Source organism: Stenotrophomonas sp. 704A1 (assembly GCF_030549525.1).
Classification (GTDB): Bacteria; Pseudomonadota; Gammaproteobacteria; order Xanthomonadales; family Xanthomonadaceae; genus Stenotrophomonas; species Stenotrophomonas tuberculopleuritidis.
In genome coordinates this window covers 4,387,523-4,498,955 of sequence record NZ_CP130831.1, presented here as the reverse complement: position 1 = coordinate 4,498,955, position 111,433 = coordinate 4,387,523, and the positions used below count along the sequence as shown (strand labels likewise).

102 protein-coding genes, 1 tRNA gene and 1 pseudogene (2 of these 104 cut by a window edge) are annotated in these 111,433 nt (G+C 68.7%); 52 read left to right on the top strand and 52 right to left on the bottom strand.

Translation table 11 applies throughout. The features are described 5' to 3' along the window. Window positions 1-136 carry the 3' end of a pseudouridine synthase gene (locus Q5Z10_RS20555; protein ID WP_303637188.1) on the top strand. 404 nt of this gene lie to the left of the window's left edge, so the window shows 136 of its 540 coding nt (coding positions 405-540); its start codon lies off the left edge, out of view; its stop codon occupies window positions 134-136. Between the two features lie 75 nt (window positions 137-211). Here Q5Z10_RS20555 and Q5Z10_RS20550 read toward each other — a convergent pair whose 3' ends face one another. Together Q5Z10_RS20550 and hrpB are read right to left on the bottom strand one after the other, a co-directional pair. After that, window positions 212-601 carry a hypothetical protein gene (locus tag Q5Z10_RS20550; RefSeq protein ID WP_303637187.1) on the bottom strand — a complete coding sequence of 130 codons (390 nt, stop codon included), beginning with the start codon at window positions 599-601 and terminating at the stop codon, window positions 212-214. 128 nt (window positions 602-729) lie between these two features. Continuing rightward, window positions 730-3,234: an ATP-dependent helicase HrpB gene (gene hrpB / locus Q5Z10_RS20545; protein WP_303637186.1), complete on the bottom strand. Its 2,505-nt coding sequence runs from the start codon at window positions 3,232-3,234 to the stop codon at window positions 730-732. Window positions 3,235-3,302: 68 nt separating this feature from the next. On the opposite strand from hrpB, the gene Q5Z10_RS20540 reads away from it, so the two are divergent. Next, window positions 3,303-4,100, top strand: coding sequence for a TatD family hydrolase (locus Q5Z10_RS20540; protein WP_303637185.1), 798 nt, complete (start codon window positions 3,303-3,305; stop codon window positions 4,098-4,100). On the opposite strand, the gene Q5Z10_RS20535 is transcribed toward Q5Z10_RS20540, so the two are convergent. From Q5Z10_RS20535 to Q5Z10_RS20515, 5 genes are all read right to left on the bottom strand, one after another. After that, a complete protein-coding gene (locus Q5Z10_RS20535; protein WP_303637184.1) occupies window positions 4,091-5,017 on the bottom strand; it encodes an NAD-dependent epimerase/dehydratase family protein in 927 nt (308 codons plus the stop codon). The genes Q5Z10_RS20540 and Q5Z10_RS20535 overlap by 10 nt on opposite strands. Continuing rightward, on the bottom strand, window positions 5,017-5,955 hold the full coding sequence (panE, locus tag Q5Z10_RS20530; protein WP_303637183.1) for a 2-dehydropantoate 2-reductase: 939 nt from the start codon (window positions 5,953-5,955) through the stop codon (window positions 5,017-5,019). The genes Q5Z10_RS20535 and panE overlap by 1 nt, the downstream gene beginning before the upstream one ends. A 118-nt stretch (window positions 5,956-6,073) precedes the next feature. Continuing rightward, entirely contained in the window at window positions 6,074-6,841 is a 768-nt protein-coding gene (locus Q5Z10_RS20525; RefSeq protein ID WP_303637182.1) for a hypothetical protein, read from the bottom strand. Between the two features lie 298 nt (window positions 6,842-7,139). Continuing rightward, window positions 7,140-7,949 (bottom strand): ABC transporter permease, encoded by an 810-nt coding sequence (locus Q5Z10_RS20520; RefSeq protein WP_303637181.1) that lies wholly within the window; start codon window positions 7,947-7,949, stop codon window positions 7,140-7,142. Further along, window positions 7,946-8,914, bottom strand: coding sequence for an ABC transporter ATP-binding protein (locus Q5Z10_RS20515; protein ID WP_303637180.1), 969 nt, complete (start codon window positions 8,912-8,914; stop codon window positions 7,946-7,948). Before Q5Z10_RS20515 ends, Q5Z10_RS20520 begins: the two co-directional genes overlap by 4 nt. An 84-nt stretch (window positions 8,915-8,998) precedes the next feature. On the opposite strand from Q5Z10_RS20515, the gene Q5Z10_RS20510 reads away from it, so the two are divergent. Next, window positions 8,999-9,748, top strand: a complete 750-nt coding sequence (locus Q5Z10_RS20510) for a ferredoxin--NADP reductase (RefSeq protein WP_029379813.1) — start codon at window positions 8,999-9,001, stop codon at window positions 9,746-9,748. Window positions 9,749-9,861: 113 nt separating this feature from the next. On the opposite strand, the gene Q5Z10_RS20505 is transcribed toward Q5Z10_RS20510, so the two are convergent. The 3 genes from Q5Z10_RS20505 to Q5Z10_RS20495 form a co-directional block, all read right to left on the bottom strand. Then, on the bottom strand, window positions 9,862-11,019 hold the full coding sequence (locus tag Q5Z10_RS20505; RefSeq protein ID WP_303637179.1) for a lytic polysaccharide monooxygenase auxiliary activity family 9 protein: 1,158 nt from the start codon (window positions 11,017-11,019) through the stop codon (window positions 9,862-9,864). 180 nt (window positions 11,020-11,199) lie between these two features. Next, the gene (locus tag Q5Z10_RS20500) at window positions 11,200-12,369 is read right to left on the bottom strand and encodes a lytic polysaccharide monooxygenase (protein ID WP_303637178.1); all 1,170 of its coding nucleotides are present in this window, start codon (window positions 12,367-12,369) and stop codon (window positions 11,200-11,202) included. Window positions 12,370-12,553: 184 nt separating this feature from the next. Then, on the bottom strand, window positions 12,554-13,075 hold the full coding sequence (locus Q5Z10_RS20495) for a DUF1203 domain-containing protein (protein WP_303637177.1): 522 nt from the start codon (window positions 13,073-13,075) through the stop codon (window positions 12,554-12,556). A gap of 237 nt (window positions 13,076-13,312) precedes the next feature. Here Q5Z10_RS20495 and Q5Z10_RS20490 point away from each other — a divergent pair, with 237 nt between their 5' ends. The 3 genes from Q5Z10_RS20490 to Q5Z10_RS20480 are packed head-to-tail and all read left to right on the top strand — an operon-like array spanning window position 13,313 to window position 16,754. Next, window positions 13,313-14,830 (top strand): alpha/beta hydrolase, encoded by a 1,518-nt coding sequence (locus tag Q5Z10_RS20490; RefSeq protein WP_303637176.1) that lies wholly within the window; start codon window positions 13,313-13,315, stop codon window positions 14,828-14,830. Then, window positions 14,827-15,573 carry an ABC transporter ATP-binding protein gene (locus Q5Z10_RS20485; RefSeq protein WP_303637175.1) on the top strand — a complete coding sequence of 249 codons (747 nt, stop codon included), beginning with the start codon at window positions 14,827-14,829 and terminating at the stop codon, window positions 15,571-15,573. Before Q5Z10_RS20490 ends, Q5Z10_RS20485 begins: the two co-directional genes overlap by 4 nt. Continuing rightward, a complete protein-coding gene (locus Q5Z10_RS20480) occupies window positions 15,570-16,754 on the top strand; it encodes an ABC transporter permease (RefSeq protein ID WP_303637174.1) in 1,185 nt (394 codons plus the stop codon). Before Q5Z10_RS20485 ends, Q5Z10_RS20480 begins: the two co-directional genes overlap by 4 nt. 72 nt (window positions 16,755-16,826) lie before the next feature. Here Q5Z10_RS20480 and Q5Z10_RS20475 read toward each other — a convergent pair whose 3' ends face one another. Continuing rightward, on the bottom strand, window positions 16,827-17,630 hold the full coding sequence (locus tag Q5Z10_RS20475) for an AraC family transcriptional regulator (RefSeq protein ID WP_303637173.1): 804 nt from the start codon (window positions 17,628-17,630) through the stop codon (window positions 16,827-16,829). Window positions 17,631-17,707: 77 nt separating this feature from the next. Here Q5Z10_RS20475 and Q5Z10_RS20470 point away from each other — a divergent pair, with 77 nt between their 5' ends. Then, window positions 17,708-17,962 carry a hypothetical protein gene (locus Q5Z10_RS20470; RefSeq protein WP_303637172.1) on the top strand — a complete coding sequence of 85 codons (255 nt, stop codon included), beginning with the start codon at window positions 17,708-17,710 and terminating at the stop codon, window positions 17,960-17,962. Window positions 17,963-18,039: 77 nt separating this feature from the next. Here the strand turns inward: Q5Z10_RS20470 and Q5Z10_RS20465 are convergent, their stop codons facing one another. Next, a complete protein-coding gene (locus Q5Z10_RS20465; RefSeq protein WP_303637171.1) occupies window positions 18,040-19,047 on the bottom strand; it encodes an energy transducer TonB in 1,008 nt (335 codons plus the stop codon). A 198-nt stretch (window positions 19,048-19,245) separates the two neighbouring features. Continuing rightward, window positions 19,246-19,854: a TIGR00645 family protein gene (locus tag Q5Z10_RS20460; protein ID WP_154264758.1), complete on the bottom strand. Its 609-nt coding sequence runs from the start codon at window positions 19,852-19,854 to the stop codon at window positions 19,246-19,248. Window positions 19,855-19,966: 112 nt separating this feature from the next. On the opposite strand from Q5Z10_RS20460, the gene Q5Z10_RS20455 reads away from it, so the two are divergent. The 4 genes from Q5Z10_RS20455 (at window position 19,967) to Q5Z10_RS20440 (ending at window position 25,525) form a co-directional block, all read left to right on the top strand. After that, window positions 19,967-20,656, top strand: a complete 690-nt coding sequence (locus Q5Z10_RS20455; protein ID WP_303637170.1) for a glutathione binding-like protein — start codon at window positions 19,967-19,969, stop codon at window positions 20,654-20,656. 184 nt (window positions 20,657-20,840) lie between these two features. Next, complete coding sequence (locus Q5Z10_RS20450; RefSeq protein WP_303637169.1) at window positions 20,841-23,066, top strand: S9 family peptidase; 2,226 nt, start codon at window positions 20,841-20,843, stop codon at window positions 23,064-23,066. A 25-nt stretch (window positions 23,067-23,091) separates the two neighbouring features. Next, window positions 23,092-23,607 (top strand): cytochrome c oxidase assembly factor Coa1 family protein, encoded by a 516-nt coding sequence (locus tag Q5Z10_RS20445; protein ID WP_303637168.1) that lies wholly within the window; start codon window positions 23,092-23,094, stop codon window positions 23,605-23,607. Between the two features lie 115 nt (window positions 23,608-23,722). After that, window positions 23,723-25,525 (top strand): DUF885 domain-containing protein, encoded by a 1,803-nt coding sequence (locus tag Q5Z10_RS20440; RefSeq protein ID WP_303637167.1) that lies wholly within the window; start codon window positions 23,723-23,725, stop codon window positions 25,523-25,525. 84 nt (window positions 25,526-25,609) lie between these two features. Here the strand turns inward: Q5Z10_RS20440 and Q5Z10_RS20435 are convergent, their stop codons facing one another. Beyond that, window positions 25,610-26,074, bottom strand: coding sequence for a hypothetical protein (locus Q5Z10_RS20435; RefSeq protein WP_303637166.1), 465 nt, complete (start codon window positions 26,072-26,074; stop codon window positions 25,610-25,612). Between the two features lie 179 nt (window positions 26,075-26,253). Here Q5Z10_RS20435 and Q5Z10_RS20430 point away from each other — a divergent pair, with 179 nt between their 5' ends. The 4 genes from Q5Z10_RS20430 (at window position 26,254) to Q5Z10_RS20415 (ending at window position 28,851) form a co-directional block, all read left to right on the top strand. Beyond that, window positions 26,254-26,502, top strand: a complete 249-nt coding sequence (locus Q5Z10_RS20430; protein ID WP_303637165.1) for a hypothetical protein — start codon at window positions 26,254-26,256, stop codon at window positions 26,500-26,502. Window positions 26,503-26,621: 119 nt separating this feature from the next. Further along, window positions 26,622-27,539, top strand: a complete 918-nt coding sequence (locus Q5Z10_RS20425; RefSeq protein ID WP_303637164.1) for a bestrophin family protein — start codon at window positions 26,622-26,624, stop codon at window positions 27,537-27,539. A 19-nt stretch (window positions 27,540-27,558) separates the two neighbouring features. Beyond that, complete coding sequence (gene hemB, locus Q5Z10_RS20420; protein ID WP_303637163.1) at window positions 27,559-28,548, top strand: porphobilinogen synthase; 990 nt, start codon at window positions 27,559-27,561, stop codon at window positions 28,546-28,548. 33 nt (window positions 28,549-28,581) lie between these two features. Continuing rightward, entirely contained in the window at window positions 28,582-28,851 is a 270-nt protein-coding gene (locus tag Q5Z10_RS20415; protein WP_303637162.1) for a gas vesicle protein GvpG, read from the top strand. Window positions 28,852-28,890: 39 nt separating this feature from the next. Here the strand turns inward: Q5Z10_RS20415 and Q5Z10_RS20410 are convergent, their stop codons facing one another. Next, complete coding sequence (locus Q5Z10_RS20410) at window positions 28,891-29,784, bottom strand: TolB-like translocation protein (protein ID WP_303637161.1); 894 nt, start codon at window positions 29,782-29,784, stop codon at window positions 28,891-28,893. Window positions 29,785-29,832: 48 nt separating this feature from the next. Between Q5Z10_RS20410 and aroE the strand changes: the two genes are divergently transcribed. From aroE to dinG, 3 genes and pseudogenes are all read left to right on the top strand, one after another. After that, the gene (gene aroE / locus Q5Z10_RS20405; protein ID WP_303637160.1) at window positions 29,833-30,678 is read left to right on the top strand and encodes a shikimate dehydrogenase; all 846 of its coding nucleotides are present in this window, start codon (window positions 29,833-29,835) and stop codon (window positions 30,676-30,678) included. A 3-nt stretch (window positions 30,679-30,681) separates the two neighbouring features. Then, window positions 30,682-31,047, top strand: coding sequence for a hypothetical protein (locus Q5Z10_RS20400; RefSeq protein ID WP_303637159.1), 366 nt, complete (start codon window positions 30,682-30,684; stop codon window positions 31,045-31,047). A gap of 267 nt (window positions 31,048-31,314) precedes the next feature. Further along, a pseudogene (dinG, locus tag Q5Z10_RS20395) lies at window positions 31,315-33,372 on the top strand (ATP-dependent DNA helicase DinG); the annotation flags it as partial. 40 nt (window positions 33,373-33,412) lie between these two features. Here the strand turns inward: dinG and Q5Z10_RS20390 are convergent. Both Q5Z10_RS20390 and ilvD read right to left on the bottom strand, forming a co-directional pair. After that, entirely contained in the window at window positions 33,413-34,024 is a 612-nt protein-coding gene (locus Q5Z10_RS20390; protein ID WP_303637157.1) for a hypothetical protein, read from the bottom strand. 97 nt (window positions 34,025-34,121) lie between these two features. Next, window positions 34,122-35,960 carry a dihydroxy-acid dehydratase gene (gene ilvD, locus Q5Z10_RS20385; RefSeq protein WP_303637156.1) on the bottom strand — a complete coding sequence of 613 codons (1,839 nt, stop codon included), beginning with the start codon at window positions 35,958-35,960 and terminating at the stop codon, window positions 34,122-34,124. A gap of 291 nt (window positions 35,961-36,251) precedes the next feature. On the opposite strand from ilvD, the gene Q5Z10_RS20380 reads away from it, so the two are divergent. Genes Q5Z10_RS20380 through Q5Z10_RS20370 form a run of 3 tightly spaced genes read left to right on the top strand, consistent with a single transcriptional unit; the run spans window position 36,252 to window position 38,657 of the window. Continuing rightward, window positions 36,252-36,821 (top strand): DUF1190 domain-containing protein, encoded by a 570-nt coding sequence (locus Q5Z10_RS20380; RefSeq protein ID WP_303637155.1) that lies wholly within the window; start codon window positions 36,252-36,254, stop codon window positions 36,819-36,821. Between the two features lie 7 nt (window positions 36,822-36,828). Next, on the top strand, window positions 36,829-38,007 hold the full coding sequence (locus Q5Z10_RS20375; protein WP_303637154.1) for a glutathionylspermidine synthase family protein: 1,179 nt from the start codon (window positions 36,829-36,831) through the stop codon (window positions 38,005-38,007). Continuing rightward, complete coding sequence (locus tag Q5Z10_RS20370) at window positions 38,007-38,657, top strand: hypothetical protein (RefSeq protein ID WP_303637153.1); 651 nt, start codon at window positions 38,007-38,009, stop codon at window positions 38,655-38,657. The genes Q5Z10_RS20375 and Q5Z10_RS20370 overlap by 1 nt, the downstream gene beginning before the upstream one ends. An 80-nt stretch (window positions 38,658-38,737) precedes the next feature. Here Q5Z10_RS20370 and Q5Z10_RS20365 read toward each other — a convergent pair whose 3' ends face one another. From Q5Z10_RS20365 to Q5Z10_RS20325, 9 genes are all read right to left on the bottom strand, one after another. Next, window positions 38,738-40,036, bottom strand: a complete 1,299-nt coding sequence (locus Q5Z10_RS20365) for a DUF58 domain-containing protein (protein WP_303637152.1) — start codon at window positions 40,034-40,036, stop codon at window positions 38,738-38,740. Beyond that, a complete protein-coding gene (locus Q5Z10_RS20360) occupies window positions 40,033-41,019 on the bottom strand; it encodes an AAA family ATPase (RefSeq protein ID WP_303637151.1) in 987 nt (328 codons plus the stop codon). Before Q5Z10_RS20360 ends, Q5Z10_RS20365 begins: the two co-directional genes overlap by 4 nt. Then, window positions 41,016-42,206 carry a DUF4350 domain-containing protein gene (locus Q5Z10_RS20355; RefSeq protein WP_303637150.1) on the bottom strand — a complete coding sequence of 397 codons (1,191 nt, stop codon included), beginning with the start codon at window positions 42,204-42,206 and terminating at the stop codon, window positions 41,016-41,018. Before Q5Z10_RS20355 ends, Q5Z10_RS20360 begins: the two co-directional genes overlap by 4 nt. Continuing rightward, on the bottom strand, window positions 42,203-43,819 hold the full coding sequence (locus tag Q5Z10_RS20350) for a DUF4129 domain-containing protein (protein WP_303637149.1): 1,617 nt from the start codon (window positions 43,817-43,819) through the stop codon (window positions 42,203-42,205). The genes Q5Z10_RS20355 and Q5Z10_RS20350 overlap by 4 nt, the downstream gene beginning before the upstream one ends. Continuing rightward, entirely contained in the window at window positions 43,809-44,801 is a 993-nt protein-coding gene (locus Q5Z10_RS20345) for a stage II sporulation protein M (protein ID WP_303637148.1), read from the bottom strand. The genes Q5Z10_RS20350 and Q5Z10_RS20345 overlap by 11 nt, the downstream gene beginning before the upstream one ends. Continuing rightward, window positions 44,798-45,487, bottom strand: a complete 690-nt coding sequence (locus Q5Z10_RS20340) for an RDD family protein (RefSeq protein WP_303637147.1) — start codon at window positions 45,485-45,487, stop codon at window positions 44,798-44,800. The genes Q5Z10_RS20345 and Q5Z10_RS20340 overlap by 4 nt, the downstream gene beginning before the upstream one ends. 124 nt (window positions 45,488-45,611) lie before the next feature. Then, a complete protein-coding gene (locus Q5Z10_RS20335) occupies window positions 45,612-46,142 on the bottom strand; it encodes a gamma carbonic anhydrase family protein (RefSeq protein WP_303637146.1) in 531 nt (176 codons plus the stop codon). Window positions 46,143-46,273: 131 nt separating this feature from the next. Next, window positions 46,274-48,163, bottom strand: a complete 1,890-nt coding sequence (gene mnmG / locus Q5Z10_RS20330) for a tRNA uridine-5-carboxymethylaminomethyl(34) synthesis enzyme MnmG (RefSeq protein WP_303637145.1) — start codon at window positions 48,161-48,163, stop codon at window positions 46,274-46,276. 565 nt (window positions 48,164-48,728) lie between these two features. Then, a complete protein-coding gene (locus Q5Z10_RS20325) occupies window positions 48,729-49,202 on the bottom strand; it encodes a hypothetical protein (RefSeq protein ID WP_303637144.1) in 474 nt (157 codons plus the stop codon). Between the two features lie 156 nt (window positions 49,203-49,358). Between Q5Z10_RS20325 and Q5Z10_RS20320 the strand changes: the two genes are divergently transcribed. Both Q5Z10_RS20320 and Q5Z10_RS20315 read left to right on the top strand, forming a co-directional pair. After that, window positions 49,359-50,321 carry a pyridoxal-phosphate dependent enzyme gene (locus tag Q5Z10_RS20320; protein WP_303637143.1) on the top strand — a complete coding sequence of 321 codons (963 nt, stop codon included), beginning with the start codon at window positions 49,359-49,361 and terminating at the stop codon, window positions 50,319-50,321. Further along, window positions 50,306-50,950, top strand: a complete 645-nt coding sequence (locus tag Q5Z10_RS20315) for a YdcF family protein (RefSeq protein ID WP_442758963.1) — start codon at window positions 50,306-50,308, stop codon at window positions 50,948-50,950. Before Q5Z10_RS20320 ends, Q5Z10_RS20315 begins: the two co-directional genes overlap by 16 nt. A gap of 60 nt (window positions 50,951-51,010) precedes the next feature. Here the strand turns inward: Q5Z10_RS20315 and bioC are convergent, their stop codons facing one another. The 5 genes from bioC to bioB form a co-directional block, all read right to left on the bottom strand. Further along, window positions 51,011-51,895 (bottom strand): malonyl-ACP O-methyltransferase BioC, encoded by an 885-nt coding sequence (gene bioC, locus Q5Z10_RS20310; protein ID WP_303637141.1) that lies wholly within the window; start codon window positions 51,893-51,895, stop codon window positions 51,011-51,013. Between the two features lie 12 nt (window positions 51,896-51,907). After that, window positions 51,908-52,687, bottom strand: coding sequence for an SDR family oxidoreductase (locus Q5Z10_RS20305; protein ID WP_303637140.1), 780 nt, complete (start codon window positions 52,685-52,687; stop codon window positions 51,908-51,910). 29 nt (window positions 52,688-52,716) lie between these two features. Beyond that, window positions 52,717-53,496, bottom strand: coding sequence for a pimeloyl-ACP methyl ester esterase BioH (gene bioH / locus Q5Z10_RS20300; protein ID WP_303637139.1), 780 nt, complete (start codon window positions 53,494-53,496; stop codon window positions 52,717-52,719). 17 nt (window positions 53,497-53,513) lie between these two features. Then, window positions 53,514-54,737, bottom strand: a complete 1,224-nt coding sequence (gene bioF / locus Q5Z10_RS20295; protein ID WP_303637138.1) for an 8-amino-7-oxononanoate synthase — start codon at window positions 54,735-54,737, stop codon at window positions 53,514-53,516. A 67-nt stretch (window positions 54,738-54,804) separates the two neighbouring features. Then, a complete protein-coding gene (gene bioB / locus Q5Z10_RS20290) occupies window positions 54,805-55,848 on the bottom strand; it encodes a biotin synthase BioB (RefSeq protein WP_303637137.1) in 1,044 nt (347 codons plus the stop codon). A 162-nt stretch (window positions 55,849-56,010) separates the two neighbouring features. On the opposite strand from bioB, the gene Q5Z10_RS20285 reads away from it, so the two are divergent. The 5 genes from Q5Z10_RS20285 (at window position 56,011) to Q5Z10_RS20265 (ending at window position 58,270) form a co-directional block, all read left to right on the top strand. Further along, complete coding sequence (locus Q5Z10_RS20285; protein WP_303637136.1) at window positions 56,011-56,145, top strand: hypothetical protein; 135 nt, start codon at window positions 56,011-56,013, stop codon at window positions 56,143-56,145. Further along, window positions 56,145-56,396, top strand: a complete 252-nt coding sequence (locus tag Q5Z10_RS20280) for a hypothetical protein (RefSeq protein ID WP_303637135.1) — start codon at window positions 56,145-56,147, stop codon at window positions 56,394-56,396. Before Q5Z10_RS20285 ends, Q5Z10_RS20280 begins: the two co-directional genes overlap by 1 nt. Window positions 56,397-56,500: 104 nt before the next feature. Then, a complete protein-coding gene (locus Q5Z10_RS20275) occupies window positions 56,501-57,196 on the top strand; it encodes a ComF family protein (RefSeq protein WP_303637134.1) in 696 nt (231 codons plus the stop codon). A gap of 58 nt (window positions 57,197-57,254) precedes the next feature. After that, complete coding sequence (locus Q5Z10_RS20270) at window positions 57,255-57,806, top strand: HdeD family acid-resistance protein (protein ID WP_303637133.1); 552 nt, start codon at window positions 57,255-57,257, stop codon at window positions 57,804-57,806. Continuing rightward, window positions 57,803-58,270 (top strand): SecDF P1 head subdomain-containing protein, encoded by a 468-nt coding sequence (locus tag Q5Z10_RS20265; RefSeq protein ID WP_303637132.1) that lies wholly within the window; start codon window positions 57,803-57,805, stop codon window positions 58,268-58,270. The genes Q5Z10_RS20270 and Q5Z10_RS20265 overlap by 4 nt, the downstream gene beginning before the upstream one ends. A gap of 22 nt (window positions 58,271-58,292) precedes the next feature. On the opposite strand, the gene Q5Z10_RS20260 is transcribed toward Q5Z10_RS20265, so the two are convergent. From Q5Z10_RS20260 to Q5Z10_RS20235, 6 genes are all read right to left on the bottom strand, one after another. Next, complete coding sequence (locus tag Q5Z10_RS20260; RefSeq protein WP_303637131.1) at window positions 58,293-60,095, bottom strand: MFS transporter; 1,803 nt, start codon at window positions 60,093-60,095, stop codon at window positions 58,293-58,295. Between the two features lie 107 nt (window positions 60,096-60,202). Continuing rightward, entirely contained in the window at window positions 60,203-61,315 is a 1,113-nt protein-coding gene (gene nagA / locus Q5Z10_RS20255; protein ID WP_303637130.1) for an N-acetylglucosamine-6-phosphate deacetylase, read from the bottom strand. Continuing rightward, window positions 61,312-62,088: a DeoR family transcriptional regulator gene (locus Q5Z10_RS20250; RefSeq protein WP_303637129.1), complete on the bottom strand. Its 777-nt coding sequence runs from the start codon at window positions 62,086-62,088 to the stop codon at window positions 61,312-61,314. Before Q5Z10_RS20250 ends, nagA begins: the two co-directional genes overlap by 4 nt. 33 nt (window positions 62,089-62,121) lie before the next feature. After that, window positions 62,122-63,456 (bottom strand): D-tagatose-bisphosphate aldolase, class II, non-catalytic subunit, encoded by a 1,335-nt coding sequence (locus Q5Z10_RS20245; RefSeq protein WP_303637128.1) that lies wholly within the window; start codon window positions 63,454-63,456, stop codon window positions 62,122-62,124. Between the two features lie 16 nt (window positions 63,457-63,472). After that, window positions 63,473-64,411 (bottom strand): ROK family protein, encoded by a 939-nt coding sequence (locus Q5Z10_RS20240; protein WP_303637127.1) that lies wholly within the window; start codon window positions 64,409-64,411, stop codon window positions 63,473-63,475. Continuing rightward, complete coding sequence (locus tag Q5Z10_RS20235) at window positions 64,404-65,558, bottom strand: SIS domain-containing protein (protein ID WP_303637126.1); 1,155 nt, start codon at window positions 65,556-65,558, stop codon at window positions 64,404-64,406. Before Q5Z10_RS20235 ends, Q5Z10_RS20240 begins: the two co-directional genes overlap by 8 nt. Window positions 65,559-65,880: 322 nt before the next feature. Here Q5Z10_RS20235 and Q5Z10_RS20230 point away from each other — a divergent pair, with 322 nt between their 5' ends. The 5 genes from Q5Z10_RS20230 (at window position 65,881) to Q5Z10_RS20210 (ending at window position 74,783) form a co-directional block, all read left to right on the top strand. Next, on the top strand, window positions 65,881-69,237 hold the full coding sequence (locus Q5Z10_RS20230; RefSeq protein WP_303637125.1) for a TIM-barrel domain-containing protein: 3,357 nt from the start codon (window positions 65,881-65,883) through the stop codon (window positions 69,235-69,237). Between the two features lie 131 nt (window positions 69,238-69,368). Next, the gene (locus Q5Z10_RS20225; protein ID WP_303637124.1) at window positions 69,369-72,344 is read left to right on the top strand and encodes a TonB-dependent receptor domain-containing protein; all 2,976 of its coding nucleotides are present in this window, start codon (window positions 69,369-69,371) and stop codon (window positions 72,342-72,344) included. A 64-nt stretch (window positions 72,345-72,408) separates the two neighbouring features. Continuing rightward, window positions 72,409-73,764: a Gfo/Idh/MocA family protein gene (locus tag Q5Z10_RS20220; protein ID WP_303637123.1), complete on the top strand. Its 1,356-nt coding sequence runs from the start codon at window positions 72,409-72,411 to the stop codon at window positions 73,762-73,764. A 279-nt stretch (window positions 73,765-74,043) separates the two neighbouring features. Beyond that, a complete protein-coding gene (locus tag Q5Z10_RS20215) occupies window positions 74,044-74,325 on the top strand; it encodes a hypothetical protein (RefSeq protein WP_303637122.1) in 282 nt (93 codons plus the stop codon). Beyond that, window positions 74,322-74,783, top strand: a complete 462-nt coding sequence (locus Q5Z10_RS20210; RefSeq protein ID WP_303637121.1) for an adhesin — start codon at window positions 74,322-74,324, stop codon at window positions 74,781-74,783. Before Q5Z10_RS20215 ends, Q5Z10_RS20210 begins: the two co-directional genes overlap by 4 nt. Window positions 74,784-74,889: 106 nt before the next feature. On the opposite strand, the gene Q5Z10_RS20205 is transcribed toward Q5Z10_RS20210, so the two are convergent. Next, window positions 74,890-74,966 (bottom strand) — tRNA-Arg (locus Q5Z10_RS20205). A 150-nt stretch (window positions 74,967-75,116) separates the two neighbouring features. Between Q5Z10_RS20205 and ubiA the strand changes: the two genes are divergently transcribed. The 3 genes from ubiA to Q5Z10_RS20190 all read left to right on the top strand — a co-directional run bounded on the left by ubiA (window position 75,117) and on the right by Q5Z10_RS20190 (window position 78,049). After that, window positions 75,117-76,010, top strand: a complete 894-nt coding sequence (gene ubiA, locus Q5Z10_RS20200) for a 4-hydroxybenzoate octaprenyltransferase (protein ID WP_303637120.1) — start codon at window positions 75,117-75,119, stop codon at window positions 76,008-76,010. 176 nt (window positions 76,011-76,186) lie between these two features. Further along, on the top strand, window positions 76,187-77,611 hold the full coding sequence (locus tag Q5Z10_RS20195) for a short-chain fatty acid transporter (RefSeq protein ID WP_303637119.1): 1,425 nt from the start codon (window positions 76,187-76,189) through the stop codon (window positions 77,609-77,611). 264 nt (window positions 77,612-77,875) lie between these two features. After that, complete coding sequence (locus tag Q5Z10_RS20190) at window positions 77,876-78,049, top strand: hypothetical protein (RefSeq protein WP_303637118.1); 174 nt, start codon at window positions 77,876-77,878, stop codon at window positions 78,047-78,049. Between the two features lie 54 nt (window positions 78,050-78,103). Here Q5Z10_RS20190 and Q5Z10_RS20185 read toward each other — a convergent pair whose 3' ends face one another. Beyond that, window positions 78,104-78,730, bottom strand: coding sequence for a YiiX/YebB-like N1pC/P60 family cysteine hydrolase (locus Q5Z10_RS20185; RefSeq protein ID WP_303637117.1), 627 nt, complete (start codon window positions 78,728-78,730; stop codon window positions 78,104-78,106). Between the two features lie 183 nt (window positions 78,731-78,913). Between Q5Z10_RS20185 and Q5Z10_RS20180 the strand changes: the two genes are divergently transcribed. The 3 genes from Q5Z10_RS20180 to Q5Z10_RS20170 all read left to right on the top strand — a co-directional run bounded on the left by Q5Z10_RS20180 (window position 78,914) and on the right by Q5Z10_RS20170 (window position 82,639). Then, complete coding sequence (locus tag Q5Z10_RS20180; RefSeq protein ID WP_303639235.1) at window positions 78,914-79,306, top strand: hypothetical protein; 393 nt, start codon at window positions 78,914-78,916, stop codon at window positions 79,304-79,306. Window positions 79,307-79,391: 85 nt separating this feature from the next. Continuing rightward, window positions 79,392-81,230 carry a M3 family metallopeptidase gene (locus Q5Z10_RS20175; protein ID WP_303637116.1) on the top strand — a complete coding sequence of 613 codons (1,839 nt, stop codon included), beginning with the start codon at window positions 79,392-79,394 and terminating at the stop codon, window positions 81,228-81,230. After that, on the top strand, window positions 81,227-82,639 hold the full coding sequence (locus Q5Z10_RS20170; protein ID WP_303637115.1) for a TPM domain-containing protein: 1,413 nt from the start codon (window positions 81,227-81,229) through the stop codon (window positions 82,637-82,639). The genes Q5Z10_RS20175 and Q5Z10_RS20170 overlap by 4 nt, the downstream gene beginning before the upstream one ends. A gap of 1 nt (window position 82,640) precedes the next feature. Here Q5Z10_RS20170 and Q5Z10_RS20165 read toward each other — a convergent pair whose 3' ends face one another. The 3 genes from Q5Z10_RS20165 to Q5Z10_RS20155 all read right to left on the bottom strand — a co-directional run bounded on the left by Q5Z10_RS20165 (window position 82,641) and on the right by Q5Z10_RS20155 (window position 85,369). Then, a complete protein-coding gene (locus Q5Z10_RS20165; protein WP_303637114.1) occupies window positions 82,641-83,312 on the bottom strand; it encodes a VOC family protein in 672 nt (223 codons plus the stop codon). A 136-nt stretch (window positions 83,313-83,448) separates the two neighbouring features. Beyond that, on the bottom strand, window positions 83,449-84,528 hold the full coding sequence (locus Q5Z10_RS20160; RefSeq protein WP_303637113.1) for an alpha/beta hydrolase family protein: 1,080 nt from the start codon (window positions 84,526-84,528) through the stop codon (window positions 83,449-83,451). 13 nt (window positions 84,529-84,541) lie between these two features. Continuing rightward, window positions 84,542-85,369 carry an AraC family transcriptional regulator gene (locus Q5Z10_RS20155; protein ID WP_303637112.1) on the bottom strand — a complete coding sequence of 276 codons (828 nt, stop codon included), beginning with the start codon at window positions 85,367-85,369 and terminating at the stop codon, window positions 84,542-84,544. Window positions 85,370-85,558: 189 nt separating this feature from the next. Here Q5Z10_RS20155 and Q5Z10_RS20150 point away from each other — a divergent pair, with 189 nt between their 5' ends. From Q5Z10_RS20150 to Q5Z10_RS20140, 3 genes are all read left to right on the top strand, one after another. Next, complete coding sequence (locus Q5Z10_RS20150) at window positions 85,559-85,939, top strand: hypothetical protein (RefSeq protein ID WP_303637111.1); 381 nt, start codon at window positions 85,559-85,561, stop codon at window positions 85,937-85,939. 130 nt (window positions 85,940-86,069) lie between these two features. Then, the gene (locus tag Q5Z10_RS20145) at window positions 86,070-88,475 is read left to right on the top strand and encodes a TonB-dependent receptor plug domain-containing protein (protein ID WP_303637110.1); all 2,406 of its coding nucleotides are present in this window, start codon (window positions 86,070-86,072) and stop codon (window positions 88,473-88,475) included. Further along, on the top strand, window positions 88,475-89,776 hold the full coding sequence (locus Q5Z10_RS20140; RefSeq protein WP_303637109.1) for an aminotransferase class V-fold PLP-dependent enzyme: 1,302 nt from the start codon (window positions 88,475-88,477) through the stop codon (window positions 89,774-89,776). Before Q5Z10_RS20145 ends, Q5Z10_RS20140 begins: the two co-directional genes overlap by 1 nt. Before the next feature lie 105 nt (window positions 89,777-89,881). Here the strand turns inward: Q5Z10_RS20140 and Q5Z10_RS20135 are convergent, their stop codons facing one another. From Q5Z10_RS20135 to Q5Z10_RS20120, 4 genes are all read right to left on the bottom strand, one after another. Continuing rightward, window positions 89,882-91,396, bottom strand: coding sequence for an aminotransferase-like domain-containing protein (locus Q5Z10_RS20135; RefSeq protein ID WP_303637108.1), 1,515 nt, complete (start codon window positions 91,394-91,396; stop codon window positions 89,882-89,884). Window positions 91,397-91,405: 9 nt separating this feature from the next. Then, the gene (locus Q5Z10_RS20130) at window positions 91,406-92,008 is read right to left on the bottom strand and encodes a DUF6436 domain-containing protein (RefSeq protein ID WP_345783975.1); all 603 of its coding nucleotides are present in this window, start codon (window positions 92,006-92,008) and stop codon (window positions 91,406-91,408) included. Next, window positions 92,008-92,268 carry a hypothetical protein gene (locus Q5Z10_RS20125; protein ID WP_303637106.1) on the bottom strand — a complete coding sequence of 87 codons (261 nt, stop codon included), beginning with the start codon at window positions 92,266-92,268 and terminating at the stop codon, window positions 92,008-92,010. Before Q5Z10_RS20125 ends, Q5Z10_RS20130 begins: the two co-directional genes overlap by 1 nt. Before the next feature lie 71 nt (window positions 92,269-92,339). Further along, entirely contained in the window at window positions 92,340-93,755 is a 1,416-nt protein-coding gene (locus Q5Z10_RS20120; protein ID WP_303637105.1) for an aminotransferase-like domain-containing protein, read from the bottom strand. A gap of 183 nt (window positions 93,756-93,938) precedes the next feature. On the opposite strand from Q5Z10_RS20120, the gene cyoA reads away from it, so the two are divergent. The 5 genes from cyoA to Q5Z10_RS20095 are packed head-to-tail and all read left to right on the top strand — an operon-like array spanning window position 93,939 to window position 98,483. Beyond that, window positions 93,939-94,844: a ubiquinol oxidase subunit II gene (gene cyoA, locus Q5Z10_RS20115; protein ID WP_303637104.1), complete on the top strand. Its 906-nt coding sequence runs from the start codon at window positions 93,939-93,941 to the stop codon at window positions 94,842-94,844. Window positions 94,845-94,849: 5 nt separating this feature from the next. Further along, window positions 94,850-96,826 (top strand): cytochrome o ubiquinol oxidase subunit I, encoded by a 1,977-nt coding sequence (gene cyoB / locus Q5Z10_RS20110; protein ID WP_303637103.1) that lies wholly within the window; start codon window positions 94,850-94,852, stop codon window positions 96,824-96,826. Beyond that, a complete protein-coding gene (cyoC, locus tag Q5Z10_RS20105; RefSeq protein ID WP_303637102.1) occupies window positions 96,823-97,458 on the top strand; it encodes a cytochrome o ubiquinol oxidase subunit III in 636 nt (211 codons plus the stop codon). Before cyoB ends, cyoC begins: the two co-directional genes overlap by 4 nt. Before the next feature lies 1 nt (window position 97,459). Continuing rightward, window positions 97,460-97,792, top strand: a complete 333-nt coding sequence (gene cyoD, locus Q5Z10_RS20100) for a cytochrome o ubiquinol oxidase subunit IV (protein WP_303637101.1) — start codon at window positions 97,460-97,462, stop codon at window positions 97,790-97,792. A gap of 10 nt (window positions 97,793-97,802) precedes the next feature. Continuing rightward, complete coding sequence (locus Q5Z10_RS20095) at window positions 97,803-98,483, top strand: SCO family protein (RefSeq protein WP_303637100.1); 681 nt, start codon at window positions 97,803-97,805, stop codon at window positions 98,481-98,483. Between the two features lie 114 nt (window positions 98,484-98,597). Here Q5Z10_RS20095 and Q5Z10_RS20090 read toward each other — a convergent pair whose 3' ends face one another. Both Q5Z10_RS20090 and Q5Z10_RS20085 read right to left on the bottom strand, forming a co-directional pair. Next, window positions 98,598-99,176 carry a S8 family serine peptidase gene (locus Q5Z10_RS20090; RefSeq protein ID WP_345783974.1) on the bottom strand — a complete coding sequence of 193 codons (579 nt, stop codon included), beginning with the start codon at window positions 99,174-99,176 and terminating at the stop codon, window positions 98,598-98,600. Then, window positions 99,176-100,942, bottom strand: coding sequence for a S8 family serine peptidase (locus Q5Z10_RS20085; protein WP_303637098.1), 1,767 nt, complete (start codon window positions 100,940-100,942; stop codon window positions 99,176-99,178). The genes Q5Z10_RS20090 and Q5Z10_RS20085 overlap by 1 nt, the downstream gene beginning before the upstream one ends. Before the next feature lie 463 nt (window positions 100,943-101,405). Between Q5Z10_RS20085 and Q5Z10_RS20080 the strand changes: the two genes are divergently transcribed. After that, window positions 101,406-101,846, top strand: coding sequence for a DUF2231 domain-containing protein (locus Q5Z10_RS20080; protein WP_303637097.1), 441 nt, complete (start codon window positions 101,406-101,408; stop codon window positions 101,844-101,846). Beyond that, the gene (locus tag Q5Z10_RS20075) at window positions 101,839-103,149 is read left to right on the top strand and encodes a PQQ-dependent sugar dehydrogenase (RefSeq protein WP_303637096.1); all 1,311 of its coding nucleotides are present in this window, start codon (window positions 101,839-101,841) and stop codon (window positions 103,147-103,149) included. The genes Q5Z10_RS20080 and Q5Z10_RS20075 overlap by 8 nt, the downstream gene beginning before the upstream one ends. Before the next feature lie 142 nt (window positions 103,150-103,291). Here the strand turns inward: Q5Z10_RS20075 and Q5Z10_RS20070 are convergent, their stop codons facing one another. Further along, window positions 103,292-103,954 carry an exopolysaccharide biosynthesis protein gene (locus Q5Z10_RS20070; RefSeq protein ID WP_303637095.1) on the bottom strand — a complete coding sequence of 221 codons (663 nt, stop codon included), beginning with the start codon at window positions 103,952-103,954 and terminating at the stop codon, window positions 103,292-103,294. A 159-nt stretch (window positions 103,955-104,113) separates the two neighbouring features. On the opposite strand from Q5Z10_RS20070, the gene yidA reads away from it, so the two are divergent. The 3 genes from yidA (at window position 104,114) to Q5Z10_RS20055 (ending at window position 107,828) form a co-directional block, all read left to right on the top strand. Then, window positions 104,114-104,947: a sugar-phosphatase gene (gene yidA, locus Q5Z10_RS20065; protein WP_303637094.1), complete on the top strand. Its 834-nt coding sequence runs from the start codon at window positions 104,114-104,116 to the stop codon at window positions 104,945-104,947. A gap of 164 nt (window positions 104,948-105,111) precedes the next feature. After that, entirely contained in the window at window positions 105,112-107,247 is a 2,136-nt protein-coding gene (locus Q5Z10_RS20060; RefSeq protein WP_303637093.1) for a serine/threonine-protein kinase, read from the top strand. Next, window positions 107,244-107,828: a hypothetical protein gene (locus tag Q5Z10_RS20055; protein ID WP_303637092.1), complete on the top strand. Its 585-nt coding sequence runs from the start codon at window positions 107,244-107,246 to the stop codon at window positions 107,826-107,828. Before Q5Z10_RS20060 ends, Q5Z10_RS20055 begins: the two co-directional genes overlap by 4 nt. Here the strand turns inward: Q5Z10_RS20055 and Q5Z10_RS20050 are convergent. The 3 genes in view from Q5Z10_RS20050 to Q5Z10_RS20040 are tightly spaced (at most 35 nt apart) and all read right to left on the bottom strand, a layout consistent with a single transcriptional unit that may run on beyond the window. Further along, window positions 107,812-108,354, bottom strand: coding sequence for a phage tail protein (locus tag Q5Z10_RS20050; RefSeq protein WP_303637091.1), 543 nt, complete (start codon window positions 108,352-108,354; stop codon window positions 107,812-107,814). The two genes, Q5Z10_RS20055 and Q5Z10_RS20050, sit on opposite strands and share 17 nt — an antisense overlap. A 35-nt stretch (window positions 108,355-108,389) precedes the next feature. Next, complete coding sequence (locus Q5Z10_RS20045) at window positions 108,390-111,185, bottom strand: hypothetical protein (protein WP_303637090.1); 2,796 nt, start codon at window positions 111,183-111,185, stop codon at window positions 108,390-108,392. Then, on the bottom strand, window positions 111,182-111,433 hold the 3' portion of the coding sequence (locus Q5Z10_RS20040; RefSeq protein ID WP_303637089.1) for a hypothetical protein. 66 nt of this gene lie beyond the right edge of the window; 252 of the gene's 318 nt are visible here — the last part of the coding sequence; its start codon lies off the right edge, out of view — the gene reads right to left on this strand; its stop codon occupies window positions 111,182-111,184. Before Q5Z10_RS20040 ends, Q5Z10_RS20045 begins: the two co-directional genes overlap by 4 nt.

Below are 111,433 nucleotides of genomic sequence, written 5' to 3'. Positions count from 1 at the left end.
CCGCGAAGGGCGCAACCGCCAGGTGCGGCGGATGACCGCGGCAGTGAACCTGCCGACGCTGCGCCTGGTGCGGGTATCGATGGGCCCGTACCGGCTGGACGACCTGCAGCCGGGGCAGTGGCGGCAGATCGGCTGAGCAGCTCTGCACAAACACGAAGGGCCGGCACGCGCTGCATCGCGCGTGCCGGCCCCGTTACCCCATGATCGAAACTCAGGCGTCGCTGCCGATGTCGCTGTGTTCGTCGACCACGGTGTCGTTGCGGCGATCGCGCGCATGGATGCGCTGTGCCTGGCCGTTGACCACATGGCCATTGGCGGCCTTCTTCTTCTGCTGCTTGCGGTACAGCGCATAGCCCAGCAGGCCCACGCCCACGGCAGCTGCCGCGATGGTCACCGCCGGATTGCGACGGGCGAATTTGGTGGCGACCTTGCCGCCGGTCTTCACCGCACCCAGGGCGGCACCGGTCTTGATCCAGTCGCTGGCCTGCGGGCCGAGGTGACGCAGGCTGCCGCCAGCGCTCTTCAGGCCATCGCCTGCGGTATGGGCCAGGTCGAGGGCGCGCTCCAGGGCGCGGTCGGTGATTACGGTCAGCTTGCTCATGCGGGGGTGTCCTTGCCTCGGGTCGAAGTCCAGTGTCGCCTGTTGCCCGTAAACGGTATGTCAGTCAGACGGGCGCGTGGTGTGACTCTACCGCAGCCATTCAGGAACGGGCGGGGTGTCGGTATGCATTACGTCCCGCGCGGCTTGGCGCGGTGGGTCGCCGTGGCCGTCCACGGGTCGTCCGGCCACGGGTGGCGTGGGTAGCGGCCCTTCATCTCCTTCTTGACCTCGGCGTAGGTGTTCTCCCAGAAATTGCGCAGATCCTGGGTCACCTGCAACGGCCTGCCACCCGGCGACAGCAGGTGCAGGGTCAGCGGCACCCGGCCCTCGGCGATGCGCGGCGTGTCGGCCAGGCCGAACAGTTCCTGCAGCTTCACGGCCAGCACCGGCGGCAGCGGTTCGCCGCTTTCGCTGTCCAGCGCGTAGGTGATTGGCCGCTCCAGCCCGGAGGGCACGGTGATGCGGGTGGGTGCATGGCGTTCAACCTGTTGCCGCTGCGACCACTCCAATGGCGACTTCAGCGCTTCGCCGAAACTGGCCTCGTCCAGCGCATCCAACCGGCTCTTGCCAGCGAACGCGGGCTGCAGCCACTGCGCACGGTTGGCCAGCAAGGCCGCGTCGCTGCAGTCGGGCAGGTCCAGCTCCGGCATCCAGCGCCGCAGCGACTCGACCCGGGCCTGCCACTGGCGCAGTCCGTCGGTCCACGGCAGCGCCTGCAGGCCGAGTTCGGCCACCGCGTCGGTGAGCGCCTGGGCGGCGTGCTGTGGATCGACCCGGCCGGCCGAGCGACTGTCCAGCACGATGCGGTCGAAACGGGTCTCGCGCAGTGCCACCAGCGCGCGACGCTCGCTGTCCCAGCGCACCACGTCTTCAGTGATGAAGCGCTCCGGCCACGCCTTGCGCAGTTGGGCTTCATCCACCGGTGCGGCACGCAGCAGCAGCGCATCGCGCGCCTCGAAGCGCAGTTCGCTGGCCACCAGCCACGGCTCGCCGCGCAGGTCGCTCAGTTCGTGCAGGCGCGCGCTGCGGCCATTGGCGAGCAGGTAGCGCAGCGGATCGCTGGGGTGCTGGAAGGCGATGCGGTCAGGGAAGGCATGTGCGAGCAGGTCGCCCAGTTCGTGCGCGTCGATGCTGGCCGGTGGCGACGCGTCACAGCGCAGGCGGCGTCGCCACTGCTTGGCCGCCGCATCGATCGCGGCCAGCCCGCTGCGGTTGGCGTCGGCCGCTGCGCGGCCGTTGCGGAATGCGGCCAGTGCCCGCCAACGCGCGGCCAGCGCATCACCGCCCTGGCGCAGCGGATCGCGCGCTTCCAGCAGGGCGGCCAGATCGGCGGCCAGCGCCTGCGCGCGCGCATCGGGTGCGCCCAGCAGCATCGCCGCGATCCGCGGATGCGTGCCCAGCGCCAGCACGCGACGGCCCAGCGCGGTGATCGCGCCGGTATCGGACAGCGCGCCCAGCCGCTGCAGCAGTTCGCGTGCGGCGGCCATCGGGCCGGAAGGCGGCGGGTCGAGGAAGCGCAGGTCGCTGCTGCCCCAGGCCGCCAGCTCCAGTGCCAGCCCGGCCAGCTCGACCTGGTCGATCTCGGCGCGGCGCTGCGGCTCCAGCCGCTGCGACTGCGGCCACAGCCGCCAGGCCACGCCGTCGGCGACACGCCCGGCGCGCCCGGCACGCTGGTCGGCCGACGCCTGCGCGATGGCCACCACGTCCAGCCGGGTGAATCCGCTGTTGGGGTCATAGCGGGGCTCACGCGCCTGTCCGCTGTCGATCACCACGCGCACGCCAGGCAGGGTCACCGAAGACTCGGCCACGTTGGTGGCCAGCACCACGCGGCGGCGACCGTCGGCGGCGGCCTGCAGTACGCGCGCCTGCTGTTCCACCGGCAGCTCGCCGTGCAGGGCAAGGACCTCCACACCGGCATCCAGCGCGTCCTGCAGGCCGGCCTGCACCCGCGCGATCTCGCGCTGGCCGGGCAGGAACACCAGCAGGTCGCCGGGGTGCTCGGCCAGCGCCTGCTGCACGGCGCGGCGCACCTGCAGTTCCAGCCCTTCGTCGCGGCGCGCCGGGAAGTGGCTGATCGCCACCGGATAGCTGCGGCCCTCGCTGCTCAGCCGTGGCGCGTCCAGGAAGCGGGCCAGGCGTTCACCGTCCAGCGTGGCCGACATCACCAGCAGGCGCAGGTCCTCGCGCAGCTGCGCCTGCACATCCAGTGCCAGCGCCAGGCCGAGGTCACCGCTGAGATGGCGCTCGTGGAATTCATCGAACAGGATCGCACCGACCTCTTCCAGCATCGGGTCGTCCTGCAGCATGCGGGTGAGGATGCCTTCGGTGACGACCTCGATCCGGGTGCGGGCCGAGACCCTGTTCTCGAAGCGGATGCGGTAGCCGACCGTGCCGCCCACCTCGTCGCCCAGCTGCCGCGCCATGAACAGCGCCGCGCTGCGTGCCGCCACCCGGCGCGGCTCCAGCAGGATGATCCTGCGACCCTGCAGCCACGGCGCGTCGAGCAGCGCCAGCGGCACCTGGGTGGTCTTGCCGGCACCGGGCGGCGCCTCCAGCACCAGCCGCGGGTGTGCGGCCAGGTGCTGCTGGATCTGCGGCAACAGCGGGGAAATGGGGAATTGCGCGGTACTCATGCGCAAAGGATAAGGGGCCGCGGCGGCGGCGGGTACAATGCGCGGGATTTCCCGCCCCCTGCTGCCCCATGCATCTGATCGATATCGGCGCCAACCTGACCCACGACTCCTTCGACCGTGACCGCGATGCGGTGCTGGACCGCGCGCGCCAGGCCGGCGTGGTGCAGATGGTCATCACCGGCGCCAGCCGCGAGCATTCCCCGCTGGCGGTGCAACTGGCGCAGCAGCACCCGGGTTTCCTGTACGCCACCGCCGGCGTGCACCCGCATCACGCGGTGGAGTACACCGAGGAGTGCGATGCCGAGATGCGCGCGCTGCATGCCCACCCGGAAGTGGTGGCGGTGGGCGAATGCGGGCTGGATTACTTCCGTGATTTCTCGCCGCGCCCCGCCCAGCACCGTGCGTTCGAGCGCCAGCTGCAGCTGGCCTCGGAGAATGGCAAGCCGCTGTTCCTGCACCAGCGTGACGCGCATGCGGACTTCATGGCGCAGATGAAGAACTTCGAAGGCCGTCTCGGCCCGGCGGTGGTGCATTGCTTCACCGGCGAACGCGACGAGCTGTTCGATTACCTGGACCAGGACTGGTACATCGGCATCACCGGCTGGCTGTGCGACGAGCGTCGTGGTGCGCACCTGCGCGAGCTGGTGAAGAACATCCCGGCCAACCGACTGATGATCGAGACCGACGCGCCCTACCTGCTGCCGCGCACGCTGAAGCCGATGCCGAAGGACCGCCGCAACGAACCGATGTTCCTCTCGCACATCGTCGAGGAACTGGCCCGCGACCGTGGCGAGGACGTGGCCGTGACCGCGGCCAATGCCACCGCCGCCACCCGCACCTTCTTCCGCCTGCCCGATCAGCCCTGATTGCCGCGGTCCGGTAGCGGCGGGCCCTGCCCGGCGAGCGACGCGGCCAGCTCCTCCAGCCCTTCCCGGTACGTCACGAACGTCGGCGTCCACCCCAGCGCCGCGCGCGTACCGCGGCTGTCGATGCGTTTGTTGCTGGCGTAGAAGCGCCGCAGCGTTGCGCTCACCGCCGGGTCATCCCAGGCCACCGCCGGTGGCAACGTGAATCCACCGAGCTGTGCGGCATAGGCCAGCACATCCTGCGGTGGCGCCGGTTCGTCATCGGCAGGCAGGTACAGTCCATCCCGCGTGGGCCGCTGCATTGCCGCGATGACCACCGCCGCCAGATCCTCCACGTGCAGCCGGTTGAACACCAGCCCGGGCCGTACGACATGGCGCGCGCGCCCTTCAGCCAGCTGCTGCAGCGCATTGCGGCCAGGCCCATACAGCCCCGGAAGACGGAACGCCGCCGAGGCGATACCACGCGCGTCGGCCAGGGCCCGCCACTGCGCTTCGGCCAACCGGCGCTGCACGCCAGCGGCTTCGCTGGCATCGGATTCGCTGTTCTCGTCCACCCAGCCACCGCCACGATCGGCATAGACCGAAGTCGAGGATAGATACCCCACCCAGCGCAGCGCCGTACTGGCCTGCAGCGCAGGCAGCAGCTGGCGCAGTGCAGGATCGCCCTGCGCATCCGGCGGCACGCTGCACAGCACCGCCTGCGCCTGTGCGATGGCCTCCAGCAGCGCCGCTGACGGCGCAGCATCGGCATGCAGGCGGTGCCGATGCAGTCGATCGTCGGACACTGTCGACGACGGATCGCGCACCGTGCCCGACACCTGCACGCCACGCGCCTGCAGCTTGGCGGCGAGCACGCGCCCACTCCAGCCCAGGCCGAGGATCAGCACCGGCGACGGCAGTGGCGCTGGCGATGCCATCACGCGCTGCGCTGCGCCTGGTAGGCCTGCAGGCTGCTGTAGGCCACCTGCAGCAGCAGTGCCTCCTGGCCGGCGGCACGTGCGCGCGCCAGCATGTCGCCGACGATATGCGCCGCTTCCACCTGCTGGCCGGCTTCCAGATCGCGCAGCATCGAGGCCTTCAGCGCAGATCCGCTCAAGGTGAGGGTGCCGCGCGCGGTGTCCTGCGCGGCCTGCGGTACCGGTTCGCCGGCGGCCTCGGCCACGGCCAGGCACTCGTCGTACAGGCCGCGCACGATGGCTTCGCCGTCATCGGTGGCGACGATCGTGCCGATGTCCGCGCGCAGCAGGCAGGTGGCCGCGGCCAGCGCGGCCAGGAAGGTGTACTTGATCCATTGCTCCTGGCCGATGCGCGCGCTGGCCAGGTGATCCAGGTTGGCCTGCGCGCAGGCGGCGGCGAAGGCGCGCACGCGGTCGGAGATCGCACCCCCGTCGCGCTCGCCGAAGGTCAGCTTGGCGGGCTTGCCCAGGTGCAGCACCGCACCGTCGGGCGCCTTGGTGGCGCTGATGAAACACAGGCCGCCGAGCACCGCCTCGCGGCCGAAGCGTGCGTCCAGTGCGCCGTAGTGGTGCAGGCCGTTGAGGATGGGCAGCACGCTGGTGCCGGCACCGACGGCGGGCGCGATCGCATCGATCGAGCTGTCCAGGTCGTAGGCCTTGCAACTGAGGATGACCAGGTCGAACGGCTTCTGCGCCGCGAGCGCGGGCAGCGCGTCGGCGGTGACGTGCTGTACCGGGAAGCTGGCATCGCCGACCGGGCTGCGGATGACCAGGCCATCGCGGTCGAGCTGGCTGGCGCGCGTGGCGCGTACCAGGAAGGTCACGTCCACGCCGGCCTGGGCCAGGCGACCACCGAAGTAACCGCCGGTACCGCCGGCGCCGAGGATCAGGATGCGCATTGCACGTTCACCGTTTTCTGGGGGACTGTCTGCCTGCGATTGTGCCGGAGATCGCGGCCGACGGCGGTGCCGGTCGTGCCCGCCCGCGTAGCGCCGAACCCATGCCCGGCTGCATTTCTCATGGGAACCGCGCGCTGAAATCCTCGGTGTAGCTCAGCAGCAGCGTCGTGCGCGCGGCCAGCGTCTGCGCCAATCGGGTCCAGGTGTCTTCGGCTCCCGCGGCGTAGGCCTTGCGCAGGTCTTCCACCAGCGTGCGCGTTTCTGCCGGTGTGGGCGCGCTGCTGCGCTGGAAACCCAGCCACGAGGCGCCCAGGCCGAACAGGTGGTACCCATGGTGCTGCTGCAGGTGCCGGATCAAGGCGTGGTTCTGGAAGATGTCCCAGTCGGCGCTGAAGTAGCCGTTGGGCAGCGCGGCGATCAGCAGGTCGTCGCGATCCACGGGCACCCGCTGCACGCACACCACATCGTCCAGAAGGCTGCCCGGTGCGGCGTTGGCGGCGACCAGGGTTTCAATGTCCTCGTCATTGCACGCCAACGTGCCTGCCAGCGCCGTCCACTCCAGGCGATGGGCGGAATGCTCCAGTTGTGAGACGACATGCACCAGCACGCGCTCGCGGGCGAGCAGGGCATCGACAGGCGTTGCCGGTTCCTCGTCGTCGTACAGCGCGATGCGCGCATCGTCGGACGCGTGCATGCTCGTGTAACGGCACTGGCCGGCATCATCCAACGTGCACAGATAGCGATGCCGCACATCGTCCGCACGCAGGGATGCCAGGCACGCCCGTACCTCATCCAGCGTCGGCGCATCGGTCAGCAGGGCATGGCTGAACGCATCGATGGGGCCGTCGGAGACAGCCTTTTCCAGCGGGATGAGGGTCATCTTCATGTCCACAGCCTACCCGTAATGAGAAGAGCCGAGCATAGGCTCGGCTCTACAGGTGATGCCTCATCCACGCATGGCGTGAATCTACTGGCCACCGGCCAACTGTCGAAGGCGGGGCGGTGTGGGGTTGCAGGACCGCAGGCGCCATGGATGGCGCCTACGAGCCCCCATGGACGGGTTCACGGCGTGTCCTGCAAATCCACACCACCCCGCCATCCCACGGATAGTCAGCTTTTGCCGTTGTTGTTGAAGTTGCTAAGGCTTGCCGCGGGTGCAGGGCCGCAGGCCCTGCAGGCAACCATCAGCTGCGCATGCCCACGCCACGGCGCAGCAGCCACAGCGCCAGCGCGGTCAGTGCCACCACGAAGCCGATCATCAGCGCGTAGGCCACCCACAGCGGCACGTCACTGCTGCCCAGCAGGCCATAGCGGAACGCATTGACCATGTAGAAGATCGGGTTGGCATGGGTGGCGGCCTCGGCCCAGGTCGGCAGCAGCTTCACCGAATAGAACACGCCACCCAGGTAGGTCAGCGGGGTCAGGATGAAGGTCGGCACGATCGCCACGTCATCGAACTTCTTGGCGTAGACCGCATTGATGAAACCGGCCAGCGAGAAGATCGTCGCACCCAGGATCACCGTGCTCAGCGTCACCAGCGGGTGCGGGATGCGCACCGGGGTGAAGAACATGGCGATGATCAGCACGATCACGCCGACCATCAGGCCACGCAGCACCGCACCGGCCACGTAGCCCCACAGGATCACCCAGTTCGGCATCGGGCTGACCAGCAGCTCCTCCACATGGCGGCCGAACTTGGCGCCGAAGAACGAGGAGCTGATGTTGCCGTAGCTGTTCTGGATCACGCTCATCATCACCAGGCCCGGCACGATGAACTCCATGTAGCTGTAGTCGCCCATGTCACCCACCCGCGAGCCGATCAGGCGGCCGAAGATGAGGAAGTACAGGGTCATGGTGATCGCCGGCGGCACCAGGGTCTGGCCCCAGATGCGGATGATGCGCGCGACTTCGCGGCGCACGATGGTCATCAGTGCGATGCGGTTGCGCTGGCCGTCGGTGATCTGCGCAGCGGGTGTGTTCGGGGTACCGCTCATGCGGATGTCTCCAGGTTGCCGGTGAGGCGCACGAACAGCTCCTCCAGGCGGTTGCTCTTGGTACGCATCGAACGCACGCGGATGCCGGACTCGTTGAGCGTGGCGAACACGCGGTTGAGGTCCATCGCGCGCGGCATGTCGATGTCCAGCGTGTGCGGATCAGGCGCGGTCAGGGTCGCGCCCTCGATCACCGGCAGCTGCGCCGGCAGGTCGCCGTCGATGTCCAGCAGGAAGCCTTCCACGTCGAGCTTGGCCAGCAGGGTGCGCATCGGCCCCTGCTCGACGATCCGGCCATGATTGATGATCGCCAGGTGCCGGCACAGGTACTCGGCTTCTTCCAGGTAGTGGGTGGTGAGGATGATCGTGGTGCCGGCGGCATTGATCTCCTTCAGCACGCGCCACATGTCGCGGCGGATCTCGATGTCCACGCCGGCGGTCGGCTCGTCCAGGATCAGCAGGCGCGGGCGGGTCATCATCGCGCGGGCGATCATCAGCCGGCGCTTCATGCCGCCGGACAGGGTGCGGCTCATCACCTGCGCCTTTTCCCACAGGTGCGCACGCTTGAGTTCCTGTTCGGCGCGCTGCTCCGCTTCCTCGCGGGCGACGCCGTAGAAGCCGGCGTAGTTCACCAGGATGTCGAAAGGCTTCTCGAACAGGTTGAAGTTGATCTCCTGCGGCACCAGCCCGATCAGGCGCATGGTGGCGCTGCGGTTGCGCACCAGGTCGCTGCCGAACACTTCCACCTGGCCCTCGCTGAGGTTGACCAGGGAGCTGATGATGCCGATCAGGGTGGACTTGCCGGCACCGTTGGGGCCGAGCAGGGCGAAGAAGTCGCCCGGGGCCACTTCCAGGGAAACCCCCTTCAGGGCCTGGGTGCCGTTGTCGTAGGTCTTGCGCAGGTCGCGCACGCGCAGGGCGGGCGCCGTATCGTTCTGGGATGCCAAGCTCGAAGCCTTCGCGCCCATGGGCTGGCGCTGGAGAGGGGCGGGGAGGGGCTATTATAGAAGACCCCGAGGGCTTGCCCCGGCTACACACTGTCCCGAAAAGTCGTGCCTGTTCAATTCCCCCTCAAGCTGGTCGGCTGCCGCATGCTGGCCCCGACCGTCGGCCACTACCAGTTCGTGCGTGACGATGGACAGCCGCTGGATTTCCAGCCCGGCCAGTTCATCCAGGTCCATTTCAGCTACGCCGACGGCACCGAAACCAAGCGCAGCTACTCGCTGGCGACCATCCACGACCACGCGCTCGGCCCGGGCGAGGCGGTGGATATCGCGGTCAGTTTCGTGCCCGGTGGCGCCGCCACGGCGCTGTTCGAGGCGCTGGAGCAGGGCGGCCAGATCAGTGCGTCCGGCCCCTATGGCCGGTTCTGCCTGAACCCCGGTGATCACAATGCCCGTTACCTGCTGATCGCCACCGGTACCGGCGTTACCCCGTACCGCTCGATGCTGCCGCTGCTGGAAAAGGCCATGGCCGAACGCGGTGTGCAGATCGTGCTGTTGCAGGGCGCGCGCAGCCCCGGTGAGCTGCTGTACAGCGAAGATTTCTACAGCTTCGCCGAAAAGCACCCGAACTTCCGCTATGTACCGTGCCTGTCGCGCGAACTGCCGGCCGAACCGCACCCGGACGTGCAGCACGGCTACGTGCAGCAGGCGCTGGCCGGCTTCACGCCGGACCCGGCCACCGACATCGCCTACCTGTGCGGCAACCCGGACATGGTCGATGCCTGCGCCGAGCTGTTGAAGGCCGCCGGCCTGGGCAACCCGCAGATCCGCCGCGAGAAGTACGTCAGCAGCAAATAGGGCCGGCTGGTGCCGGCCGTTGGCCGGCAACCCCATGAACCCTGGCAGTGCCGGCCGCTGGCCGGCAACCCCACGAACCGGAGGCGGCATCACGCCGCCCCCGGTGCCCTGCCTCAGTACTCGATCCAGGCATCACGCCAGGCAGAGCCGGTACCCGGGCGGTAGGCTTCGGCATTGACGTTGCACCATGCGCCCTCCGGGAACGGGCGGCAGGCGTAGAGCTTGCCGTCGGTGCCCTTGACCACGGTCTGGCCGGGAATGTAGCTGCCGATGCCGGCGGGGTAGACGAAGTCATAGTCGCCCGGCGGTGGCTCGACCGGGTCCGGTGCGCGGGTGTCCAGCTGGAACCGGTGGCCTGGGGTCAGGTACACGCGGTTCGCGGTCGCCGAGGCCACGGGTGTGATCACACCATTGTGCATCACCCCCACGCGGGCGTGCTGGGCGCTGGCGTTGACCGTGCGGGCCAGCGCCAATGGCCACTGTGCCGCGCCCGTCTGGCCGGCGGTCAGGGTGACTTCGGGACGTTCCAGATCATTACCCTGGGCGTTGAACACGCGCAGGGTCACAGTGGTGCCTTCCTCCAGGGCCCCACGGGCGGTGACCGGACCGGCATCCTGCCACTGCGGCGGCGGCTCGACGCCACCACCGCCTTCGAAGCGTACGTCCATGCAGGTGTAGAACGCTTCCTTCGAATCGGAGCGCTGCCAGGTGTTGTAGATCACGTGCTGGCCGCTGCGCTTGGGCAGGGGGCAGTCCAGCTTGTAGACATCGCCGGAAAGCGGCACGTTGCCCAGCGTGCAGAATTCCTGCAGGTCGGCCCAACGCAGCGGGCTGCCCGGCTGCCAGCCTTCACGGGTGACGTAGAACGTCCAATCGCGGGTGGCGTGCGGCGCTGGCGCCTTGAACTCGAACGTGTAGCGGCCGCGTGCGTCGGCACGGATCGGCGAGCTCTGCCAGTCACTGCGGTTCAGGTCCAGGCCGCGGTACTTGCTGTTGCCGCCGCTGCACAACTCGCCATCCGGCACGACGGCCTGGTGGTTGCCATTGGCCTCGGCCTGGTTGATCCCGGCCCAGTCATAGAACGGCTGCGCGCCACCGATGGCCTTGGCGGCGGCGCAGGCCGGATTGGTCGGGTTTTCAGGATTTCCCTGGTAACAGGAATAGACGCGGCTGGAAGGCTTGGACATGGTGCCGTGGGCGGACGCGCTGCCGGACGTGGCAATGCCCGCGATCACAGACAGCGCAAGGGCGGCTTGAAGGTTCAGTTGCATGGAGATCTCCGTGGGTGGTGGAACCCTGCGAAGTCTCGGCATGCCCGTTGCCCGCATCCATCGGAATACATTCAAAAACGCGCTGCGGGGTGTCGAGTGGGAACGACCTCACACGCGAAGGCCGGCGCGTCTCACGCTTTGCAGGGAACGGCGCTCTGCCGCCGTTCCCTGCACCGGGTCTCAGTAGGCGATCCACGCATCGCGCCACGCGCTGCCCACGCCCGGTCGATAGGCCTCGGCATTGACGTTGCACCAGGCGCCTTCCGGGAACGGGCGGCAGGCATACAGGTTGCCGTCGCTGCCCTTCACCACGGTCTGGCCGGGAATGTAGCTGCCGATGCCGGCAGGATACGCGTGATCGAAATCGCCGCCCGGCGAGGGCGTACCCGGGTCAGGCACCTTGGTATCCAGCTGGAAGCGGTTGCCGTCCTTCAGGTACACGCGGTTGGCCGTGGCCGAGGCGGTCGGCGTGATCACGCCGTTGCCGAGTATGCCCACGCGCGCGTGCTGCGCGCTGGCGTTGACCTTGCGTGCCAGTGCCAGTGGCCACTGCGCGGGCGTGGTCTGGCCGGCGGCCAGGACTGCTTCCACCCGCTCCACGTCGTTGCCGTTGGCATTGAACACGCGCAGCGCCAGCGTGGTGCCCACCGGCAGTTCGGTACGCGCGGTAACCGGCCCGGCGTCCTGCCACTGTGGCACCGGCGTGCTGCCGCCACTGCCCTCGAAGCGAACGTCCATGCAGGTGTAGAACGCCTCGGTCGAATCCGAGCGCTGCCAGGTGTTGTAGATCACGTGCTGGCCGCTGCGCTGCGGCAGCGTGCACTGCAGCTTGTAGGTGCCATCGGCCGACAGTGGCGTGTTGCCCAGCGTGCAGAACTCCTGCAGGTCGGCCCAGCGCAGCGGGCTGCCCGGCTGCCAGCCGGCGCGGGTGACGAAGAAGCGCCAGTCGCGGGTGGCATGTGGTGCGGTAGCCTTGAACACGAAGGTGAACCTGCCATTGGCATCGGGCTGGATCGGCGTGGTCTGCCAGTCGCTGCGGTCCAGGTCCAGGCCACGGAAGGTGGGATTGTTGCCGCTGCACAGCTTGCCATCCGGCACCACTGCCTGGTGGTTGCCGTTGGCGTTGGCCTGGTTGATGCCGTTCCAGTCGTAGAAGGCCTGCGAACCGGCGACCGCTTTGGCCGCAGCGCACGCAGGGTTGGTCGGATTCTCGGGGTTGCCCTGGAAACAGGCATAGACGCGGCTGACCGGGGTGATCATCGTGCCGTGCGCGGCCGCGTTGCCGGCAACGCCCAGACCGGCACCGGCCAGTGCGGTGGCCAACAGGACGGGGGTGGATCGGAATGACATGGCGCATCCTTGTGGTCGTCGAAGGGAGTGGTGACCGCAGGCCCGCGCAGCGCGCCGGCAACGGCACCGCAGCGAGTATCGAGGCGCACCCGCATCGACGGAACCGCCGCTGTGCCGATCCGTGACCACGGCTGTGAAGCCGTTCCCGCAGGCTTCACGCCGGCCTGAACGGGTGCGCGGCAGGTCACGGATGCAGCGCGGCAACGATCACGTTCGCGGCCTCGGCAGGTGCGGGCGCCACCCGCTCCGCCTGGCACGAAAAGCAGCCGTGGCCGGCGTAGTGCAGCTGGACGAAGGCCACGGCCGGATCGGCGAACAGGCGGTCCAGCTGCGCGCCGGCATCGGTGCCGGCGCAGAGTTGGCCGCTGAGCATGAACGCTGCACGGTCGTAGGCCCGTACCGAGATCATGCGGCGCTGCACGTAGGGCGGCACCACCCGCGGCGGCAGCACGCAGCGGGTCACCTGCCGCTGCACGAAGACCGGCCCCGAGGCGCGGTACGGAGAGTCACGGTCAAGGTGCGTGTAGGTCAGCAGCAGCAGTTCGGCGCCGCGCGGCGCATCGGTCAGGCTGATCCGGCACGGATAGCTGGCAGCGCCGTCGGCGCGGCGACGAACGATCCCGCGGCGGGCCAGCGTGCGGTCGTCCTCATCGAACAGGGACTGGAACGGTTGGTGGTCGATGCCACTGAGGTACCACGACGTCATCGGTGTCTCCCGGCGTTCGGCGCATTCTGGCCAGCGCCGCCGCCCCGTGCTCGCCGTATTCCGACGTTGCATCCGACGTTGCATCCGGCGTGGGCCGTCCGCCGCAGCGCACGCCGGCCGCGATTGCCCGTCGCCGTCGGCGCCGGGCCCGTGTAACGTGGGCCCATCTGTTTGGTCACATCCGCCGCGACCGTCCGTCGTGGTCGGCAGGAACATCCTCCAGGGGAAACACGCACGATGCAAAGACATCATTTGGGGCGGGCCGGGTTGCTGGTCAGCATGCTGATTGCCGGCTGCAGCGCGCCTCAGGCCGGCACCGGCGACGACTCGCCCAGCCGCCGCTACGGCCAGATCGATTTCCGTCCCTGCACGCTGACCACCGTCGGCGCCAGCGCCAACGTGGAGGCCCAGTGCGCCACGCTGCAGGTGCCCGAAGACCGCGCCCGGCCGCAGGGCCGCAGGATCGACCTGCGCATCGCCTGGCTGGAATCGGGCAACAGCGGCTCCAGCCAGCCGGACCCGGTGTTCTTCCTGGCCGGCGGCCCCGGCCAGGCGGCCAGCGAGGTGGCGGTGATCGTCGATACCGCCCTGCGCCAGGTGCGCAAGCAGCGCGACATCTTCCTGATCGACCAGCGTGGCACCGGTGGCTCCAATCCGCTCACCTGCCTCGATGCCGACGGCAAGGCGCTGCCGATGGACGAGGATGCCGTGCCCAGCGAAGCGCTGCTGCGCGACTATGCCCAGCGCTGCGCGACCTCGCTGGCGGGGCGCGCCGACCCGCGCTTCTATACCACTGCCGAGGCCATCGCCGATCTGGATGCGGTGCGGCAGGCACTCGGGGTCAGCACCCTGAACCTGGTCGGCGGCTCCTATGGCACCCGCGTCGCCCAGCGCTACGCGCTGGCCTATCCCCGGCACACCCGCAGCATCGTGATCGATGGCGTGGTGCCCAATGACGTCGTGGTCGGTGGCGACTTCGCCAGCACCTTCGAGAACGCGATCACGCTGCAGGCTGCACAGTGCCGCAAGGATCCGGCGTGCAGCAAGCGCTTCCCGGTGGACACCCGCGCGCAGCTGCGCAGCGTGGTGGACACCCTGCGGCGCGCACCGGTCACGGTCGACTACCGCGATCCCGGCACCCATGCGCCGCGCCAGGACGTGCTGACCCCGGACAGCGTGGTCGGCCTGGCCTTCGCGTTCTCCTACGTGCCGCAGTATTCCTCGCTGCTGCCGCTGGTGCTGGACGAGGCCGCGCAGGGGCGCTATGCGCCTCTGGCCTCGCTGGCACGCGGCGCCACCCGCAGCATGGACTTCCAGATCAACCGCGGCATGCAGTGGTCGGTCATCTGCAGCGAGGACGCGCCGCGTTACCAGGCCCCGGCCGAGGCCGCCGACAGCCTGATCGGGCCGGACGTTGCGCGCGCGTTCTTCGCGGCCTGCCCGGTGTGGCCGCATCAGCCAGCACCGGCAGCGGCTGCCACGCCCTTCACCGGCGCGTTGCCGGTGCTGTTGCTGTCCGGCGAGCTGGATCCGGTCACCCCGCCGCGCTATGCCGAACAGGTGGCCAAGGGCCTGCCCAATGGCCGCGCACTGGTGGCCCGTGGCCAGGGCCACGGCACGCTGACCGCGGGCTGCATGCCGCGCCTGCTCGGCCAGTTCATCGACACCACCGATGCCAAGGCGCTGGATGCCAGCTGCCTGGACACGCTGACCTATGTGCCGGCGTTCACCTCGTTCAACGGATGGGCCCCATGATCATCGCCGACAACCTGCACAAGGCGTTCGACACCCGCAGCGGCCGCATCCAGGCGGTGGCCGATGTCGGCTTCCGTGCCGAGGACGGACGCATCACCGGACTGCTTGGCCCCAATGGCGCCGGCAAGACCACCACCATGCGCATGCTGTACACGCTGATGACGCCCGACCAGGGCAGCATCACCGTCGACGGCATCGATGCCGCCCGCGATCCGGTCGAAGTGCGCCGCCATCTCGGCGTGTTGCCGGATGCGCGAGGCGTCTACAAGCGGCTGACCGCGCGCGAGAACATCGCCTATTTCGGTGAACTGCACGGCCTGTCGGCGCAGCGCATCCGCGAGCGCATCGAGGTGCTGTCCCAGGCGCTGGACATGGCCGACATCCTCGACCGCCAGACCGATGGCTTCTCGCAGGGCCAGCGCACCAAGACCGCGATCGCCCGCGCACTGGTGCACGATCCGCGCAACGTGATCCTCGACGAACCTACCAACGGCCTGGATGTGATGACCACCCGCGCGCTGCGCCGGTTCCTGCTGGGCCTGCGCGAGCAGGGGCGCTGCGTGATCCTGTCCAGCCACATCATGCAGGAGGTCGGTGCGCTGTGCGACCACATCGTCATCATCGCCAAGGGAACGGTGATGGCCTCCGGCAGTGCCGATGAACTGCGCGCGCAGGCCGGTGAGCCCAATCTGGAAGATGCGTTCGTGAAACTGATCGGCAGCGAAGAGGGCCTGCACGCATGAGCATGATGTCGACCCTGATGACCGTGATGCGCAAGGAACTGCGCGACCTCTCGCGTGACCGCCGCACCCTGGCGCTGACCCTGCTGTTCGGCCCGCTGCTGTATCCGCTGCTGATCCTGGGCATGGGCAAGCTGTCGGAGAGCCGCGTGCGCACCCAGATCGAGCAGCCGCTGCAGATTCCCACCATCGGTGCCGAGAATGCCCCCAACCTGGTGCGCTTCCTGGCGGCCCAGGGCCTGAACGCCGCCCCTGCGCCGAAGGACCTTGCCGAGGCCATCCGTTCGCAGGAGATCGACGTGGCCCTGCGCATCAGTCCCGGATTCGGCAAGGACTGGGCCGACGGCAAGCCGGCGCTGGTGGAGGTGATCCGTGACAGCACGCGGCGTGCCGCCGAAGTGCCCAGCGCCCGCCTGCAGGCCGCACTGGCGACCTACAACGGCCAGGTCGGTGCGCTGCGGTTGATGGCGCGCGGCGTCGACGCGCAGGTCGCCCGGCCGCTGGACGTCGCCAACCAGGACATGGCCAGCGCCGAGGCCAAGCGCGGCATGATGCTGTCGATGCTGCTGCCGGTGCTGCTGACGCTGACCTCGTTCATCGGTGGCGCCTATCTGGTGATGGACTCCACCGCCGGCGAGCGCGAGCGGCAATCGCTGGAGCCGTTGCTGGCCACCCCCGGTTCGCGCAGCGCCATCGTCAGCGGCAAGATCGCTGCCGCCTGCGTGGTCGGTTTCGCGTCGCTGCTGCTGACCCTGGTCGCGTTCAAGGCCAGCGCGCAGATCGCCCCGGGCAATGTCGGTCGCCAGCTCAACATGAACGTCGGCTCGATGCTGCAGATGCTGCTGGTGATGCTGCCGATGCTGCTGATCGGCACTTCGCTGCTGACCTATCTGTCGGCGGCGGCCAAGAGCATGAAGGAAGCCCAGAGCCACATGACCTGGCTGGTGCTGCTGCCGATGCTGCCCGGCTACGCGTTGATGGCCTATCCGGTGAAGAGCGAGCTGTGGCAGTACGCGGTGCCGTTCCTGTCGCAGAACCAGATGCTGCTGAAAGTGATCCGCCACGAGGCGATCACGCCGACGATCTGGGCGATCTACCTCGGCGCCAGCCTCGGCCTGGCCGCCGTGCTGTGGTTCGCGGCCGTGCGCCGCTACCACAACGAGCGCCTGGCGATCTCGGGCTGACCGCCACCGGTAGCGCCGGGCCATGCCCGGCGGGTTTGAAGCGAGGCCCGGTCATTCCGGGCCTCGTTGCGTTCACCCCGGCGCAGCGCTCCGCTGCGCATAGCGCGCCGGCGTCACTCCCATTTCGCGCTTGAACACGCTGATGAACGCGCTGGATGTGTCGTAGCCCATCGACAGCGCGACGCTGATCACGGGCTCACCTGCCAGCAGGCGTGGCAGCGCGAGCAGCACGCGCAGGCGTTGTCGCCACTGGCTCAGTGCCATGCCTGTTTCGGCCTGCCAGTGGCGGGCCAGGCTGCGGCTGGACAGGCCGCTGGCGGCGGCCCAGTCCTGCACGCTGCGGGTGTCATGCGGTGCGCGGGCCAGTGCGGTGGCGATCCGCCGCAGGCGGCGATCACGGGGTTGCGGCAATGCCAGCGGCAGCGGAACGCCCGCGGCGATTTCATCGCCGATCACCGCCGCCAGGCGCAACTGCGCTGCCTCCAGCGTGCTGCCCGACCATTGCAACGCGCGTGGCACCGTCGCAAGCAGCACCGCGCTGGGCTGGAAGACGCGGGGGGCAGCGGGCAAACCCCTGCAGGCATCGGTGCTGAAGTAGAGGCTCCAGCCATCGAAGTCACCGACACTGGCCAAGGCATGCGGCAGTTCCGGCGGTACCCAGGCCACGTGCCCGGCCGGCAGCAGCCAGTGCTGGTCACCCGCTTCGATGCGCAGCAGGCCGCGCCGCGCGCCCAGCAACTGCCCACGTGCGTGCTGGTGGCGGGGCGTGCGGCGAGCGCCTGCCATCGCCAACTGCACGCCCAGCAGCCACGGCCCGGCGCCCGCATCGGCCAGGGCGGGATCGATCAGAGGCGCGTGGTTTGGCTGATCTGCCATATGGATTGGCAGTTATACGGCAGAACGGCCGCTGCGCAAGCCTGAGACTGGAGACTCATCCCAAGGAACCCACTCCCATGAAACCGCAGGACATCCTTGCCGACCAGCAGAACGATGTGCAGGTCAATGGCCTGACCGTGCGCAAGGGCAGCGTCGGCGCCTTCCTGGCCAGCGTGCGCGACTGGCAGGACCCGGCCAGCGATGCGGCTGCCCGGGCCGGCGCCGAAGCCGATCTGCGCGCACTGCTGCCGGGCCTGCACGCGCTGGGCCTGTTCCAGGTGCTGGCCGCGCGCGATCCGGCACTGCAGCGACTGATCGACGGCCAGGGCTGAAACGCACAAGGCCCGGATCGCTCCGGGCCTTGTGATGAAGTCCCGCCGGGCATGGCCCGGCGCTACGCAGGGCCTGCTCAGCCGCCCGGCGCGAACACCAGCGTGCGGCGGGTGGTGACCGGAGCATTGACCGGCTCGAAGCGCCAGCGCTTGACCGCGTTCAGCGCTTCGCGGTCGAAGATGCGCGACGGCGTGGCGCGCAGCACGCGCGCATTGGTCACCGAACCATCGGTGCCGACGGTGATCTCCATCAGCACTTCGCCGGACGTGCCCGAGCGCAGGGCTTCGGCCGGATAGCGCGGGGCCGGAGTGCTGACCGGACGCAGGCTTGGCGCAGCGACGGTGGCAGCCTGGCGCGCGGCACTGGCCTGCTGTGCGGCAGCCTGCTGCTGCTTCTGCTCGGCATCGCGCCGGGCCGCGGCCTGGCGTTCGGCTTCCTGGCGCTCGGTGTCGCGGCGGGTCGCATCCTGCTGCGCAGCAATCTGCCTGGCGGCTTCGGCTTCCTTGGCGCGCTGTTCGGCCAGGCGCTGCTGCTCGGCCAGCTGCCGGGTGCGGTCCTCGGCGTCCTTCTTGACCTTCTCGGTCTCGTCTTCGGTGCGCTTGGCGGCGGCCTGCACGCCCTTGGCCAGGCCTTCCTTCAGGCGCGGCAGCGCGGGCGCGGAGGCGTCGACTTTCTCGATCAGCGCCACCAGCCGCTGCGCTTCGGCGAAGTCCTCGCGGCCCAGGTGCTGCTCGGCGGCGATCAGGGTGTAGGGCAGCAGGTCGGTCAGCGCGCTTTTCACCGAGGCATCGTCGGGTGTCTTGTCGCGCAGCGCCAGGTAGTACTCGATCGCGTTGTCACCGGCCGGGGCATACATGCGGTTCTCGCGCAGTGCCTGGCTGGCCGATTCGCGCAGCTGCTCGGTGCCCATCGACTGCACCTTGGCGGCGACCGCCGGGGTGGCGGGCGCCGCAGTGGCCGGTGCTGCGGCACCCGGCGCGGCCGGAGCCGGTGTTTCTTCCTTGCCCGAGCAGGCCGCCAGGGCCAATGCCAGCGCAACCGGCATCCACCGGCGCGCGGCAGCGATCATTGTGACGTGCGACATCCTGCTCCCCTCTAAGAAGACGACGTTACCAAAACGTTGATTCGCAGGGCCGGGACGCAACGTCCGGGCGTGGCGGGGGACGTTTCCCGGCGTCACCGTCGCCTGCAGCGAGGGTGCAATCTAGCATCCCGGCCACCCTTGCGTACAAGGGTGGGGGACAGGCCGGCGGCGGCAACGGTGCGGCCGCCGGCGTCGGCGTCAGTGCGCGGCAGCCTTGTCGTGGCTGCCGGACATCAGCTTGTCGGTCCAGGCGATGCCGATCGCCGACAGGATGAACACGCAGTGGATGATGGTCTGCCACAGCACGCCGTCGGCGGTCAGCATCGCGCACTTCGCGGCGCCGATGTTGGCGGCGGCGACGTTCATCTGCTCCGGGGTGCACAGCGGGATGCCGCCCAGCGCGCCGGTGGCGATGAAGGTCTTCAGCAGGTGGATCGAGGAGATGCCGATGATCGCCATGGCCAGCTTCACCTTCAGCACGCTGGCGTTGACGTGGCTCAGCCATTCCGGCTGGTCCGGGTGGCCTTCCAGGCGCAGGCGCGACACGAAGGTCTCATAGCCGCCGACGATCACCATCACCAGCAGGTTGGAGATCATCACCACGTCGATCAGGCCCAGCACGATCAGCATGATCTGCTGCTCGCCCATCGAGGCCGAATGCGAGATCAGGTGCCACAGTTCCTTGCCGAACAGGAACACATAGACGCACTGGGCGACGATCAGGCCCAGGTACAGCGGCAGCTGCAACCAGCGCGAGGCGAAGATCAGGGTGGACAGCGGGGAGAGCGAAGGTCGGTTTGCACTCATGCGGAGGATGCTGCGTTTCGGGGGAGAGGCGAGGTTACCGGCCCGCCATGACGGTGCCAAGCCAACTCACGCACTAGACTCCAGGTTCCTTTCCGTACCCCGAGCCGCCGCCATGATCGACCTGTATTACTGGCCTACCCCGAACGGCCACAAAGTCACCCTGATGCTGGAGGAGGCCGGCCTGGAGTACCGCATCCACCCGGTCAACATCGGCTCGGGCGACCAGTTCAAGCCCGATTTCCTGGCGATCTCGCCCAACAACAAGATGCCGGCCATCGTCGACCAGGCGCCGGCCGGCGGCGGCGCCCCGCTGAGCGTGTTCGAGTCCGGTGCGATCCTGCTGTACCTGGCCGAGAAGACCGGGCGCTTCCTGCCGGCCGACCCGCGTGGCCGCGTGGCCACTCTGGAGTGGCTGTTCTGGCAGATGGGCGGGCTGGGCCCGATGAGCGGCCAGATGGGCCATTTCAACGTCTATGCGCCGGAGAAGATCCCTTATGCGATCGAGCGCTACGGCAATGAAGTACAGCGCCTGCACGGGGTGATGGACAAGCGCCTGGCCCAGCATGCCTTCCTGGCCGGTGACGATTACTCCATCGCCGACATGGCCAGCTACCCGTGGATCGGCGCCTACGACACGCTGCCGGCGGACTTCGCCGCCTTCCCGAACCTGAAGCGCTGGCATGACAGCATCGCTGCACGCCCGGCCACCCAGCGCGCCTATGCACTGCGTGCGCAGGTGAACCCGAACGCCGGCAAGCCGCTCAGCGACGAAGAGCGCAAGCACCTGTTCGGGAAGCGTTGAGGAGCCTGCACAGGCCGCTGCGCTCGCCGGGCATGGGCCGGCGCTACCCGTCCCGGCTCCGCCAGCGCCGGGCCACCGTATGGGCAGAAGGTCATGCTGCCTTCGCCCACCGGCTTGGTTAGGATGGGGGACGACCGCCCCGCGCTGTGCGCGGGAGCGGACCTGCCGTTTGCCGGGATCTTCCATGCGCCACCTGTTCGCTTCGCTCGCCCTCATGCTCGCCACCAGTACCGCCGCCCACGCCGAAAAGCTGACCCTGGAAGCCATCACCGGCCCGTTGCCGCTGTCCGGCCCGACCCTGATGAAGCCCAAGGTGGCCCCCGACGGTTCGCGGGTGACCTTCCTGCGGGGCAAGGACAGCGACCGCAACCAGCTGGATCTGTGGACCTACGACATCGGCAGCGGCCAGACCCGGCTGCTGGTGGATTCCAAGGTCGTGCTGCCCGGTACCGAAACCCTCAGCGACGAAGAGAAGGCGCGCCGCGAGCGCCAGCGCATCGCCGCGATGACCGGCATCGTCGATTACCAGTGGTCACCGGATGCACAGCGCCTGCTGTTCCCGTTGGGCGGCGAACTGTACCTGTACGACCTCAAGCAGCAGGGCCAGGCGGCGGTGCGCCAGCTGACCCACGGCGAAGGCTTCGCCACCGATGCCAAGCTGTCGCCCAAGGGCGGCTTCGTCAGCTTCATCCGCGGCCGCAACCTGTGGGTGATCGACCTGGCCAGCGGCAGGCAGCTGCAGCTGACCCGCGATGGCAGCAGCACCATCGGCAATGGCGTGGCCGAGTTTGTCGCCGACGAGGAGATGGACCGCCACACCGGTTACTGGTGGGCGCCGGATGATTCGGCCATCGCCTTCGCGCGTATCGATGAAAGCCCGGTGCCGGTGCAGAAGCGCTACGAGGTCTACGCCGACCGCACCGACGTGATCGAGCAGCGTTACCCGGCTGCCGGCGATGCCAACGTGCGCGTGCAGCTGGGCGTGATCACGCCGACCGCCGATGCGCAGCCACGCTGGATCGACCTGGGCGAGCAGCAGGACATCTACCTGGCCCGGGTCGACTGGCGCGATGCGCAGCACCTGGGGTTCCAGCGCCAGTCGCGCGACCAGAAGCAGCTGGATCTGGTCGAAGTCGCGCTCGCGGGCAACACCCAGCGCGTGCTGGTGCGCGAGACCAGCCCGACCTGGGTGCCGCTGCACAACAGCCTGCGCTTCCTCGACGATGGCAGCGTGCTGTGGTCATCCGAGCGCAGCGGATTCGAGCACCTGTACCGCATCGACAGCACCGGCAAGACCACCGCGCTGACCCACGGCAACTGGTCGGTGGATGAACTGCTGGCGGTCGATGAAAAGGCCGGCAAGGTCTATTTCCGCGCCGGCATCGACTCGGCGCGCGAAAGCCAGATCTACGCGGTATCGCTGCAGGGCGGGCAGCCGCAGCGCCTGTCCAGGGCGCCGGGCATGCACAGCGCCAGCTTTGCGCGCAACGCCAGCGTATATGTCGACACCTGGTCCAACAGCACCACGCCGCCGCAGATCGAGCTGTTCCGTGCCAATGGCGAGAAGATCGCCACGCTGCTGGAGAACGACCTGGCCGATCCGAAGCATCCGTATGCGCGCTACCGCGACGCACAGCGCCCGGTCGAGTTCGGCACGCTCACCGCCGCCGACGGCAAGACACCGCTGAACTACAGCGTGATCAAGCCGGACGGCTTCGATCCGGCCAAGCGCTACCCGGTGGCGGTGTATGTGTACGGCGGCCCGGCCAGCCAGACCGTCACTGACAGCTGGCCCGGCCGTGGCGACCACCTGTTCAACCAGTACCTGGCGCAGCACGGCTACGTGGTGTTCTCGCTGGACAACCGCGGAACCCCGCGCCGCGGCCGTGATTTCGGCGGCGCGCTGTACGGCAGGCAGGGTACGGTGGAAGTGGACGACCAGCTGCGCGGCGTGGCGTGGCTGAAGCAGCAGCCGTGGGTGGACCCGGCGCGCATCGGCGTGCAGGGCTGGTCCAACGGTGGCTACATGACCCTGATGCTGCTGGCCAAGGCGTCCGACCAGTACGCCTGTGGCGTGGCCGGTGCGCCGGTGACCGACTGGGGCCTGTATGACAGCCACTACACCGAACGCTACATGGACCTGCCCAAGCGCAACGACGCCGGCTACCGCGAAGCGCGCGTGCTGACCCACATCGAGGGCCTGCGCTCGCCGCTGCTGCTGATCCACGGCATGGCCGATGACAACGTGCTGTTCTCCAATTCGACCAGCCTGATGAGCGCGCTGCAGAAGCGCGGCCAGCCGTTCGAACTGATGACCTATCCGGGTGCCAAGCACGGCCTGTCCGGTGCCGATGCGCTGCATCGCTACCGCGTTGCCGAAGCGTTCCTGGGTCGTTGCCTGAAACCGTGACCGCCTGCCGGGAAGGAGCCCGCCGATGACCCTGCCACCGCCGCTTCCTACCCCTGCCGCCGCCGCCCCGGGCTGGTGGTGCCGTCATTGGCGCTGGGCGATGCCGGTGGCCGTGGTGCTGTTCCTGGGCGCGCTGGGGGGAGCGATCGCCTGGAGCGTGTTGCGCTGGACCGAAGCCGCGCATGACAGCCCGCCGATGCGCGAGGCGATGCGTCGCGCCGGCTGCAGCGTTGAACTGGTGCAGGCGTTCGGTGAACCCCTGCACGCGGGCGCGCTGCCGTTGGGCAGCATGCAGACCGCGATCAACGGCGAGCGCGATGTCGGCCTGACCGTGGCACTGCAAGGGCCCCACGCGCAGGGGCGCCTGTTCGTGAAGGGCACCCGCTCCGATGGGGTGTGGGACTACCCGGTGATGTACGTGCTGGGCGATGACAAGCAGACCTTCGACCTGAGCGCGCTGGACGATGCCGAGGCCGCGGAAGAATGCGAGTTGCAGGCCTGCCGTGAACGCGGCGAGTGTGCACTGACCGCCGCGTTGTGACTGCCGATCACGCGGCGCTACGCCCGGCCGCGTTGCCAGCTGCCATGACCTCCAGCCGATTGTCGCCATCGCCCCAACCGCGTAAGTTGCGGGCAACCCTTTGCTGGAGTGTCCCATGAAGCCCATCGCGCTGGCCGTTGCCCTGGCCCTGAGTGCCGCCCCGCTGCTGTCCGCTCCGTCGGCCCTGGCCGCACCCGCCGCCAAGGCCGCTACCCCGGCCAGCCCGGCCTGGGTGGCGCGCAGCAACGCGCTGGCGCAGATCCTGCTCGATGCGCAGGGGCCGTTCCAGCCAGAGGAGACCGGCTTCTTCGGCGTGCCCGGCTATGACGACAAGGTGGCCGACCTCGGCCCGGACAATGATGCGCGCTACCGCGCCGCCATGGCCAAGGCCCGTGACGAGCTGAAGGCCAAGCTGGCCACCGAGAAGGATCCCAACGTCCGCCAGGACCTGGCGATCATGATCCACGCCGCCAGCCAGGACATCGAAGGCAGTGAGCTCAACGAGAAGTACCTGCTGCCGTGGAGCGACGCGCCGCAGACGGTGTTCAGCGGCCTCAACCTGCTGCTGTCCGACCAGGTGCCGGTCGAGCGCCGGGCCAAGGCGCTCGATCGCCTCAAGGCGTACGCGGGCCTGCAGCCGGGCGGCACCGCCTTCACCACGCTGGCCCGCCAGCGTTACGAAGAACGCCTGAAGGACAGCACGCTGCTGCAGCCGACCACGATCGAAGTGCAGCAGTCGCTGGACAACGTCGAGACCTACATCACCGGCATCGAGTCACTGCTGAAGAAGTACCAGATCGCTGGTGCCGACGAGGCGATGAAGACCCTGGCCGGGCAGATGAAGGACTACGCCGCGTGGACGCGCAAGGAGGTGCTGCCCAAGGCACGCGCCGATGCGCGCCTGCCGGCGCCGCTGTATGCGTACCAGCTGAAGCAGGTCGGTATCGACATCGATCCGAAGCTGCTGATGCAGCGCGCGCAGCTGGAATTCATGGAGACCCGCTCGGCGATGCAGCAGCTGGCGCCGCTGGTGGCCAAGGACAAGGGCCTGAAGGTGGCTGACCCGAGCGACCCGGTGGCGGTGATCCGCGCGCTGAAGGCCGACAAGATCGCCGACGATCATCTGGAAGGCCACTACCGCAAGGTCATCGACGCCATCGATCCGCTGATCCGCGAACACGGCATCGTCGATGTGCCCAAGCGCGCCATGCAGATGCGCCTGGGCTCGGCGGCGGAAAGCGCGGCCAGCCCGGCCCCGCACTTCCTGCCGGCACCGCTGGTCAACAATACCGGGCAGCAGGGCACCTTCGTGCTGCCGTTGGGCAACCCGGCCGCTGGCCCGGGCGCGCAGTACGATGATTTCAACTTCGGTGCCGCAGCGTGGACGCTGAGCGCGCACGAAGGCCGCCCCGGCCATGAGCTGCAGTTCACCGCGATGGTCGAGCGTGGGGTATCGCTGGCGCGCACCATGTTCGCGTTCAATTCGGTGAACGTGGAAGGCTGGGCGCTGTATGCCGAAGCCGAGATGGTGCCGTACGAGCCGCTGGACGGGCAGATGATCGCTCTGCAGTTCCGCCTGCTGCGTGCCGCCCGCGCGATGCTCGACCCGATGCTCAACCTGGGCCTGACCGACCGCGCCAATGCCGAGCGCGTGCTGATCGAGCAGGTCGGCCTGTCCAAGGCGATGGCCACCCAGGAACTGGACCGCTACATGGTGCGCATGCCGGGCCAGGCGGGCAGCTACTTCTACGGCTACACCCGCATCCTGGAACTGCGCATGCAGACCGAGCTTGCGCTGGGCGCGAAGTTCGACCGCCTGGCGTTCAACAACTTCCTGCTCGACCAGGGCCTGCTGCCGCCGGATCAGCTGGCCGAAGCGGTGCAGCAGCAGTTCGTGCCGAAGTACCGGACGAAGTAAGCGGTAGCGCCGGGCCATGCCCGGCGAGCGCAGCGGAAACGCCGCCGGGCCTGGCCCGGCGCTACCGGCGTCGACGCGGTGGCGTCAGCGCTGCGGTTCCGGGGTGATGGTCTGCGTCGGCAAGCGCGCCGGCGCCTGCGGGTTCGGCACCCAGATCGCCACGCCGGCCGCGCGCTTCTGCGTGGTCGGAATGCCGATACCGACGCCACCGCCCACGTGCGAACCGTAGCTGCCGGCACCGACGGACATGCCCACCGGCGAGCCGCTGCTGCCCACGCCCATCAGTATCACGCCGTTGGCGCCGAGCGCAGCGGCTTCGCGCTTCAGGCGGGCCACGGCGGCGTCGGTCTGGCCCTGCGTGCCGAAGCCCACGGCCGAGGACGATTCCAGCTGTGCGATTTCCTGCGAACCGGCCGGCGGCGTCGAATAGATCTGCACCTGGGCCGGATCGATCGGCGCCCGGGCGCGGCCGAGCATGACCTTGGAGGTGCTGGCACAACCGGCGGCGGCCAGCAGCATGGCCGCCAAGGCGACCCAACGGATGTTCATGGCGTGTACCCCTGTAGGACTGGATCGGATCATCGGCCGGCCACTCTGAATCGGCGCCAACACCGGCGCGCGAGCCATGGCCGCACGCTAGCACGGGGCCGGTGAGGCTGATGGCAATGACGGTAGGCGCGGCCGCCCGGAAGGGCTATGGTGAACCGGAGCAACCACGGGAGCCGGGCATGGGTGTGATCAGTCTGTTGTGGGGGGTACTGGCGCTGTTGTGGATGATCCTGGCGCTGATACCGCTGCTGGGGTGGGGCAACTGGTTCCTGATTCCCTTCGCTGCGGTCGGCGCGATCATCGCCGCGCTGGGCATCCTGTTCACCCACCCCAGCAAGCGCGGCAGGGCCTGGACCGGTCTGGTCCTGAACGGCATCGTGGTGGTGGTCGGGATCGTCCGCCTGGGCCTGGGCGGCGGCGTGGTCTGAGCCCCCAGGGTGCGACCGGGCGTCGCAGGGCCACGGCTGCCCGCCGGGCCGGGGAGTACAATGAGCGGCTGCGCGAGCCCCCCGCGTGCCTGTGAAACCGCGCCCCCGCGGCTGCTCCCATGATCATTCGTTCCCGTCCCCACGGCTGGCAACTGCTGTACATCCTGCGTGGCTCCATCGTTCCGGCGATCGCGCCGAAGGTGCTGGCCATCCTGGTCCTGTCCATCGCGGTGGCCGCGGTGGTGGAACTGGCGCCGCCGGTCGGCATCGAGCGTGTCTCGGTCACGCCGTTCACGCTGCTCGGTCTGGTCCTGTCGATCTTCCTCAGCTTCCGCAACAGCGCCTGCTACGAGCGCTGGTGGGAAGGCCGCAAGCTGTGGGGCCAGCTGATCTTCGAATCGCGTTCGCTGGCCCGGCAGGTGCACCTGCTGCTGGCCGATGACAGTGGCCGCCGCCGCCGCATCGCCTACCTGACCACCGCCTTCGCCCACGCACTGGCCGCACGTCTGCGCGGGCGCATCGTCGCCCTGGTGGCGCTGCCGTGGCTGGACGAGGCCCAGCGCGAGCAGCTGGGCACGCGCGAGAACGTGCCCGACGCGCTGCTGGCGATGATCGCCGCCGAACTGGCCCAGGCGCTGCGGGCCGGCGAGCTGGAGCCGATCCTCTATACCCAGCTGGAAGACCGCCTGCACGCGATGTCCTCCATCCAGGCCGGTTGCGAGCGCATCCTCAGCACGCCGCTGCCGTTCGCCTACACCCTGCTGCTGCACCGCTGCGCGTGGATGTTCTGCGTGCTGCTGCCATTCGGCCTGGCCAGTTCGCTGGGCTGGGGCACGCCGGTGCTGTCGGCGGTGCTGGCCTACGCCTTCTTCGGCCTGGACCAGCTGGGCGAGGAAATGGAAGACCCGTTCGGCCTGGAGCCGAACGACCTGCCCCTGGATGCAATGGTGCGTACGATCGAGATCGACCAGCTCGATGCGCTCGGCGAACGCCCCCTGCCCGAACCCCTGCTGCCCCAGGGCTACCTGCTGCAATAGCCACTCTCCGGAGCCTGCCATGCCTCATCCCCATTACCGCCCGCGGCGCATGCGCCATGACGAGTTCTCGCGCCGCCTGATGCGCGAGAACACGCTCACCACCGACGACCTGATCTATCCGGTGTTCGTGCACGAACCGGCCGGGCGCGTGGCCGTACCCTCGATGCCGGGGGTGGAGCGGCTGTCGATCGAAGAACTGCTGAAGGTGGCCGAGGAAGCGCTGGAACTGGGCATCCCGGTGATCGACCTGTTCCCGGTGATCGACGCCTCGCAGAAATCGCTGGACGCCGCTGCGGCGTGGGCCGAGGACGGCCTGGCACAGCGGGCGATCCGCGCGCTGAAGTCGCGGTTCCCGGAACTGGGTGTGATGACCGATGTGGCGCTGGACCCCTACACCACGCACGGCCAGGACGGGATCATCGATGACACGGGCTACGTGCTCAACGACATCACCGTCGAAGCGCTGGTCCGGCAATCGCTGTCGCATGCCGAAGCGGGTGCGGACATCATCTCGCCCTCGGACATGATGGATGGCCGCATCGGTGCGATCCGGCGTGCGCTCGATGCCGACCATCACCTCAACGTGCGCATCATGGCCTACTCGGCCAAGTACGCCTCGGCCTTCTACGGCCCGTTCCGCGATGCCGTGGGCAGCGCCGCCAGCCTCGGCAAGGCCGACAAGAAGACCTACCAGATGGACCCGGCCAACGGCGACGAGGCCATGCGCGAAATCGCGCTGGACCTGGAAGAAGGCGCCGACATGGTGATGGTCAAGCCGGGCATGCCCTACCTGGACCTGGTGCGCCGGGTGAAAGAGACCTTCGGCGTGCCGACCTTCGCCTACCAGGTCAGTGGCGAGTACGCGATGATGAAGGCCGCCTTCGCCAACGGCTGGCTGGACGAGCGCGCCTGCGTGCTGGAATCGCTGCTGGGCTTCAAGCGTGCCGGCGCCGATGGCGTGCTGACCTATTTCGCGCCGCAGGTGGCGCGCTGGTTGCGCGAACGCTGACAATAGCGGCCACGACGGACGGAGGAACAGGCAATGGGACCCGAAATGGGCTGGATGCAATGGCTGATCTGGGGCGCCGGCACACTGCTGTTCGGGGCCATCATCGTTGCCGTGTTCGTGGCCGCGTGGCGGGCCGCGCGGCGTCCGCCGGAACAGCTGTCCGCCGCCGCGCGGGTCGCCCGTGAGCAGGCCCTGCCGCAGAGCGTGCAGGCCGAGCTGGCGGCGCTGAACCGGCGCAAGGACAACGGCCAGCTGAGTGAAGTGGAGTACGAGCAGCAGCGCGCCAAGGTGCTGTCGCGCTGACCGCGTGTTGCTGGCGTTGCCTCCGCGCGCGGCGTGGAGCTACGGGGCGTCGCCTACCGTGGCCGGTGTTGCCTGCGGGAGGCACCCGGCCACCGGGGTCACCTTCGGCACCGCCAGCCGGTACACATCCACGCCGCCGGCGCGCGGCGCCCTGGCCGCGCTGCTGGCCACCATCATCTCGCCGGGCTTGGCGTTGTCGAGTACCGGCGCCGCCGTCCAGCCGCTGTCCTGGTTGAACGACAGGGCCAGCGGCTGCGCGCCCGCGCCGGTCCATGCGCACTGACTGGTCCAGACCTGCGCGGTTTCGCCGCTGCCGCGGCTGAAGGCCACGGCACCGCCGCTGCCGAGCCAGTCGCCATCGGTTTCATCGGCGGCGCTGTTCAGCGCGGTCAGCGCCACCGCCGGCCCGCGCGCCCCGTGGGCGTCCAGTGCCGCCACGAACAGGTCCCAGCCGGCACCACGGCCCTGCTGGCGGGCGAACAGCAGCCAGCGTCCGTCCACGCTCAGGGCTGGGCCGCGTTCGGCGCGGCCGCCGCTGCCGGCCATCGGCTGTGGCGTGCCGAGGCGGCCATCGGCGGTCACCGCCGCGCGGTACAGTGCCAGCTGCCCCTCGCGGCCCGCGGCGAACAGCAGCCAGCGGCCATCGCGGCTGAAGTACGGATCGCGTGCATCCCCGACCATGGTGAGCGGCAGCGCCTGCGCGTCCTGCCAGCGGCCGTCGGCCAGGCGCGCCTGCCACAGGGCCCAGCCGGCCTCGCCGCGCCGGGCGAAGACGATGCGCTGGCCGTCGGCGCTGATCGTCGCGCGGCCTTCATCGGCACGGCTGGAGACCACGCCCATGCCTTCGATGCCGTACTCGTTCAACGCCATCGCCACCGGGGCAGAGAGTAGACTGGCGGCGAGCACCAGCAGGGTCGGGGCGATACGCATCATCCAGGTCCATGCACGAAAGAGCACCAGTCTAGCCAGCTTGAGGATTCCATGACCGACCGTTACGCCGTCTTCGGACACCCCGTTGCCCACTCGAAGTCGCCGCAGATCCATGCCGCGTTCGGTCGCCAGGAAGGCATCGCGATCGACTATCGCGCGCTCGACCTGGCCCCGGAGGCATTCCTGGCAGGGCTGGAGGCGTTCGCCGCCGAAGGTGGCGTCGGCGCCAATGTCACCTCGCCGCACAAGGAGGCCGCGTTTTCGGTGTGCACCACGCTGACCGCGCGCGCGCGCCGCGCCGGTTCGGTCAACACGCTGCTGCGCAAGGGCGATCGCTGGCACGGCGACACCACCGATGGCATCGGCCTGGTGCGCGACCTCACCGACCGCCACAGCCTGGACCTGCGCGGTCGCCGCGTGCTGCTGCTCGGCGCCGGCGGTTCGGCGCGCAGCGTTGCACCGGCGCTGCTGGATGCCGGCATCACCGAGCTGGTGGTGGTCAACCGCACCCCGGAGCGCGCCGACGAGCTGATCGACGCGATGGGCGAACCGGGCCGTGCGCTCAGCCGCTACTGGGACGACCTGCGCGACCTCGGCGATTTCGAACTGATCCTCAACGCCACGTCGGCGGGCCGTGACCGCGATGCCGAATTCAAGCTGCCGCTGTCGCTGGTCAATTCGATGACCACCGCGGTGGACCTGAACTATGGCGAGGCGTCCATCGCGTTCCTGGCCTGGGCGCGCGCCGCCCAGTGCCGCAACACCGTCGATGGCCTGGGCATGCTGGTCGAGCAGGCCGCTGAAAGTTTCCTGCAGTGGCATGGCGTGCGCCCGCAGACCGACGAGGTCTACCAGCAGCTGCGCGCCGGTGCCGGTGCCTTCGCCGGCCAGGACTGATCGATGGATACCCAGGCCTTGATGATGACCGTGCTGACCATGGTCGGCGTGCGCCTGCCGGTGCTGATCGCGCTCTGCGTCGGCCTGGTCTGGGTGCTGGGCGCGCCGCGCGATCCGGCCCGCACCGGCGCCTTGGTCGGCCTGCTGCTGCTGCTGGCTGCCAGCATCGGCAGCCTACTGGCCGGCCTGGTGCCGATGTGGATGGTCAGCCAGGGGGATTTCAGCGCGATGTCGGGCCTGAGCATGGTGCTGGGCGTGGTTCACTTCGCACTGGCCATGTTCGATGCCATCGGCATCGTGCTGCTGGTCTGGGCGCTGGTGCGGATGCTGCGCCAACGTCCGGCCGCGCCGACGCCTCCCACCCGGTAGCGCCGGGCGATGCCCGGCGAGCGCAGCGGTCCCGATCAAGCCGCCGGGCACGGCCCGGCGCGACCCGTGATGGGCTTGCGCATCTGCCTTGGCTGCGGCGCTGCGCCCAGCCCATGAGCGCCAACCCCCGACGCCGCTGACTCCGTTCAGCGCCGTCGCCCCGGTCCGGCCGGTCCAGCATGCGACAATGACCGGCCTGACCCCGCTACGGTAGCTACTGGCGTGACCGAAACCGTCGCCGCCCCGCGCAAGCTCGATGACGCCCTGAAGGATGCGATCCGCAAGGCGTACACCACGCTGCAGGCCAACACCCCCGGCTTCTCCACCCGCCGCTCGCAGAGCCAGATGATCGGCGTGGTGTCGCGCGCGCTGTCCACCAGCGGCGGCGTTGGCGTGGTCGAGGCACCGACCGGCGTCGGCAAGAGTCTGGGCTACCTGACCGCGGGCGTGCCGATTGCCCTGGCCAGCAAGAAGAAGCTGGTGATCAGCACCGGCACCGTGGCCCTGCAGTCGCAGCTGGTCGAGCGCGATATCCCGAACTTCCTCAAGGCCACCGGCCTGGAGGCGACCGTGGCGCTGGCCAAGGGCCGCACCCGCTACCTGTGCACGCGCAATGCCGCCGAAGCGCATGGCGAGGGCGCACAGAACGGCATGTTCGACGACGAGCAGCCGCTGTTCGACCGGCCGCTGGCACCGATCGAGATGGACATCGCCAAGCGGCTCACGGTGGCCTTCACCAGCGGCAGCTGGGACGGCGACATCGACAATGCGCCGGAGACGATCAGCCCCGGCCTGCGCAGCCGCATCACCACGCCGGCCTCGGGCTGTGCAGGGCGCCGCTGCGCCTATTCGGCACAGTGCGCGGTGCTGCGCTCGCGCAACACCGTGCGCGATGCACAGATCGTGGTCACCAACCACGCGCTGCTGCTGTCGGCGCTGTCCATTGGTGACAGCGACAACGGCCAGCCGATGATCGCCGCGCCGTCGGACATGCTGCTGGTACTGGATGAAGGCCACCACGTCGGCAACGTGGCGATCGACCAGGGCGCCGCCAGCCTGGCGCTGGACGAGATGGCCAAACGCACCGGCCGCCTGCAGATCCTGATCGCCGGCGCCTACCGCGCGGTGGACAAGGATCGGCTCGGCAACCTGCTGCCGAACGAGGCCATCGACGTGGCCAGCAACGTCAGCAAGCAACTGCGTGCGTTCCGCGACCACGTCGAAGCGGTGTGGATGCCGGCCCCGGCCGACGAGGAACCGATGTGGCGCGCCGCCAACGGCCGCCTGCCCGAGGCCTGGCGCGCGCCGATCGAAGCGCTGGCCGACGATACCCGCAGCCTCTACAACTGGGCCCATGCGGCCACCGCGCAGGTGGCCAAGGGCAAGCCCGACGATCCGGCGCGCGAGCGCCTGCAGCGCAACCTGGGCATGGCGCTGGAAATGATCGAGCAGCAGTACAACCTGTGGCAGGTCTGGCGCCGCGAAGACAAGGACGGCGCACCGCCGATGGCGCGCTGGGTCACCGCCACCCGCGACGGCGACCTGGTGCTGCACGGCTCGCCGGTGTCGGCCGCGCACGTGCTGCGCAAGCTGCTGTGGGATGAAGTGGATTCGGTGGTGATGACCTCGGCCACGCTGACCGGCGGCGGCGATTTCCAGTCGCTGGCGATCGACAATGGCATCCCCGAAACCGCCGAGATGGTCTCACTGTCGTCGCCGTTCGACCTGCCCAACCAGGCCGAGCTGATCGTGCCGCCGTTTCCGGTCACCCCGGATGACCGCGAAGGCCACCCGCGCGAAGTGGCGCGCTACATCGGCAGGGAGCTGGACTGGTCCAAGGGCTCGATGGTGCTGTTCACCTCGCGCTGGAAGATGGAGAAGGTGGCCGGGCTGATGCCCGCGGCCAAGCGCAAGCAGGTGCTGGTGCAGGGCGAGATGTCCAAGACGCGCCTGATCGACGAGCACCTGCGGCGCGTGGCTGCCGGGGAGGGCTCGGTGCTGTTCGGCCTGAACTCGTTCGGCGAAGGCCTGGATCTTCCCGGCGAGGCCTGCACCACGGTGGTCATCACCCAGGTGCCGTTCGCAGTGCCCACCGATCCGCAGACCGCCACCCTGAGCGAGTGGGTGGAAGCGCGTGGGCTGAACGCCTTCAACCTGATCGCGATTCCGCATGCGCTGCGCACGCTCACCCAGTTCGCCGGCCGCCTGATCCGCACGTCCACCGACACCGGCCGGGTGATCATCCTCGATTCGCGGCTGCTGACCCGTCGCTACGGCAAGCGCATCATCGACGCGCTGCCGCCGTTCAAGCGCAGCATCGGCTGACGATCAGAAGGTAGCGCCGGGCCATGCCCGGCGAAGCGCCTCAACCGCCTTCCGGATTCCGGCAGGCCTGGTTGCCCATCGCAGTGTGGTAATCGCGATCAAAGCAGCGCAGGAAGCCATCCAGCACGTCCAGGTTGGGCGGCCACGGCGCATCCACCTTCTGCCCGCCGGCGGTGGTGAAGTGATAGCGCCCATCCTTCAGCGCCCCGGCGATCTGCTCCGGCGTGGGAATCGCAATCAGGGCTGCACGCGCCCTTTCCAGCGCCGCACGGTCGCGCTGCAGGAAGGCGATCGTGCCGTCCACGTACGCGTTCCAGTAGCCGGGATCGGTGTCCTTGGGCTTGTAGGTGCGCTGCATCAGCGCAATCGCCTGCGGGTACTGTCCGGCCTCGGCGCGCATCTGGCCTGCATGCCAGAGGATGATGGTCCTGCCTGCGGCCTTGGGCTGCGCGGCGTACGCAGTCAGCAGGTCCGCCGCCTCGCGGTGGCAGCCGCGGTCGGCCAGCGGGCGCCAGCCGCCCTGCAGATCCTGGTCGAATGCCTCCGGTTCCATGGCCAGCATCGCATCGCGGTCGTATCGGCAGTGCGGTGCCTTCGGCGGCTCGGCGCCCGTGCCCAGAGCAGCGGCCAGGGCAAGCGAAAGCAGATTCATCACAACCTCCGTGTCGGTGTTTCGTCCTACCTTACTGCTGATGGCGCGGATCGGGGTCAGAGCCCATGCTGCGAAAGGGGTCCGACCCCACGGCCCCTCAATCGCCCAGCAGCGCAGTGTTGCGCACGGCACCCTTGTCGGCGCTGGTGGCGAGCAGCGCGTAGGCCTTCAGCGCGCTGGTGACTTTGCGCGGGCGCGCTTCACGCGGCTTCCAGCCACGCGCGTCGGCATCGGCGCGGCGCTGGGCCAGAGTGGCGTCGTCCACCAGCAGGTCGATGCGGCGCGCAGGGATGTCGATGCGGATGCGGTCGCCGTCTTCCACCAGGCCGATGGTGCCGCCGCTGGCGGCTTCCGGCGAGACGTGGCCGATCGACAGGCCCGAGGTGCCGCCGGAAAAACGACCGTCGGTCAGCAGCGCGCACTGCTTGCCCAGCCCCTTCGATTTCAGGTAGCTGGTGGGGTAGAGCATTTCCTGCATGCCCGGACCGCCCTTCGGGCCTTCGTAGCGGATCACCACCACGTCGCCCGGCCGCACCTGGTCGGCGAGGATGCCGGCCACCGCCGCGTCCTGGCTCTCGAACACGCGCGCGCTGCCTTCGAAGACATGGATGGATTCATCCACGCCGGCGGTCTTCACCACGCAGCCATCGACGGCCAGGTTGCCGCGCAGCACGGCCAGGCCGCCTTCGGCCGAATAGGCGTGCGCGACGCTGCGGATGCAGCCTTCGGCGCGGTCCACGTCCAGCGTGGGCCAGCGGGTGGCCTGGCTGAAAGCCACCTGGGTGGGGATGCCGGCCGGGCCGGCACGGAAGAAGTCGTGCACGCTGGATTCGCTGCTGACCGCCACGTCCCAGCGCTCGATGGCATCGGCCAGGGTGCGGCTGTGCACGGTCGGCACGCTGGTATCCAGCAGGCCGCCACGCGCCAGTTCGCCGAGGATGCCGTACACGCCGCCCGCGCGGTGCACGTCTTCCATGTGGTACCTGGGCGTGTTCGGCGCCACCTTGCACAGCTGCGGCACGCGCCGCGACAGCGCATCGATGTGGGTCAGGTCGAAGTCCACGCCGGCTTCCTGCGCGGCAGCCAGCAGGTGCAGGATGGTGTTGGTGGAACCGCCCATGGCGATGTCCAGGGTCATCGCATTGGCGAACGCGGCCTGGGTGGCGATGCCACGCGGCAGCGCGCTTGCTTCCTCGCCGCCGTACCAGCGGTGGCACAGCTCGACGATCAAGCGGCCGGCGCGCAGGAACAGCTGCTCGCGGTCGGCGTGGGTGGCCAGGGTGGAGCCGTTGCCGGGCAGCGACAGGCCCAGTGCTTCGGTCAGGCAGTTCATCGAGTTGGCGGTGAACATGCCCGAGCACGAACCGCAGGTCGGGCACGCGCTGCGCTCGAACTCGGCGACCTTTTCGTCGCTGGCGGTAGCATCGGCGGCGATGACCATCGCATCGACCAGGTCCAGCTTGTGCTCGGACAGCTTGGTCTTGCCCGCTTCCATCGGCCCGCCGGAGACGAACACCACCGGGATGTTCAGGCGCAGCGCGGCCATCAGCATGCCGGGGGTGATCTTGTCGCAGTTGGAAATGCACACCAGCGCGTCGGCGCAGTGCGCGTTGACCATGTATTCCACCGAGTCGGCGATGATCTCGCGGCTGGGCAGCGAGTACAGCATGCCGTCGTGGCCCATGGCGATGCCGTCGTCCACGGCGATGGTGTTGAATTCCTTGGCGACGCCGCCGACCTGTTCGATCTCGCGCGCGACCAGCTGGCCGAGGTCCTTCAGGTGCACGTGGCCGGGCACGAACTGGGTGAACGAGTTGGCGATGGCGACGATCGGCTTGTGGAAGTCGCCATCCTTCATGCCGGTGGCGCGCCACAGCGCGCGGGCGCCGGCCATGTTGCGGCCGGCGGTGGAGGTGCGGGAGCGGTATTCAGGCATGGCTGGCGGAACGGGCGGGCCGTACAACGTGGGGGTCGCCCGATCATGGCCAATTTTTTCGGTTGCTGCTGCAACCACCGGGCCGCAGTGCGGTAGCGCCGGACCATGTCCGGCGGGATCCGGACGCGCCCGCCCCGTCGCGACGCCGCCGCTGCGCTCGCCGGGCATGGCCCGGGTCTACCGGGGGCGGCAAAGATGAAAGTCCGTTCATCTTTCCCACTTTGCCGATTCCGGTTGATGGCCGGGATTTGGCATCATTGGGGCATTGATCCGACTCCGAGGCATGACGCCATGAAGCGTTCCCGCACCACCGCGCTGCTGTTGATGAGCGCCGCCCCCCTGCTGTTCACCGCCTGCCAGAAGGACGAACAGGTGCAGGTGCAGGAAGGTCTGTACACCTCGGTGGAAGCCTGTACCGAGGCGACCGGCGATCCGTCCTCGTGCCGCAACGCCTTTGCCGAAGCGCAGAAGCAGGCCGCCGATGCGGCGCCGAAGTACGCCAGCAAGGAAGCCTGCGAGAAGGATTACAAGCCTGAGCAGTGCGTGCAGCAGCACACCTCGGCCGGTACCTCCTTCATCGGTCCGATGATGATGGGTTTCTTCATGTCGCAGATGCTGAGCAACCGCGGTGGCCTGGCCCCGCAGGCGCCGGCGTCGGCACCGGCGTACCAGGACAAGAGCGCCGGTTGGGCGCGCCCGGCGCCGGGCGGTACCGGTGGCCTGAACACCGCCAGTGGCATCGGCGCCGGCAAGGCCGGCCTGGCGCCGGTCACCAGCGAGCCGAACCGTGCGGTGACCGCCAGCCGCAGCGGCTTCGGCAGCACCAGCGCACGCCGCAGCGGCAGCAGCATCGGCGGCTGAGCGACCCATGCAACGTATCCGTATTGCCGAGCGCGCCCAGTGGCGGGCGCGCGCGGAGGAAGCCGGTTTCCGCTTCCACACCATCGACGGCCAGCCGTACTGGGATGAACGCGCGTACTACGCGTTCACCCTGCGCCAGATCGAACAGGACATCGAAGACCCCAGCGCCGAGCTGCACCAGATGGCGCTGGATCTTGTTGGCGATGTGATCGCCAGCGAGCGCCTGATGGACCAGCTGGCGATCCCCGCCCATTACCGCGACTGGATTGCCGACAGCTGGCGTCAGCGCCAGCCGCACCTGTACGGGCGCCTGGACCTGGCCTATGACGGCAGCGGCCCGGCCAAGCTGTACGAACTGAACTACGACACGCCGACCTCCCTGTTCGAGGCCAGCTTCTTCCAGTGGCAGTGGCTGGAGGACCAGCGCAACGCCGGCCGCCTGCCGCAGCACGCCGACCAGTTCAACGCCATCCATGAGGCGCTGGTGGAGCGCTTCGGCGCACTGGCCGGGCAGCTGCCTCCGCCGCTGTACTTCAGCGCGGTGGGCAGCTCGGAAGAGGATCGCGGCACCGTCGACTACCTGCGTGACTGCGCCGCGCAGGCCGGCCTGCACGGCCAGGCCATCGCCATCGAGGACATCGGCCTGTCCGAGGACGGCCGCTTCACCGCGCTGGATGATTCGGTGATCGGCACGCTGTTCAAGCTGTACCCGCTGGAAGACCTGATGGCCGAGGAATTCGGCCGCGCGCTGCCGGGCTCGGGCGTGCAGCTGCTGGAACCGGCGTGGAAGGCGGTGCTGAGCAACAAGGGCATCCTGCCACTGCTGTGGCAGCGCAACGTCGGCCATCCGAACCTGCTGGAAGCGCACTTCGACGACGGCAGCACGCTGGCCTCGGGCTGGGTGCGCAAGCCGCTGTTCTCGCGCGAAGGCGCCAACATCGAGATGCACCTGGCCGATGGCAGTACCCAGCGCAGCGACGGGCCCTATGACGGCCCGGCCATCATCCAGCGCGCGCACCCGCTCACCCGCTTCGACGGCGGCTACCCACTGATCGGCAGCTGGGTGGTGGGTGACCACGCCTGCGGCATCGGCATCCGCGAAGACGACAGCGCGATCACCCGTGACAGCGCGCGCTTCGTGCCACACGCGATCGTCGACGAGGCGCCGACGCGGATCTACGTCTGATGGCCCTGCGCCGCCCGCTGCGCCGTCGCGGGCGAGCCACGCCGGCGGCGGGGCGGCACGTTGATGATGGCAGCGGGCTGCATGCCTTCGCCGGGCGTGTGGCTGTGCGCTGTCACCGCTGCGCTGCACCGGGGTGGGTGCTTGCCAGCTGGCAGCCCTATCGCTGGACCGCGCGCTTCCGTTGCACCGGCTGCAGCGCAGTGCTGGACAGCGGAGCCTGGGTGGGCGCGGTGCGTATCGATGGCCGCCGCCCGTGCGGCTACTGTGGCCACCAATGGGTACGCGTGCATCAGCGGCGGCCTGCCGCGTCCCTCCCCGTGCCCGAAGCGCTGCCAGCCAGGTGCGCGCAGTGCGGGCGCAGCAGTGAGGTGAAGGTCAGCGCCGCCCCGTTGCGGGATGCCGAGCCAGCCGATCCGCATTTCGGCCTGCCGCTGTACCTGGTGGAGCCCACCCGCGCAGGCCTGCTGTGGGCGTACAACGCCGAGCACCTGCAGGCGCTGCACGATTACGCCATGGCCACGCTGCGCGAAAGCAGCGGGCATCATCGTTCGATGTTCTCGCGGCTGCCGCAGTGGATGAAGCTGGCGCGCAACCGGGTGCTGCTGCAGCGCTCGCTGGAGCGGTTGCAACGGCGGCTGTTGCACGGATAGCGCCCGGCCCCGGGAGCCCGCGGCGCGTGCATCGGTAGCGCCGGGCCATGCCCGGCGAGCGCAGCGGTCGCGGCTACCGCTTACAGCAGACCTTCGCGCTTCACCGCCAGGTAGCGCTCCACCAGCGCGGCGGGCAGGGCGTCGGCGGTCACGTCCAGCACCATCACCTTCTCGGCGCGCAGCGCGTCGTGCGCCTGCGTCCGCTGCTGCAGGTACAGTGCCGCGGCGCCGGCCTGCGCCGCCTCTTCCACCGTCTGTATCTCGCCGTCGAGCGCGCCCTCCAGCTCGCGTTCGCGCAGGCTGGCCACGCACACCAGGTGGCGTCGTTGCAGCAGGCGCACGGCCGCCAGCAGATCCTCGATGTCTTCATCGCGCACGTTGCTGACCAGCATCACCAGCGCACGCCGGCGCTGGCGCAGCGACACTTCGGTGGCGGCGGCCAGGTAATCGGTGGCCACCGCGCGTGGCTGCAGGTCATAGCTGGCGCGCAGCAGGTGCTCCACGGTGCCCATGCCGCGTTGTGGCGCCACCCAGCGGCGTTCGCCACCGGCGGCGAACAGGCCGGCGGCATCGCCCTGGCGCAGCGCCAGGTAGGCCACCACCAGCGAGGCATTCAAGGCATGGTCGAAGTGCGAGAGTCCGCCTTCGCTGGCCAGCATGCGCCGCCCGCTGTCGAGCATCAGCAGCAGTTGCTGGTTCTTTTCGTCCTGGTACTCGCGCGAGATCAGCTTGCGCGCGCGTGCGGTGGCCTTCCAGTCGAGCTGGCGCAGGCTGTCACCGATGCGGTATTCGCGCATCTGGTGGAAATCGGTGCCTTCGCCGCGGCGGCGCTTCACGTGCGCGCCCACCAGCCGCGAGGCTTGGTCGGCACTGAACAGTGCGAAGCGGGTGAGCGGCACGAAGTTCGGATAGACGCGTACGTCCAGCGCCGGCGGCAGCGTGCGCTGCTGCCACCACAGGCGCCACGGCGAGCGCATGCGGAGGTGCACGCCCTCGAAGCGGAAGTGACCGCGCTGCAGCGGCTGCAGGTGATAGTGCACGGTGGAGGCGCTGCCGGCCTGCAGGCGCACGCGCTGCGGCAGCGATTGCAGCGGCCAGCCGCCGGGCACCAGGTCGAACACCTGCACCGTCATCGGCGCGTCCGCCTGCAGCCGCAGCGCGGCGTCGCGGCGCACGCCCAGCGCCAGCGCTTCGGGCAGTTCGCGCTGCACCTGTGGCGATGCGCGCCGCGCCTGCCGCCACAGATCCATCAACGCAGGCACGGCAATGGCCAGTGCGGCCAGCACCCAGCTCCAGCGTGGCAGCAGCCCGCCCAGCACCAGCCCGCCCAGGGCAGCCCAGGCCAGCAGCAACGCCAGCAGCAGCGGCGCCGGCCTCATCGGCGCGGTGCTTCCACCTTGGCCAGCAGCGCACCCAGCACGTCGTCGGCATCCTGGCCTTCGATCTGCAGTTCCGGGGCCAGCGCGATGCGGTGGCGCAGCGCAGGCCGTGCGATGTCACGCACATCGTCGGGGGTGACGAAGTCGCGGCCGGCCAGCACGGCCTGCGCGCGCGAGGCACGCACCAGCGCGATGCTGCCACGCGGGCCGGCACCGACGGCGATGCCCGGCCACTGCCGGGTCGCGGCCACGATACGCACCGCGTAATCGATGACTTCATCATCGACGGTAATCGCTGCCGTGGCCTGCTGCAGCGCCAGCAGCTCGCCGGCACCGAGCACGCGGGGTACCTGGCTCAGATCGAAATCACTGGCGGCACGGCCGCTGGTGATCGCCGCGACCATGCGCTTCTCATCGTCCAGCTGCGGGTAATCGATCAGCACCTTCAGCAGGAACCGGTCCAGCTGCGCTTCCGGCAGCGGGTAGGTGCCTTCCTGCTCCAGCGGGTTCTGCGTGGCGAGGGCCATGAACGGCGGCGCCAGGGTGAACGCCTTGCCTTCGATGGTGACCTGGCCTTCCTGCATCACTTCCAGCAGTGCCGACTGGGTCTTGGCCGGGGCACGGTTGATCTCGTCGGCCAGCAGCAGGTTGGTGAACACCGGACCGCGACGGATCTTGAAGCTCTCGCTCTTCGGGTCGTACACCGCATGCCCGCTGACATCGCTGGGCATCAGGTCCGGTGTGAACTGCACGCGGCCGTAGTCCAGCTCCAGCGCCTGGGCCAACGCACGCACCAGCAGCGTCTTGCCCAGCCCGGGCACGCCTTCGATCAGCACGTGACCACCGGCGAGCAGCGCCACCAGGATCTGGTCGAGCACGTCGGCCTGGCCGATGAACGCGCGGCCGACCGCGTCGCGGATGGCATCGACGCGTTCGATCAGGCGGGCGGCTGCGGCCGCTGGAAGCTCAGGAGCATCGGTCATAGCAGGGATCTCATCTGGAGCAGCAAGCGGATACGCTCGCGCAGGGCGGAGGAATCATGGGGCGACGGTGGAGTGAGTGCACTGCCGACGCGGCTGCGGGGCCACCCCAGCAGGTCGGCGATGGCCTGGTCGCGGGCGTCGCCGTCCAGCGCGGCAGCCAGCGGCGCGCGCAGCCGCAGCCGGTGCAGGAACAGCGCCTGCACGGCGTGGTACAGGCGCGCGCCGTGGCCGAAACGCAGCAGCAGTTCGCCACTGGCGCGCACGTGTTCCAGCAGCGAGCGGCGTTCGACTGCCGGCGAAGGCAGCAGGCTGCCGAAGCGCTGCGAGCGCGCCCACAGCCAGCCCAGGATCGCCAGCAGCAGGGGCGCCCACAGCGGCCAGCCCTGATGGAAGATGCGTGCCGCCAGCGAGGGCGGGCGACCGCCGTATACCAGCCAGACCGTGCCGCGGCCGTAGTTCGGGTCCAGCAGGTGGCGGGTCAGATCGCGATGCGAGAGATCATGCAGGCCGTCGCGGGCCACCGCATCGGCGCTGACCGGGCGCCGCTTGATCAGCGCGGAAGCGCCCTCACCGCGCATCACCTCCATGTCCGCCAGTACGTCGACGCGGCCCTTGCCATGCCGCAGGCGCGCGAACACCAGCCCTTCGCTGCCGCCCCAGCGCCGTTCGGCCTGCGCACTGGCGCCGAAGCCCAGGGTGAAGCGGCGGCCGCCACAGAACTCCACGTGGCTGGGATCATCAACGACGTGGAAAGGCTGGCACGCGCTGTCGTGGAACAGGCTGTCGACGCCCAGGCGGTCCAGCAGCGGGCCCTGCGTGCTGCTGGCATCGTCCTTGCCCGGTGGCTGCGTGCGCACCAGCAGATGGCCACCGCCTTCCACCCACTGCAGCAGCGCCTGCGCGGTGCGCGGCGGCAGATCACGCGTGTCCTGCAGCAGCACCAGCGTGTCGGTGGCGGCCAGCGGCATCTGCGCCAGCTCCAGCCGCTGCCGCGACTGCACCGCGATGCCGTCGGCACGCAGTGCCTGGCCCAGCACGTACAACGGGTTGTAGCTGGCTTCGCCGCGGGGCGGCAGCACCAGCGTCTCGGTCACCCGTTCGTGGGTGCGCAGGAACAGGATCGTCAGTGGCACCCCGAGCAGGACCAGTGCCCCCAGCAGCAGCGACCAGAACAGCCGCGGGCTCATGCCTGCCACCCGAACTGCTGGCGCAGCGCCGTGGCCAGCGCATCGAAGTCATCGCGAACCGGCAGGCGGCCACCGTAGGCCGCGTACTGCCACATGCGCACGATGCGCGCGAACAGTTCACGGTCGCCGGCGTCGGGCAGGCGTCGTGACGCGCGCAGGCACTGTGCTTCGGTGGCACCCGGCGGCAATACGATGCCGGTGCGCTCGACCAGGGTGCGGACGCTGGCGCGGTAGAGCAGGGCCAGGGCCTGCCGCGGGCGCCCCTGATCCCACAGCAGCCCGGCCTGGGTGGCTACGTCCGGCGGCAGCACCACCGGCAGCTCCACCCGTTCTTCGCTGACCGTCGGTGCCGTGGCTGCCTTGCGCCGGCCCGACCCGCGCAGCCACGGCAGCCACAGCCGCGCGCTCAGCAGCAGGACCAGCACCAGCACCCCGAGCAGGCCCCACAGGCCCCATTCGGCCAGGCGCGCCAGCCAGAGCTGGCCACTGCGGCGCGCGCGCCGGTCGCTGCTGGCCGTGCTGTCCTTCTTCAGTTCCTTCTTCCCGTCCTTCTTTTCCGTGCCGTCTTCAATGGCCTTCCACCGCGTGATCTCACGCACCGGCCGCTGCAGCGGGTCTTCGTAGGCGCGGTTCACCGCCTGGCGGAAACCGGCAGTGTCCACCGCGCGGTCGCCGAAGATCACCGCGGGCGTGTTGGCCGGGTCGTTCTCGGCCGTGGCGGTGTCGGCATCCGTGTCGTCCGCTGCGTCGGTCGTGTCCGCGTCGGTTCCGCTGGCGGCAGGGAAGGTGTCCTGTGCCTGCGCCGGTGCCAGCGGCAGTGTCAGGCACAGCAGCACGAGCAGCGACGATGCGACCGGCAACAGGCGTTCGCGCAGGCGGCGCAGGGCGATCTCCACATCCCAGGCTTCCATCTGCGTACGGCGGTTCAAGTACAGGCCAAAGCCGGCGCCGACGTAGAACGGACCGATCAGCGCCGCGGCCAGCCAGCACAGCAGGTTGAGGCCGAGCTTGGCCCACCCCGGCATGTCGACGCTGACCATGGCCCAGGCCGCGCGCCAGGATTCGGGCAGCAGGTCCAGCGGAATGAAGAGGAAGACGGCGGCGATGGCGCCCACCACCAGCACCAGCTCGAACAGCAGGCAGATGAAGGCCAGCACCAGAGCAGGGCCGGCGGCTCCGGCAGCGACCGCCCGGCGGCGCGGGCCGCGCTGGGCCGGCGCGTTGCCCTCCAGCAGGTTGACCGGCAGGCACAGGCTGCGCAGGCCGCTGAAGCGGCGCCAGCCCAGGTAACCCCAGAACCCGCTGCCACCCCAGTGCCGCTGCGCGCGCAGCGCCGCGAGCGGGCCGACCCGTTCGCCGAAGATGCCGCGCGACAGCACGTACAGCGGGGCACGCTCGAACAACGGCTTGCACCACCACATCGCCAGCAAGGCCCAGCCGTAGGCATCCAGCCATCCGGCCAGCGCGTTGAACAGCACGAACAGCGGCGCACTGGCCAGCAGCCAGCTGCCCCACACCGCGCGTGCATGGCGACGGGCGAGGGCGCTGCCCAGCTCCATCGCTTCCCAGCCGCTGCGTGCGCGCAGGACCACGTCCAGATGGTCAATCCGCATGGCCGGCTCCACGTCCACCGCGCCACAGCCACAGCAGCACGCCGCTCCACAACACGCCGGCGACGCTGAACTTCAGCCACGCCGGGATCTCGGCGATGGACGACCAGAAGGCTTCCACGAACGCGGCCAGCAGCAGCATGAACGCCACGCCGAGGCACAGCCGTGCGCCGATGCGACCGCCTTCGACCAGCGCGTCCAGGCGCCGGCGGCGGCCCGGGGCCAGCAGCTTCATGCCCAGCTGCAGGCCGGCGCCGCCGGCAATCACGATCGCGGTCAGTTCGAATGCGCCGTGGCCGACCACGAAGCGCCAGAACGGCCCCCCGTGACCGACGTGCTGCAGGTGGCCGGCGACCGCGCCGATGGTGATGCCGTTGAACAGCAGCACCAGCAGCGTGCCCAGCCCGGCCAGCAGGCCGCTGGCAAACGTGCGCAGGGCGATGCTGATGTTGTTCATGATGTAGTAGCCGAACATCATCCAGTCGGTGCCGCTGTCGCGGCCCAGCCGTTCGGCCGATGGGTCGTACATGCGCTCCATCTCGGCGATCTGGCCGTTGTCCATCAACAGATGGATGGCGTCCGGATACAGCTGGACCAGCACGAAGCAGGCCAGCGCCGGCGCCGCGAACATCGCCAGCGCCGCCCACATGCTGCGCGCCTGGCTGCGCACCAGCAGCGGGAAGTCGGCGACAAGGAACTCGAGGGCACGGCGCCAGCGCGTGGGTGGCGTGCGGTACAGCACGCCGTGTCCGCGCTGCATCAGCTGCTGCAGGCGCTGCACCAGCTGCGGGCTGTAGCCGCGCTCGCGGGCCAGCGCCAACTGCTGGCACAGCCGCCGGTAGCGCTGCGGGAAGCTGGTATCGCCGGCCTCGTCCGCGCCCGGCGCGCGCCGGCGCCGGCGCGAGGCACCCGCGCGGTGCTGCAGCCATTGCTCCAGGTCATGCCATTCCTGCTGATGGCGCGCGACGAACTGTTCCTGCTTCATCGCCGGCCCAGCAGCCAGTTGGCCATGGCGTACAGGCGCAGCACGCCGACCTGGCCGGACGCGCGGGTCAGCGGCTCGGCAAGCGTGGCCAGTTCCTGCTGGCGCGCGGGCGACAGCCGCGGCGCACGTTCGGCGAAGGCCATCACCGCGGCCTGCTCTTCCGGGCGCAGCGGCTGCGGCGGGGCCATCACGCTGTCGATGGTGGCCGGCGGTGCCAGGTAGTGCAGCGGTGCATGCACCACCATCGTGCCGGCCACCAGGTCACCCAGTCGGCGTCCATGGGGGTCGAACAGACTGGTGACCAGGCCGAGGGCATACCCGAACGGCAGCATGTCCACGGTACGCAGCAGGTTGCGGGTGATCGAGGCCATCCAGCCCACCGGCGCGCCGTCCTGCGCCAGCACGCGCAGACCGAGCACGCGCTTGCCCAGGGTGCAGCCCCACAGCGCTTCGCAGACGATGGGGTAGGCCCACATCAGCAGGAACATCAGCGCCAGGTACAGGCCACGGCCGAACTCGTCGAGCAGGGCCAGCGGAATGGACAGCGCGGTCAGCGCCCCGAAACGCACGCCCACGTCGATCAGCCAGGCCAGCGCACGCGGCATCGGACCGGCCGCGGGCAACTGCAGCGGCACGCCTTCCGGCGTTACCACCTCGCGGTAGGTATCGAGCATTGGCGTGGCCATCAGAGCGATGGCCCCGGATGTGGGCGCTGGAGTCCTCTCCGGCGTGCAGCCACAGGCATGGGGGTCTCGACGGTTCCTGGTCGGGCCCAGACTGTAGCAGAGCCCGGCGACCGACGAAGCGGCTTCAGCCCAGGTACTCGGCCTTCAACCGCACGTAGTGGTCGGCCGAGTAGTGCAGCGATTCGATTTCCCTGTCGCTCAGCATACGGACGGGACGGGCCGGGTTGCCCACCCACAGTTCCCCTTCGCCCACCACCTTGCCCGGACCGACCACCGCACCGGCGCCGACGAAGCCGTGGCGCTCGACCCGGGCACCATCGAGGATGCAGGCGCCCATGCCGATCAGGCTGTAATCGCCGATGCTGCAGGCGTGGATGATGCAGCCGTGGCCGACGGTCACGCCTTCGCCGATCAGGGTCGGGTAGCCGGCCTTGTTGTACGGGCTGTGGTGGCTGACGTGGATGATGGTGCCGTCCTGCACGTTGGTGCGGGCGCCGATGCGGACATGGTTGACGTCGCCACGGATGACCGTGCCCGGCCACACCGACACGTCATCGGCCAGTTCGACATCGCCGATGATCGTGCAGGCCGGGTCGACGTACACGCGCTCGCCGAGGACGGGCATCTTGTCGCGGAAGGGGCGCAGCGGGGTCATCGGTGTCTCCAGGTGGGGCAAACACGACGATGATACGCGGCGAACGTGTTGGTAGCGCCGGGCCATGCCCGGCGGCTGTTCGCGTGCCGCTACGCTCGCCGGGCATGGCCCCGCGCTACCGCTGATGCGCGTTACGCCACGCGGCCGCGGCGTGCACGCTCCAGGTGCACCAGCAGCAGCGAGATCGCCGCCGGCGTCATGCCCGGAATCCGCTGCGCCTGGCCGATGGTCTGCGGCCGCACGCGCTCCAGCTTCTGCAGTGCCTCGGCCGACAACCCGCGCACGATGGCGTAGTCGAAGCCTTCGGCAATCGGCGTGGCTTCATGCCGCTGCTGGCGCGCGATCTCGTCGCGCTGGCGGTCGAGGTAGCCGGCGTACTTCACCCCGATCTCCACCTGCTCGGCCACCTTGCTGTCGGCCACCGCCGGGCCCAGCGACGGCACCTGCATCAGCTGCGCGTAATCCAGCTCGGGGCGTTTGATCAGGTCCAGCACGTTGGTTTCGCGGCTGACCGCCACGCCCAGCGTTTCCTGCACTTCGCGGCCCAGTGCATTGGCCGGGGTGGCCCACAATGCCGCCAGCCGCGAACGCTCGGCGGCGACTGCCGCCTGCTTGGCTTCAAAAGCGCGCCAGCGCTGATCGTCGACCAGGCCCATGTCGCGGCCGGCCGGGGTCAGCCGCTGGTCGGCGTTGTCCTCGCGCAGCTGCAGCCGGTACTCGGCGCGGCTGGTGAACATGCGGTACGGCTCGTTGGTGCCATGGGTGATCAGGTCGTCCACCAGCACACCCAGGTAGGCCTCGTCGCGGCGCGGGCACCAGCCGTCCAGCCCGCGCACCTGGCGGGCGGCGTTGAGGCCGGCCAGCAGGCCCTGCGCGGCCGCTTCCTCGTACCCGGTGGTGCCGTTGATCTGGCCGGCGAAGAACAGGCCGTTGACCAGCTTGGTTTCCAGCGAAGCCTTCAGCCCGCGCGGATCGAAGAAGTCGTATTCGATGGCGTAGCCGGGGCGGGTGATGTGCGCGTTCTGGAAGCCGCGGATGCTGCGCACCATCTCCAGCTGCACGTCGAATGGCAGCGAGGTGGAGATGCCGTTGGGATAGATCTCGACGATGCCCAGGCCCTCCGGCTCGACGAAGATCTGGTGGCTGGCCTTCTCGGCGAAGCGCACCACCTTGTCTTCGATGGAAGGGCAGTAACGCGGGCCGATGCCTTCGATCTGGCCGCTGTACAGCGGCGAGCGGTGCAGGGCATCGCGGATGATCTGGTGGGTCTGCTCGGTGGTGTGGGTGATCCAACAGCTGACCTGCTGCGGATGCTCCTCCACCGAACCCAGGAAGGACATCACCGGTCGCGGCGTGTCGCCGGGCTGTTCGTCCATCACGCTGTAATCCAGCGAACGGCCATCGATGCGCGGCGGCGTGCCGGTCTTCAGGCGGTCCACCTGGAACGGGCGCTCGCGCAGGCGCGCGGCCAGCGTGGTGGCCGGCGGGTCGCCCATGCGGCCGGCGGCGTACTGGGTGGGGCCGACGTGGATCTTGCCGGCCAGGAAGGTGCCGGCGGTCAGCACCACGGCCTCGGCATCGAAGCGCAGGCCGGTCTGGGTGATCACCCCGCGCACGGCGTCGCCTTCGATCACCAGATCGTCCACCGCCGCCTGGAACACGGTCAGGTTGGCCTGGCTTTCGACGATGGCGCGGATCGCCATGCGGTACAGGTTGCGGTCGGCCTGGCAGCGGGTGGCGCGCACGGCCGGGCCCTTGGAGGCATTGAGCGTGCGCCACTGGATGCCGGCGCGATCGGCGGCATGCGCCATCGCACCGCCCAGGGCATCGATTTCCTTGACCAGATGGCCCTTGCCGATACCGCCGATGGCCGGGTTGCAGCTCATCGCGCCCACGGTTTCGATGTTGTGGGTCAGCAGCAGGGTGCGCACGCCGGTACGGGCTGCGGCCAGCGCGGCCTCGGTGCCGGCGTGGCCACCGCCGATGACGATGACGTCGTAACGATGGAAGGAATCGATCATGGGGTCGGGTGGCGCAGGCCAGGTCAGCAGGGGGGTGGCGCGGCCGGGGGCGGCGCCAGGGTGGCGATTTTAGCGCCATTCGCGGGGGCAGGACGGGCGCGGGCCGGTCCGCAGCGAAATCGACCCTAAAGTTGGCAGGATTTTTGCAGATAACCCAATAGCACCCATCGTGGCTGGCGCCGCAGGCGCCCGTGACCGGAATTGGAACAGGGGCCGGTACAGGCGCACGGTGGGGGAGCAGGGGGCCGGCAGTCGGGGGACTGTCCGGCCCTGTTTTTCTTTGCGGCAGGCCGGAACGCCGCCTCCATCCAGGCCGCCGATCCACCGTGGTGCGGCGCCTGCAAAACAAACGGCCCCGCAGTGCGGGGCCGTTTGCCTGTAAAGGTGCCGACATCCGACAGGGCCGGAACAGGGGGGATCCAGATGTTCCTGTCGGATATCGACGTAGAGCTTTTTGCGACGCGCCCTGTCGTTTTTGTCACTTTGTGACGCGGGCCGTCACCACCCGCCTAGATTGAGGCTTGGACCGTGTGAAATGCAAGATGGTCCAAGCCGCAACTGTGCGCTACCTCTCACGATCCATCGCGCGCCAGGGGGAACTGTTCATCCTCGGAGCGCGCGGGGCAGGGGCCGGACGCGCCTGTGGCGGCGGCGACGGGCGTTCGATGCGCTGTGCAGGCTGCGACGGCCGGCGCAGCGAGTCCATGTTCCGCCACGGCGACCCGCCATTGTTCTGGCGCGGCGGCGGCGGCGGACGATTCTCGCCACCGTTGCCCGGACGCGGCGGCGGACGATGATGGTGCGGCGGGCGGTAGATCGGACGCTGGTAATAGGGGCCGCCGTAGCCGTAGTAACCACCGCCATAGCCGCGGTAGTACGGGTAGCCATAGTCGGACGGGTAGCCATAGGGATAGCGGTATTCCACCGACGGCGCACCGTGGTAGTAGCCGCCGCTGCGGCCACCGCCGACATAGTCGTAGGTGGTGCAACCGGTCAGGGCCAGCATCAGGCCGCCGGCGAGCATCAGGCGCGTTTTCATGGGTCCCCCCAGAGGACGGGTATGCGGGCAGCTTCAGGCGCGGGCATTGAATCGGCCCTTAACTCCGTTGGCCAGGATGAATGGCGGTGAAGGCCAGCATGCTGGCATGACCGAAGGCCCCGTCGCCAGCGCAAAGGCATACGTTAATCTTGCGTCATGAGCGATTCACTGTTGCCCCGCGCTGATGACGTCCTCGCCGCCGCCGCGCGGATCGCCCCGCATGCCAGCGTGACCCCGGTGCTGCGCTCGCGCACGCTGGATGAACTGGCCGGCGCACGGCTGGCCTTCAAGGCCGAGCACCTGCAGCGAGGCGGCGCATTCAAGTTCCGCGGCGCCTGCAATGCGGTGTGGTCGCTGGATGCCGACCGCGCCCGTGCCGGCGTGGTCACCCACTCCTCCGGCAACCACGGTGCGGCGCTGGCGCTGGCCGCGCGCACGCGCGGGATTCCCTGCCACGTGGTGGTGCCGGAAGGCGCAGTGGCTGCCAAGCTGGCCAACATTGCCCGCCACGGTGCCACCCTGTGGCGCTGCCCGGCCACCATCGCCGACCGCGAGGCCACCTGCGCCCGTGTCCAGGCCGATACCGGGGCGACGCTGGTCCACCCCTATGCGGACCCGGCCGTCATGGCCGGCCAGGGCACCGCTGCGCTGGAACTGCTGCACAGCGACGGGCCGTTCGACGTGCTGGTGGTTCCGGTCGGCGGCGGCGGCCTGGCCAGCGGCACGGCACTGGCCCTGCAGCACGCCAGCCCGCAGACCCGTCTGCTGCTGGCCGAACCGGCCGGGGCCGACGACACCGCGCGTTCGCTGGCTGCCGGTACGCGCCAGCAGGATCAGGTGCCGGATACCGTCTGCGATGGCCTGCGCACGCTGATCGGCGCACCCAATTTCGCGCTGCTGCAGGCCGCCGCCGCCGAGGTGATCGTGGTCGACGATGCCGCGACCCTGGCCGCCATGCGCCTGCTGTGGGACGTACTCAAGCAAGTGGTCGAGCCGTCCTCGGCAACCGTGCTGGCGGCGGTGCTCGCGCAGCCGCAGCGGTTCGCCGGCCAGCACGTGGGCCTGGTGCTGTCGGGTGGCAACGTCGATCTGCCTGCGCTGCGCTGGGGGATGCCGTGAGCGGCGGCCGCCGCCGGCCCCGCACCGGCCTGTTCGGCTGGCTGTGGCGCGTGTTCGTGCTGCTGGTGGTGTGGCTGCTGGGCGTCACCGCGTGGATTGTCTGGGTGGGTGAGCGGGACCAGGCGGCCAAGGCCGACGCGATCATCGTGCTGGGCGCCGCCGCTTACGACGCCAAGCCGTCGCCGGTGTTCGAAGAGCGCATCCGCCATGGGCTGGATCTGTACGACGCCGGCTACGCACCCCTGCTGATCTTTACAGGCGGCTATGGCGGCAGCGGCGCACGCTTCTCCGAATCGCAGGTGGCGCGTCGCTATGCGCTCAAGCACGGTATCCCGGATGAGGCGATCCTGATCGAGACCGCCTCACGCAATACCGTGCAGAACCTGGTGGAGGCCAAGCGGCTGATGGACCAGCGCAGGCTGCATTCGGTGATCATCGTCAGCGACCCGCTGCACATGGCCCGCGCGCTGCGCCTGAGCAGGGCGCTGGGCATCGACGCGCTGGCCTCCTCCACGCCCAGCACGCGCTTCCGCAGCTTCCATACCAGCTGGCGCTTCCTGGTGCAGGAGATCTACTTCTTCCATCGTGACCTGGTCCGTCCGCCGCTGAGTTCGCCGGCCAATACCTGACGGCACGCCGCTGCGCTCGCCGGGCATGGCCCGGCGCTACCCCCATGGCGCGCCCTGCGATCAGCTCTGCCTGCGCCGGATCGGGATCGCCGACACCGGCACCGACGCCACGTCATGGCCGCCTTCGCGGATCGGCGCGCCCGGCTCCGGTGCCCAGGCGTGGGCGTAGATCACTTCCCAGCTGCTGGGCAGCTTGCCATCGCTGCGCCGCATCGGCTCGTACGCTGCCGCGGCTGCGGCGAAGCGCCCACGCCCGGTCAGGGTATGGCGGCGATCCACCCGCGCATTGGTGGCGCCCATCGCCCGCAGCTCGCGCATCAGTGCCGGCAGGTCGTCGTAGGTGAGGGTGAACAGATCGCGGTCCAGCACCGGGTCGCGGAAGCCGGCCATCATCAGCGCATCACCGAACTGCGCGATCTGCGCGAAGCGGCTGACGTGCGGACGGTCATCGGCGGCAGCAAAGGCCTCGTTGAGTTCGATCAGGGTTTCCGGGCCGAACGTCGAGCACACCAGCAGGCCACCGGGCTTGAGCACGCGGCGGAAGCCGGCGAACACCGCCGGCAGGTCGTCGACCCACTGCAGGCACAGGTTGCTGAAGATCACATCGACGCTGTTGTCGGCCAGCGGCAGTGCTGCGGCGTCGGCGCACAGGCGCTGGAACGGCTTCCACCAGCCGGCCTGGCGCTTGGCCTGGTCGAGCATCGGCAGCGCCACGTCCAGCGCGATCACCTGCGCCTTCGGCCAGCGCTTCTTCATCAGCGCGCTGGCGTGGCCGGTACCCGCGCCGATGTCGAGCACCACCTCGGGCCTGCGTGCCTCCAGGTAATCCAGCGACTCCAGCAGGCGCGACTGCACCTCGCGCTGCAGCGCGGCGGCGGCATCGTAGCTGCTGGCGGCACGCGCGAACGCGCGGCGGACATGGCGGGCATCGAAGTGGGACGGCATTGTGAAAGTCTCTCAGAACGTACCGGGGTAGGCGCCGCCGTCGATCAGCAGGTTCTGCCCGGTGAGGTAACCGGCCTGTGCACTGCACAGGAAGGCGCAGGCGGCGCCGAATTCGTCCGCCGTGCCGAAGCGGCCGGCGGGAATCTGCTGGCGGCGGCGTTCGGCCACTTCCGCAGCATCGCCGTCCTTGCCCGCACTGTGGGCGAAGTTGGCGCGCAGGCGGTCGGTATCGAACTGGCCGGGCAGCAGGTTGTTGACGGTGACGTTGTGGCCGACCGTGCGCCGTGCCAGCCCGGCCACGAAGCCGGTCAGGCCACTGCGCGCGCCGTTGGACAGCGCCAGGGCGTCGATCGGTGCCTTCACCGACGAGGAGGTGATGTTGACGATGCGGCCGAAGCCGCGCGCGATCATCGCATCCACGGTGGCGCGGATCAGCGCGATCGGCGCCAGCATGTTGGCATCCAGCGCGGCGATCCAGTCATCGCGCTCGAACGTGCGGAAATCACCCGGCGGCGGACCGCCTGCGTTGGTCACCAGGATATCGACCTGCGGGCACGCCGCCAGCGCCTGGGCGCGGCCGGCCTCGGTGGTGATATCGGCGGCGACCGCGCGCACCTCGCCGGCAGCCGGCAACGCACGCAGTGCAGTGGCAGCGGCCTGCAGCGTGGACTCACCACGGGCCACGATCACCACGTTGACGCCTTCACGCACCAGCGCCTGCGCGCAACCGAGGCCCAGTCCCTTGCTGGCGCCGCAGACCAGTGCCCAGCGGCCGTTGATACCCAGATCCATGCGTCAGTCCTGCGGAATTCGGAAGGCGCTCATTGTCCGCCATCGGCCGGCGACAGGCTGGCAACGAACTGTTGCAGGGCGACGGCTACCTCGTCGGCATGGCCGAGGAACGGGGCATGGCCACCGTGGGCGATGGTCAGCGACTGTGCGGCCGGTGCCAGCGTGGCGGCCGCCTGCATCGCCGCCGGCGACACCAGGCGATCGCGCTGGCCGGCAATCCACAGGCTCGGCCTGCCCAGTGCCGGCAGCGCGCCACGCAGGTCGGCGCTCTCCAGCAGCTGCAGGCCCTCGCGCAGTGCGCGCTCGCTGGGCGCACCGCGTTCAACCAGGCGCTGGCGCAGGGTGCGCAGTTCCTCGCGGGCATGCGCCGAACCCATCACGTCCAGCGCCAGGAAGCGCTCCAGCGTGCCACCGAAATCGGTGGCCAGGTCGCGCCCGAACTGCGCGAACACCGCCGGTTCCACCGCGTGCGGCCAGTCCTCGCTGCGCACGAAGCGCGGCGTGGCGGCGATCATCACCAGCCCGCGCACCTTCGGCAGCGTCGCCGTTGCATGCAGCGCGAACAGGCCACCCAGCGACCAGCCGCACCACACCGCCGGCGGCGTGGCCGCGGCAATGGCGTTGACCACGAACGGCAGGCGCAGTGGCGTGCTGTCCTCGCGGCTGTGGCCGTGGCCAGGCAGGTCGACCAGGTGCAGCGTGAACTGCTCGGCCAGGCGCTGTACCAGCGGCGCGAACACACCGCCCTGCAGGGCCCAGCCGTGGATCAGCACCAGGTCCGGCCCACGGCCGGTGACTTCAATATGCATGGGCAACGATGCCGGACTCAGGCAAAGGCGGGCAGCGGTGGCGGAGCGGTTTCGCGCACCGCCAGGGTCACCCGGTCGCGCGCGCTGGCGATGGCCTCGACCAGGCCGCGCACCTGTTCCGGCGTATGCAGTGCCGACAGGGTGATGCGCAGGCGTGCCTTGCCCTCCGGCACCGTCGGTGGACGGATCGCGCCGACCAGCCAGCCGGCGTGTTCCAGCGCCCGCGACATCGCCACGGCCGCGTGGTCGTCGCCACACAGCAGTGGCTGGATCGGGGTTTCCGAGGCCATCAGGTCCAGCCCGTGGCGGCGCGCTTCGCCGCGGAACAGCGCGACCAGCTCGGCCAGCTTGGTCCGGCGCCAGGTGTCACGGCGCGCCAGGCGCACCGCTTCCAGCGCGGCGGCGGCCATCGCTGGCGGCACTGCGGTGGTGTAGATGTACGGGCGTGCGGTCTCGGCGAGGTGCTCGATCAGATCGTCGCGGCCCAGCACCAGCGCGCCGGAGCCGCCCAGTGCCTTGCCCAGCGTCACCAGCTGCAGCGGCACATCGTCCACGCCCAGCCCGGCGGCGGCGACCGCGCCACGGCCATCGCCGACCACGCCGACACCGTGCGCGTCATCGACGTAGAACAGTGCCTGCTGCAGCCGTGCCACCAGCGACAACGCACGCAACGGCGCGATGTCGCCATCCATGCTGAAGACACCATCGGTAGCCAGCATCGCCGCGCCTTCGGGCGCATGCTTGAGCTGGCGCATCGCGCCTTCGGCATCCAGATGCGGATAACGGCGCAGGCGCGCACCGGCCAGCCGCGTCGCATCGAGCAGGCTGGCGTGGTTGAGCTTGTCCTGCACGCAGACATCGTTCTCTTCGCTCAGCAGCGCCTGCTGCACCGCCAGGTTGGCGGCAAAGCCGCTGCCGAACAGCAGCGCACGCGGGTAGCCCAGCCACTCGGCCACTTCGCGTTCCAGTGCGTCATGCAGCGCGTGGTGGCCGCACACCAGGTGCGACGCGCCGGCACCGGCGCCTTCGCGCGCGGCGGCGTCCTGCAGTGCGTTGACCACGCTGAACTGCTGGGCCAGGCCCAGGTAATCGTTGCTGCAGAAGCCGGTCAGCCACTGGCCGTCCACTTCCAGGCGCACGCCATCACGACGGGTGACCGTGCGCCGCGTGCGGCGACGGCCTTGGGCATCGCGCAGAGCGCGCTGGGCATGGAGGCGAGCGGTCAGGTCGGGGCGGGCCATGGCGGCTGAATGCGGCGACGGGGCGGCTAGGGTAGCGCGTTGCCGCGACGCCTGCCTGTGCCCCGTCTCAGGCCGCGTGAGCGCAGCCGCAGCCGGGCGCATCGGCACTGATATCGGCGTGCACCGTGCCGCCGTGGTCATGGCCCTCGGCATCCACCTGTACCGCCATCGGCTGCAACCCAAGCCGGGCGAACAGGGCCAGGTCGCGCTCGCTCTCGGGGTTGCCGGTGGTCAGCAGCTTGTCGCCGTAGAAGATCGAGTTGGCCCCGGCCAGGAAGCACAGCGCCTGCAGCTCGTCGCTCATCGCCTCGCGCCCGGCCGACAGCCGCACCATCGAGCGCGGCATGGCGATGCGCGCCACCGCGATCATGCGCACGAACTCGAACGGATCCAGCTCGGCACTGCCATGCAGCGGCGTGCCTGCCACCTGCACCAGCTTGTTGATCGGCACCGAATCCGGGTGCGCCGGCAGCGTGGCCAGCGCCAGCAGCAGGCCGACACGCTGTGCGCGTGTTTCGCCCATGCCGACGATGCCGCCGCAGCAGGTCTTCAGGCCGGCATCGCGCACGTGTTCCAGCGTGTCCAGCCGGTCCTGGTACTGGCGGGTGTGGATGATCGAGTCGTAGTAGTCCGGCGCGGTGTCGAGGTTGTGGTTGTAGTAATCCAGGCCCGCATCCTTCAGCGCACGCGCCTGGTCGCCACTGAGCATGCCCAGGGTGGCGCAGGTTTCCAGGCCAAGTGCCTTCACCCCGGCGATCATCGCCGCCACCTTCGGAATGTCGCGGTCCTTCGGCGAACGCCACGCAGCGCCCATGCAGAAGCGGGATGCACCGGCGGCCTTGGCCTGGCGTGCCTTGGCCAGCACCGCGTCGGTGTCCATCAGCTTCTGCGCGCTCACCCCGGTGCTGTAGCGCTGCGCCTGCGGGCAGTACGCGCAATCCTCGGGGCAGCCGCCGGTCTTCACCGACAGCAGCGTGGAGACCTGCACCTGCGCTGGGTCGAAGTGCTCGCGATGGACCGTTGCGGCGCGGAACAGCAGCTCGGGGAACGGCAGATCGAACAGTGCCTGCAGTTCGTCGTGTTGCCAGTCGTGGCGGATGGCCGATGCCATGGCGGGACCTTGGAAGGGGGTGGAGCGAGGGCGGCAGTGTGGGTGGGCGGGTCGGCTCCTGTCAACCAGTGCATCTGTTACGGAGTTTACAGTGACAAGGTGCAAGGACCGCGCGGCACGGTGTAAGTTCATTGCTGCATACGGATTCGCGAGCACTTCCCCATGGACAGTTGCCAGACCTGCCCGATCCGCCGCGATGCGGTGCTGTGCAGTGTGCCGGAGCTGCCTGACGGCGATCCGGCCATCCGGCGTTCGGCACAACAGTGGTTGCAGCAGGGACAGGCCGCACGCGGATGATGGGCTTCCTTCGAAGCCGGTTGAACACACCGTTCGCCCGCAAGTGGGGAGCACTCATCGCCTTCGCTACGGTGATCCTGTTCCTGTCGAATCCCGAACTGCTGTCGGTGGTTCTGCTGGTGAACATGATCGGCGTGGATGTGTTCGTCCTGCTGATCGGCATCCAGGTGCGCCAGAACTGGTCGGTCATCAGTACGTTCATCATCATGCCCTGCTACCTCAGGCTCAGGAGGCTGTTCAGGGCCGGCTGAGCTCGGGTCGGGTGCAGCGGCGACGCCGCGACGGGTACAACCCCCACCCTCGGCGGTCGCCTGCGCTGATGGCGATCAGGGCAGGTGCTGCCGAAGCTGGGAGGATGCACACGTGGTCTCCATCCGGCGTGACGCGCTGCGGGCAGGCAGTGCTTCGCCTGCTGCTGCCCCTGCGCTGCCTGGTCTGTGGCGACCCGGGGCACGACGACCTCGATCTCTGCCCCGCCTGCTACGCGGACCTGCCCTGGTCCGGCCACGCCTGTCTTCGCTGTGCGCTGCCGCTGGCCGACGATGCACTTCCGGTCTGCGCACAGTGCCGGGACGAGCCGCCACCGCAGACCGCCACCCATGCCAGCCTGCTGTACCTGCCGCCGGTCGACCAGCTGCTGCCGCGCTACAAGTTCCACCAGGACCTGGCGGCGGGACGCCTGCTGGCGCAGCTGATGCAGCGCGCACCGCCGCCATGGTGGTGCCCGCCGCTGGTACCGGTGCCGCTGCATCGACGACGCGTGCGCCAGCGCGGCTACAACCAGGCGGCAGAACTGTGCCGGTTGCTGGCCGGGCCGGTATGGCATGGCCTGTACCGGCGTCGGCACACCGCACCGCAGTCCGAACGCAGCGCCGAGCAGCGGCGCGACAATCTGTTCGATGCCTTCGGCGTGCGCGGCACGCCACCGGCCCGCCTGACCCTGGTCGACGATGTGATGACCACCGGCAGCACGGTGCTGGAGATCGCCGACACGCTGCGGATGGTGGGGACCGATGAGGTACGGGTGTGGGTGTGCGCACGGGTGCCGTGATCGCTGCCTTCATGCCCGGGGACTAGGATGGCTCCGTTCCCGGATCGAAGGAGTGGCCATGAATTCCCCCTTGTCTCCCCTGTTGTCGGCGGTCGGCCGTAGCTGGTGGATCCTCCTGCTGTACGGCCTGGTCGCCCTCGGCTTCGGCATCATCGCCATCGGTTGGCCGATGTCGGCGGCAACCGCCCTGGCCTGGACGCTGGGCGTGATGGCCATCGTGGAGGGTGTCATCAGCCTGTTCGCACTGGTCAGCGGCGGCAGCGGTGCCTCCCGCGGCTGGTTGCTGCTGTACGCCGTCGCCTCGCTGGGCTTCGGCATCCTGGCGGTGATCAATCCGTTGGCCACCGCCAGCGTGCTGGTGCTGTTCCTGGCGGCCTGGCTGCTGGTGGCCGGTATCTACCGCATCGTGTTCGCGATCCGCGTGCGCAGGCAGATCCAGGGCGAATGGCTGCTGGTCCTCAGCGGCGTGCTGGCCGTGGTGCTGGGCCTGCTGTTTGCGGCCAACCCGTATGCCGGTGTAGCGGTGACCACACTGTGGATCGGCATCGGCAGCCTGCTGTACGGGCTGCTGCAGGTGCTGGTGGCATTCAAGCTGCGCAAGCTGCGGTGAGGGCCCTGCAACCGGTGTTGCTTGGCGCGGCCCTGGCGCTGACCGGATGCGTGTCGGGCACGACTTCCGGTTCGTCGGCGGCTGCGGACCACGTGCCGCGCGCCGGGGTGGAGGTGCGCCTGAGTGCGGTCGACACAGCGGGGAAGGGCACGCAGGCACAGTGGCAGAACGAGCGGCTGACGCTTCGCGAGCCGCCGATTGCCAGCAGTGCCGACATCGCCGACGTGCGCTCGGTGCTGGATGAGAGCGGCCTGGCAGTGCTGCAGATCCGCTATCGACCCGAAGCACAGCAGCGCATCCACGAGAGTACGGCGGCGATGGTGGGTCAGCGCATCGCAGTCAGCGTGGATGGCCGGATACTGAGCGTGGCGACCGTGCAGGGACCGTTTGCGGAGTCGATGAGGTTGAGCGGGCTGCCCGCAAACGAGGCCAGGGATCTGGCGAAGCACATCACCGGCCAGTGAGGTGCTTCGGTGGACGCGACGCTCAGTCGGCCCTCCCCGCGCCCTGCTTGCCCGCGAACCGCGCTTCGATCTCTTCCAGCGACTTGCCCTTGGTCTCCGGCAGCCAGAACGCGGCCACCAGGAAGAACACAAACGTGCACGCCGCCCAGAACACGAACATGCTGGCGTAGCCGTAGTGTCCCACCGTGGGCAGGAAGATCGCGGCGATGGTGGTGGACACGAACTGGTTGATCAGCAGCGCGATGCTCATGCCGTTGGAGCGGATGCGGTTGGGCATCAGCTCCGACAGCGCCAGCCACACGCACACACCGGGGCCCACCGCGAAGAACGCCACGAACACCAGGATGCAGGCGGCCACCGCCCAGCCGTGGGCCGGTGGCGGCACCGGGCCGATGCGCGCCTGCTCGATGCGCAGCGGCGCCTGCGCGGCGCTGGCCGGGTCGGGGAACGGGTTCAGGTGCAGCGTGCGGAAGAACGCACTGATCACGCTGTCCGGCTGCACGGTGCCGGTGCGCTCGATGCGCAGTTCGCGGTCGGTCAGGTTGTCGCTGCGCAGGGCGCGCACATTGGCGAAGTCCCCATAGGCATACGATACGGTCAGCTGTAGCGGCCGGCCTTCGCTGTCGATGCCAGCGCCAAGGCGCTGCCACTGCGCATCATCCAGTACCAGTTGCAGACCATCGCCGCTGACCGCCGCCTGCAGCTGCGGCTGCACGTCGGTCCGCCCGCGCTCGGCCTGGAAGAACAGCGTGGCGGCTGCCAGCAGGGCCACGCAGATGCCGCCGCTGCCGAGCATCAGCAGGAACTTGCGGCCCTTGCGGTCGACCAGCAGCAGCGCGACCACGGTCATCACCGCGTTGAGCAGTTTGATCGCCACGTCGGCGCCATTGGCCACCGAGCCGGACAGGCCCGCCTGGTTGAGGATGTTCACCGCGTAGGCCAGCACCGAGTTGATGCCGGTGGCCTGGGTGCACGCCAGTACCACGCAGGCGAGCAGGAACGGCACCACGTAGCGGCGGCTGAGCAGCGGGTCGCGCCTGCCGCTGTTGCTGCTGGATTCGGGCGCCTGGATCTGTGCGAGCGTCGGCTCGACCTCCGAAGTCGGCAGCACGCGCTGCAGGCTGCGACGGGCATCATCGATACGCCCACGGCGTACCAGCCAGCGCGGCGACTCGGACAGCCAGAAGATGCCGGCGCAGAACAGCAGGCCCGGTGCCAGGCAGGTCCAGAAGATGGTGCGCCAGGCGTGGTCCTTCACCGTGAACAGTTCCTGTGCCTGCTGCGCGACCGGCAGCGAACGCACGGCTTCGGCGGCGGCATCCACCGCGTGCGCGTGGTACAGGCCGATCAGGGCTGCCAGCACCAGGCCAACGGTCAGCAGCAGCTGGAACATCGCCGCGCCACGGCCGCGGCGCTCGGGGCTGAGTACTTCGGCCAGGTACAGCGGAATGACCACGCCGATCAGGCCGCCACTGATGCCCTGCAGCAGCCGCCCCAGCAGCAGCGGCGTGTAGCCGGAGGCCAGTGCCATGATCGGAATCGAGGCGGTGAACAGCAGTCCGGCCAGCAGCATCGCGCCGCGACGGCCGATCAGGTCGGCAACCATGCCGGCGAACAGCGAGGACAGCACGCTGCCCAGCAGCACGGCGGCGACGACGAAACCGAGCTGCTGGCTGCTGAGCTGCCAGGCGTGGCTGGCGGTCGCTTCGAGGTAGGGCAGGGCACCGGCGATGATGCCGATGTCGATGCCGTACAGCAGGCCGCCGAGGCCGCCGATGAACAGCAGGTAGCGAACGGGCCAGCGCGGGGCGGTGCGTGCAGTCATCGACAGGTTTCCTGTGCGGCGTTTCGGTGCGGATTGCTTTCTGTAAAGTCGAGCCATGCTCGACTGCTTTGCCGCGCCATTCGCGGTCAGTCGAGCATGGCTCGACTCTACAAATCGATTACCCGCCCGCCGACCACCACCTGCTGCAGGCGCAGTTCGGCATCCAGCACCACCAGGTCGGCGCGGGCGTCGGGCGCGATGCGGCCGCGATCGTCCAGGCCCAGGTAGTCGGCCGGGAACGTGGAAACCCGTTGCGAGGCGTCGGCCAGCTCCAGGCCCACGCGCACCAGGTTGCGCAGCGCCTGGTCCATGGTCAGCGCGCTGCCGGCCAGCGAACCGGTCGCCAGGCGCACGCAGCCACCGCACTTGTGCACGCGCTGCTCGCCCAGCGCGTACTCGCCATCGGGCATGCCGGTGGCGGCGGTGGCGTCGGTCACCGCGTACAGGCGCGGGATCGCGCGCGCTGCCAGGCGGATCACGCCCGGATGGATGTGCTGCAGGTCGGGGATGATTTCGGCGTACTGCGCATGTGCCAGTGCCGCCGCGGCGATGCCCGGGCGATAGTGATCGACGCCGGTCATGCCGTTGAACAGGTGGGTGAAGCCGGACGCACCGGCCTGCAGCGCAGCAACCCCTTCCTCGTAGGTGCCGGCGCTGTGGCCGAGCTGCACGCGGATGCCCAGCGCCGACAGCGCGGGAATCAGCGCGGTGTGTTCGCCGATCTCCGGGGCCAGCGTCATCACCCGGATCGGCGCCAGCGCGTGCAGCTTCTGCACCAGTGCCAGGGTCGCCTCGATCGTTCTGTTGGGCTGCGCGCCCAGCCGCTGCGGGCTGATGAACGGCCCTTCCAGATGCACGCCGGCAATGCACGCGGCCTCGGCATCCGGCGCCGCCATGGTGGCGGCCACCCCCTGCAGCGCGTGCTCGATCTCGTCCAGCCCGGCGGTCATGGTGGTTGCCAGCAGCGTGGTGGTGCCGAAGCGCAGATGGGTGCGCGCGATGGTGCGCGCCACCTCGCCACCCTGCATCAGGTCCACCCCGGCCGCGCCGTGCACGTGCAGGTCGATGAAGCCGGGCAGGATCACCGGCAGCTGCAGATCGTCGCTGCCGCTGTGGTCATCCACCTGCAGCTGGCGCACCTGCGAATCAAAATGGACCTGGCCGCGGCGCCAGCCCAGCGGGGTGAGGATGCGGCCGTGCAGGGTGCGGGTGTCGGTCATGCGGGAGGCTCGGCGATGATCACTTCGATGCCCAGCCGCTGCAGCCCCTCGCGGGTCGCCTCGTCGATTCCGGCGTCGGTGATGATGGCGTGGATCTGGTCCAGGCGGGCGATGCGGTGCAGGCTGACGCGGCCGAACTTGGAGGCGTCGGTGAGCACCACGATGCGGCGCGCGCGCTCGACCATGCGGTGGTTGAGGCGTGCTTCGGCCTCGTCGTGGGTGGTCAGGCCGAACTGCAGGTCCAGGCCATCCACGCCGAGGAACAGGGTGTCGAAGCTGTAGGAGTTGAGGCTGGCCTCGGCCTGGCTGCCCTGCAGCGACAGCGATTGCTGGCGCAGCAGGCCACCGGTCAGCAGCACGTTGATGCCGGGCGCGTTGGCCAGTTCCCACGCGATGTTCAGCCCGTTGGTCATCACGGTCACATCGCGGTGCTCGCGCAGGTGCCGGGCCAGGGTCATCGTGGTCGAGCCGGAGTCGATGATGATGTTGTCACCGGACTGCACCAGGCGCGCGGCGGCCGTGCCGATCGACTCCTTCAGCGGCAGGTTCAGTGCGTCCTTCTCATGGATGTCCTGCTCCTGCGGCGGCGTGCGCACCAGCGTGGCACCGCCATGGGTGCGGTTGGCCAGCCCCTGCGACTCGAAGTGGGTCAGGTCGGCGCGGATCGTCACCGCCGACACGCCGAAGCGCTCGACCAGATCGGCCACCTGCACCGAGCCATGCTCGATCAGCAGCTGCAGGATCTGTTGACGGCGGGAGCGGGTGTTGCGCATGGCCATTCTCGGTTTCGCGGGGAAAGGTAGAGATTAGCCGTTCGCAAGAACGCCGGCAGCCGAACTTGCGTTCTGCTTGCGGGTTCCGGCCTGGTTGGCGCTGCAGGCGCGGGCGTACTCGCCCAGGCACAGGCCGATACGGTGCTGCACCAGTGCGGTGGGGGTGTTGGCCAGGGTGCCTTCGCGCACGGCGCGGTACTGCTCCGGCAGGTGCTGGCTGAGCAGCACCAGCGGCGGCGCGTGCTGTTCCAGGTTGGCGAACAGGGTCTGCACCGCCTGCACCAGCGCCGGTTCGCCCCAGTAGTAGCGGCAGCGGTCGCTGAAGGAATAGCTGCGCAGCAGGCGCAGCGCCGCGTCATCGCCCTGGTAGTAGGACTGCCAGTATTTCGGCTGCGCCACCATCACCTCGTCCAGCACCTGCGGCAGGCGCGAGCACTGCGCGGCCGGCAGCAGTTCGGCTTCAATGGCGGCCAGTGCGAACAGCGCCTCGCGGTAGGCGAACGTGGCGGCCGGGCCGACCTTGAGGATGGCGAAGTGATCGCGCACCAGCGCGTGCAGGCCACTTTCGCGCTGGTAATCGGTCGAGTGTGCCTCGAACACGATGCGCGGCTGCTGCTCCAGGAAGTCGGCCAGTTCGCCCGCCGCTGTCGGGTCGTATTCGTGCACGCTGCTGTGGTCGAAGTCCACGCCCGGCTGCACCACCATGGCGATCACGCGCTGCCACGCATCGCGCAGCTGTGGCGTATCGAAGGCCTGCTGGTGGATGGCCAGGGTCTGCGCGGCCGCGGCCGGCGTGGTCACCTGCAGGCCGTCGGCCAGGGAGGCCTCGCCACCGGGAATCGGCACTTCGGTACCGATCACGTACACCGGCGGCGGCAGGCCATGTTCGGCGGCGGTGCGCTCGGCAATCCCGGCCAGCTCGGCCGAGCGCGCAGCGACGATGGCATCGGGCAGCGGCACCGGATCATCGGCGCAGGACATGCTGCAATCCAGATGGATCTTGTGGAACCCGGCGGCGACGTAGGCCTCGATCAGCACGCGCGCGTGGGTCATCGCTTCGGCGGCCGGACGCTTCTGCCAGGCATTCGGGCCGAGGTGGTCACCGCCCAGGATCAACCGCGCGCGCGGGAAGCCTTCCTCATCGGCCAATGCACCCACGTAGTCGCGGTACTGCGGTGGGGTCATGCCGGTGTAGCCGCCGAACTGGTCGACCTGGTTGGAGGTGGCCTCGACCAGCAGCACGGTGCCGTGTGCCTGCGCGACGTGCATGGCCGCGCGCAGCACCTGTTCGTTGCTGCAGCAGACGCTGTACAGGCCGACGTTGGCACCGGCGCGGTGGGAGGCAAGCAGGCTCTGCAACGGGGACATGGTCAGGCTCCAGACATCAGGAAAACGAGGGTTGGCAGGCCAGCAGGGCGGCACCACGGGCGCCGCCGGCATCGCCGAAGCGTGGCGGCACGATCGGCGGCACCTGCACGCCATTGAACAGATGGGCGGCGACGGCCGCCGGCAGCTGCTGGTACAGCGGCGCGTACTGCGAGAGCCCGCCGCCGAGCACGATCACGTGCGGGTCCAGCGCCAGCACCAGTGCGGCCAGGCTGTGGCCGAGCAGGTCGCGATGGATGCCCAGTGCCTGCTGCGCGCGGGCATCACCGGCCTCTGCCAGTGCGATCACCGCACCGGCGTCGGGGGCGCTGCCACCAAGATGGCGCTCGATCATCGCCAGGCCACTGCCCGAGACGTAGCGCTCCACGCAGCCCTGCAGGCCACAGGCACATGCGATCAGCGGCAGACCGTGGCGCTGCAGCAGATGGCCCGGCACGCTCCAGTGGCCCCATTCGCCGGCCAGTCCATTGAATCCGGACAGCAGCCGGCCCTGCACGCAGAAGCCACCGCCGGCGCCGGTACCGAGGATGGCGCCGAACATGCTGGGGTAACCATCGGCGGCGCCGCCATGGGCTTCGGACAACGCAAAGCACTGCAGATCGTTGCCGAAGTGCAGGGCACGCGGCAGGCGTGCCTGCAGATCGGCGGCCACGCACTGGCCGGTCAGCGCGGGAACATTGGCGCTGAGCTGGCGACCGCTGCGGCGGTCACGCACGCCGGGCAAGGCGATGCCGATGGCGGCGTCGTTGCGGCCCAGGGCCGCATCGGCGTCGGCCACCAGCGCCACCAGCGCCTGCAGGAACCCGTCGTAGTCGCCCTGCGGCGTGGTCACGCGGCGGCGCCACGCGACCTGCATCGCCGCATCGCACGCCACCAGCTCGATCTTGGTGCCGCCGATGTCGATGCCGTAGCAGGCGTGGGCGATCAGCTCAGCCATGATGGATGGTGACGCCCTTCACCACGCGGTTGACCGTGCCGTCCGGGAACGGATTGTCCGGGGTCAGCCCGAGTGCAGCCGAACGCTGCAGTGCGAACAGCTGCGCGAAGCCCAGCCATACCGGCGCCAGCCACGGGTCGTCCAGGGCCGGCACGGTGAGGGTGTATTCGTCATCGGCACCGATATCCGAATGCGGGCCGATCGCCAGCACCTGGCCGGCGACGCCGTCGCGGCGCAGTTCTTCCAGCAGATCCTGTTCGTAGCGGCGCGCCAGCGGCTGCACACTGCGCAGCACCACCACCAGGGTATCGGCGTCCAGCGTCGACTTCGGACCGTGGCGGAAACCGAGCGGTGTGTTGGCCAGCGCCAGCACGCGGCCGGCGGTCAGTTCCAGCACCTTCAGTGCGCACTCGCGTGCCAGCGCCTCCAGCGGACCGCTGCCCAGATAGATCACGCGGTTGAACGGGCGCTGTGCCAGCGCGGCCACCGGCGCATCCCAGTGCGCCAGCCCTTCGCGGGCCAGGGCGGCGATCTGCTTCAGGCGCGCCACGCGGGTCTCCCAGGGCGCGCGGTCGAACACGGTGAGCGCGGCCAGCAGCATGCAGGTCAGGCTGCTGGTCATGGCGAAGGCACGGTCGCAGCTGGCCGAAGGCATCAGCAGGGTACACGTGTCGGCGCGGCCGGCGCCGCGACGGGCCAGCTCGCCCTCGGCGTTGCAGGTGATGTCCAGGAAGCGCGCGTCATCCACATCGCTGCGCACGCGGTCCACCGCGGCCACGCTTTCCGGGCTGGAACCGCTGCGGCCGAACGACACCAGCAGGGTGGGACGGTCGCGCTGCAGGTACAGCCCGGGGTGGGTCAGCAGGCTGGTGGTATGCACCACGCGCACGTCGGCCGGCCACTGCGCATTGATCGCATCGGCCACCATTTCGGCGATGAAACCGGAACTGCCGGCGCCGGTGAACAGCACGCGCTGGCGGGGATCGTCGAGGCGGTCGCCAAGAAACGCCTGCAGGCGTTCGCGGGCACGCGACAGGTCCTGCGCCAGGGAGTCCCACAGCGCCGGCTGCTGGGCGATTTCGGTAGCGGTATCGGCTCCGCCTCGGCGCTGCCAGGCGGACACATCGGAAAGCAGGGTGACGTCCATTCGGAGGTTCCAGTTGGGCCACCGCACCATCTGCGTTTTCTTTCGAAATGTCAAATACCGAAAGCAAAAAGAAAGATATGGCGGGGTTGCCTTTCTGCCTTGAACCGCAGCGGAGAAAACGAAAGAAAGGGCTGAATGCCGTATCGCACAATGCTTAACAGGCCTCTGCAAGCGATTACACAAAGTATTGCACCGCACCAACTTTCGTTTCATCTAAATATATCTTCCTTTTTCCTTTCAATTTGTTGACATCTTTCGAATCGCTGCCCTAGAGTCGGCCCAACCGCTTTCGAAACGCCCGGTGAACGGGTTGGGAGTCCGTGTGGAAATCTGCGTTCGTCGTTCGCCGCTGCTGCTGGCATTGCTGCCGGCCCTGATGCTGGTGGCCACGACTGCCCAGGCCGAACCCGTCGGCAACCTGCGCTCGGTCCGTGCCAGCGATGGCGAGGGCGTGCGCGGCTGGGACCTGCAGACCGACAACGGCGCGCGGATCCGCATCGAACTGCCGGCCAGCGACATCATCCGCGTGCAGGCCGGACGCAACGGCACCCTGACCGGTGCCGGCGACAAGGCCGCACCGATCGTGCTGCCGCAGCCCAAGGCGAACGTGCAGGCGCAGCTGGAAGAAGACGCGCAGGAAATCCGCGTGCGCACCGATGCGCTGGTACTGCACGTACAGCGCCAGCCGCTGCGGCTGCGCCTGGAACGCCTGGACAACGGCCAGCCCACCGCGCTGTGGCAGGAACTGCAGCCGCTGGACCTGGATGCCGCGCAGAGCGTGCAGGTGCTGTCCTCGCAGGCCGATGAGGGCTATTACGGCGGCGGCCAGCAGAACGGCCGCTACCAGTTCAAGGGCCGCGAGCTGGAGGTGTCCTATTCCGGCGGCTGGGAAGAGGGCGACCGCCCAAGCCCGGCGCCGATGCTGCTGAGCAGCCGCGGCTGGGGCATGCTGCGCAACACCTGGAGCGATGGCAGCTACGACCTGCGCCAGAGCGACCAGGCCACGCTGCTGCACCGCGAAGACCGCTTCGATGCCTACTACTTCGTGGGCGCGGACCTGCCCAGGCTGATCGAACGCTACACCCAGCTGACCGGCCGCCCGAACATGGTTGCGCGCTGGGCGCTGTCCTACGGCGATGCCGATTGCTACAACGACGGCGACAACAGCAAGAAGCCCGGCACCGTGCCCGAAGGCTGGAGCGACGGCCCGACCGGTACCACGCCGGATGTGGTCGACAGCGTGGCCAGGCAGTACCGCGCCCACGACATGCCCGGTGGCTGGATCCTGCCCAACGATGGCTATGGCTGCGGTTACAGGCAGCTGCCGGAAACGGTGAAGGGGCTGGCCGGCTACGGTTTCCGCACCGGCCTGTGGACCGAGAACGGCGTCGACAAGATCGCCTGGGAAGTGGGCAAGGCCGGCAGCCGCGTGCAGAAACTGGACGTGGCCTGGACCGGCAAGGGCTACCAGTTCGCGATGGACGCCAACCGCCAGGCATTCAACGGCATCCTCGACAATTCCGACTCGCGCCCGTTCCTGTGGACGGTGATGGGCTGGGCCGGCATCCAGCGCTATGCCGTGGCCTGGACCGGAGACCAGAGCAGCAGCTGGGACTACATCCGCTGGCACGTGCCGACCCTGGTCGGTTCGGGCCTGTCCGGCATGGCCTACGCCAGCGGCGATGTGGATGCGATCTTCGGCGGCAGCGCCGAGACCTTCACCCGCGACCTGCAGTGGAAGGCGTTCACCCCGGTGCTGATGGGCATGAGCGGCTGGTCGTCGAACGCGCGCAAGCATCCATGGTGGTACGACGAGCCCTACCGCAGCATCAACCGCGATTACCTGAAGCTGAAGATGCGCCTGACCCCGTACATGTACGGCCTGGTGCACGAGGCCGCGCAGACCGGTGCACCGCCGGTGCGTGGCCTGATGTGGGACAACCCGCGCGATCCGCATGCGCAGGATGAAACCTACAAGTACCAGTTCCTGCTCGGCCGCGACCTGCTGGTGGCGCCGGTGTACCGCAGCCAGGCCGCCAGCCGCGGCTGGCGCCGCGACATCCACCTGCCCGCCGGCGGCTGGATCGACTACTGGGATGGCCGCCGCGTGCAGGCCGCCGCCGACGGCCGCCAGCTGGATCGCCAGGTCGACCTGGCCACGCTGCCGGTGTTCGTGCGTGCCGGTGCGATCCTGCCGATGTACCCGTCGATGCTGTTCGATGGCGAAAAGCCCCTCGACGAAGTGACGTTCGACCTGTACCCGCAGGGTGATTCGCAGTACACGCTGTACGAAGACGATGGCAACACCCGCCGCTACCAGCAGGGCGAGTCGAGCACGCAGCAGATCCGCATGCAGGCACCGGCGCAGGGCAGTGGCCCGGTGCAGGTGCAGATCGATGCGGTGCAGGGAACCTACAAGGGCCAGCTGGCGCAGCGCCGCTATGGCCTGCGCGTGCTGAGCCGGCAGGCGCCGCGTGCGGTGCAGGCCGGTGGCCGCGCATTGCCGGCGCTGGCCGATGCGGCCACGTTCAACAGCGCCAGCGAAGGCTGGTACTTCGATGCCGCCGAACGCCGGGGCACGCTGCACGTGCGCACGGCCAGCCAGGACATCCGCCAGCCGCTGCAGCTGCAGCTGGACTTCGCCGTCGCTGCTGCCACCGCCGACGACGCCTACCCGGCCGCGCCGGTGCTGGGCCGCGAACTGCCGGCCGACAGCCTGCTGGTGGTCAACCGCCCGGCCGAAGAACCCGGCCATGCGCTGGAAAACGCCTTCGACGATGACCCGGGCACCTGGTTCCGCAGCGTGCGCAACCAGGCCGTGCGTACCGGTGCCCACGAATGGGTGGTGGGCTTCGGCGAACGGAAGATGATCGACGGCATCGACATCGCCCCGCGCAACGACAAGAACTGGAAGCATGGCCAGGTGCGCGACTACGAGGTGTACCTGGGCGACAGCAACGGCGAGTGGGGCGAGCCGATCGCCCGTGGCCGCCTGCAGCTGAAGGAAGGCGTGCAGCGCATCGATTTCCCTGCCCATGCCGGCCGCCTGCTGCGCTTCCGCGTGTTGAGCGTGCAGAACCCTGAAGGAGACGGTGCCAGCAGTACCGATCCGATGGTGACAGCGGCGCAGGGAAGTGCGCGCGCGTTCGATGCGCTGCAGCCGCGCGATGTCGGCCCGATCGCGCTGTCCACCTTCCACATTCTCGAACACCAGGAACCGGAGCGACCGGCCCGGCAGCGCTATCTCTCCGAGCTGCCGGTGCCGGCCGCGCTGGCCCAGCAGGTGCGCACCGACAAGGCGTTCAGCGGCGAGGCCGGCATGCGCATGAACGGCCTGCAGTTCCGCCGCGGCCTCGGCGTGGCCGCCACCAGCCGCATCGATCTGCGCCTGCAGGGCAGCTGGCATCTGCTGCGCGCCGACCTGGGCATCGATGACGCCTGCCGCAGCGCCGGCGGCCTGCAGTTCCAGGTCTGGGGCGACAACCGCCTGCTGTACGACAGCGGCCTGGTGAAGGCGCCCGGCGTGGTCAAGCCGGAACTGGACATCCGTGGTCTTTCCACCCTGAGCCTGCGCACGCTGGGTGCGCAGGGCAGCCAACCCGCCCAGGTCTGTGCCAACTGGGCCAACGCCGTGCTGATCGGCCAGGAGGGCGACTCCGCCAGCTTCGTCGCCCCATGACCCCCTCGTAACACCGCTCCTCCCCCGCCCATTCCGACCACGGCTTCCGAGCCGTGGCCCGGGAGCGTTTTGCCCGCCAATCGCTTTCGTGCTGCCTTCCGCGCCGCCACCCCTGCCAGGAGAGAACCCCGATGTTGCCCGCACGCCACCGCCGCCCCCCCTGTCGTTCCATCGCTCCGCTGTCGCTGGCCATCGCCGGCGTGCTGCTGTCGGTCGCTGCGCCCGCCTTCGCGCAGGACAGCAAGGACAACGCCACCGATCTGGCCCGCATCGAGGTCACCGGTTCCAACATCCGCCGCACCGACGTGGAAACCGCCTCGCCGGTGCAGGTGATCAGCAAGCAGGACATCCAGAACATGGGTGCGCGCACGCTGCTGCAGGTGCTGGACAACCTGCCGGCCGCCCGCCCGGCGCAGCAGGACTCGCGTTCGCTGTTCACCGGCTCCGACGGTGCATCGCAGGCCAACCTGCGTGGCCTGGGCGCACAGGGCACCCTGGTGCTGCTGAACGGCCGGCGCCTGTCGTACTACGGTGCGCCGGCCGGCTTCCAGACCCAGTTCGTCAACATCGATGCGATTCCGGCTGCGGCCATCGAACGCATGGAGGTGCTGACCGACGGCGCCTCGGCGGTGTACGGCACCGATGCGGTGGCCGGCGTGATCAACGTGATCACCAAGCGCAACTTCCAGGGCGCGGAAATCACCTTCAGCAACGACACCTCCTCGCGCATCGACTCCTACGGCGAGCGCCAGGCCAGCATCACCGCCGGCTTCGGTGACCTGGCCGAGAACCGCTTCAACATCTACGGCGCGGTGAACATGTACCGCCGCGACGCGATCCCGCTGGCCGATTTCTATGACAAGCGCCCGGACCAGTACTACGTCAACAACCCCAACTACCTGACCAACCTGCGCCTGGGCGTGGGCAGCAAGCCCGGCCAGTTCAATCCGGGCAGCTACTTCGCCTTCGATCCCGTCACCGGCCGCCGCGTGCAGGAAGCCGCGCCGGGGTGCCAGAACGTGCTGGTCGGCGAAGCTGCCGGCCCGCGTTGCGTCTGGGAAACCTGGATGAACAACGAGATCGATGCCGGCGCCAAGTCCGAGCGCAACACCGCCTACCTCAACGGCACCTTCCTGGTCGGCGACAGCACCGAGATCTTCGCCGAGGCCACCTATACCGACATCGACCTGCGCGCCAACGGCGGTACGCCGCGTGCATTCAGCACCACCACCGGCAATCCGACCAGCTGGTTCTCGCGCGATACCGGCACCACGGTCAACCAGTTCCTGTACCCGTACCTGGGCCCGAACAACGAGTACAACCACGCCAGCCCCGAACTGAAGGCGATGATGGGCGGCGTGGTCGGCCTGCAGTACCTGCTGCAGGACGCCGGTGCCAACTACTTCGGCCAGCGCAACACCGACAAGAGCTACCGCGTGCTGACCGGCGCGCGCGGCAATGTCGGTGACTGGAACTGGGAAACCGCCTTTGCCACCGCCGGCACGCACTCGACCACCTACCAGACCATCAACGTCAACCTGAAGGGCTTCGAGAAGGCCTTCGGTCCGTACAGCATCGATCCGGGCACCGGCCGGGTGATCATTTCCGACCACCCCGCCTACCGCTTCGGCGAGATCAGCGATGCCAACGGTGCGTTGATCCGCGAGGCCTTCCCGACGTTCGACATCCAGTCGTGGACCCGCCTGCATACCCTGGACGGCAAGATCGAAGGTCCGCTGTTTCAGCTGCCGGCCGGTGAGATGCGTGCGGCGTTCGGCTTCAATGCCAGCCGCGAAACCTTCTACACCCCCGGCAACCCGGATGCAGCCGCTGGCCTGATCACCCAGCAGGGTGGCTCGTGGTTCGACGGTGCGCGCAATACCTACGCGCTGTTCGCCGAAACGGTGGCGCCGATCACCGACAAGCTGGAACTGGATGCCGCTCTGCGCGTGGACAAGTACCCGAACTTCAAGGCCAACGTGGCCCCGAAGATCGGCTTCAAGTACCAGGCGTTCGACCAGCTGATGCTGCGCGGTACCTATTCCACCGGCTTCCGCGCGCCGAGCCTGGCCGAGTCGGGCAGCGGCGGCGTGTTCGCCCAGCTGGGCGGCTATCGCGATGAGGTCCGCTGCGCCGAGACCAACGCCATCGCCGACCTGCTGCGGCAGTCGCGCCGTGCCGGTGACGTGGACCTGGGCAAGAGCCTGACCAACGTCGACTGCAGCCGCACAGTGGCCCGCATGACCCAGCCCAACCAGGACCTGAAGCCGGAAAAGGCCAAGATCGCCACGCTGGGCTTCGTGTACGAGCCGGCCAGCTGGCTGTCGGTGTCGGCCGACTACTGGTTCATCTACCGCGACAATGAAATCGTTGCCCCGGACTTCACCAAGGACACCGACATCATCGCCTCCACCCGTTCGCCGATCACCGACAGCGATCGCGCCAACGTGGCCCAGCTGGCAGCCATGTGTGCCGACCCGGCCAGTGGCGTGAGCTGCCCGTCGGTGCTGCCCGGCTACAGCGTCGGCAACGTCGCCAGCGTGGTGGGGCAATACAAGAACCGCGGCAAGACCCTGGTCGATGGCTTCGACATCGACGCGCGCAGCCGCTTCTCGCTGGGTGAGTGGGGTGGCCTGAACATCGGCCTGGCCGCCACCATCGCCAACCGCAACCGCTACTACATGGATGCGGAGAACGGCTGGTACTACGGCGATGTGGTGGGCTACTACAACAACCCGCGCCTGCGTGCCACGCTCAACGCCGACTGGACCTACAAGCAGGTGACCACCAGCATGTTCGTCAACTACGTGGGTGGCACCAAGTGGGCCCGCGACCGCGTGGACGAGGTGGACAACAACCGGGAAACCTGCACGGCCGGCTTCCTGGCCCTGGAAGAGAGCAAGTGTGATGGCGCGCCGTCCTGGTGGACCGCCAACATGAGCGTCACCTGGCGCCCGGATGATGCCTGGAACCTGAGCTTCACCGTCAAGAACCTGTTCAACCGCCTGCCGTTCTACGATCCGAACAGCTTCCTGGGTGACTCCAGTGACTACGCCACCATCTTTGGTCGTGGTTACAGTGTGACCATCGGCTACCGGTTCAAGTAACCCCGTTCGCGTGACCTGGCGCGCCGGCTGCGGCCGGCGCGCTTCCAAGAGGAGAGTGTTTGCCATGAAGCGTAGGGAATTCATCGCGGCCAGTGCCGCTGTCGCCGCCAGCAGCCTGCTGCCACAGACGCCCGCCTGGGCCCGCGGCCGCAAGGTGCGCCTGGCCGTGATCGGTACCGGCATGCGCGGCCTGGTGCTGCTGAAGGAACTGGTGCGCCGCGACGACGTGGAGGTTGTTGCCCTGTGCGATATCGAGCCGATCATGCTCGGCCGCGCCGTCGAGATGGTCACCAAGGCCGGCAAGCCCGCGCCGAAGACCTACGGCCAGGACCGTGACACCGCCGCGTGGAAGCGCGTGCTGGAGCAGAAGGGCGTTGACGGCGTGATCATCGCCACGCCGTGGGAATACCACGCACCGATGGCGATTGCCGCGATGCAGGCCGGCGTGGCGGTCGGCTGCGAAGTGGTGGCCGGCATCACCCTGCAGGACCATTGGGACGTACTGAAGACCCAGCTGAGCACCGGTACCCCCTACATGCTGCTGGAGAACGTCTGTTACCGCCGCGATGTGATGGCCGCGCTGCAGATGGTGCGCCAGGGCCTGTTCGGCGAACTGGTGCACCTGCAGGCCGGCTACCAGCACGACCTGCGCGGGGTGAAGTTCAACTCCGGCGACCCGAACCAGCCCTACGACAGCGGCGTGGAGTTCGGGCCCAAGGGCTGGAGCGAAGCGCGCTGGCGCACCGAGCATTCGGTCGAGCGCAACGGCGAGCTGTACCCCAGCCACGGTATCGGCCCGTGCGCGATGTATACCGGCATCAACCGCGGCAACCGCTTCACCCATATCAACGCCTTTGCTACCAAGGCACGTGGCCTGCACGAGTACACCGTGGCCAAGAGTGGCGGCACCACCCATCCCAGCACCAAGGTCAAGTTCAAGCTGGGTGACATCGTCACCACTACGCTGGCCTGCGAGAACGGCGAGACCATCCTGCTGCAGCACGACACCTCGCTGCCGCGCCCGTACTCGATGGGCTTCCGCGTGCAGGGCACCAAGGGTTTGTGGATGGACGTGAACCATTCGATCCACATCGAAGGCCGCAGCCCGCCGCACCAGTGGGAGGAGTTCAAGAAGTACCAGGACCAGTACGAACATCCGCTGTGGAAGCAGCATGCCGACACCGCCGCCAGCGCCGGCCACGGCGGCATGGACTGGTTCGTGATCCATGCGTTCGTGGAAGCGCTGAAGGCCAAGGCGCCGATGCCGATCGACATCTACGACGCCGTGACCTGGAGCGCGATTACCCCATTGAGCGAGCAGTCGATCGCCAACAGTTTCCAGACGCTGGAATTCCCGGATTTCACTGCGGGCGCGTGGAGGCAGCGCAAGCCGATTTTTGCGTTTGATGGAAAGTATTGAATTCTGAAACCCCTTCCATGCTGTGACGGTAGCGCCGGGCCATGCCCGGCGTTGCTGTTTGTGGCGCCTCCCTACCTCGTCCATGCTAGGCTCGGCTTCGCGCCTGACAGATGTTGCCACTCGACAGAGAGGAGCTTGCCTGATGCGCCTGCTGACCTTCGCCTGTCCGTTCTGTGGCGGCCAAGGGCAATGCTTCCCCCAGCGCTTTTCTGCGAAGCGTCAGGCGAAGACGTCCTGCCGGGGATGCAACGTCGAGCTTCGATCGGATCCGCGACTGGCATGCATTCGTTCAATCTTCTGTATACGTACGTGATCATCCTTCTGGCGTCATTGCCGCTGATCGGGGCCTGCGTCGCGCGTGAATGGGCATGGCTGGAAATGAACTGTCTGGTGGTGCTGGCGCTGAGCGGGTTCCCCGGCGCGATCAGGCATGCACGACGTCCGATCGTCCGGGCCACGCAGGATCCCAACCGCAGCTATGCGCGCAGCCCGGGTGCTTCGACTACGCATGCTGCTGCAAACCTTGGGCAGGGTAACGATGCGCCAGGTGCCAGCCCATGATCCGATCAATCATTCTGCTCCTGGCCGCGAGCCTGCCCGCGTGCGCATCTCACCCAGCCGGCGCAGTGCCGTGCCCCAGGGTCACGATCACCTACATTGGCAGTGAAACCGTGGATGCCGTGGCCCATGGCCGCTTCCAGATCACCACGGACGGAGCGCAGACGCTACGATTGCCTCTTGCCAGCGTGGATCGGCAGGTGCATGCACACGCGGTATCGACCGATATCCGCGATGAACCCGATCTGGACTGGCGCCCTTTCAGTGTTGTTCTGGAAGAGGTCAAGGCGCCGGCCGCGGACCTGGTGGTTGCACCTGGCGAGATTGAAACCTTCCTGTACGACGGCAAGGGCGTCTTTCTGCCCGGTGCGGTGCAGAAGGGGCAGGAGCTTTCCATCGTCATCCGCGATTTTCAAGGTTGCGCGCATCGCTCGATGCCGTTCCTTCCTGAGCCGCGTTGACGTGGAAGTGCAGGGACAAGCGACCGGTGACGCGGCCAAGCGGTTTCAGGTACCGGGAGCGTCCTGCTGCAAAGAAGCCCGGAGTGACTGGCACGAGCTGGGAAGATGGCGCGCCCGGAGGGATTCGAACCCCCGACCAATGGCTTCGGAAGCCACTACTCTATCCGGCTGAGCTACGGGCGCGTTGTAGGACCGCCGCGCCACCGACCTGTGCCGGGGCGGGCATCGCAGCGCCATGAGGCGGTGCGGGATGGGCATTCTATCCAGTTTCGCCGCACAAATCTCCCCCCGCCGGCAAAGTCGCGTCGAAGGCACAGGAGTATCCTAGTGGCCATGGCTGATACCCCCGTTTCCGCGCCGCATCCGGCGCCGACGCCGCGCTGGCGTCATTACTGGTCCCTGATGCGCGCCGATCGCCCGATCGGCACGCTGCTGCTGCTGTGGCCCACCTGGTGGGCGCTGTGGCTGGCCGCGGGCGGCCTGCCGCCGCTGTGGACCCTGTTCGTGTTCACCGCCGGCGTCTGGCTGACCCGCTCGGCCGGTTGCGTCATCAACGATTACGCCGACCGCTGGCTCGACCCGCACGTGGAGCGCACCAAGGCGCGACCGCTGGCGACCGGTGCGGTCAGCGGCCGCGCAGCGCTGGCGCTGTTCGCGGTGCTGATGCTGGTGGCGTTCGGCCTGGTGCTGACGATGAACGGGCTGACCATCGGCCTGAGCTTCATCGGCGTGTTCCTGGCTGCCAGCTACCCCTACCTGAAGCGCTACACCCACCTGCCGCAGGTCTATCTGGGCATGTCGTTCGGCTGGGGCATCCCGATGGCCTTCGCCGCCGTGCAGGGCGAGGTGCCGATGCTGGGCTGGCTGCTGTATGCCGGCAACATCCTGTGGTCCACCGCCTACGACACCTGGTACGCCATGGTCGATCGCGAGGACGATCTGAAGATGGGCTCGCACTCCACCGCAATCCTGTTCGGTGACCTGGACCTGGTCATCCAGGGCGTGCTGTACGCGTTGTTCCTGGCCACCATGGCGCTGGTTGGCGTGCGCGGTGGGTTGGGTGGCTACTACCTGGCGGGCGTGGCGGTGGCCACCGCGCTGGTGGTGTACGAGTTCTGGATCTGCCGCAACCGCGAGCGCGGCCCGTGCTTCAAGGCGTTCCTGCACAACAACTGGGTGGGCGCAGCCCTGTTTGCCGGCATCGCCGTGGATCTGGCGCTGCGCTGAGAAGGCCGCCGGGGCATGCCCCGGCGATAGCCCGCGCCATGTGCACGGGTCGCAGTCCTCGGCCGAACCGGTAGCGCCGGGCCATGCCCGGCGCGCGGTCACCTACGACCAATAGGTGGCTGACAGTCCGCGCCCCACCACCCAGAATCGGGCCATTGAACCTGGGAGGGTGGTCGATGGCCTCGACGGCAGCGGTACAGGACGGCTGGATGGCGCGCGCCGCGTTGCGCTCGGCCGCCTGGGCGGAAAAGTGGTTCCCCGATGCGTACGTATTCGCGGTGCTTGGCGTGGTCATCGTCGCGCTGGCGGCGATGGGCATGGGCGCGACCCCGCAGGCGACCGCCAGTGCCTTCGGTGACGGCTTCTGGAGCCTGATTCCCTTCACCATGCAGATGGCCTTCGTGGTCATCGGCGGCTATGCGGTGGCGACAGCGCCGGTGGTGGCGCGCTTCATCGACTTCCTGGCCCGGGTGCCGCGCAGCGGCCGCGGTGCGGTGGTGTACGTGGGCCTGATCAGCATGCTGGCCTCGCTGCTCAGCTGGGGCTTCTCGCTGGTGTTCGGCGGCCTGCTGGTGCGCGCACTGGCACGGCGCACGGAACTACGCATGGACTATCGCGCCGCCGGCGCCTCGGCCTACCTGGGGCTGGGCGCGGTGTGGGCGATGGGCCTGAGTTCGTCGGCCGCGCAGCTGCAGGCCAACCCGGCCAGCATGCCGCCGGGACTGGTGGAGATCACCGGCGTCTTGCCGTTCACCGAAACCATCTTCCTGTGGCAGTCGATCGTGCTGACCTCGGTACTGATCCTGGTCTCGCTGCTGATCGCCTGGCTCACCGCACCCGCTGCCGCCAGTGCGCGTACCGCCGAGGACTTCCCCGGTGCCGCGCAGGCCGAACCCGAGCCGCTGCAGCGACGCACGCGCCCGGGTGAGTGGCTGGAATACAGCCCGCTGCTGACCGTGCTGCTCTCACTGCTGGCCTTCGGCTGGCTGTTCAACGAGTTCGCCAGCAAGCCGCTGGTCACCGCCATCGCCAACCTCAACACCTACAACTTCCTGTTCATCTCGTTGGGCCTGCTGCTGCACTGGCGTCCGCGCAGCTTCCTCAACGCGGTGGCCAAGGCGGTGCCCAGCACCACCGGCGTGCTGATCCAGTTCCCGCTGTACGGCGGCATCGCGATGATCCTCACCCATGCCGCCGGTGCCGACGGGCAGACCCTGGCGCACCGGCTGTCGAGCCTGTTCGTGCACGTGGCCAGCACCGACAGCTTCGCGCTGGTGATGGGCGTCTACTCGGCGGTGCTCGGCTTCTTCGTGCCGTCCGGTGGTGGCAAGTGGATCATCGAGGCGCCGTACGTGATGCAGGCCGCCAACGAACTGAAGGCGCACCTGGGCTGGGCGGTGCAGGTGTACAACGCAGCCGAGGCCTTGCCGAACCTGATCAATCCGTTCTGGATGCTGCCGCTGCTGGGTGTGCTGGGACTGAAGGCACGCGACATCGTCGGCTTCACGTTCATCCAGCTGCTGGTGCACATCCCGCTGGTCCTCGGCCTGCTGTGGCTGCTGGGCATGACCCTGGCCTATGTGCCACCGGTGATGCCGTAGCCGCGCGGCGGCGGACAGGGCGCGGGCCGGCGTGCGCTGCGCGTGCCGGCACGCCGCCACCGGCTGAATAGGTCTGTTGCTGAGCGCGGCATGAGCACATGCCAGACCTGCATGAATCCTTCAGTGGCTTGTGCCACTAGGGGTTTGGCCTGTTCATTCACGCCCGTACACACCAGTGTAGCTGCCCGCGCACGCGTGATTAACCAACCGCTGCAGACGATGGCCCCGTCCACCGCATTCCGCGAGTGGCTTTGGAGATCGGACATGGCACAGCAGAACCAGAACCAGAACCAGAACCCGAACCAGAAGCAACAGGGCCAGCAGAACCAGCAGGACCAGCAGCAGGGCCGCGGCCGCGACCAGCAGCAGCAACAGCAGCAGGAACAGCAGAAGCGCAACCAGAACCAGCAGCAGGGCGGGCAGGACGAGGAAGAGTGAGCCCAGTCCGGGCCGAATGTAACGTCGGGAGCCCCGCCCTGTGCGGGGCTTCTGCTATTCCAGCACGCCGATGCGGGTCAGTACCGGGGCGGCGGCCATGTCGTTCGGATTGGTCCCGGGCAGCCCCTGCGGCACCTGCATGCCCATGCCACGGTACAGATCGACCCAGTGCCGGGAGATCTCGCCGGTCTGCGGGTTGCGGAAGTTCATCGGCTGCAGCGCGAACACATGGTGCGCGCGGAACGCCCGCTCGATGAAGTCCGAACAGTAGTAGCTGTCCTCGTTCAACACGTACGACGTGTTGTACGGCTTGCCCAGCATCGTCCGTGCGCTGGCCACGGCATCGGCGATGGCACCGCGCGGCGGCGAGCGCAGGCGATAGACCACGATCTGCCGGTGCTTGTCGCGTGCTTCCTGCTGGAAGTCGGCCAGCGTCTGCTGGCGCGAGCCCTTTTCGTCAGCGTGCAGCACCTGCAGTTCGCGCTGTGCCCGGGCCACCAGTGCCACGTGATCGAAGCTGGGGGCATCCTGCCTGCCGGTCGCATCATCGATGGCCGCGCTCAGGCCGGTGTGGCCGGCGGTGACGAACAGCAGGTCGCCTTCGCGCACTTCGACAGCCGCCGCCACGGTGGGCCACAGGGTAGGCAGGAGCAGGCTGACGACAAGCAGGAGCGCGCGCATGGGAACCCCAGGCAGGAAGGCGTAGCGGCGTAGTCTACCCGGCGTGCGCTGTGCAGCCGGCGCAGGGCGACAACGGCTATCCTTGCCCTCCCGGCCCGTACCGATCGGTGCGGGCCCACCCGGAATCAGGAGGATCCCGTGAAGCTGCCATTCCCGGCAACCGCGCTTGCCCTCGCCGTTGGCGTGCTGGCCGGCTCTACCCCCGTGGCACAGGCCGGGTCTGCCGCCGCCTGTCCGTACCCGGCCTTTGACAGCTTCCTCCAGCACTTCGGACGCGAGATCGCCCTGCAGCAGGCGTCTACCGCCGACCCGCTGCTGGACAGCCATGTCGATGCGCAGGCAGAGCCCGAGCCGGCGACGGTGGAAAAGAAGGTCCCGCTGGCCGACGTGGCGTGGCCAGTGATGCCCGATCCGGCATCATTGCCCGGGCGGGGACGCGAAATGACCGTCACCCGCCTGCCCGATGGCCAGATGCAAGTGTTGATGCGAACGCCCAACAGCAGCGACCAGCAGCGCTATACCTTCGCGCAGGCGCCTTGCTGGCAGCTGGTACGGCGCGACGACGAATCGATCTGAGCGCACAGGCAATCGGCCGATCCTGCACAGGCGGGCAGGGTCACAGCTGCTAGGCTCGATGTCCGCCACAGGCAGGGAGACGCCGATGCAGGCCCGCAGGACGCACCTCACGTTGACCGCCATTGCCACGCTGCTGGCGATGGCCACCGCCGGCACGGTCGCCGCGCAGTCGCTGCACGCCGATGACCGCGCCTACTTTGCAAGCGCTGCTGCCGAACAGACGGCACGCGCCGCGCTGGGCGAACAGGTTGCGGCATTGCAGGACGCAACGGCCAGCGACCCGGCCACGCGTTTCCGTCGCGCCGAAGCGCTGCAGGCACGCTGCCTGCGCCATCACGGTTATCTGCATCTGCAGGCCGCCCGCAATGCGCGTGATCGCCGCCCGGCGCAGGCGCTGGATCAGGTGATGGGGATGTGCAGTCGCATCGCGCGTGCTGCCCGCGCGGCCCTGCGTGATGCCCCGGCCGACGCGGCCTGGGTGGCGCCCTATGGGTTCCTCCGCGCCCGCGCGCTGCAGGAAGGCGCAGCGCCGGCCAACGCGGCGCTGGATGATGCCGTGGACGCGCTGGCCGATCCGGCACTGGATACCTTCGCGCGCCTGCGCCGGCAGATCATGCACAGCGCGCAGTACCCGCAGCTTCAAGGCGACGGCCGCCTCTGGGATACCGGTACCGATCGGCAGAGCCTGGCCCAGCATCCGGATCGCGCGCTGCGCGAGGCCGGCTGGAAAGGGTACTGGCAGGGCCTGCAGTCGCGCCGCGAGCCGATGGCCTCGGTGTTGCTGGGGCTGGTGCAGGTGAACGACGCCGCCGCGCGCCTGCAGGGCGATGGCTCGGCCACCGCGCGGGGCTACCGGCGCATGGATCTGGATGCCGCCACCGTTGATGCCACACTGGCTGCGATCGAACGTCACGCGGCGCAGCGCCGCGCCTACCAGGACATGCTGCTGCAGCACGCCGCGCACAGCGGCCTGGCGTCGCCGCAGGTGTGGGACACCACCCTGCCGGATGCCGGTTACACGCCCCCGCTGTTGACCCTGCCGCAGCTGCGCGACACCGCCGCCGACGCCATGCAGCACCTCGGGCCGGAGTACGTGGCCGAACTGCGCGCGCTGCTGGACCCGGCAAACCAGCGCATGGACCTGGCCGCCACGCTGGGCAACCGCAGCCAGGATGCCTTCCCGGTGTCTGCCCCCGGCGTGCCGTCGCTGCTGTTCGCAGGGCGGCGCAGTGGTGACCTGGAAAGCGACGTGGAAATCGTCCATGAAGCCGGCCACGCCATGCACGGGCAATGGATGCAACGCGGCCATGCATCGCCGCTCCAGCAGAACGGCAGCCAGTGGCTGACCGAGGCGTTTGCCATCTACAACGAGCTGCGCTTCCGCGACCAGCTGTACCAGCAGGCGCAGGACCCGCGCGCCAAGGCGTACTACCTGAAATCGCTGCTGGACGACATGGTGCTGCAGCTGTTCACTGCCTCGGAGGAGGCACAGCTGGAGCAGTCGATCTACCAGGCCGTGGCCAGCAACGCGCTGGGCACCGCCGATGATCTGGATGCGCTCACCGGCAAGGTGCTGGCACGCTACGGCCAGCAGCCCGAGCGCTATCCGCAGCTGCGCAGCACCTGGATCGGCAAGCGCCTGATGTATGACGACCCGCAGTATCTGGTCAACTATCTCTACGCCGGACTGCTGGCCGTGCAGCTGTTTGTGCAGGACCAGCAGGACCCGGATGGCTTCCGCCAGCGTTACCTGGCCGTGCTGGGCGAAGGCTTCGACCGCGCACCGCAGCAGCAGGTGGCGCAGCTGCTCGGGCATGCGCCGGATTGGCCGGCGCTGGTCGACGCCGACCTGCAGGTGTTCGCGCAGAACGTAGCGCAGCTGCAGGCACTGTATGCACGGATCGAGGCGGAGCAGGGCGCGTGACGCGCCTGCGGCCGCTGCGCGCTGGCTGGCCTGGCGCATGTCTTGCGCTGCTGCTGTGCCTGGTGCCGCTGCGGGTGTGGGCGCTCGCTCCGGTTCCGGTGCTGGACGACCCGGTGATGGACCCTGCCGGCGCACTGTCGGACAGCACCCGCGCCACGCTGCGCGAGCAGTCGCTGCAGCTGCAGGCCCGCACGGGCGCACAGCTGCAGGTACTGGTCGTGCCGCGGGTGGGCGACGAAGGAATCGAAGCCTACGCGCAGCGGGTATTCGACCACTGGCAGCTGGGCCGTGCCGGCATCGACGATGGCGTGCTGCTGCTGGTGGCCGTGCAGGATCGCCGCGTGCGCATCCAGACCGGCTATGGCCTGGAAGGCAGCATTCCCGATGCCTATGCCGCGCGCATCATCGACAAGGCGATCGTGCCCCACCTGCGCCAGGGCGATCTGGACCAGGGCCTGCTGGCGGGCAGCAGGGTCCTGGTGGCGCTGATCGAAGGCGAAGCCCTGCCGGCCTGGGAAGATCCATCGGCACGCAGCCTGCTGCCGGCAGACTGGCGGACGGGGGATTCGGTGGCGGCGCTGACCCTGCTGGCCGGCTTCCTGGCCGGGCTGTGGCGATCACCGCCGCGCCTGCTGCCAACCCGGACCGCGGCCGAGTTCAGCGGCTCCCGCCGTGAGCGTCGGCGCCGCGCGCTCGCCGCCAATGCCAGTGCGCCGCGCCACGCTCGACCGACGGCACCCGCATGGGCCCGGCCACTGCTGGTGATGGCGGTGATCGGCGGCGGAGTGCTGGCCGCCGCGCTGCTGCTGCCACGGCAGGTGCAGCCCGGCGTGGCCTTCGTGCTGGTGGCGGCGGTGCCGGTGGCGGCACTGCTGGGCTGGTGCTGGCGCCGCAGCCGGGGCGTGCGCATCGTGCTGGGCGGCATGCTGGCCATCAGTGCCGGCTTCGTCGGGGTGATGCTGGCACGTGGCCAGCTGCCGCCCAGCCTGGTCCAGCACACACTGCTGAACCTGGCTGCCGGCCTGCTGGCCATGCTGGGGTTGTTCCTGGTGCGGGCCGGCCACGCGCGCTGGCGGAAGAACCGCAACAGCTTCGCCGTGCGCCTGGTGCTGTTGCTGATACTGACCGTCGGCTATGCGCTGGGCGCACTGCTGATGATCGGCCGCGCCGAGGAGGGCAACGCACGCCAGCTGGCCATGATCGTATCGGGCACCGGCACGCTGTTCCTGTACTTCATCTGGGTGTTCACCCTGCTGCCGGGTGAAGCCCCACGCGGTGGCCGGCGTTCGTCCGCTGGCCACCGTTCCTCGTCCCGCTCGTCTTCCACCAACGCGTCATCCAGCGGCTCCAGCAGCTGGTCCGGTGGCGGGGGGCGCAGTGGCGGTGGCGGCGCGTCGGGGAGCTGGTAGCTCAGGCGGCCTGTACCCGCCAGCCCAGCGCGGCGTCGTGCAGTTCACCGCTGCCGCCGACATCGCTCACGGTCAGCTGCAGTCCCTGTGCATTGGGCAGGTCCTTCTGCTCGGGGAACCAGCGGCGGTCGGCGGCGACCACGATCAGCAGCCCCTCGTCATCCCCCATCGGAGCGAACTGCGCCGACGCGGGGCTGATCGGGTCCAGGCCGAAGCGCCGGTGGGCGTGCTCGCGCACGGCATCGACATCGTGGCTGGGCAGGCCGACTTCACTCAGGCAGCTCAACTCGCTGCCATGGAACGCACCCTGGCGCGTACCGGCCGGAAGGCGGCGGCGGCCGATCAGTTCCAGGATCAGGCCATCGGGCCCCGTGAAGTACACCGACTGCGACTGCCAGCTGCTCTCCAGCGCGAAGTAATCAAGGCCTTCCGGGTTGCGCTGCAGCGGCGTGCGCGCGCGCAGCCAGGTCATGGCCTCGGCGAAGCGGTTGTCCGGCACGTTGAAGGCCAGGTGCACGCCGCCGACCGTGCGGCCCGCGGCCGGCTGCAGTTCGATGATGCTCCAACCGATCCGCACGCGATCGCCCTCGACCTCCTGCTGCAGCACGTCGCGGAAATAGGCAGCGACGCGCTCCACATCGGATACCGGCAGGGTGAGATGCCGCAGGCGCATGATCGATCCTCCGTGGAACGTTGGCACGAGTGTAGTCCCACGCGTCTTCGCGTCGCGTCATCACTGTCGCAACGAATCGTTACCGGCACGCCGCGCCTGCTGCACCGCCCGGAGCAGTGGCTGCCCCTGGCGGCCGCTAGCGCAGGGCGTCGCCAAACAGCCGCAGCGCCTCGGACACCACCACCTCATGCGTCTGCGCCTTCGCAACGGTGGTCGCACACAGGGCCGGCAGCCGTTGCAACGCCAGCGGCGTGCAGGCGGACAGGAAGTCATAGTGGCCGACCGCGGGCAGGGCGCGCAGGGTTGCCGTCGGCAGCTGCGCCGCCGCGACGGTACCGTTGGTGGCCGGCGGCGCCACCTCGTCGGCCTCTCCCTGCACGATCACCACCGGCAGTTGCACCGCACGCAGCTGCTCGGGGGCGAACGCCTGCACGATGGCGGGTGCCAGCAACAGCACCGCGCGCACGCCTGGAATCGAGCGATCGTCGTCGGCGTGCCGCACATGGGGCTGCAGCTCCGGCGACGCCGCTGCCGCCTGCCGGGCCTCCATCGTGTGCGCAGCGGCTTCCTGCTGCGGCCGGCACACGCCATCGTCCGGATGTGCATGGCAGAACGCCAGCAGGCGCGTCATGTCCGGCCGTGCACCGGCGCTGATCAACGCGGTGAAGCCACCGGCGGAATAGCCGACCAGCCCGATCCGGGAAGGGTCGACGTGCGGCCCCAGCAGGGCATCGGCCTGCACGGCGGCCAGCGCCGCCTTCAGATCGTCCGCGCGCAGCCAGGTCAGTACGCTGCCGGCCAGTGTCATCGCATCGGCGCCGTTGTTGCCGGGGTGGTCCACGGCGATCACCAGATAGCCGGCCCGCGCCAGCGCAGTGCCCAGCCAGCCCATCATGCGCGCGCTGCCGCCGTTGCCGTGCGACAGCAGCAACGTCGGCAGGCGGCCGCCGGCAACAGGTGCATCCTGTGCGGCACGGCCCACCTCGAACAGCGGCGCATCTGCCGGACCGATGGACAGCGGCGACTCGCGGCTGCCCGCCAGCGCCGGGTACCACACGGTAAAGCGCAGCGCGGTGCGGTGCGCCGCATCGCGCACCGCCGCGCTGTCGACGGTGGTCACGCCATGGCGCTCGCCCGCGACCGCCGGCAGGTCCGCCATCGCCGGGCCGGCCAGTGTGGTGAGCAACAGCATCAGGATCGATCGTGTCGTGCGCATCGGATTCTCCGGGTCAGGCGGGGCGTTCATCGACCGGCAGCCAGATCTCAACGCCACCGTGGCCACTGTGCTCGTCGAAACGGCTGTCATAGCGCTCCAGGTCCGGCGCATTGGCCAGGCTGAGGCGGGAGGCCGGCAGGTAGTGATCCAGCAGCCAGGACCAGGTCGCGCGGATGGTGGAAATGTGCCCGCCATGCCAGGCCACCAGATAGCGACGCGCCGGCACCGGCACGCGCCGCCAGTGCGCCGGCACCGAGGGCAGGGCGCTGACCGGCAATGCCGCGACATAGTCGAAGCTGCCGTCATCGTCGCTGTTGCAGCACACGCCGAAGCTGATCGGCACCGGCGCCGGCCATTCGCGGTTGAGCTGCGCCCACTGGCCGGGAATGGCGCCGCCACTGTCGCGGGTGTGGCGCATGCCGATCCCGGCCAGCTCGAAGGCGGCGCAGTCGAGCAGCCTCGGTGCCTCGGCGCTGGCCTCGGGCGCGTCGTCCAGCCGGATCGCGTGCACCAGTGCCACGCCGGCCAGGCCGCGCGCGCGGACGCACTCCGGGGTCTGCCCGAACTGCTCGCAGAACGCGCGGGTAAACGCCGCGTGGGTGCTGTAGCCGGCGCCCAGCGCCACCTGCAGGATGTCGTCCGCGCCGTTGGCCAGATGCTGTGCGGCGGCGGTCAGGCGGCGCCCGCGCAGGTAGCGCACCACCGAGGTGCCGGTACGGGCCAGGAACAGGCGTGACAGATGGAAGGGCGAGACGCCGGCGGCCGCCGCGATGTCGGCCAGCGCCAGCGGTCTGTGCGCATGGCTTTCGATGTACCACAACGCCTTGCCTGCCGCGCTCATCGCGCCATCCCCCCGGGTTCCATGGTCGGCAGCGTAGCCGATCGGCGTGGCGTGGCGCTTAGCAGTTCTTGCTGCGCAGTGGCTTTGCGTTTGCCGCGCGAGCGGCAACAATGCACCCGTCATGGACGCAAGGGAGGCCAGGGATATGCCGGACACGCGGTGGGGTACCAGCCCGGGAGCACGCGCCGGATGGCGATGATTCTTGCGATCGCTCTGCTGCCGGCGCTGCTGCCACTGGCGCTGCTGGTGCTGCTGTGGCGCAGGGCGCCGCGCTGGCAGGGAAACCCGTGGCTGTACCGCCTGGTGTTCGCCGTGCTGGCCGCACTGCTGGCGCCCACACTGCTGATGGCCGGCCATGGCGGCCTGCCGTGTCCCACCCTCGGCGGGCTCATCCTGGTGCTGATGAAGCTTGAATGGATAGGCGACCTGAAAGTCAACCTGATTGCCTTCGGCAGCCGGGACACCGCCATCCTTTCCGCACCGATGCTGGTGGTCTTCGCCATCGCGTTGTTCATTCCGCTGCGGACCGCACGCCCGGCCACCCTCGGCATCGACGACGCTACCCGCTGACCGCGTCTGCCTGCGGGGCCGGTCGCGGCAACTGTCGTCTCCACGTCATCGCTGCTTCACATCCCGCGCCGAGACTGCGCGCCTTGTCCAGGTCCGACCTGGCCCTGTCGTGCATTCCCGGAGTCCTGCCGTGCATCGTTGCCCGCTGTCGCGTTCCATCCTCCTCGCCCTTTCCATGGTCAGCGCAGGAGGCGCGATCGCAGCAGATGCCAGTCCGGCAGACACCACCGGTGGCGGCGGCCATGCCGCGCCGACCCAGCTCGACGCGATGCTGGTCACCGGTACCCGTGCCTCCAACCGCACCCAGTTCGAAACGCTGGCGCCGGTGGATGTGTTCACCAAGGAAGACATCACGTCGGTGCAATCCACCGATCTGAAGGATGTGCTGGCACAGCTGGTGCCGTCGTTCGTGGTGCAGCGCCTGCCGATGGCCGATGGCCAGGTGTTCGTGCGCCCGGCCACCCTGCGTGGCCTGTCGCCGGACCAGACCCTGGTGCTGGTCAACGGCCGTCGCTTCCACCGCAGCGCGCTGCTGGGCAACCGCGGTGCACAGGCCGCTGACCTGGCACAGATTCCCACCAGCGCGATCAAGCGCATCGAAGTGCTGCGCGATGGCGCATCGGCGCAGTACGGTTCGGACGCTATTGCCGGTGTCATCAACATCATCCTCGAAGACACCCCTGGTACCGAGATCACTGCGGGCTATTCGCAGTACGCGCAGGGCGATGGCGCCTCGCGTGATTTCAGCGCACGTACCGGCTGGGCGCTGGGCGACTACGGCAGCCTGGCGCTGTTCGCCGAGTCATCGAACGCCGATGCCACCTCGCGTACCCGCCAGCGCCCTGATGCCATCGCCTTCCAGGCGGCACACCCTGAACTGGATGTGCCCGATCCCGTGCAGCGCTGGGGTCAACCGGAACTGGAAAGCCGCCGCGTCGGTTTCAATCTGAAGGCCAATGCCACCGATACGCTGGAGATCTATGCGTTCGGCCTGTACAGCCACAGCGATGGCGTCAGCGATTTCAACTGGCGCAACCCGGACACCACCACCGGCGCCTATCGCACCACCGCGATCTTCCCCGGCTGGAACCTGCGTTCGATCTATCCGGTAGGCTTCAGCCCGCAGTACGGCAACGTGCAGAACGATCTGCAGCTGGTGGCGGGCCTGCGCGGCGAGATCACCCCGAAGCTGCGTTGGGACCTGAGTGCGTCCTATGGCCGCAATGCCATCGACTACAGCCTGGACAACTCGATCAATGCGTCGCTGGGCCCGGACAGCCCGACCTCGTTCGACCTCGGGCGGCTGACCCAGACCGAGAAGAACGCCAACGCCGATTTCAACTACGAGTGGGACGTGGCCGCGCTGTCCCGGCCGATCAACGTGGCCTTCGGTGCCGAGTTCCGCCAGGAAACCTACCAGGTGCGCGCAGGCGACCCGGCCTCGTACGCGGTCGGGCCGGGCGCTGCCGCCGGTCTGGAAGCCAATGCCAATGGTGCGCCGGGCTTCTCGGCCAGCCAGGCCGGGCAGTGGAGCCAGCGCAGCAAGGCCGCCTACGTGGACATGGAAGTGCCGCTGGGCGAGCGCTGGAGCATCGGTGCGGCCGGTCGCTACGAAGACTTCTCCAGCTTCGGCAGCACGGTGGATGGCAAGTTGTCGGCACGCTTTGCGATCACCCCGGACGTGGCCCTGCGCGGTACGCTCTCCACCGGTTTCCGTGCGCCCACGCCGGCACAGTTGAACACCACCAGCACCACCCAGGGCCTGGATACGCGTACGCTGCAGATCTTCACCAGCGGCCGCCTGTCGCCGAACGATCCGCTGGCACAGCTGCTGGGCGCCAGGCCGCTGACCCCGGAAGAATCGCGCACGGCGTCGCTGGGCCTGACCTGGCGTACCGACCTGGGGCTGTCCGGTTCGGTCGATGTCTACCGGATCAAGCTCAGCGACCGCTTCAGCCAGTCGGCCAGCTTCGCCATTCCGGCCGGTACGCCGAACCCGCTGGGCTATACCTCGGTGAACTACTTCACCAACGATTTCGACACCACCACCACCGGTGTCGACGTGGTCGGCAACTACCTGCGCGACCTCGGCGCGGGGCGGATGACGCTGACCCTGGCCTACAACTACAACCAGACCCGGGTCGACAACGGCAGCACGTCGGTGGCCACCAACGAGACCCAGCGCGTGCTGTTCGAAGATCGCCTGCCCGAGCACAAGGGCAGCTTCACCGGCAGCTGGGACGTCGGCGCGTGGTCGTTGATGGCCCGCGTGCGCTATTACGGCAAGTGGACCGACTCCACCGGCAACGCGACCGGCGACATCTACCAGCAGTTCGGCGCGATGACCTTCCTCGACCTGGCGGTGGGCTATCGCATCAACGAGCACCACAGCCTGCGCGTGGGCGCCGACAATGTGTTCGACCGCTACCCGGACGAGGCCACGTTCCAGGCCAGCCGCGGGCTGATCTACTCGCGCAATGCGCCGTATGACACGGACGGTGCCAATGTGTATGCCCAGTACCGGCTGACCTTCTGATGGACAGCCGCCGCCGTTCCCTGCTGCGTGCCGGCACCCTGCTGCCGGCCGCTGCGGCGCTGTCTTCACTGCCGGCGATGGCCGCCACGCGCTACCCTGCACCCATGCAGATTCCCGCGACGACCGTGGCGCCGGACGTGCTGGCCCGCGATGAAGGGTACTGGGCCGCCGTGGCCAGCCACTTCGACATCACCGACGAAGTGAACCATCTGGAGAACGGCTACTGGGGCGCGATGGGGCGCGAAACACTGGCCAGCTACCAGCGCCACAGCGCCGACGTGAACCGTGGCAATGCCTGGTACGGCCGCACCGCATTTCCGGCGCAGTACATGGCTGTGCATCGGCAGGTGGCTGGGATGCTGGGCGTGGGCGCCGATGAGATCGCACTGACCCGTGGCGCCACCGAGGCGATGCTGGCCCTGATCGGCGGCTACAACCGCTTGTCGGCCGGTGACCAGGTGCTGTACGCCGATGTCGACTACGACAGCATGATCAACGCCATGCGCTGGCTGCAGCAGCGCCGTGGCGTGCAGGTCGAGCGCATCGCACTGCCGGCGGTGCCCAGCCGCGAGCAGATCCTGCAGGCCTACGACGCAGCCTTCGCGCGCCTGCCCAGGCTGAAGCTGGTGCTGCTGACCCAGGTCAGCCACCGCCACGGACTGGTGCTGCCGGTGGCCGAGATTGCCGAGCGCGCCCGTGCCCGCGGCATCGACGCGATCGTCGACGCGGCACATGGCTTCGGCCAGCTCGACTACGCGGTGCCGGACCTGAAGGCCGATTTCGTGGGCATCAACCTGCACAAGTGGATCGGCGCACCGGTGGGCGTGGGCGCGATGTACGTGCGCAAGGGCCGCGTGGCCGACCTGGATCCGTACATGGGCGAGAGCGACGATGGCCGTGTCAGCAGCCGCGTGCACACCGGCACGGTGAACTTCGCCGCCTATCTGGCACTGCCGGAGGCGATCGCGCTGCACCAGCGCATCGGTGCAGCGAACAAGCAGGCGCGCCTGCGCTACCTGCGCGAGCGATGGACGGTGCCGGCGCGGCAGATGGCACATATCGAAGTGCTGTCCTCGCCCGACCCGGCGTTGGCCAGTGCATTGGCCAGCTTCCGCCTGCGTGGCCGTACCAGCGTGGCCGATAACATGGCGCTGCAGAAACGCCTGCTGGACGAGCATCGTGTGTTCACCACCCATCGCGATGGGTTGGATTCGGGCGCCTGCGTGCGGGTGACGCCGTCGGTGTTCACCCATCCGCAGCAGGTGGATGCGTTGGTGCAGGCGCTGGCCGCACTGGCCTGACCCTGCGTTGGCAGGTGCCGACCTTGGGGGCCACGCTCCACTCGCGCCGGGGAACCTTGCGCCGGGCACGGCCCGGCGCTACCCAACCGCCATCCACCCATGGCGCTACCGCTCGATCGCCGGCAATGCATCGGACAACAACAGCCGATCGATCCGCCGCAGTGCGTTTTCCAGCTGCCGCCGGTCCGCAGCCAACCCCAACGACAGCCGCACCCCGCTCGCGAACGGTGCGCCCGGTGGGCAGAACGCCGATGACGGTGCGATCGCCAGGCCCTGCAGCTGCGCGGTGCGCACCAGCGTGGCGTCGGTCCACGGTGGCGGCACCCGGCACCAGGCGTGCAGCCCGGCGCTGCGGACCAGCAGCGACGGCGCCAGCAGGTAGCTGGCCATGCGGGTGCGCTCATGTGCTTCGTCGCGGACCTGGGCCAGCAGTGCCTGTGCCGATCCATCCAGCAGCAGCTGGCTGGCCAGCGCCGATACCAGCGGGTGCCCCATCAGCCGCGTAGCGCGCAACGCGTCCGCCATCATCCCGGCGTGTGCGGGACTGGGGCACTGCACGAAGGCGGTGCGCAACCCCGGGCTGATCACCTTCGACAGCGTCGCCACGTAGAACACATGGCGCGGCGCCAGCAGCGCCAGCGGCGTCGGCGCGCTTTCAGCCAGATGCCAGTACGGATCATCCTCGATCGCCAGCAACTGCGCCTGTTGCAGCACCCGCGCCAGCGCTTCGCGGCGTGCGGTCGGCATGCTCAGGGCGGTGGGGTTCTGGCAGGTCGGATTGAGGTAGACCACGCGCGCGCCGCTGTCGCGCGCCTGCCGTGCCAGGTCGTCCGGGCACATGCCCTGCGCGTCACCCTGCACCGGCAGCAGGCGCCGCCCCAGTGCGGCGGCCGCCTGCAGCAGGCCGGGGTATGCCAGTCGATCACATAGAATCACATCGCCCTCGCGTCCCTGGCTGAGCAGGATCGCCGCCAGTGCCACCTGCGCGCCTTCGGTCAGCAGCAGGCGCGTATCGTCCACCGTACCCAGCATCGGCTGCAGCCAGCGCGCCGCCGCGTGGCGGTCGGTCGGGTTGCCGCCGCCCAGGTGGTAGGTCATCAGGTTCGGCGCGTTGCTGCGCGCGAGCACCGCTGCCGCACCACGCCGCAGCATTTCCGCCAGCGCATCGGCGTCGGGTACCGGTGGCACGTTCATGCTCAGGTCCACCGCCTGGGCGAAGCCCGCTTTCGGCGGCGCGATGAAACTGCCCTGTGGACCCCGCGCCTCGATCAGCCCGCGCTTGCGCGCTTCATCGAAGGCGCGGGTCACCGTGGTCAGGTCCACCGCCAACTGCTGCGCCAGTGCGCGTTGCGAAGGCAGTCGCTGCCCAGGCGCCAGCCCGCCGCGGTTGATCGCGCGCTCCAGCGTAGTGACGATGCGCAGGTAGATCGGCCCGCTGTGCGCGTGCACGTCCTGTACCCAGCGCAGCCCTGCGACATCGGGTCGCGGCATGTACGGGGCATGTCGGGGCGTATCGTTGCTTCCAACGGCGGGAGCCTGTCCACAACCATCGGTCGGTTCGGACAGGTGACCGCCGTTGTTGTTTGCGGCGGCCCTGCCGGTCGCTGTCACTGCTGTCATCGCGCGTCCTCAGCGCTGGGCCTGCCAGGGGCAGTAGCAGCCCACGGCAAGCAGTCCTTTCGGGCGCACGGTGTCCCCGCGCACCAGTCTGTCCAGCAGCGGTTCGACGAAGCTGTTGGCCGAATTGCAGACCATGCCGATGCTGTACGGGCCGGCGTAGGCCAGATGGCCGCTGCGGTCCCAGATGGCCACCGCCGGGCTGGCGGGAATGTGCTCGATGCCTTCGATCGTCGCCAGATGGATCACCTTGTCGCGCAGCGGCGTGGGCAGTTCCCCCTGCGTACCAGGACGGCGGACCGCATAGAAGTCGATGCCGGCGCGGCGGTACATGCTGATCAGGTAGCTCAGGTGCGCACCGGTTTCGCGGTTGCACACCGCGCAGGCCGGGTCCCAGAAATGCACCACGCGGATGCGCCCGGTGTCGCCGGCCAGTGCGGCCGGCAGCCGCAGCTGTGCATCGTCGAACACGATCGCCTGTTCGGCAAAGGTGGATTGCTCGCCATAGCCGAAGTACTGCCACAGTGCCACCGCCACGCCGGCCATGAACACACAGGCGAGGGCGATCATCACCGTCAGCATCGAAAGGCGTGGGCGCGGCGCGGCCGCGCCCATCAGGAGCCGTCCGCGCCGAACTTGTGCACGTACTGCTTGCGCATCTCGCGGCACGAATCGGCCTGGGCGCGGCGCTGGATCTCGCTGCGGCTGGCGTCCTCGCTGCGGTGCAGGCACTGCTCGATGGCGTGGCGTTCGGCGGCCTGCACCTCCACGGTCTGCGGCTGCAGGCAGACCCAGGCCAGCGCGGCCAACATCAGCACGACGAACCCGCCGCAGCCGGCCATCACCAGGTGGAACTTCAATTTGTCGGCGGCCATCTGCGGCTCATCCTTCGTCCATACATTACATACAAGATATCATCTTGTATGGATATGGCTTGCGGAATCGCTCAGACGATTGCCGAATGCCGTGCGTCAGGCGCCTCGGACAGGATTTCGTTCAGTTTGGCCAGCGCCCCGGCCAGCGCGTCCTGGTCCACCGCACCACCCAGCGACAGCCGGATCGCGTTGCCCGGCGGCGGCTCTTCCACGCTGAAGGCGTCCGAGCTGGCAATGCCCAGCCCCTGTTCCTGTGCAGCCTGGATCAGCCGGTACTGGTCCAGCCGCGGTGGCAGCGGCAGCCACACGTGCAGCCCGGCCGGATGGGCCTGGCGCTGCGGCGGCAGGTAGCGCGCGGCAATGGCCTGGCGTTCGCGCAGTTCCTGCTGGAAGCGCAGCACCATGTCCTGCGCCTGGCCGCTGCGGATCCAGTGCGAGGCCACGGCCACCATCGACTGGGTGGGCATCAGCGCAATCGCGCGCAGGGCATCCAGCACCGGCTCCATCGGCGCGCCGGCCGGCACCACCAGGTAGGCGGTGCGCAGGCCCGGCGCCAGGCACTTGGACAGGGTGGAGATGTAGTAGACCGGGCAGTCGCTGCCGGCCAGGGCGGCCAGCGGCGGTGCGGCATCGCCGGCCAGCAGCCAGTACGGGTCATCCTCGATCACGGTCAGTTCGTGCTGCCGCGCCACGGCCAGCAGGGCCTGCCGGCGCTGCGCCGACATCGTGGCCGTGGTCGGGTTCTGGATGGTCGGCACCAGGTACAGCAGGCGCGGCCGGCGCCGCTGGCAGGCCTCCTCCAGCGCGTCGGGCAGCATGCCCTCGGCGTCCATCGCCACCGGCACCACGCCCCGCTGCAGCACGCGCGCGGCGGCCAGCAGGCCGGGGTAGGTCAGCGCTTCAGCGGCAATCAGCTCGCCCGGCTGGGTGCGGGCCAGGATCAGCGCGCACAGCGCGGTCTGCGCGCCGGGGCAGATCACCACACGGTCGGCAGGCACCGGGCCGAGGATCGGCGCCAGCCACTGCACCGCGGCGCCGCGGTCATCACGGCTGCCGGCACCGACGTGGTAGCTCATCAACTCGCCCTGGCCCAGCTGCTGGCCCAGGTGCTGGAAGCCGGCCTCCATGCCCTGTGCGAATGGCGCGCTGCCCAGCAGCGGCGGGATGTTCATGCTCAGGTCGACCGAGGTGCTGCGATTGCCGGCGGACATCGCGATGAAGGTACCGCCGGCGCCCTGGGCGTCCAGCAGGCCGGCCTGGCGCAGTTCGGCAAAGGCGCGGGTGACCGTGGTCAGGTCCACGCCCACCTGCTGGGCCAGGTCGCGCTGCGGCGGCAGGCGGTCACCCGGGCGCAGCACGCCGTCGTCCACCGCCTCGCGCACCTGCTGGGCAATCTGCAGGTACAGCGGTCCGCCGCCCTCGCGGAAGGGGCGAACCCAGGTCCGGTTGGGGTGCTTCAGGCGGCGGCCGGCGGCAGGAGGCGTCATCGGTCAGATTTTTCCATACGTGCGAGTGCACAAGTCCATACAATGATGTATCTTGTATGGGCTTGATTGGAGTGGTTCGCCTTCTTGTAGGCGACCTCGTACCCACAGTGTAGCCGCTCCACGCCCGGGCGCTGCGCGCAGGCGGGCCGGTCAAGCGCGCTTCTTCAACAGGGTTGACCTCCAATGAATATCTGCTGGAACCGCATCCGCCTGGCGCTGGTCGCCCTGGCCTGCGTCGCCCTGACGGGCTGCGACTGGGTGCTGCTGGATTCGAAGGGCATGGTCGGGCTCGCCCAGCGCGACCTGATCCTGATCTGCATCGGCCTGATGCTGATCGTGGTGATACCGGCCATCGTGCTCACCTTCGTGTTCGCCTGGCGCTTCCGCGCCGGCAACACCAAGGCGAACTACACGCCGGACTGGTCGCACTCCACCAAGGTGGAAATCGTGGTCTGGGGCGTGCCGCTGATCATCATCGCGGTGCTGGCGGTGATCGTGTGGCAGTCCACCCACGAACTGGACCCGTACAAGCCGCTGGACGTGGCCGGTGAACCGCTGCACGTGGATGTGATCGCCACCGACTGGAAGTGGGTGTTCGTGTACCCGGACCTGGGCATCGCCACGGTCAACCAGCTCAACTTCCCGGCCAACCGCCCGCTGGCGTTCAACATCACCTCCAACTCGACGATGAACACCTTCTTCATCCCGCAGCTGGGTGGGCAGATCTATGCGATGGCCGGCATGCGCACGCAGCTGCACCTGATCGCCAACGAGCCGGGCCAGTTCCGCGGCATGTCCGGCAACTACAGCGGGCATGGCTTCTCGAACATGAAGTTCATCGCCACCGCCAGCAGCGACGAGGCGTTCGAGCGCTGGGTGGCCGAGGTGCGCAGCGCACCGCAGGCACTGGATTTCGAGCAGTTCAAGGCACTGGCCGCACCGTCGAAGAACGCGCCGGTGCAGCACTTCTCCAGTGTCGAGCCGCTGCTGTTCAAGAAGGTCATCGACCAGTTCATCGGCGTTGGTGAAAACACCGCTGCCGCCACCCCGGTGGGCGCTGCCGGCGGTGTCCAGGTTTCCCAGGAGTAACGCACATGTTGGGTAAATTGACGTGGGAGGCCGTGCCGTTGCACGAGCCGATCGTCGTGGTCACCTTGGCGGCCATGGTGCTGGGTGGCCTCGCGCTGCTTGGCGCGGTGACGTACTTCAAGCTGTGGGGCCTGCTGTGGCGGGACTGGTTCACCACCGTCGACCACAAGAAGATCGGCATCATGTACGTGGTGGTGGCGCTGGTCATGCTGGTGCGTGGCTTTGCCGACGCGCTGATGATGCGTGCGCAGCTGGCCGCGGCCGGGCCGGGCAGTGACGGCTTCCTGCCGCCCGAGCACTACGACCAGATCTTCACCGCGCACGGCGTGATCATGATCTTCTTCGTGGCCACCCCGTTCGTGGTCGGCCTGATGAACATCATCGTGCCGCTGCAGATCGGCGCGCGCGACATGGCCTTCCCGTTCCTCAACGCCTTCAGCTTCTGGATCTTCGTGGTCGGCGCGGCGCTGATGATGATCTCGCTGGGTGTTGGCGAATTCGCCATGACCGGCTGGGTGGCCTATCCGCCGCTGTCGGGCATCGAGTTCAGTCCTGGCGTCGGCGTGGACTACTACATCTGGGCGTTGCAGGCTTCGGGCATCGGCACATTGCTGACCGGCGTCAACCTGTTCATCACCATCCTGCGCATGCGTGCGCCGGGCATGACGCTGATGAAGATGCCGGTGTTCACCTGGACCGTGCTGGTCACCAGCGTGATCATCATCGCTGCGTTCCCGATCCTGACCGTGGCGCTGGGTGCGCTGACCCTGGACCGCTACCTGGATTTCAATTTCTACACCAACACATTGGGTGGCAACCCGATGATGTACGTGAACCTGGTGTGGGCCTGGGGCCACCCGGAGGTGTACATCCTGGTGCTGCCGGCGTTCGGCATCTTCTCGGAAGTGACTGCCACGTTCTCGCGCAAGAAGCTGTTCGGCTACACGTCGATGGTCGGCGCAACGCTGGCGATCGGCATCCTGTCGTTCGTGGTCTGGCTGCACCACTTCTTCACCATGGGCTCCGGTGCCAGCGTCAATGCCTTCTTCGGCATCATGACGATGATCATCGCCATTCCCACCGGGGTGAAGATCTTCACCTGGCTGTTCACCATGTACGGCGGCCGCGTCGAGTTCAGCGTGCCGATGCTGTGGACCATCGCCTTCCTGGTCACCTTCACCATCGGCGGCATGACCGGCGTGCTGCTGGCCATTCCGGGCGCGGACTTCCTGCTGCACAACAGCCTGTTCCTGGTGGCCCACTTCCACAACACCATCATCGGTGGCGCACTGTTCGGCTACCTGGCCGGCTTCGCCTACTGGTTCCCGAAGGTGTTCGGCTTCACCCTCAACGAGCGCCTGGGCAAGTGGTCCTTCGCCTGCTGGGTGATCGGCTTCTACCTGGCCTTCATGCCGCTGTACATGCTCGGCTTCATGGGCATGACCCGGCGCATGAACCAGTACGACAACCCGGCGTGGACGCCGTACCTGATCGCCGCCTTCATCGGTGCACTGTTCGTGTTCGCGGGCATCATCCTGATGCTGGTGCAGATCTACGTGAGCGTGCGTGACCGTAAGCGCAACCTGGACCTGACCGGCGACCCGTGGAACGCACGCACGCTGGAATGGGCCACGCCTTCGCCGCCGCCGTTCTACAACTTCGCCGTGGTGCCCAGGGCCGATGCGCTGGATGCCTTCCACGAAGCGAAGAAGCGTGGCCTGCCGCCGCCGCCGAAGACGTACGCGCCGATCCACATGCCGAAGAACACAGGCGTGCCGTTGATCCTCAACGTCTGGATCCTGGTGCTGTGCTTCGCCCTGGTGTGGCACATCTGGTGGATGGCCGGCGCCAGCTTCATCGCGATGATCGCCACGTTGATCGTGCGTTCCTACGACGAGGACGTGGACTACTACGTCAGCGCCGAGGAGGTGGCACGCACCGAAGCGGCCAACCATGCCAAGCTGAAGGAGGTACGTGCATGAACCTGTTGACCCGCCCCGAGCTGGCCGACGACGCGCTGGCCGACGCGGCGCACCACGAACACGACCACGCCCACGAACAGGGTGGCATGAAGGTGTTCGGCATGTGGGTCTACCTCATGTCCGACCTGGTGCTGTTCGGTTCGCTGTTCGCCTCGTACGCGGTGCTCAGCACCGCCTACGCCGGCGGACCGACCGGCAAGGAGCTGTTCTCGCTGCCGTTCGTGATGGCCGAAACGTTCCTGCTGCTGGTCTCCAGCATCACCTACGGCCAGGCCGTTCTGGCGATGCACCGTCTGGACAGGGCCGCCGTGCTGCGCTGGCTGGGCGCGACCTTCGTGCTCGGTGCGTCGTTCATCGGCATGGAGATCTACGAGTTCTCGCACCTGATCCATGAAGGCGCAGGCCCCAGCACCAGTGCCTACCTGTCGGCGTTCTTCGCGCTGGTGGCCACCCACGGCCTGCACGTGGCCAGCGGCCTGATCTGGATGGCGGTGGTCATGCACCAGGTCTACCGCCGCGGCCTGACCCCGACCAACATCACCCGCGTTTCGTGCCTGAGCCTGTTCTGGCACTTCCTGGACCTGGTCTGGATCTGCGTCTTCACCTTCGTTTACCTGATTGGAGCCTTCTGACATGGCCCACGTCGAAACTTCGCGCGCCGGCAATGCGCACGGTTCAACCAGGTCGTACCTGATCGGCTTCGTGCTGTGCGCGCTGCTGACGGTGGTGCCGTTTGCGCTGGTGATGAACCCGGTGCTGTCGCGGCCGCTCACGCTGTTCCTGCTGGTCGGCTTCGCCGTCGCGCAGATCCTGGTGCAGCTGGTGTACTTCCTGCACATGGACCGCAAGTCGGAAGGTGGCTGGAACCTGGCCAGCTTCGTATTCACCCTGGTGATCCTGTTCATCGTGGTCGCGTTGTCGATCTGGATCATCTGGAGCATGCACTACCACATGATGATCAACTGAGCCAGCAGCCGTGACGTGTATTGCTTTCCGCAGCCATGTCCTGCGGCTTGCCGCAGGCGCGCTGCTCGGCCTGCTGGCCGGCTGCAGCGCGCAGTCGCGCATGGATTTCTACTCCAAGGACATCGCCTGCGAAGCGCTCGGCCAGCATTGGACGATGCCCGACAGCACCGGCACCGTGCGCGGCCCGAAGGACCTGCAGGGGCAGGTGACCTATCTGTTCTTCGGTTTCACCAGTTGCCCGGATGTCTGCCCGACCACGATGGTCGAGCTCAGCCAGGTCAAGCACCTGATGGGCAAGGAGGCCGACCGGCTGCAGGTAGTGTTCGTCAGCGTCGACCCGGCCCGCGACACGCCGGAGGTAGCGCGCACCTACGTGGAAGCCTTCGATCCCAAGGCGATCGCGCTGGTCGGCAACGAAGCGCAACTGGCCGCGATGGCCAGCGACTTCAAGGCGTTCTACGAAAAGGAACCCGGCCAGGTGCCCGAGACCTACACCATGAGCCACATCGCCGGTGGCTACGTGTTCGACCGCCAGGGCCGGCTGCGCCTGTTCGCGCCGTACGGCATGCCGGTGCAGCAGCTGTTCTCGGATGTGCAGCGGTTGTTGCTGGAGCCGGAGCATCCGGCTGCAGGCAGCGAAGCCCTCGCCACCTGTGCCCTGCCGCGCAGCGCCAGCATCGCCGCCCGGTAGCACGGCGCCGGGCAGGGCGCGGCGCTACCGCGTCTGCTTGCCGGGCACCCCCGTTCGCCAATCCCCGGCCGGCCAGGAGAGCCAACCGGCCGGGGCACCACGCAACGCCCTAGATCACTTCTTCTCTTCCCACTGCACCACGTCCGGCTCGGCCGCCTTGACGCCCGCGGTCGACAGCAGCCGGGTGCTCGCATCCAGTGCCGCGTTCACCGACGGGTACTCCACGATCGCCAGGCCTGCGGCCTTGGACACCTTCACCACGGTGCCCCCGGTGGCCTTGGCCGCACGCTGCGCCGAGCCCGCATCGGTAAAGAACACTTTCACCCGCGAGGTCGCCACCACCGGCGCACCATCATTGGATACCGCGGCGGCGAACTTGCCGGCACCGGCGTCAGCACCCGCTGCGGCCGCGCCATCCAGCGAACGCTTGCTGCGCGAAGTGGCGGTGGCTGCTGTCTGCGGGGTGATCGTGAACTGGCCGCCCGCCGCCTGCTTTACCGAGGTGGACGGCGACAGCTGGAAGCGTGTGCCGCCCACATCGAAGGCACGGCCGGTGGCCGAGGCCTTCAGCTCCTGCGCATCCACGGTGGACAGGGTCTTTGCAGGCGGGGTCTGCCCCGAGCTCTGTGCCCAGGCAGGGGAGGTCATCGCCGCGAAGGCGAGCGTGCTCAACAGAATGGTCGTCTTCATCATCAGTGCCCCAGAACGCGGATCTTGAAGAATTCGAGGTTGCCGCGCGATGCAGCGTTCGCGGCCTGCCCCATGTCGGTCACTTCCAGGGTCCAGGTGCCGGTGGCACTCTCATCCAGGAAGGCATTGCTGGACAGCAGGTCCCAGTTGGTGAAGTTGCGCTGCACGCCATTGGTGCCCGAACCGATGGCGGTGAAGGCCGGCTGCACCACGCTGCGCGTGCCGCTGGGCGACACCAGCACGAACTGCAGCTGGCGGGTGTTGCTGTGGTTCACCCGGAAGCCCAGCTGCACCGACTCGATGTTGCGTGCGCCATTGGCCACCTGGAAGGTCAACCGCGCCGCAGCGGCCGAGGTATTGCCGATGGCAACGGTGCGCGTGGTGGTGCGCCAGCCGGTATCCAGCAGCGGGCCCAGCGACTGGAAGGATTCGGCCACCTGCACCGCACGTGCCGCATTGACCACGCCGAAGCCATACCAGTTGCTGTAGGCACGGTTGGCAGCGTTCACCGTCCAGCCCGGTACCAGCACGCGGCCATCGGCCAGTGTCACCGCCGGCTGGTTGGGATGGTTGCGGGTGGCGGTGGTGGCCAGGATGTACTTCACATCGCGGTAGGACAGGTTCGGGTTGGCTTCCAGCACCAGCGCCGCCACGCCCGACACCATCGGTGCCGACGCCGACGTACCGTTCATCTTGGCGGTGTAGTTGCAGGTGCTGTCGATGGCCGACAGGTTGCTGTCCAGTGTGTTCTGGCGGTTGCTGTTCTTGTTGCTGCCCTGCGTGCAGCCGGTCACGTCGGTGGTGACGATGGCCGGGTCGTAGGCGCGTGCCACCAGGTTCGGCGCGTACTGTGCCTGTAGGCCGTACTCGCCACCGAAGGCTGATACCCACAGCGCCGAACCGGTGGACGAGTACGACGAACGCACGCCATCGGCGCGCACCGCACCCACGGTGATCACGTTGAACAGGTTGTTGCGTGGATCGCGCCCGGCCGGCACACAGCCGGTGTTGCGGTTCTTGGTGTCGGTGGTGCAGACGTCCTGGGTCTGGCTGATCGAAGCGTTGTTGAAGTTGTTGCCGGCCGACTTCACGTAGATGCCGCCGCGGCCGCCGCGCGTGCCCGACAGCGCCTGCTCATAGGCGTTGGCGGTGTTCTGGCTGTAGGCCACCGGCAGGTTGGGATTGCCCGGGCCGGCGCCCCAGCTGTTGTTGAACACCTGCACATCGGCCGACTCCGCGCCATCCCACCAGGCGTATTCGATGTTGCTCTGCTGATTGCCCTGCGCATTGGAGGCCAGCACGTTGAAGCCCTTCAGCGTGGCGGCCGGTGCAACGCCGCGTACGCCGCGGTTGTTGGCGCCCACTGCACCGGCAATGCCGCCGACCATGGTGCCGTGATTGTCGGCATCCGGGTTGGACGGCGTGGGATTGTTGGAGCCGTTAGCGAAGTTCTTGCCGGCCACCGCCGCCACGTTGGCGGCCAGGTCCGGGTGGGCGATCTGCAGGCCGTCATCGACGATGCCGATCACTACGCCCTGGCCACGGATGCCATTGCGGAACAGGCCGTCGACATTCAGATCGTTGCCGGCCACCGGCAGCGTATCGGCCGGCACGGTCTGCCCGGTATTGAGCAGATGCCACTGGATACCGGCCAGTGGATCGGCCTGCTGCGCCTGGGCGGTAACGGCCAGGCTGCCCAGTACCAGGGCAGTGGCCAGGGCCAGGCGCGCAGAGCGCGGTGGCGCGGAGCGTTGCGTGTGTCGCTTCATACACGAATCCTTCTGTTGTGAATCGGCATGGCAGGACGGCGGGGCGGAACTGCCCCATCGCAACGAGCCAAACGCGACACAACGAACAACCCCCTACCTCTTCACAGACGCAATCTGCAGATGTGCCAATTGCGTCACAAACGCTTATGCCGCCTGGTAATCACGACTGCGCCGCGCAGGCCTGGGCATCGGGGGGGCCACCTTGGCTGGCACGATCCACCCGCACCGCTCACCGGGCCACCTCCGCGTACGCGGCCGGCGCTCTGGTCCGCACCCGCATGGAACACGCATTCGGCTGCGAGACCCTGCTGCCGTTCCATTCCATGAGGTACGCGAAGAGGATCCGGCGCAGCGTGGCGTGCGCGCAATGGCCCAGGCAATGGCAGCAGGGCGTCATCGCACCCCCTCCCGACCCCTTGTGCTACTACAGCCCGTGCACCCCTTCCCGTCCCGGAGCACGACCATGGTCAACCCCGTCGCCCAGGCCCATCGCGGCCTCGGCACCACGCTCTTCAGCCTGTTGAATCCGATACCGTTCGGCTTCTTCGTGGCCGGCCTCATCTTCGACATCCTCTATCTCAACACCGCCGAGGTGATGTGGGGCAAGTCGGCGGCATGGCTGATCACCTTCGGCCTGCTGATCGCCATCATCCCGCGCCTGATCAACCTGTTCGCGGTATGGCGCCGCAACGGTACCGCCACCGGTACCGACCGCGTCGACTTCCTGCTCAACCTGGTCGCCATCGTGCTGGCCGTCTGGAATGCGTTCGTGCACAGCCGCGACGCCTATGCCGTTGCCGTGCCCGGCACCGTTCTCTCGGCGCTGACCGTGCTGCTGATCGCGCTGGGCTTCATCCTGCTTTCGCTGCAGCCGCCGGTGCTGCAGGGAGGTCGTCATGGCTAAGTACATCCTGCCCACCGTGGGCGCCCTGGCGCTGGCCGTGATGCTGTCGGCCTGCGCCGGCAAGGCCGAATACCATCCGACCGACCAGTCCGGCGCGCAGCCGCCGTTGCCGGCACCCAAGAACTTCCTGATGCCGCCGATGCAGGTGCCGCGTGGCGTGGGCTGGGCCGAGGGCCAAGCGCCGTCAGTGGCCGAGGGCCTGAAGATCGAACGCATCGCGGCCAACCTGCAGCATCCGCGCCGTCTGCTCACCCTGCCCAACGGTGACGTGCTGGTGGTGGAAGGCAATGGGCCCGGCGAGGAGCCGGTCACCACGCCCAAGCAATGGATCGCCGGCAAGGTGAAGGCGCGTTCGGGCAAGGCCGGCAAGGGCGGCAACCGGGTCACCCTGCTGCGGCGCACGCCCGGCACCACGACCTGGACCCAGCATGTCTACATCGAAGGTCTGCATTCGCCGTTCGGCATCCAGCTGATCGGTGACACGCTGTACGTGGCCAACACCGGCAACATCATGAAGTATCACTACGTGCCGGGCGAAACCCGCATGTCCGACAAGGGCAGCGAGTTCACCGACCTGCCCAGCACCATCAACCACCACTGGACCAAGGAACTGCTGGCCAGCCGCGATGGCAGCAAGCTGTACGTGGGGGTGGGCTCCAACAGCAACATCACCGAGAACGGGCTGGCGGTCGAGTACCGGCGCGCGGTGGTGCTGGAAGTGGACGTGGCCACCCGCGGCAGCCGCATCTACGCTTCAGGCCTGCGTAACCCCACCGGCCTGGACTGGGAGCCGAGCACCGGCACGCTGTGGGCGGTGGTGAACGAGCGCGACGAGATCGGCGCCGACCTGGTGCCGGATTACCTCACCTCGGTGCAGGAAGACGGCTTCTATGGCTGGCCCTACAGCTACTACGGCCAGCACGTGGATGAGCGCGTGCAGCCGCAGCGGCCGGACCTGGTGGCCAAGGCCATCCGCCCCGACTTCGCCATCGGCTCGCACGTGGCACCGCTGGGCCTGCTGTTCTACACCGGCCAGGCACTGCCGGCGAAGTACCACGGCGGCGCCTTCATCGGCGAGCACGGCAGCTGGGACCGCTCGCCGCTGAGCGGTTACGAGGTGGTGTACGTGCCGTTCAAGGACGGCAAGCCGGCGGGGCGGCCGGAAGCGGTAGTGAGCGGGTTTGCGTCCAAGGATGAGAAGACGCTGATGGGCGCGCCGGTCGGCATGGCGATCGATGCGGAGGGGGCGCTGCTGGTGGCCGACGATGTGGGCGACGTGGTGTGGCGGGTGTCAGCCAAGTAGTTCTGCAGAGTCGAGCCACGCTCGACGGCTAATGGATCCGGCCTTTGTAGAGTCGGGCCATGCTCGACTGCTTCTGCCAGGAGCAGTCGAGCATGGCTCGACTCTACAGAAAGGCCGGAAGCAGCCGACCGTAGGCTCGCCGCTACATTTCCGAAGGCGCCGCGCGGAATCCACTGAACACCGAATCGGCCGCAAACCCCACGCCCCCCAGCAGCACGCCGAAGTACACCAGCGAGGCCACCACGAAGCCGTAGCCGGCCGCCACCGCAGCGCCATCGCGCTGGATGAAGCCGATGGCGAAGGACATCAGCGCCAGTGCCGGCAGCGTGTTGCTGAAGGGAATCGGCCCGGCCGGCAGCATCAGCAGGATCGTGGCGAACACCAGCGCCAGGTTGTTCAGCCGCATCATCTTCTTCGAGCGCACCATCGCGGCCAGCCGCATCGGCCGCGACAGCCGCTCCATGCGGTGCACCCACTTCAGCGCACGGCCCAGGTTGGCCTTCAACGTGTCGGTGGCGATTTCCCTGCCGGCCAGGCGCTGCGGCACCCACAGCGGCCGGCCGCGTACGCGGCTCAGGCCGATCAGCAGGATGGAGGCACCGAACACCGTGCTCAGCCCGGGGATCGATACCGGGATCAGGAAGATCGCCGACAGCAGGATCACCACCAGCATCAGGCCTTCATCGCCCAGCGCCTGCAGCAGGGTGCCAACGCGGATCTGCTCGCCGGGCAGGCCGTCGATCAGGTCTTCAATCTGCTGGGCAAGCGGCGCGGCGTCGGAGGTCTCGGGGGCGTTGTAGGTCATGCGTCGGGCAGATGTCCAGGGTAGGGCGGTCAGGGGCCGTCCTGCGGTGGGGGACGCACAGGCCCACCGAGTATCCCCGGAGCCTGCCGGTCAGAGGTGAACCGGGCATGAGGCCGGGGGCTGTCCTAAAATGGTCGGCCCGCATGCAGGTTGAACAAGATGGACATGGGTCGCAGGCAATCGACCATCGAACTGGTCGCCATCGATATGGATGGCACCCTGCTGGACCCCGCGCACGCCCTCACCGCGCGCGTGAAGCAGGCCATCGCCCAGGCACGCGCACTCGGCGTGCATATCGTGCTGACCAGCGGCCGACCGGTGCCGGGCCTGGCGCCGTTCCTGCATGAGCTGGGCATCGAGGGCGATGATGACTACTGCATCGCCTGCAACGGTGGCCTGGTGCAGCGCATCGGCACGCGCGAGACGGTGGTCGCCTATCCGCTCAGCTTCGACGATTTCCTGTACTGCGAGCAGGTGGCGCGCGAACTCGGCGTGCATTTCCAGGCGCTCGACAGCGAGCGCATGTATACGCCCAACCAGGACATCAGCATCTACACCGTGGCCGATTCGCACCTTTCGCGCATGCCACTGTCGTATCGCCGCGTGGCCGACATGGATCCGGGCATGTCCTTCATCAAGCTGATGATGATCGACGCGCCCGACGTGCTGGATGCGGCCATCGCGCGCCTGCCCGCGGCTCTCACCGAGCGCTTCGCGGTGCTCAAGAGTGCGCCGTTCTTCCTGGAAGTGTTCGACCACCGCGCCGGCAAGGGGCCCAGCCTGCAGAAGCTGGCCGAGCACCTGGGCATCGACCGCGCCAACGTGATGGCCATCGGCGACCAGGAAAACGACCTGACCATGCTGCAGTACGCCGGAACCAGCGTAGCAATGGGCAACGCCATCGACGCGGTGAAGGCGGTAGCGCGCTTTGAAACCGCCACCAATGCCGATGAGGGCGTGGCCAAGGCGATCGAGACCCACGTGCTGCGCTGAGCGCGAATCCTCGAATGTGCCTGCGCTGTTCATTTTCCACGATTCAAACCGGTGCAGCCGCTGGCGTCCGGTGTCTGTCCTCCGCGTTCGTGACGGCGTGAGTCGCACGGCTTCCGGGGATGGCTGATTCTCAGTGCCTTTCCGTGATCGGGCAGGGGGCACTGATGGAAACGCAGGACAGACCGCAGCGGCGGCATTTTTCCCACTATCGCATCGGTGCGGTGTTGGGCGAGGGCGGCTTTGGCCGGGTTCACGCGGCATGGGACGAGCGCCTCGCACGCGACGTGGCCATCAAGTTCGCCACGGCAGGCGCGCACGGCAACGCCGAACTTCGCAGGGAGGCACAGCAACTGGCAGCGCAGCGCCATCGGGCGTTCGTGGCGGTGCATGCACTGGAGGAGCACCGCGGCGAGCTGGCGATCGTGATGGAGCGCATCCGCGGCAGTACGCTTGCTCAGATCCTGGCGCTGCACGGCCGGATCGCGCAGGCACCGGTGATCGAGCTGGGGGCCGAAGCGGCCGCCGCGCTGGCGGTGTCGCATGGGCTGGGCTGGGCGCATGGCGACCTCAAGCCCTCCAACCTGATGCTGGCTGACGACGGCTCGCTGCGCATCCTCGATTTCGGTGCCGGCGGCGCTCTCGATCCACAGCAGACGATGCAGGCCAGTCCCACCGAAGAGGGCGGGGGAACGCTGCGCTATCTGGCCCCCGAGCGCCTGCTGGGCGCGCGCGCCAGCGCGGCAGCCGATATCTATTCATTGGGCCTGGTGCTGTTCGAGGCGCTGCGCGGTGCGGCCACCGACGAGGACCCTGCGCCCTGGCCGCTGCTGCATCAACGCCTGTTTGGTGATCGCCGCGGGCGGCGGCTGCCGGCGGGATTCGATCCGGTACTGGCTGCGTTGATCGAGCGGATGACACGCCACCGCGCGCAGGACCGTCCGTCGAGCATGCGCCAGGTGCACGACTGCCTGCGCGGACTGCAGGCCGACAGCCGGCAGGCCAGCTCGGCCTGTGCGCGTCGCTGGCGCGTGGCGGCACGGGTGGCGGTGCTCGCGCTGGTGGTGTCCATCGGCCAGGACCGGGCGGGTGTTGCCGATGCGGTACCCGCCGGTACGCGGTCCGAGGCACAGCGGGCCGACCCGGTTGCCGAGGCCGAGCGCCTGCTCGCCGACTTCGATGCATCCGGTACGCTGGCACAGGCTACGACCGTGCTGGAAGGCGCGCTGTCCCGCCACAGCGGCGATGCGACGGCGGCCTCGGTGCTGGCCATCGTCTACTGCCTGCGCTACGCCGGTGACGAACGTGACGAGGTGTGGCTTGACCGTGCGCGCCAGGCTGCGGCGCTGGCCGAGCAGCAGGAGCCGCAGCTGGCCGTCGTGCAGGCCTCGCGCGGCTGGGTCGAGGAATATCTCGGCAACAGGACCGATGCCGAACAGCACTACCGGCGCGCGCTGGCGCTGGATCCTGGCAGCCGCTACGCGCTGCTGGGGCTGGCGCGCCTCTATGCCGGCTGGAACCGTGGTGCGGAAGCACGCACCGTGCTGGATGAAGCGATCCGTCGCCACCCCGCCGAGCGCTGGTTCCATGACACGCTGGGTGGGCTGCTCTACCAGCAGAACGACCTGGCCGGTGCCGAGCGCGCACTGCGCAGGAGCATCGCGCTCAAGCCCGACGGCGTGCAGGCCTATGTCAGCCTCAGCGGCGTGCTGCTGAGGGCCGAGCGCAGTGAAGCGGCGCTGCAGGTGCTGCAGCAGGGCCTGCGCCATGGCAGCAACGGCCGCCTGTACGGAAACCTGGGCACGGTGCTGTTCGCGCGCGGTGACTATGTGGAGGCCGCCAACGCGTTCGAGCGGGCGATCTCGCAGGCCAGCGGCAGCCCCAACGATTATTTGAAGTGGGCCAATCTGGGGGATGCGCTGCGCTGGTTGCCCGGCCGCGAGGCGCAGGCACATGCCGCGCACACGCGCGCGCTGCAGATGACCAGCGCGCTGCTGCAGCGCAGTCCGGGCAGCCCTACCCTGGGCAGTCGCAGCGCGCTTTATGCCGCACGCGCCGGCCAGCTGCCGCTGGCCCGGCAGCGCATGGCCGAGGTGCTGGGCAAGGGTGCCGACAGCGCCGATATCCGCTTCCGCGCGGCCATCGTGGCCGAACTGTCGGGTGATCGCAGCCAGGCGCTGCAGCACCTGCAACGCGCTATCGCCCAAGGCTATCCGCCGAATATGATCGCCAGCGAGCCGGACCTTCTGGCTCTGCGCCGGGACCGGCGCTATCACCAGATCATTACAGAGGAAGTTCAGTGAGCGCCATTGACGTGGAAGCGGATGCTGCAATCATCCGGGTGAGTTTCGATATCGAGCAGATCAGTTCCGATCTGGTGTGGCGGGCCGCAGAGGTCAAGAGCAACCGCGATCTGTTCGCGGCGATCGGCCGCTACGCCGGAGCGGTGCACCTGCGCCAGGATGATGCGGTCACCGTGCAGGTGACCGCATACGGCGCTGAGGATTCGCTGGTCACCATCAACGTGATCGATGCGATGCTGTACACGGTGCCGCATACCTCCGGGGGCGTGTTCTGCGCGCCGTCGCCGTTCTCCAAGGTGCGCGCCACCATGCCGGTCGGGCAGTGGTCCGCCGCCGAGATCCACCACTGCCACGAGCGCAAGGTGAAGCTGGCCGTGCAGACCTCGCTGGCACCGCTGCAGGTGGTGGAAACGGACGGGCGCTGGAAGCTGTCACTGATCATCACCGTGCTGATCGACCGCTATGTCGGCAATCAGAAGGTGAGCGAGATCCGGGTGTTCTCCTTCGATCCGGAAGCCGAGGTGGGGTCGGGTACCGAGCCGCCCACCCAGACCGGCAATCCACTCACGCAACGCGGATGATGTAGTACACGGCCATGTTGCGGGCGCGGGTCTCGTGGCTGCTGGTCCGTGCCGAGACCGGGTCGGAGGTCGACGCGCTGTTCAGGGGCGGGTCGCACGCCAGCCCCTTGTCGCCGGCCAGCGCCTTCTGCCCGGGCGTGTCGTAGGTGTGCTGATGCACCTGCAGCGCATCGTGCTGGATCGACCCGACGCCTGCATAGTGGCCGTCATCACTGGCATGCCTGCGCTCGGCGGTATCCGGATCCACCCCGGCGCCATGGTCGACGCCACGCACGAACAGCCCGCGCAGATCGGGCAGGCGGAAGACCCCTTGAGCGGGGTCTCCGCCGTAGCGGTTGCCGAGCACGGCATGCAGATCGGGATATCGTCCGCGCTCCAGTTGACGGCCATCGCAGGCCATCCAGCCCAGCACTTCCAGCAGCGTACCCTGCTGCTCGTCACCGGGCGGAGCGGGTACAACGGCGCCCTCGGCAGGGTCGGGCCAGGCAGGATTGGGCGTCGATGACACGTAGGCCACATCGCCCATGTAGAGGCACACTCCCCCAATGGGAACCGCGCCGATCATGGCATCCCCACGAATGCAGGCAGTGCATCGCCATCCTGCAGCACGCTCAGGTCGGTGGGCAGCGTCAGCGACCATGCTTCGCCTGGCGGTGGCGACTCCGGCGACGCATTCACTGATTCCAGGGCAGCGACCAGATCCAGATAGCGCTGCGTGGACGGAAGGCGCGGATCGATGCTGCCCAGCGTGCTCTCGAACACCGGCGCCATCGCATCGTGCCCGCTCCACAGCATGCCCGAGGCCAGGAAGTACAGGACAGCACGTTCGTGCTCGGCCGACACCGGCAGCAGTACCCGCGCGCAGCGAGCCTGCAGGAAAGACGTGAAAGGCGCCGGCGTTGCGTCCATGGACAGCACGGCCTCCGGATCATCGATGAGGGTGTAACTCATCTGCGACCACTCAAGCGCGCTGGCCATCCACAGCTGCAGGGACGGCGCCAGGCGCCCACCTTCTGCGTACTCGCCGGTGTTGCGGTCGGCCCACTGCAGCAGGATGGACCGGCCGGCGCGCGTGAGCTCCTGGCGGATGGCGCGCTGTTGCGACTGCGGATCCACGCGGGCGCCCGGCGCGACGCCGGCGGCCTGCAGGTAATCGGCGCGGCACTGCCGGTAGCCGAGCTGCAGGCGCCCGTACAGGCGGGCTTTCCATGCCGAAAGATGGGCGTCCATGCAGGTCAGCCCAACCTCGATGTTGATGCCGTAGCTGGCTTCTGCAGTCGCGGTATCCACCGGCGCTGCGATGGATACAGGAAGCCACCCGGTCTGCCCGGCCAGGGTGACGCTGACGGTGCTGGGTGATTCCATCAGCGCGAAGCTGGCCGCGCCGACGTAGCCATCGACACGCAGGCTGGCCGGGTGCGCGGCACGTGACAGGGTCGCGGTTGCTGCGGCATAGCCTTCCGGCAACGCGATGCGCTGGCAGGTCAGGGCCGCACCAGCATCAAGGGTTGCACAGGCGTAGGCGGTGGCTGCCGGCGGTTCCTCCTTCAGCTCTACCCCATAGCGGGCGCACAGGCTGACGTAGTAGCACTCGCTGGTTGGGTCCAGCGAGATGTCCTGCGCGTTGTGCAGCCCCAGCTGTGCAGGCGCCAGCGGCTCTGCCAGGTCGATGCCCAGCTGTTGCCGATGCGCGGTGATGAAGCGCTTGGCCGGTGCCGGCACGAAGTACTCCAGCATCAGACGGCGGCCGACGCGCTCGATCCAGCACTCGAAGCGCGCATCAAGCCAACGGTAGATGCCGCGCTGGTTGCGCTCACGCCCGCGCCGGTTGAAGCACTGTGACGCCTCACTGCGACGCGAATGGTGGCGGCGCTCCAGGCGCTGCTCGGTCAGTTGGCTGGAAAGCCGCTGGGCACCGCGCTGGGTGATGTTGCGGGCCAGTTCGCGATGCTGGCCCTGGCGCTCCCGCACCGGCGCATCGCCTACCGGCGACATCGTGTACGAGCCCGTCTGCTTGCCCTCGGTAGGTGGGCCGTACTGTGTCACGTAGTCGATCTGGAAGTGCTCGCGCACGGCCGCATTCACCTGCGCGTCCAGGGTCAGGCGGCTCCCTTCCTGCACGGTGTCCTGCGCGTCGTCCTGCTGCTCGCGGGCAAGGTGTTCCGATCTGGTGGTCAGAAGATCATGCTGCGCACGCACCTTCTTCTCATCGGCCATCACGTTCTCAATGTGGCTGATCGCCCCCAGCGTATAGCCAAGCAGCCGGCGCTTGACCTGGCACAGTTCGCCGATGGCATAGGGCAGCAGCGCGCAGCTGTCCTGCTGGCCCGGCGGCACGGCGCCGGCGGCCGGCAGCGGGAACACCGGTGCCGGCAGCACCAGCGTGGCCTGCAACGCAGCCCGCAGGCGCTGCGGCGTCCATGCTGCGTCGTGCGGCGCGTCGCCGAGCAGGGCCAGGTGCTGCAGCAGCTGCGCGGCGCGCAGGCAGGCGATGAGCTGTTGCAGCGTGGTCAGCGCGTAGCCGGCAATGCAGCAGAGCGCGAAGACGTTCTGCCAGGCACGATCGACGGTGTCGTGGAAACCGGGCGACGCAAGCCGTTCCACGATCTCCAGCCAAGGGGCGTGCCACTGGTCGCAGGCCAGTGCGTGCAAGCCCTCAACGGTCGGCGGATCCAGTTCGAGCGCCGCCTTCGAGAACGTGGCGAGGGCAACGAAGTCCGGCCCGAGGCAGGCCGGATCGGCCGCCCATTGCCCCTGGTAGGGTGGCTGGTCCTGCACGAACGCCAGGGCCTGCTCCAGCATCGCCTGGCGGGCGCCGGCGCCGGTGCGGTCGATTGCCGCCAGCACCTGGTACAGCCGGGTGACGTCCACGTCGGGGGACGCGTCGGCGTAGAACATGAAGCGATCGAACGCCGCCCGTGCCGGCAGCGCGGGCCAGTCGCGCAGGTGGATGAACGGAAACAGATCGCCGATCTCCTCGATCAGGAGCTGTCCGCTGCTCTCATCGTCACCCTCCACCGGGGCCGGCGGCGGCGGGCAAGGGGTGGGTGGCACCAGCATGACGTCATGCACCGTGCCGTCGGGACATTGCAGCAGCGCCAGCAGCAGCGACCCCGTTGCCGGATTGAACGCCAGCCGGCCGGCCATGTGCAGGTCCCGATCGTGCGGACTCCTGGCGCTGAACGGCAGCTCGGTGCAGGTCACATCCAACTGCTGGGTGGCGATCAACTGGCCCAGCCAGGACACCCGGACCGTGCAGGTGGACCCGTCCTGGCCCAGCCGCCAGCCGATCTCCACGTGCCAGCGCTGATAGCGGTCGGCATCGTCAAAGGGCTGCGCCTGCCGGACAGCGCTCATGTCTCCGCCCCGGAGATCTGTGCTGCGGCGGTGAAACCGCCCGGGTACCGCGCATCCAGCAGCCACAGCTGGACGCTGCCGTGGGCATCGGTGCGCAGCTCGAACCGGCCGCTGAGCAGCAGGGAGCCGGTGTGGCCGTCGCGCAGCGAGAACGGAAGCTGCACCCGGACGGCGCTGGACAGCGTCGTGCGCAGGATGATGCCGCTGTCACCCGCTGCGATCAGCGAACGGTCGATCAACTGCAGTGC

What these genes read in the sequence shown, in the direction of transcription:
- Q5Z10_RS20550 (WP_303637187.1), bottom strand. Translation starts at nt 601, where the DNA reads ATGAGCAAGCTGACCGTAATCACCGACCGCGCCCTGGAGCGCGCCCTC.
- hrpB (WP_303637186.1), bottom strand. Translation starts at nt 3,234, where the DNA reads ATGAGTACCGCGCAATTCCCCATTTCCCCGCTGTTGCCGCAGATCCAG.
- Q5Z10_RS20540 (WP_303637185.1), top strand. Translation starts at nt 3,303, where the DNA reads ATGCATCTGATCGATATCGGCGCCAACCTGACCCACGACTCCTTCGAC.
- Q5Z10_RS20535 (WP_303637184.1), bottom strand. Translation starts at nt 5,017, where the DNA reads ATGGCATCGCCAGCGCCACTGCCGTCGCCGGTGCTGATCCTCGGCCTG.
- panE (WP_303637183.1), bottom strand. Translation starts at nt 5,955, where the DNA reads ATGCGCATCCTGATCCTCGGCGCCGGCGGTACCGGCGGTTACTTCGGT.
- Q5Z10_RS20525 (WP_303637182.1), bottom strand. Translation starts at nt 6,841, where the DNA reads ATGAAGATGACCCTCATCCCGCTGGAAAAGGCTGTCTCCGACGGCCCC.
- Q5Z10_RS20520 (WP_303637181.1), bottom strand. Translation starts at nt 7,949, where the DNA reads ATGAGCGGTACCCCGAACACACCCGCTGCGCAGATCACCGACGGCCAG.
- Q5Z10_RS20515 (WP_303637180.1), bottom strand. Translation starts at nt 8,914, where the DNA reads ATGGGCGCGAAGGCTTCGAGCTTGGCATCCCAGAACGATACGGCGCCC.
- Q5Z10_RS20505 (WP_303637179.1), bottom strand. Translation starts at nt 11,019, where the DNA reads ATGCAACTGAACCTTCAAGCCGCCCTTGCGCTGTCTGTGATCGCGGGC.
- Q5Z10_RS20500 (WP_303637178.1), bottom strand. Translation starts at nt 12,369, where the DNA reads ATGTCATTCCGATCCACCCCCGTCCTGTTGGCCACCGCACTGGCCGGT.
- Q5Z10_RS20495 (WP_303637177.1), bottom strand. Translation starts at nt 13,075, where the DNA reads ATGACGTCGTGGTACCTCAGTGGCATCGACCACCAACCGTTCCAGTCC.
- Q5Z10_RS20490 (WP_303637176.1), top strand. Translation starts at nt 13,313, where the DNA reads ATGCAAAGACATCATTTGGGGCGGGCCGGGTTGCTGGTCAGCATGCTG.
- Q5Z10_RS20485 (WP_303637175.1), top strand. Translation starts at nt 14,827, where the DNA reads ATGATCATCGCCGACAACCTGCACAAGGCGTTCGACACCCGCAGCGGC.
- Q5Z10_RS20480 (WP_303637174.1), top strand. Translation starts at nt 15,570, where the DNA reads ATGAGCATGATGTCGACCCTGATGACCGTGATGCGCAAGGAACTGCGC.
- Q5Z10_RS20475 (WP_303637173.1), bottom strand. Translation starts at nt 17,630, where the DNA reads ATGGCAGATCAGCCAAACCACGCGCCTCTGATCGATCCCGCCCTGGCC.
- Q5Z10_RS20470 (WP_303637172.1), top strand. Translation starts at nt 17,708, where the DNA reads ATGAAACCGCAGGACATCCTTGCCGACCAGCAGAACGATGTGCAGGTC.
- Q5Z10_RS20465 (WP_303637171.1), bottom strand. Translation starts at nt 19,047, where the DNA reads ATGTCGCACGTCACAATGATCGCTGCCGCGCGCCGGTGGATGCCGGTT.
- Q5Z10_RS20460 (WP_154264758.1), bottom strand. Translation starts at nt 19,854, where the DNA reads ATGAGTGCAAACCGACCTTCGCTCTCCCCGCTGTCCACCCTGATCTTC.
- Q5Z10_RS20455 (WP_303637170.1), top strand. Translation starts at nt 19,967, where the DNA reads ATGATCGACCTGTATTACTGGCCTACCCCGAACGGCCACAAAGTCACC.
- Q5Z10_RS20450 (WP_303637169.1), top strand. Translation starts at nt 20,841, where the DNA reads ATGCGCCACCTGTTCGCTTCGCTCGCCCTCATGCTCGCCACCAGTACC.
- Q5Z10_RS20445 (WP_303637168.1), top strand. Translation starts at nt 23,092, where the DNA reads ATGACCCTGCCACCGCCGCTTCCTACCCCTGCCGCCGCCGCCCCGGGC.
- Q5Z10_RS20440 (WP_303637167.1), top strand. Translation starts at nt 23,723, where the DNA reads ATGAAGCCCATCGCGCTGGCCGTTGCCCTGGCCCTGAGTGCCGCCCCG.
- Q5Z10_RS20435 (WP_303637166.1), bottom strand. Translation starts at nt 26,074, where the DNA reads ATGAACATCCGTTGGGTCGCCTTGGCGGCCATGCTGCTGGCCGCCGCC.
- Q5Z10_RS20430 (WP_303637165.1), top strand. Translation starts at nt 26,254, where the DNA reads ATGGGTGTGATCAGTCTGTTGTGGGGGGTACTGGCGCTGTTGTGGATG.
- Q5Z10_RS20425 (WP_303637164.1), top strand. Translation starts at nt 26,622, where the DNA reads ATGATCATTCGTTCCCGTCCCCACGGCTGGCAACTGCTGTACATCCTG.
- hemB (WP_303637163.1), top strand. Translation starts at nt 27,559, where the DNA reads ATGCCTCATCCCCATTACCGCCCGCGGCGCATGCGCCATGACGAGTTC.
- Q5Z10_RS20415 (WP_303637162.1), top strand. Translation starts at nt 28,582, where the DNA reads ATGGGACCCGAAATGGGCTGGATGCAATGGCTGATCTGGGGCGCCGGC.
- Q5Z10_RS20410 (WP_303637161.1), bottom strand. Translation starts at nt 29,784, where the DNA reads ATGATGCGTATCGCCCCGACCCTGCTGGTGCTCGCCGCCAGTCTACTC.
- aroE (WP_303637160.1), top strand. Translation starts at nt 29,833, where the DNA reads ATGACCGACCGTTACGCCGTCTTCGGACACCCCGTTGCCCACTCGAAG.
- Q5Z10_RS20400 (WP_303637159.1), top strand. Translation starts at nt 30,682, where the DNA reads ATGGATACCCAGGCCTTGATGATGACCGTGCTGACCATGGTCGGCGTG.
- Q5Z10_RS20390 (WP_303637157.1), bottom strand. Translation starts at nt 34,024, where the DNA reads ATGAATCTGCTTTCGCTTGCCCTGGCCGCTGCTCTGGGCACGGGCGCC.
- ilvD (WP_303637156.1), bottom strand. Translation starts at nt 35,960, where the DNA reads ATGCCTGAATACCGCTCCCGCACCTCCACCGCCGGCCGCAACATGGCC.
- Q5Z10_RS20380 (WP_303637155.1), top strand. Translation starts at nt 36,252, where the DNA reads ATGAAGCGTTCCCGCACCACCGCGCTGCTGTTGATGAGCGCCGCCCCC.
- Q5Z10_RS20375 (WP_303637154.1), top strand. Translation starts at nt 36,829, where the DNA reads ATGCAACGTATCCGTATTGCCGAGCGCGCCCAGTGGCGGGCGCGCGCG.
- Q5Z10_RS20370 (WP_303637153.1), top strand. Translation starts at nt 38,007, where the DNA reads ATGGCCCTGCGCCGCCCGCTGCGCCGTCGCGGGCGAGCCACGCCGGCG.
- Q5Z10_RS20365 (WP_303637152.1), bottom strand. Translation starts at nt 40,036, where the DNA reads ATGAGGCCGGCGCCGCTGCTGCTGGCGTTGCTGCTGGCCTGGGCTGCC.
- Q5Z10_RS20360 (WP_303637151.1), bottom strand. Translation starts at nt 41,019, where the DNA reads ATGACCGATGCTCCTGAGCTTCCAGCGGCCGCAGCCGCCCGCCTGATC.
- Q5Z10_RS20355 (WP_303637150.1), bottom strand. Translation starts at nt 42,206, where the DNA reads ATGAGCCCGCGGCTGTTCTGGTCGCTGCTGCTGGGGGCACTGGTCCTG.
- Q5Z10_RS20350 (WP_303637149.1), bottom strand. Translation starts at nt 43,819, where the DNA reads ATGCGGATTGACCATCTGGACGTGGTCCTGCGCGCACGCAGCGGCTGG.
- Q5Z10_RS20345 (WP_303637148.1), bottom strand. Translation starts at nt 44,801, where the DNA reads ATGAAGCAGGAACAGTTCGTCGCGCGCCATCAGCAGGAATGGCATGAC.
- Q5Z10_RS20340 (WP_303637147.1), bottom strand. Translation starts at nt 45,487, where the DNA reads ATGGCCACGCCAATGCTCGATACCTACCGCGAGGTGGTAACGCCGGAA.
- Q5Z10_RS20335 (WP_303637146.1), bottom strand. Translation starts at nt 46,142, where the DNA reads ATGACCCCGCTGCGCCCCTTCCGCGACAAGATGCCCGTCCTCGGCGAG.
- mnmG (WP_303637145.1), bottom strand. Translation starts at nt 48,163, where the DNA reads ATGATCGATTCCTTCCATCGTTACGACGTCATCGTCATCGGCGGTGGC.
- Q5Z10_RS20325 (WP_303637144.1), bottom strand. Translation starts at nt 49,202, where the DNA reads ATGAAAACGCGCCTGATGCTCGCCGGCGGCCTGATGCTGGCCCTGACC.
- Q5Z10_RS20320 (WP_303637143.1), top strand. Translation starts at nt 49,359, where the DNA reads ATGAGCGATTCACTGTTGCCCCGCGCTGATGACGTCCTCGCCGCCGCC.
- bioC (WP_303637141.1), bottom strand. Translation starts at nt 51,895, where the DNA reads ATGCCGTCCCACTTCGATGCCCGCCATGTCCGCCGCGCGTTCGCGCGT.
- Q5Z10_RS20305 (WP_303637140.1), bottom strand. Translation starts at nt 52,687, where the DNA reads ATGGATCTGGGTATCAACGGCCGCTGGGCACTGGTCTGCGGCGCCAGC.
- bioH (WP_303637139.1), bottom strand. Translation starts at nt 53,496, where the DNA reads ATGCATATTGAAGTCACCGGCCGTGGGCCGGACCTGGTGCTGATCCAC.
- bioF (WP_303637138.1), bottom strand. Translation starts at nt 54,737, where the DNA reads ATGGCCCGCCCCGACCTGACCGCTCGCCTCCATGCCCAGCGCGCTCTG.
- bioB (WP_303637137.1), bottom strand. Translation starts at nt 55,848, where the DNA reads ATGGCATCGGCCATCCGCCACGACTGGCAACACGACGAACTGCAGGCA.
- Q5Z10_RS20285 (WP_303637136.1), top strand. Translation starts at nt 56,011, where the DNA reads ATGGACAGTTGCCAGACCTGCCCGATCCGCCGCGATGCGGTGCTGTGC.
- Q5Z10_RS20280 (WP_303637135.1), top strand. Translation starts at nt 56,145, where the DNA reads ATGGGCTTCCTTCGAAGCCGGTTGAACACACCGTTCGCCCGCAAGTGG.
- Q5Z10_RS20275 (WP_303637134.1), top strand. Translation starts at nt 56,501, where the DNA reads ATGCACACGTGGTCTCCATCCGGCGTGACGCGCTGCGGGCAGGCAGTG.
- Q5Z10_RS20270 (WP_303637133.1), top strand. Translation starts at nt 57,255, where the DNA reads ATGAATTCCCCCTTGTCTCCCCTGTTGTCGGCGGTCGGCCGTAGCTGG.
- Q5Z10_RS20260 (WP_303637131.1), bottom strand. Translation starts at nt 60,095, where the DNA reads ATGACTGCACGCACCGCCCCGCGCTGGCCCGTTCGCTACCTGCTGTTC.
- nagA (WP_303637130.1), bottom strand. Translation starts at nt 61,315, where the DNA reads ATGACCGACACCCGCACCCTGCACGGCCGCATCCTCACCCCGCTGGGC.
- Q5Z10_RS20250 (WP_303637129.1), bottom strand. Translation starts at nt 62,088, where the DNA reads ATGCGCAACACCCGCTCCCGCCGTCAACAGATCCTGCAGCTGCTGATC.
- Q5Z10_RS20245 (WP_303637128.1), bottom strand. Translation starts at nt 63,456, where the DNA reads ATGTCCCCGTTGCAGAGCCTGCTTGCCTCCCACCGCGCCGGTGCCAAC.
- Q5Z10_RS20240 (WP_303637127.1), bottom strand. Translation starts at nt 64,411, where the DNA reads ATGGCTGAGCTGATCGCCCACGCCTGCTACGGCATCGACATCGGCGGC.
- Q5Z10_RS20235 (WP_303637126.1), bottom strand. Translation starts at nt 65,558, where the DNA reads ATGGACGTCACCCTGCTTTCCGATGTGTCCGCCTGGCAGCGCCGAGGC.
- Q5Z10_RS20225 (WP_303637124.1), top strand. Translation starts at nt 69,369, where the DNA reads ATGTTGCCCGCACGCCACCGCCGCCCCCCCTGTCGTTCCATCGCTCCG.
- Q5Z10_RS20220 (WP_303637123.1), top strand. Translation starts at nt 72,409, where the DNA reads ATGAAGCGTAGGGAATTCATCGCGGCCAGTGCCGCTGTCGCCGCCAGC.
- Q5Z10_RS20215 (WP_303637122.1), top strand. Translation starts at nt 74,044, where the DNA reads ATGCATTCGTTCAATCTTCTGTATACGTACGTGATCATCCTTCTGGCG.
- Q5Z10_RS20210 (WP_303637121.1), top strand. Translation starts at nt 74,322, where the DNA reads ATGATCCGATCAATCATTCTGCTCCTGGCCGCGAGCCTGCCCGCGTGC.
- ubiA (WP_303637120.1), top strand. Translation starts at nt 75,117, where the DNA reads ATGGCTGATACCCCCGTTTCCGCGCCGCATCCGGCGCCGACGCCGCGC.
- Q5Z10_RS20195 (WP_303637119.1), top strand. Translation starts at nt 76,187, where the DNA reads ATGGCCTCGACGGCAGCGGTACAGGACGGCTGGATGGCGCGCGCCGCG.
- Q5Z10_RS20190 (WP_303637118.1), top strand. Translation starts at nt 77,876, where the DNA reads ATGGCACAGCAGAACCAGAACCAGAACCAGAACCCGAACCAGAAGCAA.
- Q5Z10_RS20185 (WP_303637117.1), bottom strand. Translation starts at nt 78,730, where the DNA reads ATGCGCGCGCTCCTGCTTGTCGTCAGCCTGCTCCTGCCTACCCTGTGG.
- Q5Z10_RS20175 (WP_303637116.1), top strand. Translation starts at nt 79,392, where the DNA reads ATGCAGGCCCGCAGGACGCACCTCACGTTGACCGCCATTGCCACGCTG.
- Q5Z10_RS20165 (WP_303637114.1), bottom strand. Translation starts at nt 83,312, where the DNA reads ATGCGCCTGCGGCATCTCACCCTGCCGGTATCCGATGTGGAGCGCGTC.
- Q5Z10_RS20160 (WP_303637113.1), bottom strand. Translation starts at nt 84,528, where the DNA reads ATGCGCACGACACGATCGATCCTGATGCTGTTGCTCACCACACTGGCC.
- Q5Z10_RS20155 (WP_303637112.1), bottom strand. Translation starts at nt 85,369, where the DNA reads ATGAGCGCGGCAGGCAAGGCGTTGTGGTACATCGAAAGCCATGCGCAC.
- Q5Z10_RS20150 (WP_303637111.1), top strand. Translation starts at nt 85,559, where the DNA reads ATGGCGATGATTCTTGCGATCGCTCTGCTGCCGGCGCTGCTGCCACTG.
- Q5Z10_RS20140 (WP_303637109.1), top strand. Translation starts at nt 88,475, where the DNA reads ATGGACAGCCGCCGCCGTTCCCTGCTGCGTGCCGGCACCCTGCTGCCG.
- Q5Z10_RS20135 (WP_303637108.1), bottom strand. Translation starts at nt 91,396, where the DNA reads ATGACAGCAGTGACAGCGACCGGCAGGGCCGCCGCAAACAACAACGGC.
- Q5Z10_RS20130 (WP_345783975.1), bottom strand. Translation starts at nt 92,008, where the DNA reads ATGGGCGCGGCCGCGCCGCGCCCACGCCTTTCGATGCTGACGGTGATG.
- Q5Z10_RS20125 (WP_303637106.1), bottom strand. Translation starts at nt 92,268, where the DNA reads ATGGCCGCCGACAAATTGAAGTTCCACCTGGTGATGGCCGGCTGCGGC.
- Q5Z10_RS20120 (WP_303637105.1), bottom strand. Translation starts at nt 93,755, where the DNA reads ATGACGCCTCCTGCCGCCGGCCGCCGCCTGAAGCACCCCAACCGGACC.
- cyoA (WP_303637104.1), top strand. Translation starts at nt 93,939, where the DNA reads ATGAATATCTGCTGGAACCGCATCCGCCTGGCGCTGGTCGCCCTGGCC.
- cyoB (WP_303637103.1), top strand. Translation starts at nt 94,850, where the DNA reads ATGTTGGGTAAATTGACGTGGGAGGCCGTGCCGTTGCACGAGCCGATC.
- cyoC (WP_303637102.1), top strand. Translation starts at nt 96,823, where the DNA reads ATGAACCTGTTGACCCGCCCCGAGCTGGCCGACGACGCGCTGGCCGAC.
- cyoD (WP_303637101.1), top strand. Translation starts at nt 97,460, where the DNA reads ATGGCCCACGTCGAAACTTCGCGCGCCGGCAATGCGCACGGTTCAACC.
- Q5Z10_RS20090 (WP_345783974.1), bottom strand. Translation starts at nt 99,176, where the DNA reads ATGATGAAGACGACCATTCTGTTGAGCACGCTCGCCTTCGCGGCGATG.
- Q5Z10_RS20085 (WP_303637098.1), bottom strand. Translation starts at nt 100,942, where the DNA reads ATGAAGCGACACACGCAACGCTCCGCGCCACCGCGCTCTGCGCGCCTG.
- Q5Z10_RS20080 (WP_303637097.1), top strand. Translation starts at nt 101,406, where the DNA reads ATGGTCAACCCCGTCGCCCAGGCCCATCGCGGCCTCGGCACCACGCTC.
- Q5Z10_RS20075 (WP_303637096.1), top strand. Translation starts at nt 101,839, where the DNA reads ATGGCTAAGTACATCCTGCCCACCGTGGGCGCCCTGGCGCTGGCCGTG.
- Q5Z10_RS20070 (WP_303637095.1), bottom strand. Translation starts at nt 103,954, where the DNA reads ATGACCTACAACGCCCCCGAGACCTCCGACGCCGCGCCGCTTGCCCAG.
- yidA (WP_303637094.1), top strand. Translation starts at nt 104,114, where the DNA reads ATGGACATGGGTCGCAGGCAATCGACCATCGAACTGGTCGCCATCGAT.
- Q5Z10_RS20060 (WP_303637093.1), top strand. Translation starts at nt 105,112, where the DNA reads ATGGAAACGCAGGACAGACCGCAGCGGCGGCATTTTTCCCACTATCGC.
- Q5Z10_RS20050 (WP_303637091.1), bottom strand. Translation starts at nt 108,354, where the DNA reads ATGGGCGATGTGGCCTACGTGTCATCGACGCCCAATCCTGCCTGGCCC.
- Q5Z10_RS20045 (WP_303637090.1), bottom strand. Translation starts at nt 111,185, where the DNA reads ATGAGCGCTGTCCGGCAGGCGCAGCCCTTTGACGATGCCGACCGCTAT.